Genomic DNA, 110,225 nt, shown 5'->3' with positions numbered 1-110,225 from the left:
ACAACATCAAGCGGTTGTACCTGAGTCTGTTTTTCACCCAGTCGCCGCACGCTTACGGTGCGCTCGTCAACTTCGCGGTGACCGACGGCCAGAATTACAGGTACTTTGCCGACCGAATGCTCACGGACCTTGTAGTTGATCTTTTCATTGCGGATGTCAGCCTCGGCCCGCACACCTGCCGCGCGCAGGGTTTCGACCACTTTGGCGACATAGTCGTCCGCGTCGGATGTGATGGACGCGACGACGACCTGACGCGGGGCCAGCCAGAACGGCAATTTGCCTGCGTGTTCCTCGATCAGGATACCGATAAAGCGTTCGAAGGATCCCAGCGTGGCGCGATGCAACATGACGGGGCGGTGTTTGGCCCCGTCGGCGCCGATATAGGTGGCGTCCAGCCGTTCGGGCAGAACGAAATCGACCTGGAAGGTGCCGCATTGCCAGTCACGCCCGATGGCGTCCGTCAGAACGAATTCCAGTTTCGGACCATAGAATGCACCTTCGCCCGGGTTCAGTTCCGGTTCGATCCCGGCGGCACGGGTGGCGGACAAAAGTGCCGCTTCTGCCTTGTCCCATACCTCGTCCGATCCGGCGCGGGTTTCGGGGCGGTCAGAGAATTTCACCGAAAAATCCTCGAATCCCAGATCCTTGTAAATCACGCTGAGGAAACGGATGAATTCGGCGGTCTCCGCCTCGATCTGTTCTTCGGTTGAAAAGATATGGGCGTCGTCCTGCGTGAACCCGCGCACCCGCATGATGCCATGCAATGCACCAGAGGGTTCGTAACGGTTACACGATCCGAACTCGGCCATGCGCAGCGGCAGGTCGCGATAGGATTTCAGGCCTTGCTTGAAAATCTCGACATGGCAGGGGCAGTTCATCGGTTTGAGCGCGTTGACGGCCTTTTCGCGGGCATGTTCCTCGTCGACTTCGACGATGAACATGTTTTCCTGATATTTGTCCCAGTGGCCTGATCGTTCCCACAGTTTGCGGTCAACGACCTGCGGCGTGTTCACCTCGACATACCCACCCTTGCGCTGCTGACGGCGCATGTAGTCCTGCAACTGGGTGTAGATGGTCCAGCCATTGGGGTGCCAGAAAATCTGACCGGGGGCTTCTTCCTGCATGTGAAACAGGTCCATCTCGCGGCCTAGTTTGCGGTGGTCGCGCTTTGCGGCCTCTTCCAGCATATGAAGGTGGTCTTTCAGTTTTTCCTTGCCGGTGAAGGCCACGCCGTAGATGCGTTGCAGCATCGCGCGGTTGCTGTCGCCGCGCCAATAGGCACCGGCGATGGACATCAGCTTGAACGCATCACCGGGAACCTGACCGGTATGTTGCAGATGCGGACCGCGGCACAAATCCTGCCAGTGGCCGTGCCAGTACATGCGCAACGGCTCGTCCCCGGGAATGGCTTCGATCAGCTCAACCTTGTAGGGCTCGTTATTGGCCTTGTAGAACTCGATGGCCCGCTCGCGATCCCAAACCTCGGTGGTGACAGGATCGCGCTTGTTGATGATCTCTTTCATCTTTTTCTCGATGAGGCCAAGATCTTCGGGCGTGAACGGTTCTTCCCGGTCGAAGTCATAATACCAGCCGTTTTCGATAACGGGGCCGATGGTGACCTTGGTCGCAGGCCAGATTTCCTGCACGGCGCGGGCCATGATGTGGGCCAGATCGTGGCGGATCAGTTCGTCGGCCTGCGCGTCATCCTTCATGGTGTGGATGGCAAGCTGTGCATCGGCTTCGATAGGCCATTGCAGGTCCCAGTGTTTGCCGTCAACGGTGGCCGAGATGGCCTTTTTGGCCAGCGAACTTGAAATATCGGCAGCCACCTGCGCGGGCGTAACCCCTGCGTCATAGGAACGTGCATTGCCATCTGGGAAAGTGAGAGAGACGGATTTTGAATCCAGGGCCATTTCGGCTCTCCTCGTCGGTTTGGCGCCCACTGAACGCCCGGTTGCGGGTTATTTGCGTCTGGCTGATGTGGCAGGTGCAGCAATTCCTGTCAAGGGTCGCAGGGTACGGTCACTGACGCCACGACACCCCGAATTCGGGAATTGCGACCAACGGGCTGCCGTGCATGATGTTCCCCAAAGCATAAGAGGGTTTCATGGCGGCGACGGATTTTCTGGAAACAGCACAAGGGCGAAAACTGGCCTATCACAAAACCGAAGGCTCAGGGCCGACCCTGGTTTTTCTGGGTGGGCTTATGTCGGATATGGAAGGCACCAAGGCAGTCCATCTGGAAGCTTGGGCGCAGGCGCGGGGGCGGGCCTTTTTGCGGTTTGATTATTCCGGTCATGGCGAAAGCTCTGGCGCGTTCAAGGATGGCTGCATTGGGGATTGGCATGAGGACACTGTCGCTGCGGTCGATGCCTTGACCAAGGGGCCGCTGATCGTTGTCGGCTCGTCCATGGGGGGGTGGCAGGCGCTTTTGCTGGCCAAGGCCCTGCCGGACCAGATTGCAGGTATGGTCACGATCGCCGCCGCGCCGGATTTCACGGAAGATGGCTATTGGGCATCCTTCACCGATGACCAGAAAGCCGCCCTGGAAACTGTCGGGCATGTCGAGTTGCCGTCCGATTACATGGAACCTTACATCGTCACCAAACGGATGATCGAAGATGGGCGGCAGCGCCTTGTACTGCGCGACACGTTGAACCTGCCGTTCAAGGTTCGTTTCCTACAGGGAACAGCGGATACAGCCGTTTCGACTGAAACGGCCGTTAGGTTGCTGGACCACGCAACAGGGCCGGACATGCAGCTTCTTTTGGTCAAGGATGCCGATCACAGGTTCTCGGATGATGCATGTCTTGGCTTGATCGAGGCGGCGGTTCTGGATGTGTTGGGAGACGCGTGATGCGGCGTTTGGGATGGCTTCTGGGGCGCTTGTTCCTTGCGTTTATTGTCATCGGCGGCCTTATCTACTGGTTTGGTCCGCGCGAAGAGGTGAACCTGAGCCCAAGCTTTGATCCGCGCAAGTTCGGTGAGGGCGTACAGGTTTATTTCGAAAGCACCGAAGCCGCGTTTGACGATATCGTTCCGGGTGTCGAAAAACGAGTGATCTGGCAGGATGGCTTTAACGAACGGCGCACCCCGTATTCCGTTCTTTACATCCATGGCTTTTCAGCAAGTTCCGAGGAAATCCGGCCAGTGCCGGACCTTGTGGCAGACGCGCTGGGGGCCAATCTGGTTTACACACGCCTGCAAGGTCATGGGCGAACCGGATCAGCCATGGCGGAAGGCACTGCCTCGGGCTGGATGCAGGACACCGCCGAGGGATTGGCGGCCGCGCGTGCTGTTGGGGACAAGGTGATCGTAATCTCAACTTCGACCGGTGCGACGCTTGCAGCCGCCGCCGCTTTGGATGCCAGCCTCAGCGAAGATGTTGTCGGCATGGTCTTTGTCTCTCCGAATTTCGGGGTCAACACGGCCGCGGCATGGATTCCCACTTTGCCATGGGCGAGGGATTGGTTACCGGTCCTGATGGGGGACGAACGCGATGTATCGGGGCCAGACCCGGAAAAGAACAAATATTGGTCTACGGTCTATCCGTGGGAATCGGTCGTGCCGATGTCCGTTCTGGTCGAAAAAGTCTATGCGCTGGATTTCTCGAACGCCCTGGTGCCCGTGCTGTTCTGGTTCTCGGACAACGATCAGGTGGTGCGCCCTGACCGCACACACGAGGTCGCCGAAGCGTGGGGTGCGCCAGCATCCGTCAAACTGGTGACAATGGGTCCCGAGGATGATCCGTCATCTCATGTTATTGCCGGTCGCCTGATGTCGCCAGGGCAGACCGACGCGGCTGTGGCCGGTATCCTGGATTGGTTAAAAGGGCTGGGGGTGGAATGATGGCGGCCTCGGGTCGCGGTAAGATGCGTAAGCCGGGCAGTATGTGGAGCCTTGAGACCTTAGGGCGCGTTCGTCTGTCCCGGTATTTCTTCATGCGCGATTTCCTCTATTCCGAGATCGGGAACTTTCACCAAAAACAGAACATTCCAGACAATCCGGATCTGGCTATCGAGACAGGACGTGCGTTCTGTGAAACTCTGCTGGACCCGCTGGAAGAGACCTTTGGCAGGATCGCTGTGCGCTCGGGCTATCGCTCACCGTCGCTAAACAGGTTTGGCAATGAAAACAAACTGAACTGTGCCCGAAATGATCACCCGTTGGAATGCCACATCTGGGATCGTGGGGACGGGGATGCGCGGATTGCCGGGGCGTCTATTGTAATCCCCTGGTTTGCGGATCAGTTTGCGCAGGGCCGGGATTGGCGGGATCTGGCATGGTGGATGCATGATCACCTGGATTATTCCGAAATCTGGTTTTTTCCGAAACTCTGCGCTTTCAATCTGGTGTGGCGCCCTAAACCGCAGCGGCGGATTGACAGCTACATTGCGCCACGCGGATGCCTTCTGAAACCGGGCGCTGAGCCCGAGGAAAGTGCGGCTTCACGACGGTCCCGCTATGCTGACTTTCCGGCTTTTCGGGCAATCGCCTATCCGTGACGTTCCGCTTGTTTGAATGTGATAAATTCTCAACCTGACTACAAACCCAAGGGCTCGGAATACCGAGCATATGGAGCCCCTGCGTGATCGAGCCGCTGGTACTGCTACCTGGACTGATGTGCGATGCCCGACTGTATCGCCCTCAGATCGAGGTGTTTTCGCAGACGCGACCCGTAACCGTTGCGCCGCTCTCAGCAGGTGAGCGTATCGAAGAGATCGCCTCGGGTCTGCTGGACCAGCTTCCACATCGGTTTGCACTGGCTGGATTAAGCATGGGTGGTGTGGTGGCGTTAGAGCTGATCCGCCGAGCACCGGAACGTGTGTCGCGCCTGTGCCTGATGGCAACTGATGCGCAGGCGGACACGCCTCAAATGGCGGCCAGTCGCGAAGACCTGATCATTGGCGCGCAAGGTGGCCGGTTGGAGGAGGTCATGCGGAAACTTGTAGGGTCCGACGCGCTGGCACCGGGCCCGCAGCGTATTCCCATCCTGAACGGCTTGCTGGCAATGGCACAGGATTTGGGTGCTGAAACTTTCGTGCGTCAGATGCGTTCCCTGCAACGCCGCCCTGATCAACAGGTCGCATTGCGTCGCATCAAGGTGCCCACGTTGGTTCTGTGCGGTGCGCACGACACTCTGACACCTGTCAAACGGCATTCTTTCATGGCAGAACTCATTCCCGGAGCGGAACTGCTAGTTATTGAAAAGGCCGGTCACTTGCCGACACAGGAGACGCCCGACATCGTCAATGAGGCGCTGCAAACCTGGTTGGACGCCCAGCAACGGTTTGATTATTGGTAAAGCGTCGCGCGTTCAGTCTTTGAAATGACAGTTGGCATAACCACGGGCTCACCGGTATTCCGGTCGAAAAACGGTGTGTACTTCCACCGCCCGGACAGGCGCGATCCGGCGGCCCTGCGCAACAGGCCAAAAATGGCGGCGCCGGGATTTTCGTGCTTTTGCTTTCCGTTTGGTTGGGGAACAAACCCGCGTGTCGTGACGGGTCCTAGCGCCGAAGCACCACCCGCAACCCGGCCGACGATAACGCCAGCAAACGGGAGTTTCGCGGTTTTGGGCGTTGCCGCCAAAGGTGCGTTACAGCAACTGGCGTACCAACGCAGCATGCCCTTGGGGCTGAGTTGCATCGCCGCAAGATACTGACTTCCTGTGCTGATTTCGATCTCATCCGGTGCGATCTGAAAAATCCCGACAGGTCCGGGTGCGGGGTCCGGTTGCTTGAAATACAGTTGAGCGGCTCGGCAATCATTGCAGAAACACTCAACATGTGTGCCTTGCCTAACACCGCGGGTTGAAATACGTCCCTGCAAGTTGCCGCATAGACAGGAAAAGGCGAGGCCATTTTGCGCTGACCCGCTCATGTCGGTTAGGCTACCTTGTTGGAGTTGGCCGCGCGACGGTTTGGTTTTCGCGCGTTTTCGTTCATGAAATCAATCACAAGAGGGCGAATGTTGTCGCGCCAGCTGCGGCCTGCGAAGATACCATAATGACCGGCACCGGGTTCGACGTGGCTTGCCTTTTTGCTGTCCGGCAGGCCGGTGCACAAATCCAGCGCGGCAATACACTGGCCGGGTGCGGAGATGTCATCATTTGCACCTTCGACAGTCTTCACCGCAACATCGGTAATCTTACTGATGTCCACCTTGTGACCCGCGACCACGAACTCGTTTCTCGCAATCTCTCGATTTTTGAAGACCCGCTCGACCGTCGAAAGATAGAACTCGGCTGTCATGTCCATCACGGCCAGGTATTCGTCATAGAAACGGTTATGGGCATCCTGGTCCGAGGCCTCGTCCCGCATGACGCGCTGGATCTGGTCGGAAAACGCTTTGGAGTGACGATCTGCGTTCATGGACATGAACGAGGCCAATTGCAGCAGACCCGGATAGACCATACGTCCAACGCCCTTGTACTTGAAGCCAACACGCTGGATCATTGTTTCTTCCAACTGGCCCATGGTGACGCGACGACCGAAGTCTGTCACATCGGTCGGCGTTGCGTCCGGGTCGACGGGGCCACCTATTAGCGTCAGGGTGCTTGGTTGAGCTTTGGGTTCAATCTCGGCCAGGTATGCCGTTGCGGCCAAGGTCAGAGGCGCAGGCTGGCAAACGGCAACAACATGGGTGTCCGGTCCAAGCTCTTTCATAAAATCTACAAGGTAGAGCGTGTAGTCTTCGACATCGAATTTACCTGCAGACACAGGGATATCGCGCGCATTATGCCAATCGGTGATGTAGACTTCGCAATTGACCAGAAGGCTTTTGACTGTCGACCGCAGCAACGTTGCATAGTGACCGGACATCGGGGCAACCAACAGCACTTTGCGCGGTTGTTCTTTTCGGCCATTGATGCGGAAATGTACCAGATCACCAAAAGGGCGTTCCAGAACGGTCGTGATTTCAACCAGATGATCCTTGCCATCTTCGCAGGTGAACGTGCGAATACCCCAATCGGGCTTTGCAACCATCCGCTGGAACGTACGCTCGGTCACTTCACCCCAGGCGGCCATCCAGTTGAATGCGGGGTTCGGCACCATGGAAAACATCGGATAAGACGCCATCGCGCTGGCGGTTGCACCAAGCCACTGGTTGGTGTTTCGCGCAGTTTCCATCAGGTCGTAGGTCATCATGTAGCGCATAAATGGGGCCTCCTGAGTGTCAGCCTGAGAGTTCGGACCATTCGTCGCTTTGCCCCCCAGCACCCACGACGTTATTCTGCATAGCAGCGAGGTTAGGGGGGAATTGTTAAAATGACAACTAGTGAAGACCACATGCCAGACGTATCCGAAGAACATATTGAACGCCTTAAAGAAAATATGGAAAAGGTCGAGAAGCTGTCCAAGCGCCTGATTGAGGTCATGGCTGTAAAACGGCCGCACACACCCGCGCTGGACGGCCCGAATCAAGAGCTTTTCGCACGAGCAGCAAGTGCCTACTGGGCGGAGGCTTGGCAAAATCCCGCCAAACTACTGGAACAGCAGATAGAATTCTGGGGCAAGTCAGTGCTGAACTTTGCCGAGGCGCAGAAAGCGCTGACTGCGTCTGACGCGGAAGGCGAAGCCCCCAAAACAGAAGACAAGCGATTTTCGAACCCCCTTTGGGAGACCAATCCCTATTTCCGACTGATCCGCCAGCAATACCAGACCAATGCGCAAGCGATCGCGCAGGCTGTTGCGTCCGTGGACGATCTGGATGCCAAGGACAAAAGGCGGCTGCAATATTTCTCGCAGCAAATCGTCGATATGATGGCGCCGACAAACTTCCTGGCGACCAATCCGGATGCATTACAAAAAGCGGTCGAAACCGAGGGCCAGTCACTGATCAAGGGGTTGGAAAACCTTGTGTCAGATCTTGAGGCCAACAATGGCGAGCTGGTCGTCAAACTGGCAGATGAGAGTGCCTTTGAGGTCGGCGGTAACCTGGCGACGACGCCGGGGGAGGTGGTTTATCGTAACCGGATGATGGAACTGATCCAGTACAAGCCGGCGACCGAAACTGTATGTGAGACACCGATTGTCCTGTTCCCGCCCTGGATCAACAAGTTCTATATTCTGGACCTGAAAGCCCAGAACAGCATGATCAAATGGATCACCGAGCAGGGATATACCCTGTTTGTAGTGAGCTGGGTCAATCCGGACGAAAGCTATGCCGAAACCGGCATGGAAGACTACATTCAGGACGGTTTCCTGACCGCGATCGAGGCGGCCAAGAAGATTTGCAAGGTCAAACAGGTCAACGCGGTGGGGTATTGCATTGCAGGTACCACCCTGAGCCTGACGCTGTCTCTGCTGAAACAGCGAGGAGACAAGTCGGTCAAATCGGCGACCCTGTTCACCGCATTGACGGATTTTTCCGATCAGGGAGAGTTCACGCCTTTCCTACAAAACGATTTTATCGACGGAATCGAAGAAGAAGTGAAAAAGGAAGGTGTTCTGCGGTCGTGGATCATGGCGCGCACAATGTCATTCTTGAGATCACGTGACCTTATCTATGGCCCGGCCATTCGCAGTTACATGATGGGGGAAGTGCCCCCGGCCTTTGATTTGCTGTACTGGAACGGTGACGGAGCCAACCTGCCTGCGAAAATGGCGGTGGAGTACTTGCGTGGGCTATGCCAGCGCAATGAATTCGCGACCGATGGCTTTGAGGTACTGGGGCATAAGCTGAAGCTCGGTGACGTTGATGTGCCCCTGATAGCCATCACATGCGAAACCGATCATATCGCGGCGTGGAAAGACTGCTATCGCGGTGTGCAAAAGATGGGCTCGAGATCAAAAACTTTCGTGGTTTCCGAGTCGGGTCATATTGCGGGCATTGTGAACCCGCCCAGCAAGAAAAAGTATGGGCATTACACCAACCCGGATTTGAAAACAGACGCCGCCACCTGGTTAAAGGAAGCCGATTTTCATGAAGGGTCTTGGTGGCCCATGTGGGATGCCTGGCTTAAGAAACGGTCGGGCAAGCAGGTACCGGCCCGTGAACCTGGCGATTCGAAGCACCCGAGCCTGGGTGCTGCACCCGGAACGTATGTAGTGGCAAAACCAAACGCCTGATTTCATTCTGAAACTTGATTTTTTCTGCAGCGCAGCAAGAAAAAACTTGCAATGCTGCGCTGCAGCAATCATATTGTCCTCAAGCTGATGAAACCCGGGGTGGGCCCGGACTGGCTAAAAGGATTATGACAATGGCTAAGACCCAAGACTTTACCGCGATCATGAAAGACATGATGGGTGCATTCCCCGTGGACACAACCGCAATGGAAGGCGCATTCAAATCGACCGCTTCGCTGAATGAAAAGCTGTCGGGCGTTGCTCTGGAAGCAGCAGAGAAATCGGCAGAAATCTCGAGCAAATGGACCAAAGACACGCTGGCCAAACTGACCGAGATGTCGAAAGCCAAGGCAGAGCCTGCCGACTACGCAAAAGCAGCAACCGATTTCGCAAGCGCTTCTGCTGAAGTTGCAGCCGAGAACATGGCCGCTTTCGCAGAAATCGCAAAAAAAGTTCAGACCGAAACCGTCGAACTGCTGATGGCTGCTGGTAAAGAAGCTGCGGAAGAAGCATCCGCTGCTGTTAAAAAAGCAACCAACGACGTGACCACAGCCGCTAAAAAAGCTGCTGCTGCGAAGTAAGAAAAGTCAGCGAAACGCACCCGACCCTCCCTATAGGTGCAATCGCGTTGGGCAGGTCCATTGACCTGCCCTTTCTTTTTGTGCTGCACTCGCATAACCTGTGCTGCAACGCATCATCCTTGGGGAGGGAACCCGGTGTCGGACCAAGAAAAACCGCTGCTGATCAAGCGCTATGCCAGCCGTCGGCTGTATAACACCGAGACCAGCGATTACGTGACGCTCGAAGATATCGCGGGATTCATCCGTGACGGGCGCGAAGTACAGATCATCGACCTGAAATCCGGCGACGACCTGACACGGCAGTATCTGCTGCAAATCATTGCTGAACATGAAAGCCGCGGCGAGAATGTGCTGCCGGTCAATGTTCTGAATGATCTGGTGCGCAGCTACATGCTGCCGGGCGGGGGCATGATGCCGCAATTCCTGCAAAGCTCGTTCGATATGCTGCGCGAAAGCCAAAGCAAGATGATGGAAAACATGAACGCCATGAACCCGATGTCCCAGATGCCGGGTTTTGAAGCGTTGCAAGCACAGCAGCAGGCATTTCTGAAGGCTATGACAGGTGGGTTGTCTGGCAGATGGTCCTCGCCAGAGAAGGAAAGTGAAAAGTCAGAGCCGAAAGAGGATCTTGACGATATCAAGAAACAGTTGGCTGAACTTCAACAGAAGCTTTCGAAACTGAATTAAGGTGAGCCGGAGGAAAAGGCCCACCATTTAAGTGGGCCAGTTCTAGTCTCAGGTACCGTAGACCGGCATTGGGCCGGTCACTTCGCCAACGGCGGCCAGCAAAATATCTGCAATCACGTCCAGCTCTGCGCGCGTCAGGCGTACGGGCAGTCGGACGTCACACGCTTTCATCAGCATATCACGTGTTTGCGGCAGCTCGAACGTTTCCGGCAGGAATTGCCAGTTCCAGAAGGCGCGCGCATTGTCCTGGCTCAGGCCAAAGACCTGAACTTTGACACCGCGTGCCTCGGATGCGGCGGCAAATGCGCGAATCTCGTGTTCCTGCAACCCAACCAGATTGAACTGAATCGAGTCCGGCGCGCGCTGCTCGGGGGGCAAGGGTGCGGGCACGTCGATATGGGGTGAGGTATTCAAGCGTCCGGCAACATAGTCGTGGTTCGCCAGACCGTCGCGAACACGACGGGCCAGTTCCGGGATCTGCGGGCGGATCACAGCGGCGCTCAGGTTGTTCAAACGCAGGTTATAAAGCGGCAACTTGTTCTGCCAGCGAGCGAAGGCCTCTTCCAGCTCGGGTGAGTTGTCGCCGTGCGGTCCTTTGTGTTTCTTCCAGTTATGTTCGTACGCGCCCGACATGATGACGGCACGGGCCACCAGATCTGCATCGTTTGAGATCAGAATACCGCCTTCGCCCGCATTGATCATCTTGTAGGACTGAAACGAGAAACAGCCGACCTTGCCGATGGTTCCGATATTTTTGCCATGCCAGGTCGTGCCCAGCGAATGAGCAGCGTCTTCGACAACCGGGATGTCACGCGCGTCGCACAGCGCCATGATCGCGTCCATATCAGATGTGTGGCCGCGCATGTGACTGATGATCACCGCTTGAACGCTGTCGAGCTTGGCCTCGAAATCGGGCATGTCGATGCGATAATTCTCACGCACTTCGCACAGAACCGGGATGCAGTCCGCGTGAATGACTGACGAGGGAACTGCGGCAAATGTGAAGCCGGGGATCAGGACGCGCGCATCGCGCGGCAAACCCAGTGCCTTAAGTGACAGAAACAGCGCAGCAGAACAGGACGAAACAGCGAGAGCGTATTTTGTGCCCAGCAGTTCGGCAAACTCGGCCTCTAGCAAAGACACCGGGGCATCTTGCGGGGCGGTATAACGAAACAAGTCGCCCGACTGCATCAGGGCGTCGATGGCTTCTTTTGCTGCTTCTGGGATGGGTTCGGCGTCATGAACGTTTGGTGGAAGCGTCATATTTGGATTTCCCGAATTCTATCTTTGGTAAAGATAAAGCTATTCAGGTGGCAATCCAAGCCCTCAATCGTCGCGCCAGCGGAAATTCATCAATTTGTCACAAGTAACGTGGATCAGATCCCAAGCCGGTCCCGCAAGGCGAACCATGTCATTGCCAGTACCAGCAGCGGGTTGCGCAGGGCGGATCCGCCGGGGAAGGGCAGGGTTGGCACGCGGGCCATTGTATCGAACCCTTCTGCCTGTCCCTGAATGGCCAGCGCCATCAGTTGCCCGGCATGGGTCGCCGTGCCTACACCATGACCGGAATAGCCGGAAGCAGACAGAATATTGGGTGCGATACGCACCAGATAAGGCATCCGCCGCATGGTAATGGCCAGCGTCCCACCCCAAGCGTAGTCGATTTTGACATCGCGCAGATGTGGGAAAATCTCGGTCATCGGCTTGCGGACCTTCGCAGCGACATCCGCAGGAAAACGATAGCCATAGCTTTCGCCGCCACCGAACAAAAGCCGGCCATCGGCGCTAAGGCGGAAATAGTTCACCACGAACTTGGTATCCGCGACCGCGACATCCTGCGTCAGGACCCGCGCAGCCTCGCTGCCAAGGGGTTCGGTCGCTGCGATGAAGTTGTTGATGGGCATGACACGGGCCGCGACGGTCCGGTTGAGATTGCCAAGATAGCCATTGCAGGCCAGCACAACATGGTCGGCCCTAACGTTCCCCCTGGCGGTCAGGATCAGGGCAGGCCGGGTTTCGTCAATATCGATGACTTCGGTGCCCTCAAAAATGCGAACACCCGCTTTGGCCGCAGCCTGCGCCAACCCCAGCGAAAAGTTCAATGGGTGCAGATGAGCGGCCCCCATGTCCAGATACCCACCCTTATAAGCGGGTGAGGGGCACAGTTTGTGGCCTTCGTCTTCATCCAGCAGCTTGATCTGGTCATAGTGATACCGGTCGGACAGATGGGCTGCATGGTCATGCAGCTCTTTTCGTTCCGAAGCTGACAGACCCAGAACCGCGACACCGGGTTGCAAGTCGCACGCGATCTGATGCTTGGCGATCAGTGATTTGACCAGATCCTTGGCGTCTTCGGCCAGGTCCCACAGCTTTGCGGCATCCGGGTCGCCAACAAGACGCTCAAGGTCTTCCTGATCCATCCGCTGCGCGCTGCCCAGTTGACCACCATTGCGCCCCGAGGCACCAAATCCGACACGGTGGGCTTCAAGCAGAACGACATCGAACCCCGCCTCGGCCAGATGCAATGCTGCGGACAGGCCTGTGTAGCCACCGCCCACAACGCAGACATCCGCCGTAATATCTTCGGCCAAAACAGGAAAGCGTTCCGTTGGGTTCGCCGTCGCGGCATACCAGCTGGCAGGGTATTCGCCCTTGCGGTCATTGGAATAGAGCAGGTTCACGAAAAGTCTCAGACGTTGATCAGCAGATGTTCCCGTTCCCACGGAGAGATGACCTGCAGAAATTCTTCATATTCGGCCCGCTTCACGATGCCATAGACACGGGCAAACTCGGGGCCAAGGATTTCGTGCAGGGCTGTGGCTTCGTCAAACATATCCAGCGCATCGCCCATGACCTGGGGGATATCCCCTTCGCCTTCATAGGCGTCACCATAGAATTGACGACGCGGGCGTTCTTGTTCAACCAGACCCAGATAGCCGCACGCCAGCGACAGGGCGATGCCCAGATACGGGTTGCAATCCATACCGGCGATGCGGTTTTCGACACGGCGCGATTCAGGTCCGGACAGAGGAACGCGAATGCCTGTAGTGCGGTTGTCGCGGGCCCATTCCAGATTGATCGGTGCGGCGTGGTCTTTCACGTAGCGACGATACGAGTTTACATAAGGTGCCATCACGGCCAGACCGGAGGGCAGATGGTTCTGCAACCCGGCAATGAAGTGATAGAACGCGTCCGTTTCGCCGCCCTGCGGGCCCGAAAAGATATTCTGGCCGGTCTCCATGTCGATAATCGAATGATGGATATGCATGGCCGAGCCCGGCTCTTCCTCGATCGGTTTGGCCATGAAGGTTGCAAAACAATTGTGCCGTAACGCCGCCTCGCGGATCAGGCGCTTGAAGTAGAAAACCTCATCAGCAAGTTTGACTGGGTTGCCGTGGCGCAGGTTGATCTCCAACTGGCCCGCACCGCCTTCCTGGGTGATGCCATCGATTTCGAACCCCTGATGTTCGGCAAAGTCATAGATATCGTCGATGACCGGGCCGAACTCGTCCACCGCGGTCATCGAATACGCCTGCCGCGCCGCAGCCGGGCGGCCAGAACGCCCCATCATCGGCTTGATTTCCTGTGCGGGATCGACGTTGGGGGCGACCAGAAAGAACTCCATTTCTGGCGCAACAACCGGTTTCCAGCCTCGGTTGTGATACAGCTGGACCACGCGTTTCAACACGTTACGGGGGCTATAAGGGATCGGATCACCATCCCGGTCATAGGCGTCGTGGATCACTTGCAGCGTCCAGTCCCCTGTCCAGGGTGCGGCTGAAGCCGTCGAATAGTCGGGCTTCAGGATCATGTCCTTTTCGATGAACCCGTCGTCACCTGCGGCTTCACCCCAGTCCCCCGTGATGGTCTGGAAGAATATGCTGTCAGGCAGGTGAAAATAGGATTGCTTGGCGAATTTCGTGGCAGGCACGGCCTTGCCACGTGCAATTCCGGGAAGGTCCGAGATGATACATTCAACCTCGTCCAGCCGCTGTCCGTGGAAATAGGCTTTGGCGGCTTCCGGCAGTTTATCAGTCCAATCAGCCATCAGGCTCTCTCTTTCTTTAAAAACTCGGCCATATGGCGCGCGATTGTGGCGTTGTCATCCGGGGCGGTTTCGCGATTTGCGGCCTCGCGCATCAGGTCTTCGGGGACGACGCCTTTTCCCCGTGTGCGCATCAGGCCCGCGACAAAACCATTGGTGAATTCAGGGTGGGCCTGAACCGTCCAGATCGTGTCTCCATAAGCCAGCATCGCGTTTTCGCAAAATGCGTTCTGACCAAGAACGCGCGCGCCTTCGGGCAACTCGACAACCTGATCCTGATGCCAGGCATTCAGCCAGACTGTGTTGCCGTCAAACTTGTATTCAGTGCGTCCGACGGCCCATCCGCCCTTGAACTTCTCGACCTTGCCGCCCAGTGCCTGCGCGATGATCTGATGCCCAAAGCATACGCCGATCAGTGGCTTTCCGCTTTGCTGTATCTCTCTGACCAAGTCTTCCAGCGGGGCGATCCACGGCAGGTCTTCGTACGCGCCGTGGCGCGAACCGGTTATGACCCAGCCATCTGCGTCATCCGCGCCGCTTGGGAATATGCCGTCGACCACGGCGAAGGTCTGGAACTCAAATCCGTTGCCACCGAGAAGTGCAGGAAACAGCTCATCATAGTCGCCGAATTCGCCATGCAACGCATCTGGTGTGTGGCCGGTTTGTAATATGCCGATTTTCATGTGTCACCAAATTTGATCAAATTAACTCTAGCTGAGTCCGAATGAGGCGGCAAGGGGGGTCAAACCGCTTCGAGATAGCTCAGCCAGTGATCTTCAGGAGCGATACGCTCAAGTCGTTCAATTTCCTGTCGCTTGGTCATGATCAGGTACTGGATCAGATCCGCCGGGAAAAGCCGGGCGACCAGGGGGTCGGTCTCAAATCTGTCAATTGCGGCCGCCCAGTCTGGCATCAGTTGAGGCAGGTCTTCGATATCGTAGGCATTGCCTGTGATCGGGGCAGGGGGCCGCAGACCGTCTTCGATCCCGGCAAGGGCTGCACCCAAAACCGCGGTCAGCATCAGGTAGGGGTTGATGTCGCCACCTGCGACGCGGTGTTCGATGCGCCGCGCTGCTGTTGCCCCGCCCGGGATTCGAATTGCGGCGGTTCTGTTCTCATAGGCCCAGCAGGCCCCGGTCGGGGCATGCGCACCCGGTACAAGCCGGGTGTAAGAATTGCCGTGGGGCGCAAAAATCAACGTGCTGCCTGGCATGGCCGCCACACAACCCGCGACGGCGGAATGCAGAATGCCGGTCCCTTCAGGCCCGCCATTGTCAAACACATTGCGCCCCCGATGGTCCAGCACCGAGAAATGCACATGCATCCCATTGCCTGCATCATCGGCATAGGGTTTTGACATAAATGTTGCGGCAAACCCGTGTTTGCGCGCCAGGCCGCGTGTCAACGCCTTGAAAAGCCACGTATCGTCGGCACAGCGCATGGCATCCTGATGATTCAGGTTGATCTCGAATTGGCCAACGCCACTTTCCGAGATGGCGGTTTGCGCGGGGATATCCATGGCGGCGCAGCCATCGTAGAGATCTGTGAAGAAATCCTCAAACGCATCCATTTCAGCGACCGACAGAACGGATTCATGCAGCAGGCGGCGCCCGGTGATCGGGTTCAACGGAGGTTGCGGTTGCGCACCCGAAGCATCGATTAGTGTGAATTCCAACTCAGTCGCCGCAACGACCGACCAGCCGCGTTTGGCATAACGGTCAAGAATGGCAGACAGAGCGTGGCGCGGATCACCCGCAAACGGGGTACCTGCATCGTCATACAAGCTCATCGGAACCAGCGCCGTTTCTTTCGGAAGCCAGGGCACAGGCACCGGGCCCCGGTCGGTTGGGCGCAGCACGCCATCCGCATCGCCGGTTTCAAACACCAGCGGGCTGCCGTGAATGTCCGCGCCCCAGAGATCGACATTGAGTGCCGAGAACGGCATGCGCACGGCGCCTTTCTCCAGCTTGCCCGCATACTCAGGGGGCACGCGTTTGCCCCGCATCTGACCGTTCAGGTCACATGCAGTCACGCGAAAACTGTGCAAGGCGCTCAGGTCCATTGGGGGCTCCGTCAATTCTGTTTCCCCGTGATTTACTTCAATGGATCAGATTTGTCACCAAATTTGATCAAATTTTGATATTTGGGACAGATGTGACTGCTCGGCATAGTTTTTGGGCGAGTACGAAATTGGTCTTGCTGTCAAAGCTCGCGCCTTGCGTTTCCTTCAGTGAAAACATCACGGAAACATCTGTTAAGCCATTGATCATATTCTCCAATGGCGTTGTCTGCGGCAAGTCAGAGAGCGGCTGGATTTTCCCAGTGTTGAAAGCGCGGCGATCGGATTTGATACGACGTCCGAACCCGCAAATCAGCTTCGTTTGCCAAGTCCTCAAGAATTGGCTTATTTTGGCGATTTTTCTATGATAGCTGCGGGTTTCGTATTCTTGAGGATGGTTGAGTTGACTGCACGTGGAAGAGATAACATTCAACACCATGCTACTCTGAGCATTGCCCCCATGATGGACTGGACCGACCGCCACTGTCGGTATTTTCATCGGCTGCTTAGCACGGAAACCTTGCTGTATACCGAGATGGTAACGGCACCGGCGCTTGTCCGAGGAGGGGCGCTGCATCTGTTGGATCATTCACCGCAGGAACATCCCGTGGCTTTGCAGCTGGGTGGGTCCGATCCGGAGGAGCTGGCGCAAGCGGCGCGTTTGGGTGCTGATGCAGGATATGATGAGATCAATCTGAACTGTGGATGCCCGTCGGACAGGGTGCAGTCTGGTACTTTCGGGGCGGTTCTGATGAAAGATCCGGCACGGGTTGCAGAATGCGTCGCAGCAATGCGCGAAGCGGCGAATGTAGATGTCACGGTCAAATGCCGCATCGGTGTGGATGACCAAGAGCCCGAAGAAGTTCTGCCTGCGTTTCTTGAGCAGATCAGTGCGGCGGGCTGTCAAAGAGTAACGATCCATGCGCGCAAGGCGTGGTTGCAGGGGCTGAGCCCTAAGGAAAACCGCGATGTTCCACCGCTTGATTATGACCTTGTGCATCGGATGAAAGCCGCGTTTGCGGATCTGCATATATCGATCAATGGTGGTATCGCCAGCTTGGATGAAGCAGCAGCACATCTGGACGCGGGTCTTGACGGTGTCATGATTGGTCGGGCGGCCTATCATCAGCCCGGTGATATCCTGGCAGATGCCGACCGGCGCATCTTTGGCGTTGGAACCGTTCGCGATCCGCTGACGGTTGTTCAAGAAATGGTGCCCTATATTGAAAGGCACCTTGCCAATGGCGGGCGTTTGCACCAGATCACGCGGCATATGCTGGGTCTCTTCGCGGGGCGCCCCGGTGCGCGGGCATGGCGGCGCGCCTTGTCCGAAGGGGCCGTGCATGAAGGGGCCGGGCCAGAAGTCATGCTACAGGCCCTGGACCATATTGCGCCGATGGTCGAGGTTTAAACGGCAAGGGGGGGACGATGCCCGAGACAGTGTTGCTGGCCCAGATGATGGGCCTTTTGCTTGTGATCGGCGCGCTGGCCGGTGTGCTTGCCGGGCTGTTGGGAGTGGGCGGCGGTATCGTTTTGGTCCCCGCGTTCTTCTATGCGTTTCAGACGCTTGGCTATGGCGGCCCGCAACTGATGCAGCTTTGTCTGGCGACGTCGCTGGCCACGATCATTGTAACGTCGATGCGGTCTGTTCTAGCCCACAACAAGAAGGGTGCCGTGGATTGGGATATCCTGCGCGGTTGGGGTCCGGGTATTGTCGTCGGCGCAATTGTCGGAGTGCTGGTCGCATCGGCGCTGCGGACCGAGGCCTTGCAGGCACTGTTCGGAATTCTGGGCATGGTGATCGGTGCCTATCTTGGGTTGGGTCGCGCAGAATGGCGGTTGGGCGACGCAATGCCCGGCGGAATCAAGCGGGCCGTCCTGTCCCCTCTGGTCGGGTTTCTTTCCGTTCTGATGGGCATCGGTGGAGGCAGTTTCGGTGTGCCGCTGATGAGCCTCTATAACACCCCTATCCACCGCGCGGTCGCGACCGCGGCCGGGTTTGGCGTGATCATCGCCGTACCCTCGGTCATTGGGTTCTTGTTTGTAGATATCGCGCCCGAGCATCGCCCCCCGTTGACCATTGGCGCGGTTAATCTTGTGGCCTTCGGGATCGTTGTCGCAATGACAATGATCACCGCGCCCTGGGGGGTAAAGCTGGCCCATGCGATGGACCCAAAACCGTTGAAACGTGTCTTCGCCGTGTTCCTGACGCTGGTCGCGCTGAACATGCTGCGCAAGGCCGTGGGCTTATGAGCGATTTTTCTGCCCGGGGCTGGGTGAAATTCCCGTATGATCCGGTTTTGGCCGAATGGGTGAACCACGCTTTGCCTGCCGCACGGGCGTCGACAACGGACCCGGCCCACGCGGAATGGTTGGATTGCGAAGGTACGTGGTTCATCGGTGTCGACGCACTATCCAATGACACGAAGGGCAGGGTCGGGCAGTCCGGGCCTCTGACCGGAAAGGCCATGGCGTTCATCGACAAACACTTTGGAGATTTACCGCTGCACAAGGGGCAGGTTTCGGTTGTTTATCCGGGTTATCCGCGCCCGCGCCGGGGCGAGAATGAAGCGGCCACCCGGTACCGTCGAAACAGGGATGCGGCCCATGTGGACGGTTTGCGCCCGACAGGGCAGGATCGCCGCCGCCGGGTTGATGAACCTCATGCCTGGATTCTGGGCATTCCACTGACTGAGGCCAGCTCAGACGCGTCTCCGATGGTGGTGTGGGACGGCAGTCATGACATTCTGCGGACCGCGTTCAGGCAGGCGCTTGAAGGGACGCCACCTGAGGTCCTGCACGAAGTAGACATAACCGACATCTACCAATCCGCCCGTCGCGAGGTGTTTGCGACCTGCCCAAGGATCGAGTTGCCTGCAAAGCCGGGAGAGGCCTATTTGCTTCACCGCCATTGCCTGCACGGCGTTGCTCCTTGGGCCGAAGGGGCGACGGCGGGGCAGGATGGTCGAATGATCGCCTATTTCCGCCCCGAATGCGCCGGTGGAGTAGCCGAATGGATCGAATCCGCCTAACGTCCTGTCATTATTTGGCTTTGGAGGTTTTGACCGATGATGACGGTTCATACGAATTCTGACGGTGCACTCATAGAAGTCGAGTTGTCGGGGCAAGTGACCAGCGCCGATTACACCAATACTCTGGTTCCCGCCATCGAGTCTGCGCTAACGGAACACGACACGGTTCGGCTACTGGCGATAATACAACCTGAATTCCAGGGGTATGATCTGGGCGCAGCCTGGTCCGACACCAAGCTGGGGTTAAGCCATTGGCGCGGTTTCGACCGGATCGCAGTTGTTGCTGATCAGGGTTGGGTGCAGACAAGCGTTCGTCTGGCGGCCCCCATCCTGCCCTGTCCGGTTCAGGTGTTTGATCTGGCCGAGCTTGAGGCGGCCCGACGCTGGATGCGCGAGTCCCTTGGGTCGATCCACGTGACTGACCTGAGCGGTCCATGTGTTCAGATCAGCCTATTGGGCAAGCTGGACCCTGAATGGTACAAACAGGCAGAACGTGATCTGGATGCAGTGTTACAGGACCGGCTAGGGTTTCGCCTGCTGATAGACCTCAGGGAGTTTGACGGCTGGCAAGGGCTGTCAGCGCTTGCGGCGCATTTTCGGTTGGCCAGCCGACATATCGGACAACTGGACCGAGCTGCCATCGTTGGGGACAAAAGCTGGCAGCGCATGGCGCAGAAGGTCGCCAGCCATGTGTTAGGGACCCGGACACAGTTTTTCCCGTCCGAAGAGTACGAGAACGCCAGGGCTTGGCTTGCCGCCGGATAAAACCTTCGACTGTGGAACGCCTGAGCAGGCAACACCCAATCGGTCAAGGTCGTGATGCAGCCTCAAATCCGGTCGTTTGATGTCAGGCATGATTCGACTGCTGACGGCGGGTTTCCCGCAGCTTCGGCCCCAGCTTTCCCAGCCCCGGCAAAGTCGGGTCGAATAGTGACGTTAGGAAATTATGTGCTTTTGAGAGTTTTTCTTGATTGAGGCGTCAAAAACGATCAAAGGCCGCGTGTTTTCCCCTACTTGTGACGGGAAATACCTTTAGCCACACCCTGTCGCTGCGGGTTACCACTCACGTTGAACCTCAATGTTCAAGAGCTAGACCCCCTCGGAGCTCGAACTCGACCCGCAGTGGCACGGTTACTGGAAACGGGACGTCCGCAATGCCACTTAAGACTTTGATCGGAAGACTCACTAATACAAGAAAGACCAAACGTGCAGCTGACGTGCTGCAATCGGAATGCGCGCGCAATGATGATCGGCGGCCCAAAACCAGCCAATCCGAGATTGCGCTTCTGTTTCAGAAAGAACTGCGTGGCACCGCGCCGAACACACCTATCCCGAGACGGGTCACACAGCCGCCAGAAATGTCATCAAAACGTATTCACTGATCGATCAGGAGCCATTCATACGAGCGGCACGCCCGCCGCGCCGCTTGCTGAGTCGCGGTTTACGAGACGGCAGGTCGTTCATGATTTCAGCGCGTTCGCTGCTGTCCATCCTGGACCAGCGAGAAATCTCGTCAATCGTGCGGTAACATCCGGTGCAGATACGCTCGGCCGGATGGACAACACAAATCTGGACACAAGGGCTTTCGACCTCATTGCGCTTCCAAACCATATTCGTCATCGATCGGTCTCCGACCTGTTACAAAAAGCGCAGTCTGTCCAGTGCTCCCTGCAAGATATAACCTGCTGCAACGTGATCAATAACCTGTCCGCGACGTTTTCGTGACGTATCCGCCTCAAGCAGTGCTTTTTCTGCCGCAACCGTACTCAGCCGTTCATCCCAGAATCCGATTGGTAAATCCGTCAGACGGGACAGGTTTCGCGCAAATGCCCGCGTAGACTGGCAGCGCGGACCCTCTGTGCCGTCCATGTTTTTGGGAAGACCCAACAGAATGCCGCCAATATCGCGATCCGTAGCAATTTCGATCAACCGGGCGGAATCGAGTGTGAATTTCTTGCGCCTTACGGTCTCCAACGGGCTGGCCACGCCCCGCATTCGGTCGGAAACCGCGACGCCGATGGTCTTTTCACCCAGATCCAGCCCTATCAGCGCTTGCATCGGGGGAAGCGCATTGGCGAAGTCTTCGAAAACGTCGTGGATCATTGCGCAATCCCGGCCTGGAGGGCTGCGGCATCAATGATCTGCAACGCCTCGGTGTTTCCGGCAAACACCTCCAGCGCCTCATTGTGGATATCCATGGCCCGTTGGCCCTGGCCCAGAACACCCAGAGCGGAGATCAGACGAGCCCATTCTTCGGGCGCGCCGCCTTCCGTCGCCAGGCGGTCGGACAACTGATTCACCATTCCCTGAATCATCTGTTGCCGTTCCTCGGGGCTCATTTCCGCTGCTGCAGCCATGTCTTCGCGACTTGGACCAGACGGCGCGCTCAGGTCCGGTGGATTGAAAACCCCTGCCCGAAAGGCCAACTCATCAATCTGATCCCGGATCGCCCCCGCCCACGGCGCGCCTGCCGGGGCTTCCCTCAGCGTTTCGACCCAAATGCGGTAGGCAAGGTCCGGTCGACCTGTCTGAACCAGCATTTGCCCCCAATAATATCGTGCCGGGCCGTGATGGGGATCGCGATTCAAAGCTTCGGCAAGGGCCTTTTCAGCTTCGGGCGACACATATCCGCCCGCAGCCAGGATCATCATCTCGGCAAAATCCGCGTAGTGCTCGGCTGTGGCTGCGTCGCCTGACAGTTCGATCACCCTTTGTTGCGCGGTATATCCATCCTTGAAGTTCCCCGAATTGGTCTCATGCTGCGCCAAAAGCATCTGCCCTTGCAAATCATCCGGGCGGGCCGCAACGGTCTCTCGCAACTGCTTGAGAAGAGACGCGTAATTTTCGTCAAGCTGCGCCGTTTGAGGTGGGGTCGCCAGCTCTTCTGCGGCGCTCTGGGACGGACGATTGGCGCGCACCTCCTCGGCCAGTTCCAGCCGCGTGGTCAGGGGCATGTCGGGCAACCCGACGGCACCAATACGATGATACATCGCCATCGCGCCCCCAATGATGATCAGCATGACAACCGGGATCGTCACAATCGAGACGGTCCGCGATGGCCCAGCACCCGAGCCACCCTTTTTCATCTGTTCATCAGCGGCAAGAATTCGTCGAGAGATTTCGGTGCGGACCCGTTCCGCATCGGCCTCACCAATCACCCCGCGCGCCAGATCCCGGTCCACACCGGAGAGCTGTTCGCGATACACACGCAGATCGTAAGCCGCCGCAGGTTCATCCCCACGGCGTTTGCGCAGCAGTGTGAAACTCAAAAACACCGCGATCAACAGCGCGACAAGAAAAATCAGAACCCAGAACGTCATGGTCCCTCCGAAGATGCTGTCCTGACTTAGACCTGTGCGACGTCCAACAAAAGGGACAAATGGCCGCGAATGAACGACATGTCGCAATAGTGCGATATTGCGGCGTTGCGCGGCGCGGTTAAACTGTCGCCGCGCGGCATATCTGCGCGCAATCACCGAACCGGATGGATTCGCTTATGAAACACTACTCAGCCTTTGCTGTCGCGCGGGAGGCCCTGCGCTATCACACCGGATGGGAACGCGCTTGGCGTTCGCCCGAGCCCAAGAAACGTTATGACGTCATCATCATCGGTGCTGGCGGGCATGGTCTTGCGACCGCGTATTACCTTGGCAAGAACTACGGCATTCAGAATGTCGCGGTGATCGAAAAAGGCTGGCTGGGTGGTGGCAACACAGGTCGAAACACAACGATCATCCGATCGAATTACCTGCAGGACCCTTCGGCGGCGATCTATGAAAAGGCGCGTGGCCTATACGAGGATCTGAGCCAGGATCTGAACTACAACATCATGTTCAGCCCGCGTGGCGTGATGATGCTGGCGCAGACCCAGCACGAGATTCGCGGTTACCAGCGAACCGCACACGCTAACGCCCTGCAGGGTGTAAAGACCGAATGGATCACCCCCGAACGTGTCAAGGAACTGGTGCCAATCATCAACCTGGACGGCCCCCGCTATCCGGTTCTAGGGGCGCTGTGGCAGGAACGCGGCGGTACTGCCCGTCACGATGCCGTCGCGTGGGGCTATGCGCGCGCCTGTTCAGCCATGGGTATGGACATCATCCAGCAATGCGAAGTCACGGGTGTCCGATCTCAGGATGGCCGTGTCGTCGGCGTAGACACCACCAAGGGTGCCATCGATTGTGACAAGCTGGGTATCGTCGTTGCGGGCCACTCCGGTCAACTGGCCGAGATGGCGGGCTTCCGCCTCCCGCTGGAAGCCATTGCATTGCAGGCGCTGGTATCCGAGCCGATCAAACCCTGCATGGATGTGGTTGTCATGGCCAATACCGTGCACGGCTACATGTCGCAGTCCGACAAGGGCGAGATGGTGATCGGGGGGGGGACCGACGGGTTCAACAACTTCACCCAGCGCGGCAGTTTCCATCATATCGAGGAAACCGTCCGCGCCCTCGTCGAAACCTTCCCGATGATTTCACGCCTCAAGATGCTGCGCCAATGGGGCGGTATCGTCGACATGACCGGTGACCGCTCACCTATCCTGTCGAAAACTCCGCTGGGCGGGTGCTTTATCAACTGCGGCTGGGGCACCGGCGGTTTCAAGGCGATTCCCGGGTCCGGCTGGGGCATGGCACAGCTGATGGCCACAGGTCATTCGCCGTTGACCGAGGCCTTCTCGCTGGACCGCTTCAAGGAAGGCCGCTTCATCGACGAAAGCGTGGCCGCCGGGGTGGCACACTGAAGGTGGTTCCGAGGTTGCCAAATAACAGAATTCCGGTTGGCCGCTGCGCCAACCAACCGCCAAAAGGATGACAACATGCTGATCCTGAATTGCCCTTACTGCGGCGTTGATGCCGAAGAAACCGAACTGGCCGCCGGTGGCGAGGCGCATCTGAAGCGTTTTGGTCCCGGCTCGTCGGATGACGAGTTCCACGACTACCTGTTCATGCGCGAAAACCCCAAGGGCGTGCACTTTGAACGCTGGCGCCATGCCAATGGCTGCGGCAAGTGGTTTCATGCGGCACGCTGCACAAGCACGCTGGAAGTGTTCGGCACTTACACGGCTCAGACCTCTGCGCCGCCGCAGGACATCAAAGAGGCCATCGCCGCAAAGCGCCCTGGATGGACCTGGAGAGAGTTCTCCTGATGCTTCATCTTTTCAAAAATACTCCCGCCGGAGGCTCCGACGCCTCCACCCGCGAAAGGTCCGCACAATGAGCACCCGTCTCGCAAAACAAGGCCGGCTGATTGATCGGTCGAAAAAGGTCACGTTTACCTTCAATGGAACTTCGATGCAGGGCTATGAGGGCGACACGCTTGCCTCGGCACTGCTGGCCAACGATCAGATGATGATGGGCCGGTCGTTCAAGTACCACCGCCCCCGCGGTGTCGTTGCAAGCGGCGCCGAAGAGCCGAACGCCCTGGTCGGGCTGGGGCAGGGCAACCGGTTTGAACCGAACCAGCGCGCCACCACGACCGAGCTGTTCAACGGTCTGACTGCGATTTCGCAAAACCATTGGCCTAACTTGGACTTTGATATTGGGGCAGTGAATACAGCCTTTGCCCGGTTCCTGCCGGCTGGCTTCTACTACAAGATGTTCATCCACCCCAAACCGTTCTGGAAGCATGTCTACGAGCCGTTCATCCGTCAGTCTGCCGGTCTGGGCAAAGCGCCCGACAAGGACAGCCGCGATGCCGATACCTATGAGCACTTCTATTCCTTCACCGATGTTCTGGTCATCGGTGGCGGCGTGGCTGGCCTACAGGCGGCAAAGGCGGCAGCAGCTTCGGGTGCCAAGGTTCTGCTGATTGAGCAGAGCGCACATTGGGGCGGTCGCGCTCCGGTTGACGGCGGCACGGTCAATGATGAGCCTGTGGATAAGTTCGTGGAGCAATTGGTTTCCGAACTCGAAACAATGGACAACATCACCATGCGCTCTCGCTGCATGGGTGCGGGCGTATATGACCATGGTTACGTGCTGGGCTATGAACGCCTGACAGACCACACGCCGGGCGTGCAAGGCCCGCGCCACCGCCTCTGGCGTATCCGTGCCAAGCAAATTGTGACTGCAACCGGCGCAATTGAACGCCCGTTGTCCTTTGCTGGTAACGATGTTCCGGGTGTGATGCTGGCTTCTGCTATGCGCGATTATGCCGTGAACTGGGGTGTCACCCCGGGCGAGCGTGTCATCGTCGCCACCAACAATGACGACGCCTATCGCACCGCGATTACGCTGAAGCAAGCGGGTGTGGATGTTTTGCGTATTGTTGACGCACGGGCAACGGCTGGACCTTTGGCAGAGGAAGCCCGCCAGTTGGGGATCCGCGTTGATCCGGGCAAGGCCATTGCCAAGGTCAAGGGCGGCAAGCGCGTCAAAAAAGTCGCCATCTGCAACCAGGAAGGTGTTGGCGGCGCACGTGAAGAGGTTGAAGCAGATGCAGTGGCCATGTCGGGCGGCTGGTCGCCGGTCGTTCATATGTGGTCTCATTGCGGTGGCAAGCTGACCTGGGATGACGCGAATGCCTTTTTCCGCCCCGATCCCTCGCGCCCGCCGCTGGGCGCAAACGGTGAGGGCTTTGTTCTGGCCGCCGGGGCATCGAATGGTGCGTTGGCGCTGGGCGATGTTCTGACCGACGCCCACACGGCGGGAAAAGCCGCAGCCAAGGCCGCAGGTTTCAAGCCGAAAAACATCAAGGCTCCTGTTGGCGAAACCACTGCAGAAGCTCCTATGGAGGCTGTCTGGCTGATGCCAGCAAACGCAGAAATCCAGCTGCGCATGAAATCCTGGCTCGACTTCCAGAATGACGTCAAAGTCTCGGACGTCCAACTGGCTGCGCGCGAGGGCTATGAGAGCGTTGAGCACACCAAGCGTTACACCACACTTGGTATGGCGACGGATCAGGGTAAGTTGAGCAACATCAATGGCTTGGCAATTCTTGCTGATGCGTTGGAGTCCGAAATCCCGAAGGTCGGCACCACGACCTTCCGCCCGCCTTATACACCCATCTCGATGGGCGCAATCGGCGGTGAAGCGCGGGGTGAAGTGTTCCAGCCGATCCGACAGACACCAATGCACAACTGGCACGACAAGAACGGCGCCGATTGGGAGCCGGTCGGCCACTGGCGCCGGACCTACGCCTATGTCCGTCCCGGTGAATCCGTGCATGACGCCGTGAACCGTGAGGTGAAGAACACCCGCGAAAACCTTGGCCTGCTGGACGCCTCGACGTTGGGCAAGCTGATCGTCAAAGGCCCTGACGCAGGCAAGTTTCTGGACATGTTGTACACCAACATGATGTCCACGCTGAAGGTCGGAAAATGCCGCTATGGCCTGATGTGCTCGGAAAACGGCTTTCTGATCGACGACGGCGTGGTCGCACGCATCGATGAGGACACATGGCTGTGCCACACCACCACCGGCGGTGCCGAGCGTATCCATGGTCACATGGAAGAATGGCTACAAACCGAATGGTGGGACTGGAAAGTCTATGTCGCCAACGTGACCGAGCAATATGCTCAGGTCGCTGTAGTCGGCCCGAACGCCCGCAAGGTTCTAGAAAAGTTGGGCGGCATGGACGTCAGCCGCGAGACGCTGCCCTTTATGGAATGGCGAGATGGCAAGATCGGCGTGTTCGACTGCCGCGCCTATCGCATCTCGTTCTCGGGCGAGTTGTCCTACGAGATCGCCGTTCCCGCCTCGCAGGGTCAGGCGTTCTGGGATGCCCTGATGGAAGCAGGCAAGGAATTCGGTGTGATGCCTTACGGCACCGAATGTCTGCACATTCTTCGGGCCGAGAAGGGCTTTATCATGATCGGCGACGAAACCGACGGCACCGTGATCCCGCAGGATCTGGGGCTCCACTGGGCACTGTCGAAAAAGAAAGAAGACTACCTTGGCAAACGCGCCCATTCGCGCAGCCATATGGCCGACCCAGAGCGTTGGAAACTGGTCGGGCTTGAGACTGTGGATGGTTCTGTTCTGCCTGATGGCGCATATGCAGTGGGCGAGGGTGTAAATGCCAATGGTCAGCGCAACATGATCGGGCGTGTCACTTCGACCTATTTCTCAGCGAACCTTGGCAAAGGGATCGCTATGGGCCTGATCAAGCACGGCCCGGACCGGATGGGTGAAATCGTCGAGTTCCCGGGCACCGACGGCAAAACGTACAAAGCCAAGATCGTGGACCCGATCTTCTTCGACAAGGACGGGGAGAAGCAGAATGTCTGAACCCATCAGCGCACTGAACCACGCCAGCTATGATGGCATCGCTAATGTCAGGGAATGTGGCCTGCAAGGCATGATCACCCTGCGCGGCGACTTGTCCGACAAAAGCCTCGCCAAGGCCGTCAAGGACGCGACTGGGCAGAATGTGCCCGGTCAGCGCGCGGCGCTGGTCAGCGGCGATACCGGCGTATGCTGGATGTCACCAGACGAGCTGCTGGTGCTGGTCCCTTATGCCGAGGTCGAGGCCAAACTGGCCGCAATGATCAAAGCTTTGGGAAAAACTCACGCACTGGCCGTCAACGTCTCGGATGCCCGCGCGGTCTTCACGATATCAGGCGCCAGCGCACGAGAAGTGTTGGGCAAAGTCGCTCCGGTTGATCTGTCGACCGAGGCCTTCCAACCCGGCCAAATCCGCCGCTCGCGCCTGGCGCAAGTGGCAGGTGCGTTCTGGATGGACGATGCCGAAACCTTCCGCGTGGTCTGCTTCCGTTCGGCTGCGGATTACGTTTTCAAACTGCTGAAGGTTGCGGCGCAACCGGGCAGTGAGGTTGGCGTTTACTGACCAAAACTATTGCGCGTTAGAATTGAACCGTTCGCGATATGCGGGCGGTTTTTTCACGCTTACAGCCTACCATACAAAATCTGTAAGTTAGTGCTTTCCGTTGGTTCAGTGTTGAATTTGTGAGCGTCACACTCATAATCAGAGAAAGTTAACTAAAACTCGCGTATTGCGTGTGGACAGCCTGAACTCTAAGTGTTTTTAAGCTAATCAAAAAAGTATACAGGAGTTTGACGTTTAATGAATTTTATCAAGGCAGTCGCATTTTGCGCCTCGATCGTTATTGCATTCCCCGCAGTTGCTATTTCCGAAACGTACAAAGAAAGCTTTGAATGTAATTTTGGCAAAGGTATTGCTAATCGCCCGACCCCTGAGCGCGTGGTCTTCTCAATAGATAGGCTTGGCCGTTCAGCGTTGTTGCAGGAAGTAGACATCCCCAAGATTGACACCAAGTTCAGCACTGGTGAAGTGAAACGCGACTCCCCAAAAGTGCTTTTGATTGGATGGGGCGCACAGAATTATGTTTATACAGCCAGTGGGCGAACATACGCGACGAATGAATCGCGATACGATGCGATTGACCTGCTAAATTTAACATTTACGCTGAATCTGAATCGGAACACAATGAAAGCCATTGTTAAGTCTACCTCCACTTCCAGCTACCTGCCACGTGACGGCTTTGCGAAAGGCAAATGCAAAGTAATCGTGGTACCGGCCTCTTGAAACGTGGGATTGGTATGATGAAGCTTTCTGTTTTTGTTCTGATCGCGGGGATGTTTGCGGCGACTGCGCAGGCTGATGTCAAGAACTACGCATGTGATCTCCATAGCATTGAAGGAAGGGGATGGATTCCTCCCAAGGTTTATCTGAGTGTGGATAGCGAAAACAAACGCGCCCGAGCTTTCGATGGTGCAATACGCGCTTCGAATGAACTAGCAGGCATTTCCCCAGAAACCCCGGCTAACACGAAATTCAAAGTAACGCGAAATGGTGAATATCATTTGTCTTGGCACTTGACCCTACAGGCTAAAGTGTCGGGTAGCTACAGGGTTGCTTACACGGCAACATTCGATCCCAATACCAGCAACTTAAAGCTCCGCGCCAGTTTCCCGCAAGCGAACGCGTCAAACCGACCAAGCGGCAGCGGGGCGTGTAAGCCCGTCTCGTCGCCGAGTTTGTACTGAGAGGCAGATCGGTTGAATCTCTGTTCGAGGGTTTCAACCGGTTAGCAAAAAAGTTTTGAACCCGGAGAGTGCGGAGGCGTCGGTAAAGCACTGTGATCCGGTTCCGGTCGCTTCACTGGTTCGGCAGGTTGGGTAAAATGTAAGAAGCTCTGCCAATTCCTCCATACGATCCAACCGCGTCTTCGAATCCAACAGTCCCGCATGTGTTGAAAGATAAAGGGCTGGGCGCTGTTCCTTCAGCCATGGCACCAGCGTCGGCAGCACGGAAAATTCGGCACCTTCGATATCCATCTTCACCAAAGACACGGCGGACAGATCGTTCACTGCGGCGAACTGATCCCAGGCAATCGTCAGGGTATCGGTTCCGTGCGCGCCGTCGTGCAGAAGGGAGCTGGTAGAATCTCCGGGCTCTCCACGAACCGAGGCCATGCGGGCGACACCGAACTTATCCGACAGTGCGACACCCAAAGCGGAAACGTTATGAATGTCATTCAGGTCGAGGTTCCAAGCCAGGTGACGGAACGCTGTGGGGTCGGGCTCAAAGCACCAGACATGGCGTGCCTTACGCGCACCATAAAGAACTGTGGGCCCGATCCATGCGCCGATATCCAAGTAATCGTTTTCAGGCGAGAGATACTGGTCCATCACGGCAAAGGTTTCAGGCTCCCACTGGCCAGTGGAGGCTTTACGCCAGAACTTTGAATGATAAGGGTCCAGACGAAACGGCTCGCCGTTCAGGTTGCCCGCATAGTAACCGCGGGCGCGGTAGAACATCTTGCGCGCCTGTGTCAGCATCGCCTGCCTCCGGGTTTTCTTGTCTCGGCCCTTGACCTGCGGCGGCTGCCAAAGCATTTAACCTTGGGAACCGCAACTCAAATTTAAACAGGGGGCCGACATGGCTTTTGAACTTCCTGATCTTCCTTATGCACATGACGCGCTGGCAGCCAAGGGTATGTCCGCGGAAACACTGGAATATCACCACGATCTGCACCACAAAGCCTATGTCGACAATGGCAACAAGCTGATCGCCGGCACCGAATGGGACGGCAAGTCGCTGGAAGAGATCATCGTTGGCACATACGACGCAAATGCCGTCGCGCAGAACGGTATCTTTAACAACATCAGCCAGCTGTGGAACCACAACCAGTTCTGGGAAATGATGGGCCCCGGCGACAACGCCATGCCCGGTGAGCTTGAGAAAGCTCTGACCGAAAGCTTTGGTTCGGTTGACGAATTCAAATCGCAGTTCAGTGCGGCGGGTGCCGGTCAGTTCGGCTCGGGCTGGGCGTGGCTGGTCAAGAATACTGACGGTTCGCTGGCCGTGACAAAGACCGAAAACGGCGTGAATCCGCTGTGCTTTGGCCAAACCGCTCTGCTGGGTTGTGACGTTTGGGAACACTCATACTACATCGACTTCCGCAACAAGCGTCCGGCTTACCTGTCGAACTTCCTCGACAATCTGGTGAACTGGGAAAACGTCGCGTCGCGGATGTAATGAATTGAACCGACGCTGGTTTATCAAGGGCCTGCTGGCGGTGACGCTGGTAGGCCTAATCACATCAGTCTACGGGTTTTTCATCGAACCCGCCCTACGGCTGCGCGTGCGAAAATGGCGCGTCCGCCGAGAGGATTGGACAGCGCCACCGATCAGGATTGCCGTGCTGGCCGATTTGCATCTGGGCGAGCCTTTGGTCGGGCTGGACCGAATAAAACAGGTGGTACGGCGCACGAATGCGCTTGCGCCGGATATGATCCTGCTTCTGGGTGATTTCTTCGCAAGCCACAAAGGCGTTTCACGTCCTGTCGAAATGAACGATCTGGCACCGGTTCTTGCTAAGCTTGAGGCCAAGAACGGCGTCTTTGCGGTACTTGGCAATCACGACTGGTGGGATGACCGGCAGGCGCAGCGCCGTGGTGCTGGCCCCAACCGATATGTCGATGCGCTGGAACAGAACGGAATTACGGTTTTGTCGAATGCCGCCATCAAGCTAGAAGCTCTTGGTATCTGGTTGGCGGGTCTTGAAGATCAGCTTGCGATCTGGCGTAACGGTAAACCGCAGGGGCTGGATGATCTGTCGGGGACACTGGCACAAATCACCGACGACGCCCCGGTTGTGATGATGGCGCATGAACCCGACATCTTCCCTCAAGTGCCCGACAGGGTGGCCTTGACGCTGTCCGGTCATACGCATGGCGGTCAGATCCGCCTGTTTGGCTGGTCGCCGATCGTGCCCTCTAAATACGGCAACAGATATGCCTATGGGCATGTACGCGAAGGTGGGCGTGATCTGGTTGTGTCCGGCGGCATCGGATGTTCCATCCTTCCGGTTCGCTTTGGTGTGACCCCCGAGATCACGGTCATCGAACTGTCTGCCTAAAGGCTTGAGGCTTCGCCAAATCGACCAGCCCCATTTCTTACCCGCATATGTGCGGCAACGATGCACCGCAGCGTTCGGTCAAACACCTACGCGACCTGCCGGGTTTACCTCAGCTTGTCGCGCAGGGCTGTCATCGCTGTCTCCGCATCCTCAGCCCAGATAACAAAGTCGCCCAGTGACCGATCTGCAAATCCTTGGCCGATCACCTGGTGCAACAGGGTTTTCAACGCGTCCCAATAGCCGTTCACATTGACGATCACGATGGGTTTGTCGTGCAAGCCCAGCTGCCGCCAGGTCAGCGCTTCAAACAGCTCGTCCAGTGATCCTGGCCCACCGGGCAGGACCACGACGGCGTCAGAATTCATGATCATGACCTTTTTCCGCTCGTGCATGGTTTCGGTGATCACGAAATGGGTCAGGTCGGTCTTGCCGACCTCTCGTTTGACCAGGTGTACCGGAATGACGCCAAAGGTCTCGCCACCGGCCTGTTGCGCGGCACGGGCAACTTCTCCCATCAGCCCGACATCCCCAGCGCCATAAACAAGTCGCCAGCCTTCCTGTGCAAGCAGGTTTCCAAATTGTCGTGCGGTTTCAGAATAAGCCTTCTCGGCCCCATTGCGTGACCCGCAATACACACAGACGGATTTCTGAGACATGAAAGAGAGGCTCCGGGGTTGTGTCAGAGGTTTTGACCCGTGATAGCGGGATTGATAGATTGGCTCAACTGTCCGCTGGAAGGCTTTTGAAGACAAAGCTTTTGTACGGTGGGGTGAAAGGAAAACAATGGACGCCAAATCGGGAAACGGAAGCTCGGGCAATTTTGTCTGGGGTGTGATTGCGGGTCTGGTTGCCGTGCTGGGCGTTGGGGGTGTGTATCTGTCCGGCGCTTTCACCAAAGCGCCGGAGCCTGAGGCGGGCGCACCGCAGGAACCCGCATCTGTTGCGGCCACACAGCCGCAGGAACAAGTGGCCGAAGCGCCCGCAGGAACCACCACAACAGAACCAGCTGAGCAGGCCGCCGTAACACCGGATGCGGCACCAACCGCTGAACCCGCTGAAGATACGGCTGCAGCGACAGATGTGGTTCCAGACACAGAACCTGCAGCGGCCCCGACGGAAGAGAATGCACCGGCACCCGTGGCCCCCCCGGTTTTGGATCAGATTTTTGTTGAAGCAGACGGAACGGCGCTTTTGTCAGGTGACGCCGAGCCGGGCAGCCAGATTGAGGTTCTGCTGAACGGTGAAACCGTGCACACATTCACGGTGGACAGCAGCGGGCAATTCGCCGAGTTCGTCTCCATCCCCTTCAGCGATGCCGCGCGGGGGCTAGTCCTGCACAGCAAAAGCAGCGGGCAAACAACCCGGTCTGATGACTATCTGATCGCCGCCCTGCCCAAGCCGGTCGAAGAAGAGCCGGTTGCGCAGCAAACTGATGCTGCCGATCAGGGCGAAACAGCCGAGAGTGATGAACAAATAGCCGCTGCAGTGGTCGACCCAGAGACCGAAACTCCTGCTGAGACCGAAACATCAGACCCTGTAGCGACCGCGCCGGATACCGGCGAAACGCAGGTTGCCGACGAAGCAGTAGAGACAACTGAAACTGGTCAGCAGATCGCGGTACTGCGGTCGGGCGAAGAAGGCGTTGAGCTCGTGCAGCCGCCCGTGGTTCGGGATACCCCGCCGGAACAGGTCGCGCTGGATACCATCGGGTATTCTGAAACCGGTGATGTCCAGTTGACCGGGCGAGTACAGGACGGCGCGGCCATCAGGGTGTATCTGGACAATCGTCTGGTTGCCGACCTCGCTCCGGAACAGGATGGATCCTGGCGGAGTGATCTGGACGGCATCGACCCCGGTGTTTACACGTTGCGTGTTGACGCGGTGAACACGGACGGGAAGGTCCTCAGCCGGGTCGAAACCCCCTTCAAGCGCGAGCCTGTTGAAGTTTTGGAAGCAGCATCAGGTGGCGGTGACGGAACGGCGGCGCAGGACACCCCGGCAATCCGGTCGGTCACTGTGCAACGGGGCGACACGCTGTGGGCGATCTCGCGTGACCGCTTTGGCGATGGCATCCTGTATGTGCGCCTGTTCGAAGCCAACCGCGACTTGATCCGCGACCCGGATCTGATCTATCCGGGGCAAATCTTTACGATACCGGAATAATCAACGCGCTGGCCCGTCGCGGGCCAGAGCCTTTCTCTGACCGCAGACAAGGTACGTGATGAGACGAACATCTCCGATGGCCTCGAATGACGGGGTGCAGAGCGGCGGGCGCAGTTCAGGCTGGCGCACAATCCGCAAGGTTGCGCCCTACCTCTGGCCGCAGGACGAGGTTTGGGTAAAGCGCCGCGTGGTTATTGCCATGGCGATGCTGGTTCTGGCCAAACTGATCGCGGTTTATACACCGATCCTTTACAAAGGCGCCGTTGACTCATTGGCAGGTGAAGGCGTGCCGCCGCTAGCGCTGGGCGCAGTGGGTGTGACGGTTGCCTACGGCGTGGCGCGCATGATGACGGTTGGGTTCCAGCAATTGCGGGACGCCGCCTTTGCCCCTGTTGGACAGCGGGCCTTGCGGGCGCTGGCGCTGGAGACGTTCCGACATATCCATAACCTGTCCATGCGCTATCACGTCTCGCGCCGCACCGGCGGGCTGAGCCGTATCATCGAGAGGGGGGTCAAAGGCGTGGAATTCCTGCTGCGCTTCCTGCTGTTCTCAATCGGGCCGCTGATCCTTGAGCTGTTGCTGGTTGCGATCATACTGATGTGGTTGTTCGACGTCTGGTATCTGGTGGTCGTCGCCGTCACCATAGGCCTATATATCTGGTTCACTTTTGCCGTGACCGAATGGCGGGTAAAGCTGCGGCGTGAGATGAACGATCAGGACACCGAAGCCAATCAGCGCGCCATTGACAGTTTGCTGAACTTCGAAACCGTCAAGTATTTCAACGCGGAATCCCGCGAAACTGCACGTTACGACGTGTCGATGAAAGCCTATGCCGGGGCGGCGCTGAAAACCGCCTATTCGCTGGCGTTCTTGAATTTTGGCCAATCCTTCCTGATCACCTGCGGCCTGATCGGAGTCATGGTTCTGGCCGCAATTGGCGTTCAGAATGGAAACCTGACCGTGGGCGATTTTGTCATGGTCAACGCGTATATGATCCAGATTACCGTTCCATTGAACTTCCTGGGGACGGTCTATCGCGAGATCAGGCAATCGCTGGTAGATATGGGGCAGATGTTTGATCTTCTCGAACAACCCGCCGAAGTCATCGATCACCCCGATGCACCCGACCTTGCGGTCAATGGTGGCGAGGTAACACTTGAAGATGTGCATTTTGGTTATGACCCTGAAAGGGAAATCCTCAAGGGTGTTTCCTTGACGGTTCCGGCCGGACAGACGGTCGCGATCGTAGGGGCGACGGGGTCTGGAAAATCGACCATCGGGCGGCTGTTGTTCCGGTTTTATGACGTGACCAAAGGCGCGCTGAAGATCGACGGGCAGGATGTTCGGGATGTGACCCAAACCAGCCTGCATGCCGCGATCGGCGTTGTGCCACAGGATACGGTGCTGTTTAACGACACCATTCGCTACAACATTGCGTATGGGCGCGACGATGCCACCCCGGAGGATGTCGAGGCCGCAGCCCGTGCCGCCCAGATTCATGACTTCATCACTTCGCTGCCTGACGGATACGACACCATGGTGGGTGAGCGCGGCTTGAAACTGTCCGGCGGCGAAAAGCAACGGGTTGGCATCGCGCGGACATTGCTGAAGAACCCCCCGATCCTGTTGCTGGACGAGGCGACCTCGGCCCTGGATACCGACACGGAACAGGATATCAAGGATGCGCTGGCGCGCGCTGGGGAAGGGCGGACCGTGATCACGATTGCCCATCGCCTCAGCACCATTGCCGAGGCTGATCGGATCGTGGTTCTGGAAGCTGGTGAGATCATCGAACAGGGCACCCATGACGAGCTGTTGGCGCGGTCCGGGCGATATGCTCAACTGTGGAACCGCCAGCAATCCGACAGTGAGGCCGCCTGAGGGGCTCATCTTGCCCTGCGGAATGTGCTAGGATGCGCCGTGCATGTAGGTGGACGCCATGATCAATGGATTAGCAAGACGATTAGTATCTGTAGCCGTTGTGGTTCTTCTCCCGGCTATGGTCGCGGCTGACCCGATTGAGGGCGTGTGGAAGACCGAACCTGATCGAAAGAACCTGATCTCGCATATCCAGATATCCGCCTGCGCGGACAAGTTCTGCGGCACGATACTTTCGGCTTTTGATTCTTCCGGCAAAGAAGTTCAAACGCCGAATATCGGGAAAAAGCTGTTCTGGGACGTGTCGAGCGAAGGCGGCGGAAAATATGGTGGGGGTGAGTTCTGGGTTCCCCTGATCGACGTTGATGCTGTTCCGCAGATGACGTTGCAGGGTGACAAGCTCATGGTCAAAGGCTGTGAACATTCGATTTGCGCGCACCAGACCTGGTCCCGACTGTGACGACAGAAAACGAAAAGGACCGGAAATCCCGGTCCTTTCATTCTTATTCTGCGGCTTTTAGCGGCGATCCAGGAATTTGATCCGTGGGCTCGTCTTGCAAACCGGTCTCGGATTGGTGCGGCTCATCCCACACAATCTCGGTCGCCTGTAGTTTGCGGGCCGAGCGACCAATAGCCATGTCCTGCGCGATCTTACTGGACCGCCCCGCGGTCATACGGGCAAGCCCGCGGCTGAGCCAGACAGCGTAAGTCGTCACCCAGACACGCAGCGCCAGAAGCGACGGCGTCACGATCAGGGTGAGAACAGTGGCGATGCCAAGACCAAAGACAACCGCTGTGGCCAGCTGTTTCCACCACAGAGCGGTGGGACTGTCGATGGAATAGCCGCCATTGATAAAGTCCAGCGAAAGCCCAAACATCATTGGGGTCAGACCTGCCATCGTGGTCAACGTAGTCAGCAGAACCGGGCGGATACGCGATTCCGCGGTGCGGACGATTGCCTCGATCCTTGGCATATAGGCGCTGTATTCCTGATAGGTATCGATCAGAACAATGTTGTTGTTCACCACAATTCCTGCCAGAGCAACGATGCCGGTGCCGGTCATGATGATCGAGAAGGGTTGCTCCATCACGATCATGCCGATCAGAACCCCGGTGGTCGAAAGAACAACTGCCAACAGCACCAACACCGAATTGTAGAACGAGTTGAACTGGGCGAGCAGGATCACGAACATCAGCCCCAAAGCACCCATGAAGGCATTCACCAGAAATGCGCCGGATTCTTCCTGCTCTTCCTGATCACCGGTCCATTGCCAACTGATCGAGTTGGCGAAGGGGCTGGTTTCCAGCCATTCGGTCAGTACTGCGATCCGCTCATTCGGGTTGATCAGGGCGAACTGCGCGTCTCCCGCGTCAATCACGCTACGTAGCTGGTCTATATTCTTTGCACCGGTCAGTTGAACCAGCTCGTAGGACTTTCCTACGTCGCCGTCCAACACGGTGCCGGTTGGAGTGTAGCCGTCGGTCACTTCGCGCATTATAGCCAGACGTTCTTCTTTCCCGTCCGGCCCTTTGGTCACAACCTTGCTCAGACCCGGTTCAACATCCGCTTTGACGTCATAGTAACGTTGCTGGTCGACACGGTTGATCTGGGCCAGTTTGGCCACGGGTTCCCGGGTCACGAAGTTCGACAGCGGAACCAACCCGTCCGGAGTGCGGACCTTGAGCGTATCCAAAGTCGACAGCACGCGATCCTCTTCCGGCAATCGGACACGGATCTCGATCTCTTCATCCGTATTGTCTGGGCGCATCTCACCCAACAGGATGCCGCGTGTCACAAGCTGCACCATGGCACCAACAGTGGCTACATCAGCGCCGAACCGACCAGCTTTGGCCACGTCGACATCGATCTGCCAATCGATACCAGGCAGGGGCAGGGTATCTTCGGTTTTGATCAGCCCCGGCGTTTCGTCAAAGACCTGGCGCGCGGCGACGGTGGCCGATCTCAATTCGTCCCAACCGTCCCCCTTGATACGCAGGTGAACCGGTTTGGCCGAGGCCGGGCCCTGTTCCAATGCCAGGATTTCAACAACGATACCGGGTATTGTCGCCAGTTTGGCGTTGAGATCGCCGATTACGTAATCGCCATCATATTCGGGTGCCACAAAGTGGCGCTCAAACAATCCCCACAAAGCGGATTCCGAAACGTTCGGACGATCTTCCCATGGGATAATTTCAAACTGGACCCGCCCCACCGTGTCCGCCGGTGCCTGCGCGCCGCCGGTATTCTGGTCAAGACCGCCTTCGCCGGCAAAGGAAAAGACGTTGATTACCGCCGGATGAGATCCAATGATCTGTTCGGCCTGCAGGACCATCTTGTCTTTTTCAGCCAGTGACAGGTTGCCACGAGCACGGACGTAAGCTGTTGCCTGTTCCGGTTCGCTTTCAACGAAAAATTCGACACCTCTTGATTCCTGTGGGAACCAGACGAAGGTCACAAAATACACGGCAGAGAAAACTGCCGCCAGCGACACGATCGGCATGATCGGGTTTCCGACAAGGAACCGGATCACATGCCCGAAAGGTGTGTGTTCGTCAGCGGTGTGGACGTGGTTTTCTTCCGCCCGTTCGAACTTGGCCGCGCTCAGTGTTACAGACCCGGCAAAGGCCCCGAACAGGAACAGCAGGGCACCAGCGACCACTCCTCCGGGCAGTAGATAGTCAGGGTTCAGAACCTGCATCGCACCCAGGAAGATCATATAAAGCGACGGGGGCACCATCACTGCCCGAATCCACCACCGGGTACGCGCACGGAGCCAGTTCGAAGACCGGTCGAAAACGCGGCTCAGACGCCCCGAAACACCGCCCATGACCGGCAGGTAGATCAGCGCCACAATCAGCGACGCCGACAGAACAAAGATCAGCGTGACGGGCAACATCCCCATGAATTCGCCCGGAACACCGGGCCAGAAGAGCATGGGCAGGAAGGCACATAGCGTCGTCGCGGTCGAGGATACGATGGGCCAGAACATGCGTTGGGCCGCCTCAACATAGGCATGCATCGGGCCGACGCCTTCCTTTATTCTCTTGTCAGCATATTCCACGACCACGATGGCACCGTCGACCAACATCCCTACGGCCAGAATGAGGCCGAACATCACAATGTTCGAGATACTGATGCCCATGACCGCCAGAAATGCAAAACACAGCAGGAATGAGGTCGGAATTGCAAAGCCCACCAAAAGCGCTGCCCGCGTACCCAAAGAGGCCAGAACCACGATCATCACCAGAGCGATTGCGGTCAGAACCGAGCCTTCAAGCTGGCTGACCATCGAACCGACAATGCGGCTCTGGTCGTTCGACGTTCCAAGCTCGACCGCGGCCTGAAGCTCGGGCGGCCATTTGGTCTTGGCCTGAGCTATGGTTTCTTTCACCTGCGTAACGGTGTCGATCAGGTTATAGCCCTTGCGTTTGACAACTTGCAGCGCGACGGTCGCCTCGCCGTTGAAGCGGGCGGTACCTTCGCGATCTTCAAATGTGTAGTTGATCTGCGCAAGCTCACCCAGCGTTACAACCCGGTCGCCATTGACCTTGATCGGCAAGCCATAAACATCCTGCGCCGTTTTGAACGACGATGGAATCTTGACCGAGAATGTACCCTGGGCAGTTTCGACCTCGCCTGCCGCGATCAGCTGGTTATTGTTTCGCACGACATTGATCAGCTCGTCTGCGGTCACGTTGTATGCTTCAAGCCGCAATGGGTCGATAACGACCTCAAGCAACTCGTCACGATTGCCCGCGATACCCGCTTCGAGAACGGAATCCAGCGCCTCAAGCTCGTCCTGCAAATCCTTGGCGACACGGGCCATTGTGCGTTCCGGAACGGCACCGGTCAGATTGACGATGACGATCGGGAACTCGGAAAAGTTGATTTCCGTCAGCGAGTATTGTTCCGCACCTTCGGGAAAATCAGCCTGGGCCGTGTTCATGGCATCGCGCACGTCCGCCATGATCGAGGTCTTGTCCCAGCCAAATTCAAACTCCAGCGCGACCCCGGCATAACCTTCGGCCGCAGTCGACGTCATTTCCTTGAGCCCGTCGAGATCCGCCAGTTCGGTCTCCATCGGCTTGACCAAAAGGTTTTCTGAGTCTTCCGCTGAAATCCCGGGAAACTGCACCGAAACGAAAAGGGCAGGGATTTCGATATCCGGCTCACCCTCTTTCGGAAGCGAGACATAGGCAAAGCCGCCTACGACCAGCGAAATGGCGATGAACGCCATTACCATTCGGGCCCTGCCTGCGGCCCATGCGACGATACCCGTCATTGCGAGGCTTCCCGATAAGTTGGTGCAACGGTAACACCGCGGATCACGAATTCCTGCCCGACCACAATGATATCAACCGTTTCCGGCAAGCCATCGATCCAGACACCTTCGGCTGTGTCGCGCAAAATGCGGACCGGCATGAAATCAACCACATTGCCTGCACCAACTGTGCGCACACCCAATTGACCTTCGTTGCTGAGTGTCAGCGCCGATTGCGGCAGCAGGTGGGCTTTCGTACCTTCAGCCGCGATGAGGATGGTGGCTGTCTGACCGTCGCGAATGGTCAAGTCGGGGTTCGGAACGGTGATTTCCACCTCGAATGTACGTGTTGTCTCGTCCGCTGACCGGCTGAGGAACGTGACCCGACCGCCCAATTGCCGACCGGTCACAAGCGTTGCCGAAGCCTCGGACCCGACAAGCACCCGGTTGACCTCGGTCTCGGGAACGAAGCCGACCAGCTTGATCGGGTCCAGTTGAATGACAGTCGCGCAAAGCGATCCGGGTTGCATTAGGCTGCCCAGTTCCGCGGTGTCGCTTTCCAGCAAACCTTTGAAGGGGGCTTTGATGGTCAGGCGGCCAATCTCTCGCTGTGCGGCCTCGACTGCTGCTGCGGCGGCTTCGATGCCCGCGCGCGTGGCCTCCAGCCCGGCTTCGGCGGATTTCACACCGGCTTTTGCAGAGCTCATCACAGCTTCGCTGGAAATCCGGCGGGTTTCCGACGCATATCCGGTTTCAGCCAGCTTGCGTGAGGCTGTCAGATTGATCTCGGCCTCGGCCACAAGCGCATGTGCCTCTATCAGGCGTGCTTCGGCTTCGGGAATGCGGCTTTGGGCTTCCAGCTTGCCCGCCATGGCCTCGGCCAGTTGTGCCGGGCGCGTGCCGGGGTCAAGTTCGCATAATATATCGCCCGCCTCAACAAACGCACCTTTGCGTTTGGGCTCAGAGACAACGGTGGACGTGGTTTCCGCAAGCACTTCGACCTGCCGGTTCGCCTTCGTCTGCCCGCGCAGCAGCACGGCGCTGTCAATTTCGCGCGCTTGCGAGCGCACGGCGACAACGCCCACGGCAGAGATATCGGAGTTTTCGGTTTCCGTGGCTTCGACTTGTGTTGCTTCCACGGCATCACCGCGTCCGGCAAAGGCGAACAAGGTGTCACGTTCAAACACCAGAAAATACAGTGCAACAATCACGAGAAGGGCGTTGATGAATGAAATCAAACGCATAAAGTGTTTCTCCTAAGAATCTGCGCCATTAATACTTGGGCTGTCACGCCATGAAATGGGGTCTGTTCGGCATCTTTTCCATACTGAACTGAATAGTTCGGTTTGCATTTTTTCGCAAGAGGGAAGCAAAGCGGTGAAAATGCGCATATTCGGACCCTTGGCTTGGCGTTGGTGCCGGGGTATGACATGGCGCACTAATACAAGATAGACAGCCCGGGGGCTTGGATGAGCGATATAGACAGTTTCATTGATGAGGTCACCGAAGAGGTGCGCCGTGACCGGATCTATCTGTTGCTGCGTCGCTGGGGCTGGGTGGGTGTCGTCGCCGTCGTGTTGATCGTCGGCGGTGCCGCTTTCAATGAATACCGCAAGGCGCGGGACACGGCGCAAGCTCAGTTATTGGGTGACACGATTCTTGCTGCATTGTCCGAAAATGACCCGGCGGCAAGGGCTGCTGGTCTTGCACAGGCAGAGGCGATGTCACCGGGCGGGAAAGCCGTGCTGGACATGTTGTTGTCTGCGTCACAGGTCGAATCCGGATCCCGAGAGGACGCGGTCACCAGCCTGAACGCGGTTGCCGTTCAGGGCGACCTGCCCGAGATTTACCGCGCGATTGCAAGCTTCAAGTCGCTGCTGTTGCAAGGCGATACCTTGCCTGCCGCCGACCGGCGGCAACAGTTCGAGGCGTTGGCGGCCCCCGGAGCGCCGCTGCGGCTGCTGGCGGAAGAGCAGTTGGCTCTGATTGACGTGGCCGAGGGGAATGTCGATGCTGCGCTGGATCGATTGCAGGCGCTACGGCAGGATGCAGAGGTTGGGATCGATCTGCAACAGCGCGCGGCGCAAATGATCATTGCTTTGGGTGGGGAACCTGAACCATTGGTGGCGCAGCAAGGCTGACCAGGCGGGACAAAAGACTTAACGACAGGCGAGTTCGGAATATCATGGTAACAAGATTTTTTTCCCGTACGGGATTGCCTTTTGCGGCTCTGGCCTTGACAGCACTTGCGGCCTGTGAACCGCCCGAAGCCATTCTGCCCGGTGAACGCGAGGATATTCGCCCTGTTTCAGATCTGGAAACGGTCGAAAAGCGCGGCTCGCAACCGATCAGCCTGCCGGCGCAACAGGTCAACGCCAACTGGTCACAAAGTCCGGGAACGTCCGCATACCGAACCACCCATGCCGCTTTGCGCGCAACACCACAACGGATCTGGTCTGTTTCGATCGGGCAGGGCGACTCGCGCAAGCAACGCATAACTGCCGAGCCGGTGGTTGCGGGCGGATTGATCTTTACACTGGATTCAGGAGCGACGGTTTCAGCGGTCACCCAGCAGGGGCAGTTGGCATGGGAAACCGATCTGATCCCGCCAAGTGATGGCGACTCGGATGCAACAGGGGGTGGTTTGGCTTATGCCGACGGCGTCCTTTATGTGTCGTCAGGGTTCGGTCGGTTGACCGCGCTGGACGCCAAATCGGGTGCCGTGCGCTGGCAAAAACGCCTGGAAGCGACCGGCAGCGGCGCTCCGCTGGTGAACGACGGGCTGTTATACGTTGTGGCCGGAGATGAAACCGGCTGGGCTGTAAACACCAAGGACGGACGCATAGCCTGGCAATTCGAAGGCACACCCAGCGTCGGGAACGTTCTGGGTGCGCCTGCGCCTGCAATCGCATCTGATCTGGCGGTATTTGCCTTTGGCTCGGGTGACGTGGCGGCCACTTTCCGCCGCGGTGGTATCCGCCGCTGGAACGCGTCTGTTGCAGGGGGGCGTCGCGGGCGCGCCGCGGCGCAAATCGTCGATGTGACTGGTGGTCCGATGGTTGTCGGCAACAGTATCTACATCGGCAATCACTCGGGCCGGACCGTCGCATTTGATGCCGCTTCCGGTGAGCGCCGGTGGACAGCAGACGAAGGTGCGGTCGATACGGTCTGGCCTGCGGGCAACAGCATCTTCCTGATCAGTGATCGCAGCCAGCTGGTGCGTCTGAACGCGGCGGACGGGTCTGTCATCTGGGCGCAGGATCTGCCGGGCTTCGTCAAGGACAAGCGTGGCCGCCGGGGACCGATCTTTGCGCATTACGGCCCAATTCTGGCCGGGGGTCGTATTGTGGTTGCGTCCAACGACGGGTTTCTGCGGTTCTTCAATCCAGTTGACGGAACACTGGTTCATCAGGCTGAGGTTCCCGGAGGCGCGACAGCATCCCCTGTTGTGGCCGGGCAGACGCTGTATGTTGTTTCGACCAAAGGTGATCTACACGCTTTCCGTTGACGGCAAGATGCGTTAAAGGGCGCAACTTGAGTCTTGAAGGTAGAGTATCATGTCGCTGACCCTCGCCATCGTGGGGCGCCCGAACGTGGGCAAATCCACATTGTTCAACCGCCTCGTAGGCAAACGTCTGGCGCTGGTCGACGATCAGCCCGGTGTGACGCGTGACTTGCGCGAGGGCGAAGGGCGTCTGGGCGATCTGCGCTTTACCGTGATCGATACGGCCGGACTTGAAGACGCGACAGATGACAGTTTGCAGGGCCGGATGCGCCGTCTGACCGAACGCGCGGTAGACATGGCCGATGTCTGCCTGTTCATGATCGATGCGCGGGTCGGGCTGACGCCCACGGACGAGATGTTTGCAGAAATCCTGCGCAAACGGTCCAAGCATGTAATCCTTGCGGCCAACAAGGCCGAAGGCAGCGCAGCGGATGCCGGGGTGCTCGAGGCATATAACCTGGGTCTGGGTGAGCCTGTGCGTCTTTCTGGTGAACATGGCGAAGGGATGACAGATCTTTATGCTCGGCTTATGCCTTTGGCCGATGCAGCCGAGGAAAAGCAGGTCGAAGAAGCCCCAAAAACCGATATTGAGCTGGATGAAGACGGTGAGGGCGAAATGCCCCTGATCACCTCTGCGAAGCCGTTGCAGGTGGCCGTGGTTGGCCGTCCGAATGCGGGCAAATCCACGCTGATCAACAAGATCATCGGCGAAGACCGCCTGTTGACCGGGCCTGAGGCCGGGATCACCCGTGACGCTATCAGCCTGCGGATTGATTGGGCCGACCCGGACGGAGAAAGCACTCCGATGCGGATCTTTGACACAGCAGGAATGCGCAAGAAAGCAAAGGTACAGGAAAAGCTGGAAAAGCTCTCGGTGTCAGACGGCTTGCGCGCGGTGAAGTTTGCCGAGGTTGTCGTCGTACTTCTGGACGCGGCCATTCCATTTGAACAACAGGATCTGAGAATTGCCGATTTGGCCGAACGCGAAGGCCGGGCTGTTGTTGTTGCCGTAAACAAGTGGGACGTCGAGGAAAACAAGCAGGAAAAGCTGCGGGAACTGAAAGATGCCTTTGATCGTTTGCTGCCGCAGCTGCGCGGGGCCCCTCTGGTTACCGTCTCGGCGAAAACGGGTCGCGGGCTTGAGAGATTGCGCGCCGCCATCCTGCGCGCCCATGACGTCTGGAACCGCCGTGTGCCAACCGCGGCGTTGAATCGGTGGCTGACTGCCATGCTGGAACAACACCCGCCGCCAGCCCCACAGGGCCGCCGCATCAAGCTGCGCTATATGACCCAGGCGAAAACGCGGCCGCCGGGTTTTGTTGTGATGTGTTCTCATCCCGATAAGATGCCCGAAAGCTATACCCGCTATCTGGTCAACGGGTTGCGTCAGGACTTTGACATGCCTGGCACCCCAATCCGCCTGACGCTGCGCGGGCAGGGCGACAAGAACCCATATAAGGGTCGGCGCAAGAAAAATGCGGGCGCGCTGGCCAAGCATCTCAAGGGCCGCGCGTAACTGCGCCAATTTTCAGCATCTTACCTCACGGGGGCGTGACAGTTTCTGTTCTCCGCGCTAGCATTCATGCGTGTGCATTTGTTTGGGCACGCACTGCTTGCATGCGGACTAGCCGCACCTAGATTTGAACAGAAAACTGAACGGCCATCGTAAGGAGACGGCTGGATGGATTTGAGGGAATATACAAGACATTACGCGGTGCAGGACAACAGATTGGCCGCGGCAAGTTATTTTGGCACATTTGCGGTGTATTTCGCGTCGCTGACCCTTGCGATCACCTTCGTTGATCGCTGGTACATCATGATACCCGCCGGGATCGTGTTCGCCTTTGCCGCAGTACGGCTTTATGTGCTGCAACATGATTGTGGGCATCACTCTCTGTTTGAAACACGGATTCAAAACGAATGGGCAGGGCATGGTCTGTCACCTTTCACTTTCGCCCCGTTCGAGGTGATGAAGCAGAACCACAATCTGCACCATGCGGGCATCGGAAATCTTGAACATCGCGAGACAGGTGAAATTCATACGATGACTCTGCGAGAGTGGAATGCGGCTGATTGGAAAACGCGTTTTTTTTACAGGCTGTATCGCAATCCGTTCATCCTGGTTCCGGTCGGCGCGTTGTTCACCTACTTCATCCGATACCGCTGGCCCAAGAACACGGCGCGTTTTGGCGCTAAAGGTGTGGTGTTGCACAACCTGTCGATCATCGTGTTTCTAGGATTGTTGTATCTGATTGCGGGTATGACCGGCATTTGGGTCTGGTTGGTGTTTTCCTTTTTGGGTGGAATGCTGGGCGTCTTCCTTGTTTATCTTCAGCACAACTTCGAAGATACCTATTGGGATCGCCGCCCCGATCTGAACCCTCAGACAGCAGCGCTTGAGGGATCATCCGCACTGGATTTCGGATGGTGGTTCGATATGGCTGTGGCCTGCATCACGTTGCACGACATCCACCATTTCAACGCGCGTATCCCATCATATCGCCTGCGTGCCTGCCATTATAACCTGCCGCCGGAATACACCCCGCGCCGGATTAAGTTTCCCGAGGCCGTGGCCGCATTGAACCTGAAGCTATGGGACGAAGATGCCAAGCGCCTTGTACCCTTTCCGAGAGACAACCGAGCCGCTAGTCTTGCCCATAACTAAGCTGGCAGAACAGGGGTTATCACTACGCTGCTTGCTGCTTCGTATATCCGGTGTATATACGAAGTTATAGAACGACACAGAAAGGACCCATAATGACCGCAGTGACCGATATAAAAGGTGTAGGAGACTCGCTTGGCCAGGCCCTTGTTGCCAATGGCTTCAAGACCGCCGAGGCAATAGCCAAGGCCGCTCCTGCTGATTTGGTCAAGGTCCCTCGGATCGGTGAGGCGCGCGCGTTGGTTTTGATTGCATCTGCCAAAGAAGCCGTTGCCGCAAATCCGGTTGCTGCGAAGCCAACAACACGCCGAACTGCGGCCCGGACTCCGGCGGTACGCAGGCCTTCCGCACGCAAAGCCGCGTCCCGCAAAACAATCGCCGCAGCCGCAGCCGAGAAACGGGTCGAGGAAGCCGCACGCAAGGCGGCAGAAGAAAAAGCAGCGGCCGAAAAAGCCGAAGCTGCGGAAAAGAAAAAGGCCAAAGCCAAGGCCAAGGCTGAAAAAGCCGCGAAGAAGCGTAAAGAGATGGAAGCCGCCTTTTCAAAGGCGAAGGACAAAGTGAAAGCCAAATCCAGCAAGGACAAAAAGTCCAAGAAGGACGGGAAAAAGAAGGACGGCAAGAAAGGCGGAAAGAAGAAGGACAAGAAAAAAGCAAAGAAGTAAACTTCTTCGCCTTCTGCTGATGTCCTTACCGGTGCCCGACGGCGCCGGTTTTGTTTGTCAGGCCAAAGAACCGTCCGATTGCAGGGTCAGCTTGCCGCCCAGATAGGGGCCAAGTACCTCGGGCAGCGAAACAGTTCCGTCTTCATTCTGCCCATTCTCCAGAACAGCGATCAGGCAACGCCCGACAGCCAGACCGGAACCGTTCAGAGTATGAAGGAATTCGGGTTTGCCACCACTTTCTGGCCGGAAACGGGCATTCATTCGACGCGCCTGAAACGCACCTGTGGTCGAGACCGAGCTGATCTCGCGATAGGTGTCCTGTCCGGGCAGCCAAGCTTCGATGTCATAAGTGCGGCGCGCGCCAAAGCCCATATCACCGGTGCACAAAACAACAGTGCGATAGGGAATACCCAACTGTTCCAGCAGATCCTCGGCGCAGCGCAACATGCGCTTTTGCTCGTCATCTGACGCGTCGGGATGGGTGATCGAGACCATCTCGACCTTTTCGAACTGGTGCTGGCGCAGCATCCCTGCGGTGTCCTTGCCTGCACTTCCGGCCTCGGACCTGAAACAGACGGTATGGGCGGTCATACGGATGGGCAGGGCAGACTCTTCGAGAATGTCACCAGCCACTGAATAGGTCAGTGTAACCTCGGAGGTCGGGATCAGCCACCAGCCATTGGTCGTCTGATAGCTGTCGTCGCCGAATTTAGGCAATTTATCCGTGCCATACATCGCCTCATCCCGGACCAGAACCGGTGTCTGCATTTCTGTCAGACCGTTCTTGTCGATATGCGTGTCCAACATGAACTGGGCCAGCGCGCGGTGGATGCGGGCAACCCCCTTGGACAGATTCACGAACCGGCTGCCGCTTGTTTTAGCGGCGGTTTCGAAATCCATCGCGGCTGCGACGGCGGGAATGTCGTAATGCTCTTTCGGTGCAAAGCTGAAATCACGCGGGGTGCCCCAGCGGTTGACTTCGACATTGTCGTTTTCGTCCGCGCCTTGCGGCACGTCATCGGCGGGCAGGTTGGCGATGCGGGCCAGTTGATCGGTCAGCAAGGCATCCAGATCCTTGGCCTCGGTCTGCATCCGGGCGACTTCGGCCTTTTTCTCGGCGACAAGCGCGCGCAGGCGTTCGAATTCAGCCTCGTCGCCGCGTCCCTTAGCAGCGCCGACTTCCTTGCTGGCCTTGTTTTGTTCGGCCTGTGCAGTTTCGGCAGCCAGAATCTTGGCACGCCGGCTTTCGTCCAGCCTCAGCAGATCTGACGACACCGGCGCGTCCCCACGGCGCGCTAGGGCGGCGTCAAAGGCGGCAGGGTTTTCGCGAATGGCGCGGATGTCGTGCATGTCTCAGATCCTTGAATGCGTGAATCACTGAACCCGCTTATGCACCATCTGCAGGGCAGGGTGTAGCACCGGTTACGACTTATCAGCGTCTTCGTGGGTTTCATGCGTCAGGTGGCCATCCCATGCCCCGGCCGGTATTTTTGGCTCGGGCGGGTCGGCCACATAAGAAGGCGTCATGATCTGCACATTGTTCTCGTTAAATACAGCGACAATGTTTCGATGCAGGTCCGAGCGGATTTTGGGGATGATGCTGCCACGGGTGGTGTAGCCGTTGATCTGATAATTGATCGAGTAATCGGCCAACGCGGTCCACAACACAAAAGGTTCGGGATTGACCTTGATACCTTTGGTGCGGTTGGCGGCCTCGATCAGCATCGCCTCTACCTTCTCAGGGGGTTCTTCGTAGCCGATGCCGACGGTCGTGTGCAATAATAGTCCGTCACCATTGGTTTTCTTTGAAAAGTTAACGACATCTGAGTTCATCAATTGTGCATTGGGGATCGAGATCAGCTCGTTCTTGATCGACTTCAGGTGGGTCTCCATCAGTTTTATCTGAACCACATCGCCGATGTGGTCCCCGATCTGGATACGGTCGCCGATTGAGGTAGACCTGCGGTAAATCACAAACAGCCCGGCCAGCATGTTGGACACGACTGAATTCGCGCCTAAAGACAGCATGGCGCCAACCAGAATAGTCAACCCCTGGAACGCGGCAGAATCTGAGCCCGGAATATAGGGAACCGCAAACACTAGCGCGATCAAAATAACGACGACACGGGCGATGTTGAACGTCGGGTTGACCCAGTGTTTTTCGAAATCACCCATTTCGAACGAACCGGCTTCGACCGCATCAAAGAACACGCGCAGCCCTTTGATGATGTACAACGTGACCCATGTGATCAGGCCCAGCATGATCAGATTGGGGATATAGCTGAGGATGCCCCGGAAGATAAGCAGCACGGGCTCTGTCAGATAGGTCAGCAGAAGCTGTGCGAAATATCTGGTTTCCGCAAAAGCCAAAAGAACAAAGGACAGGTAATAGTAGAAACCGAGAAAGAAGATGATCAGCAGCACGAAGTTCAGACCATAGCGGATAAGGGCCGCGATTGCTTCGGCCTGAACGCTTTTGGCTGTCGCCGTTTCGACATCCTTTAAGTAGCGTTTTACCAGCTTCAATGTGCGACGCCTGATCCGACGGTGCAGCCACAGGATAGTGACAACAAACAGGGCAAATCCCAACGTCCAGGCAGCCGCTTCAATAGCACCGGAAACGCGCGCCTGACCGGTTCGGTTGGCTCGATACGCCTCAATGGATTGTTTGATCGCATTGCCATGCAAAACGCTCAGAACACTTAGTTCCATCTGATCCAGTTCAGCGTCAGCTTTAGTAACGATCGAGATTTTTTGGCCATCGGCCAGAATCCAGATGCCAAACTCGGTCTCTTCATATGTGATCTCGACCAAAGGTGCTTCCGACGCTTCCGCAACCACAATGATCTTGTCCTGTACGCCCTCGGCGCGCTCCGGAGCAGGCAGGGCGCTTGATCCGCGCACCTGAAACAGAATGTCCCCGTCTACTATGACCGGGGCCATGAACGTGTCCGATCCCGCAGTCTCGGACAGGGGGGATTCCGCGGGTGCTTCCTGCGACAAGGCCGCACTGGACAGCCACACGCTCACCGACAGGGCAGTCAGTAAATAAAGCAACGAAAGGAAAGGTTTGAGTGGCCGCGTCATGTGTCCCCCTTCGGATAAACTATACCCGGTATTGGTTATGTTCCTAGGGCATATCTGCAACGTTTTGCCCGTGGTTGCCGGGACATGCCCGTTTTCAGGTGAGTTACATGACCGCCTTTGCTTGCAAACCGACATTTCAAAGCATAGGTTCCGCCCAAATTTGCGGAACTGTGCCGCAAGACTAGAACAAAGGAATGTCCCATGGATGGTGGCGCAATCGCCCAGTTTCTCCCGCTGATCCTAATCTTTGCGATCATGTATTTCCTGCTGATCCGTCCGCAGCAAAAGAAGATGAAGGAACATCAGGCCATGGTTGATGCCGTGCGTCGCGGTGATCAGGTGATCACTCAGGGGGGCGTGATCGGCAAGGTATCGAAGGTCAAGGAAGGCGATAACGAGATCGAGGTCGAAATCGCCGAGGGCGTCAAGATTCGCGTGGTCAAATCGACCATCGCCCAGGTTCTGAACAAGACTGAGCCGGCGAAGTAACTTCGCGCGACAATTCCTTGAAAAGGCAGGTTAATGCTGCAATTTGATACCTGGAAGCGGGTTCTGATCTGGCTGGTCTGCGTGACCGGCCTGCTCATGGCCCTGCCAAACGCATTTTACACGCGGGTCGAACAATCCAACGACGCCAAGGCCGCGATCGAGTTGGGCAACGACACACCCCAGATGCAGGCTGAAGCCGCGCAATGGCCGAGTTGGTTGCCGTCATCCCTGGTCAATCTTGGCCTCGACCTGCGCGGCGGCGCGCATTTGCTTGCCGAAGTACAAGTACAAGACGTCTACGGCTCCCGGATGGAGGCGATGTGGCCGGAAATCCGCGACGCCCTGCGCGATGAACGTGCCACGGTGGGAACCATCCGCCGTCAGGACTCGGCTGCGGATGAGATTCGCGTGCGCATTAGCCAGCCCGAAGGAATGCCACAGGCATTGGAGGTTGTCCGCGGTTTGGCCCGGCAAGTGCAGACCCTGACAGGTGTAGGAGCCACAGATATCGAAGCCCGCGCGGATGGTGACACAATTGTTGTTCAACTGTCCGAAGCAGAAAAACTGGCCTCGGATGACCGCACGGTGCGTCAGGCGTTGGAAATCATCCGCCGCCGGATCGACGAAGTCGGTACACGTGAGCCCACAATTCAGCGTCAGGGGACGGATCGTATCTTAATTCAGGTGCCGGGTATCGGCAGTGCGGGTGAACTGAAGGAAATTATCGGAACAACAGCACAGTTGACCTTCAACCCGGTTGTCGGGCGCGGAACCGATCCGGATGCCGTTGCAGGCGTCGGCGAAAAAATCGTTCCGTCGATTGACGAAAACGGCGTTTATTACACCATCGAATCCGCTCCGGTCGTGACAGGAGAGGAACTGGTCGACGCGCAGCCATCCTTCGATCAGAACGGCCGCCCTGCGGTCAGCTTCCGATTCAACACATCCGGGGCACGCAAGTTCGGGGATTATACCCGTGACAATATCGGCGCACCCTTTGCAATCGTTCTGGATGACGAAGTGATCTCGGCCCCCGTGATCCAAAGCCATATCCCAGGCGGATCGGGTATCATCACCGGTAATTTCACCGTTGAGGAAAGCACCAATCTGGCCGTCCTGTTGCGTGCAGGTGCTTTGCCTGCACGGCTGGAATTCCTGGAAGAACGCACCATCGGGCCCGAACTGGGGCAAGATAGTATCGACGCAGGCAAAGTTGCCACAATCGTGGCCTTTGTCGCCGTGCTGGTATTCATGGCGCTCAGCTATGGCCTGTTCGGTGTCTTCGCCAACATCGCGCTGATCATAAACGTGGGCCTGTTGTTCGGTTTGCTGTCCCTGATCGGCGCAACCCTGACTCTGCCGGGGATTGCAGGGATCGTTCTGACGGTCGGTATGGCGGTGGATGCCAACGTACTGATCTTTGAACGCATCCGCGAAGAACTGAAATCCGCCAGAGGTCCGGCCCGCGCCATCGATCTGGGTTATGAAAAGGCGCTGTCGGCTATTCTGGATGCCAACATAACCACCTTCATTACCGCCGTTATCCTGTTTGCCATGGGCAGCGGCCCTGTGCGCGGGTTCGCGATCACTCTGGGCCTGGGTATCCTGACATCGGTCTTCACCGCGATCTTCGTGACGCGCCTGATGGTTGTCATGTGGTTCGAACGCCGCCGACCAAAAACGATCGAGGTTTGACATGAGACTGAAACTCGTACCCCAAAGCACCTCGTTCGACTTTTTCAATCGCTGGAAAATCTGGCTTGGAATCTCCGGCCTGATGATGGTGATTGCGTTCTCCTCATTTCTGCTGCAGGGGCTGAACTTCGGCATCGATTTCCGCGGTGGAACCACGATTCGGACCCAAAGCGCACAAGTGATCGACGTAGGTGTTTACCGCGATGCTTTGTCTCCGCTGCAACTGGGTGACGTCTCCATCACCGAGATTTTTGATCCAAGCTTCGGTCCCGATGAAAATGTCGCAATGATCCGTATTCAGGCTCAGGAAGACGCCGAAGCGGTCACAGCAGACGTGATCACCCAGGTCGGCGAAGCGCTGGCTGCCGCAGACCCCGGACTCAAACTGCCGTTTGAAAGTGTCGAATCCGTTGGTCCAAAAGTGTCGGGTGAGCTGATTAAGACGGCCGTTATCGCGGTTGTCTTGGCCATCGGTGCCGTTCTTGTCTACATCTGGCTGCGTTTTGAATGGCAGTTTGCACTTGGGGCGGTTGCCGCATTGGTGCACGACGTGATCCTGACCATTGGCATCTTCTCGGAACTGCAAATCCGCTTTGATCTGGCGATCATCGCGGCGTTGTTGACCATCGTCGGCTATTCGCTGAACGACACCGTGGTCGTCTTCGACCGGGTGCGCGAGAACCTGCGGAAATATAAACAGAAAGATCTGAAAGAGGTTCTGAACTTATCGATCAACGAAACCCTGAGCCGGACGGTGATGACCTCGGTCACAACTTTGTTGGCGCTGATCTCGCTTTATCTGCTGGGCGGGGACGTCATCCGCGGATTCGTCTTCGCGATGATCTGGGGTGTCGTCGTCGGGACCTATTCGTCGGTCTTCGTGGCTTCGACCATCCTGCTTTGGCTGGGGGTCAAGCGCGACTGGTCCAAACCGTCGAACACGGCGGGCAACCAGTTTGCCAATATTGATGCCTGAGGCCCTGCAACAGGCCCTGGCCCTGCCGGGCCTCACTTGGCTGATCCTGACTATCGGAGCCGCGGGACTTGTCCGCGGCTTCACAGGTTTTGGCACCGCGATGATCTTTGTGCCGGTGGCGACCCAGTTCCTGCCTATTGCAGATGTGGTCTTTCTGATGGCCGCCACCGGAATCGCATCAACATTTGCCTTGGCGCCTCAGGCGTGGCGGGATTGCGACAAGGTCGAAATCAGCACTCTGGGCTTTGCTGCAACCGTAACCGTGCCGCTGGGGCTGTGGATCATGGTGCAGGTGGACTCGGTTGCGTTGCGCTGGGTTGTTTGTGGCATCACCGGTCTGACCCTGCTGGCCGTGGTTACCGGCTGGCGATGGGAGGGGAAACTGGGACTACCCGGACGTCTCGCCATCGGCGGCAGTGCAGGCATTATCGGCGGCATGACCGGGCTGACCGGTCCGGTTGTCATCGTGTTCTATCTGGCCAGTTCTACAGACGTCCGCAAGATTCGCGCCAACACCATCATTTTTCTGGCATTGCTGGACGTTGTCATCGTTTTCAACATCCTCATCAGCGGTGCCGCAGATTTGTCGATCCTGTGGATTGTGCTGCTGCTGTGCGTGCCTTATCTGATCACTACGCTTATCGGCAAAGCACTGTTCGACCCGAGACTCGAACAGATTTATCGGCTCGCGGCCTATTCGGTCATCCTGATCGCCGTCATTTCCGGGCTGCCGCTTCTGGATTGAAGAAGGGACATCATGCGTCTGAATCAGATTACTTTTACTGATGCCAAACCCGTTGACGGTTATGGCCCCGGTTTTTTCCGAATTGGCGGTGATGTCTTCCACGGCGCTATCCTGACAGGCCCGGCAGGCCCTGCAGAGTGGGGCGGTTATGACGACCGACACCCCCTTCTGGAATTGGTGGGCAGGATCGACGTCCTGCTCATCGGTACGGGCGCGGACATGGCCCACATCCCTCTATCCCTGAGGGTTGAGCTGGAGAATGCCGGACTTGGTGTCGAAATCATGAACTCCCCTGCCGCCTGTCGCACCTACAACGTGCTGCTCGCTGAAGGCCGTCGTATTGCACTCGCGCTGATCCCTGTCTGACGGGATCCTCTTCATCTGGCCGAAAATATCCCGGGGAGTGTGAGGGGCTGGCCCCTCACTCCGACATGAGGCAGCGGTGGTGCGCTGGCATCCTGCGGCAAATCTCGCCTTTTGCCCCTGCTGACAATCCGTTAAGCGGGTCTCATGACTTTGACTGTAACAGATCTGTCGATCACTCGTGGCGGTGTTCCCGTCCTTGAGGGCCTCAGCTTTCAGCTGCCGCCGGGCAAAGCTCTGATCCTGCGCGGCCCGAATGGTATTGGCAAAACGACCCTACTGCGTACGTTGGCTGGCTTGCAGCCTCCGCTGGAAGGCAAGATCGAAGGGGCCGATGACCAGATCGCCTACGCGTCCCATTCAGACGGGCTCAAACCGACGCTGTCAGTGACGGAAAACCTGACATTCTGGGCCTCGGTCTTTGGCACATATGACATCCAGCCGGCGCTGGACGCATTTGACCTGAACGAACTCGCCGACCGTCACGCCGGCAACCTGTCGGCAGGTCAGAAACGGCGTCTGGGGCTGGCGCGGATGCTGGTCACAGGGCGGCCGATCTGGATGCTGGACGAGCCGACCGTCTCGCTGGACAGAAACGCTGTGCAAATGTTTGCCGACGCTGTGCGGGCACATCTGGGGCAGGGTGGGTCAGCCCTGATCGCCACCCATATCGACCTTGGCCTAGATGGCGAGGTTCTGGACGTCGGTCCGAACAAGGCCAAACCCAAACCCATCGACGATTTCGACGGAGGTTTCCTGTGATCGCCCTGTTGCTGCGCGACCTGAAACTGGCTTTCCGCGCGGGCGGCGGGTTTGGGCTGGGTCTGGCCTTTTTCCTGATCGTGACCGTGATGGTGCCGTTTGCGGTGGGGCCGCAATCCTCGCTTCTGTCCACGATTGCGCCCGGTGTGCTCTGGCTGGGGGCCTTGCTGGCCTGCCTTCTATCGCTTGACCGCCTGCTTGCACTGGACTGGGAAGACGGCTCGCTGGACCTGCTGGCCACGGCACCGCTGCCACTTGAATCGGTTGTCACTGTCAAGGCGCTGGCCCATTGGCTGACCACTGGTTTGCCGCTGGTTCTGGCCGCGCCGTTTCTGGGCGTACTTCTGAACCTGCCGGTGCCGGGGTTCTTCTGGCTGGTCATCTCGCTGTTGATAGGTACCCCGGCCATGAGCGTCATCGGGACATTTGGTGCTGCGCTGACCGTTGGTCTGAAACGTGGCGGGCTATTGCTGTCGCTTCTTGTGTTGCCGCTTTACGTCCCCACCCTGATATTCGGGGCCGAAGTTGCCCGACGCGGTGCAACAGGGATGGAGGTGCAGACACCACTGCTGATGCTGGCCGGGATCACGGCGGCGACCATTGCATTGTTGCCCTTTGCCAGCGCTGCCGTGCTACGTATCAATCTGCGGTGAACCGCGACAAGTTTGATGGATGTCAATTGAGAACCACCCCAACTCGGACTAGATAGGGCCCATGTCAATCGCAGCCAAAGCCAACGCCCTCTGGGAATATGCCAACCCTCGCAAGTTTCTTGAAACCAGCGAACGGGTCCTGCCGTTTTTCTGGATTGTCTCGACCATCTGCATCGTTGTCGGTCTGACATGGGGCTTTTTCTTTACACCGGACGACTACAAGCAGGGGTCGACCGTCAAGATCATCTATCTGCATGTTCCGGCGGCCCTGATGGCGATCAATTGCTGGCTGATGATGCTTGCCACCTCATTGGTTTGGCTGGTGCGTCGCCACCATGTCAGCGCGCTTGCGGCACGCGCTGCTGCACCGATCGGGATCGTAATGACCCTGATAGCGCTGCTGACGGGGGCCATCTGGGGACAGCCCATGTGGGGCACATGGTGGGCCTGGGATCCGCGCCTGACATCGTTCCTGATCCTGTTTCTGTTCTACCTTGGCTATGTCGCCTTGTGGGAAGCTATCGAAGATCCGGATACCGCAGCCGACCTGACCTCGGTTCTGTGTCTGGTGGGGTCGGTCTTTGCGATCCTCAGCCGGTATGCGGTGAATTTCTGGAATCAGGGCCTGCATCAGGGCGCATCGGTCATGCGGGCGGGGGCCGTTACCGGGGCGGATACGGAAGAGAAGGTCAGCAATGTCTTTTTCTACCCCCTGCTGGCCTGCATCATCGGATTTGTTCTGCTGTTCATCGCCTTGGTGTTGTACCGCACCGGAACGGAAATTCGCGCCCGTCGTATCAAGGCGCTACAGGCACGGGAAAGGGTAGGCGGATGATCCCCGATCTTGGAAAATATGCAGACGCCGTTTTGTCGTCTTATGCCGTTTCCATTGCCCTTATCGTGGCACTGGTTGCGTTCAGCGTGATGCGCGGGCGCAAGGTGCGTGCGGAAATGGAGAAGGTCGAACAGAGGATGTCGCGCAATGGCTAAAATCTCGCCCCTGATGATTGCGCCGCCTCTGATTTTTGGCGCATTCGCGGTTCTCGCAGGCATCGGCATGTTTCGCGAAGATCCCAACGCCTTGCCCTCGGCCCGCGAAGGGCAACCGGCGCCGCCCGTGGTTCTCACCGAGTTTCCGGGAAAGACCCTTTTCGACGATGAAACGCTGCGCAACGGAGAGGTCAAGCTGGTCAACTATTGGGCCAGTTGGTGCGCGCCATGCCGCGCCGAGCACCCCAACCTCGAGGCTCTGGCGGCTGAAGGCATCCCGGTTTACGGCATCAACTACAAAGACAAGCTGAGCAATGCCGAGGCTTTCCTGGATGACCTTGGTGATCCGTACACCGCCATGGGCCGCGACGAACAGGGCCGAATGGCGATTGACTGGGGTCTGTACGGCGTTCCCGAGACCTACGTGATCGACGGTGACGGAACGATCATTCTGCGCTTTGCTGGCCCGATTACGCAGCGTGTCATTGCAAGCACCATCCGGCCTGCGCTTGAGAAAGCTGCGGGCGGTTCATAAACGATAGCCTCCCGTTACGGACAAAACTTCACCTGTGATGAACGAGGCCGCGTCCGACGCCAGAAACCTGATCACTTTGGCTATATCCTCGGGCCGTCCGGCCCGGCCCAACGCAGTATCCTTCACGAAAAGTTCTGTCAGTTCTTCCGAACGAGGCGCTTCAGGAATGTTGATCGCACCGGGGGCCACAGCATTGACGCGTATCCCGTTTGGCCCCAACTCTTTGGCCATGGCACGGGTCCACAGGTTCAGAGCCGCCTTGCTGGCACCGTAAGTGACAGCATCACGGGGCGGCAACACTGCATTCATCGACGAGATACTGACAATGGCGGCGCCCCGTTCCAAATGTGGCAAAGCTGCAGCCAGCAAAGCAGCGGGGGCTAGCAGATTCATATCCAGAATGGCGCGATGCTCCTCCGCTTGGAACTCCTCTTTTGGCGTCGATCGAACCAACCCAGCATTGTTCACGATCACATCAAGTCGTCCAAACCGCTCCATCACTTGCGCAATCACCGCCGCAGGTTGATCAGGAGCCGTCAGATCCGAACGGATCGCCAAAGCTTCCCCCCGCAATAGCCTCGCCGGAGGGTTGGTGGACAACCAAGTGAACGCCACCCTATGGTCGCGGCTCAACTCCTCTACGATGGCGTGTCCAATACCCCGCGCCCCGCCTGTTATCAACGCCACCTTTTCCATAACCACCTCCTGTTTTCAGAGTGCCGCGTATATCCAACTTCTTCTGCTGAATAAAACTTCGGAGCGCGAGGCAGAGCCTTGCAAAAGAAAGGACGCCCGAAGGCGCCCTCAAAACTTTCTTATCCGCTGCGTTCGTCAGCCAGCCTTCGCCAGATTTCTCAGCACGTAATGCAGCACGCCGCCGTTTTCGATGTATTCGATCTCAGGCGCGGTATCGATCCGGCATTTCAACTGGATGGTCGTCTCAGCCCCATCTGCATAGGTGATGGTGCAGGGCACGATCTGCAACGGCTCGACCGTATCCAGACCGTGGATCGAGACGGTTTCGTTCCCCTTCAGACCCAGGGTTATGCGGGTATCTCCACCGGTGAATTCGAACGGGATAACGCCCATGCCAACCAGATTAGACCGGTGGATCCGCTCAAAGCTTTCCGCAATCACGGCTTTGACACCCAGCAGTGCGGTGCCCTTGGCCGCCCAGTCACGGCTTGAGCCCGCGCCGTATTGTTCGCCACCAAACACAACCAGCGGAGTGCCATTAGCCTGATAGGCCATCGAGGCGTCGTAGATCGATGTCTGTTCGCCATCCGGGCCTTTGGTATAGCCGCCCTCAACTCCGTCCAACATCTCGTTCTTGATGCGGATATTGGCAAAGGTGCCGCGCATCATGACTTCGTGGTTGCCCCGTCGCGAGCCGTACGAGTTGAATTCGCGCGGTTGAACCTGACGGTCGGTCAGGTATTTGCCTGCTGGCGTCGTTGCCGCGAATGACCCCGCGGGTGAGATATGGTCGGTGGTCACCATGTCGCCCAGAATGGCCAGAACTTTGGCGCCTTCGATATTCGAGATCGTGCCCGGTTCCGCCCCCATACCCTGGAAATAGGGCGGGTTCTGGATGTAGGTCGACGTTGGCGGCCAGTCATAGGTTTCCTGTTGCGGAACCTCTACGCTTTGCCATTTCTCATCGCCCTTGAAGACGTCCGCATATTTCGACTGGAACGCTTCGCGGGTTACGGTCGCTTCAACCAGTTCCGCGATTTCGCTTTGGGTCGGCCAAATGTCCTTCATGAAGACGTTGTTGCCGTTCTTGTCCTGACCGATAGGTTCGGACGTCAGATCGATGTCGAGCGTACCTGCCAGCGCATAGACAACAACCAACGGCGGCGAAGCCAGATAGTTGGCGCGGACATCCGGTGAGATACGGCCTTCGAAATTACGGTTGCCGGACAGAACCGACGTGGCGACCAGATCGCCCTCGGAAATGGCTTCAGAGATTTCTTTCTGGATCGGGCCCGAGTTGCCGATGCAGGTGGTGCAGCCGTACCCAACAAGGTTGAAACCGACCTTGTCCAGATCTTCTTGCAGTCCAGCGGCCTCAAGATAGGCCGATACAACCTGCGAACCGGGCGCCAGCGAGGTTTTGACCCAAGGCTTGCGGTTCAGACCCAGCGCTGCGGCTTTGCGGGCCACAAGGCCTGCACCGATCATCACGTAAGGGTTCGACGTGTTGGTGCAGGAGGTGATCGAAGCAATTACAACCTTGCCCGACTCCATGGTGTAGTCTTCGCCCTTGACCGCGACTTCCTTGCCCATCGGGCGCTTGAAGGTCTCTTTCATTTCCTTGGTGAAAGCGGCCTTGGCGTTGGTCAGCGCGACGTAGTCCTGCGGGCGTTTCGGGCCTGAAATTGCTGGAACGATTGTGCCCATGTCCAGCGACAGAGTGTCGGTGTAGATCGGTGCATAATCCGGGCCTCTCCAGAACCCGTTTTCCTTGGCGTAGGCTTCGACCAGCGTGATGCGGTCTTCGTCGCGGCCGGTGTTGCGCATGTAGCGAAGGGTTTCGCCGTCGATCGGGAAGAAGCCGCATGTTGCGCCGTATTCCGGCGCCATGTTGGCAATGGTTGCACGGTCAGCCAGCGGCAGGCGGTCCAGCCCCTCGCCATAGAACTCGACGAACTTGCCCACCACGCCCTTGGCGCGCAACAATTCGACAACCTTCAGAACAAGGTCCGTACCGGTGGTGCCTTCGACCATCGAGCCGGTCAACTCAAAACCGATCACCTCAGGGATCAGCATCGAGATCGGCTGACCCAGCATTGCAGCCTCCGCCTCGATTCCGCCAACGCCCCACCCCAAAACGGCCATGCCGTTGACCATGGTGGTGTGGCTGTCGGTGCCAACCAGCGTGTCGGGATAGGCAACTTCTTCGCCGTTCTGATCGGTGTCCGTCCAGACTGTCTGCGCCAGATATTCCAGGTTCACCTGATGGCAGATACCGGTGCCGGGAGGCACTACGCGGAAATTGTTGAACGCGTTCTGACCCCATTTCAGGAACTGATAGCGCTCCATGTTGCGCTCGTATTCGCGGTCGACGTTCATCTGGAACGCACGCGGGTTCCCGAACTCGTCGATCATGACCGAGTGGTCGATAACCAGATCGACCGGGTTCAGCGGGTTGATCTTCTGTGCGTCACCGCCCAGGCCTTTGATCCCGTCGCGCATGGCGGCCAGATCGACCACCGCGGGAACACCGGTGAAGTCCTGCATCAGCACGCGGGCAGGGCGGTATGCAATCTCGCGCGGGTTCTTGCCGCCATTGGCACCCCATTCGGCAAATGCCTTAATGTCATCGACCGAGACCGAAAAGCCGCTGTCTTCAAATCGGAGCATGTTTTCCAGCACGACTTTCAACGCGGCAGGAAGGTTGGAGAAATCACCCAAACCGGCCTGCTGCGCGGCGGGGATCGAATAGTAGGAAATGGATTTGCCATTCACGTTCAGGCTGCGGCGTGTCTTGGCGGTATCCTGTCCGACTTTAATGGGCATCTGGTGGCCTCCCTTCTCAAATGGCTTGGATTTCGGGCATCGCTGAGTGTTATCTGCATCACCCAAGCCGTTGGTTCAAGGTTCAATAGCACTGGATTTGCAATTTTGTATACCATTGCACACATTTAGGCGGCGAATTGCAGAAGCCGCCCTCAAGAAACGTTGATTGGCGGTTGAGCGGCAAAACGGCTATCCCAGAGAACACCCGTTCAATCCGAGAGTTTTTATGTTCAAACCCGCTGCTTTGACCGCCCTCGTATCCTGCCTGTTCGCCACCCAATCCATGTCCGGTGAGGATCCTGTGGTGGTTGAGCTGTTCACCTCACAGGGGTGTTCATCTTGCCCGCCGGCGGACCGGATCATGCATGAGCTGGCGAAACGCGACGATGTCATCGGGCTGGCACTGCATGTCGACTATTGGGATTACATCGGCTGGAAGGACGAATATGCCGATCCTGATCACACGTTCCGGCAACGGGCTTATGCCCGCGAAAACGGAAAATCCATGATCTATACGCCCCAGATGATCATAAATGGTCAGCACGATATCGTCGGCGCTCAGGCTCAGGAGCTCGACCGTCTGATTGATGCGCATCTAACGGCCGCCCCCGAGGCAGCGGTGACCGCGACCCGAGACGCAGACGAAGTGACCGTGAGTGTGACACCTGTGGAATTGCCCGAAGGTGAGACCTATGACGTGCGTATCGTTCAGTATTCGCCCCTGCGCCATGCCTCGATCCGTCGTGGAGAGTTAGCCGGGCGGGAGTTGGATTATGCCAATGTTGTCGAAACCTGGCAGATTGCGGGCCAGTGGGATGGGCAAACACCGCGGACTTACTCGGCGCAGCTGGAACCAGACTTGCCAGCCGTCGTGCTTGTGCAAAGGGCCGGTCACGGGCCGATTGTTGCCGCGACATGGGCCAAGTGATCAGGGCAGGTTGTCCGGTTGGACGCCAAGCCCGTTCCAGCTTTTCCAGCGCCGATGGATCCAGAACCACTGCCCCATATGCTGCCGCACTATCTGTTCCAGATCGTCATTGGTGAACTGGGTCATCGTCTTTGGGTCCGTGTGCGGCACGGGATCATGCAGGATGATTTCAAAGTCGATGCCATTTGGCTGGCGCACGGCATAGCACGGTATAAGTACGGCCTTGTACTTGATGGCCAGTTCTGCGTTCAACACGGATGTCACGGCAGGCTTGCCGAAGAATGTCAGCTCTTCGCCCCCTAACGCATGCAGGTCGGATACGATAGCGATGATTCCACCGTTCTTGAGTGACCGGACCATTTCGACCATACCGCGCCGCCCCTGTTCGAACATCGGCGCGCCGGTTTTGTAAAAAGCTTCGACATAGGCGTCGTTGAAATAAGGATTGGCCATCCGCCGGTAAAGGCATCCTATCGGTTTGCCGCTGTGTTTCTGCAGGGCGACGCGTGCGGCCAGATAGTGACCGAAATGCGCCGTGATCATCATCACCGGGCGCCCTTCGGCGATCGCGGCGTCAAATGCAGCAATACCGGGCCCGGATATCTTTGCGTTCACCTGACGTTCGATAAAACCTTCGGGTGAGAAATGCTCCATTATTGCCCGACCGGCATTATCCGACACGTCACGATAGATCTTTGTGATCTCGACGTCAGACAATTCAGGGCAGGTGAGCTTTAGATTCCGGCGGACGCGGGTGCGAAATCCAACGACGGGTGCAAGGGTTTTCATGATTGCACCCATGGTCGCTATGCGCCTTTCATAAGGAAGCAGGCGCATAGCGCTGATGATTCCCTGCAGGAACAGATTGGCGACATAGTATTTTCCAAGCTCAAACCGGCTGAGCTCCGACTTTTCGACGGGCATGGAGGTGTCTCACCGCGTGTTGCGAAATGTTGCCTAAGACATACAACCCGGTACCCGTAACCTCAAGCACCCAAGCGAAATGGCCGCCCCAACGATTTTGCGGGAGCGCCTGTTCCTGCCTCAACTCGTGCTTTCGCCTTCTTCCTTTTCAATCAGCGTAATTGTTCCAGCGTCAGACAGGGCACGAACCGCCCCAACAATCTGGGTCATGGCATCTTCGGCCTCAGATTGCTTGACCCGCCCGCGTTCCGCGATTTCCTCGCGCAGGTTATCTGCCATACGAGAGGAGATATTCGACAGCAGAAACTCGACAGATGCCTTGTCATCATCCGCGGCGGCACCAGCCAGGGCCGCGACCAGAACAGGCTGATCGACTTCCCGCAATATCGCTGGAACATCACGGGGCGAAATCCGGCTGGAGATATGGGCGAAGGTAAAGATCGACCGGCGCACCAGATCGGCAAAATCAGCGTCGTCCTCATCCAGCGCGTTCAGCAGGTCGTCGCGCGTGGCGGACGCAGACTGGTTCAGGATTGCACCCACCCGCGCGCCCGGACCGTCATTGAAGGCCTGAACAGGCCGCTGATCCAGCTGAGCAGCCAGTGACCAGCCAATACGCTCAACCGCTTCGGGTGTGACATTTGCTGTTTTCGAGATTGCGTAGGTGATCCGCCTCGCCACCGGACCCGGCATGTGGCCCAGCATCTGCGCCGCCTGTGCCGTATCCATTTTCGATAGCATCACAGCGGCCACTTCGGTGCTTTCCGCCTGTGCCATGGCCGCAAGGTCATGGGCTGGAATGTCGCGCAACCTTTGCCAGGGATCACCGATCTGACGAACTCCGGCAATTTTGCGCAAACGTGCCGCTGTTGCGGGTGTGATTTTTCCACTGACGGCATCCAAGGCCCCGGCAAGCCCATGTGGAAAGGCCAGACCGACATTGTCCAGGGCTTCGCTGAATTCCTGTGCCACGGCACCCAGGGTCACGCGATCCACAAGACCCATTTCCCCCAATTGATGTGTTAGTTTTTCTTGCAGGTCGTCGGGAAGCTCCTCCAGCGGAAGATCGGCACCTTCGTTCAACAACAGGCGCACGACGACGGCCGCCTTCTGACGGCTGGTTAAAGATCGGGGAACAAGGCGCGGGCTGTCGCCACCCCCTGCGGAAAACGGGGCCGAAGCCCCTTGAACCGTTTGAATTAATGCGTTGGTGTTTTGCATCTGCCTGTGGAGCCAAAGTATTCGTACCACAGGCAGATTAGAGAGAGTCGGGTTAAATAACCCTGAACCTTAATAACTGTATGTCAGACCCGTTCGGATCGCTTCACGCAGCGACGCCTCGGCCCAGGTGCCTTCTCCGCCACGGGCCTTTATTTCGCGCCATTGCTCGATCGCCAGATCGGTTCGGCCTTCGGACACAAACCCCTGCGCCATGTAGCTGCGCGCCAAAAGATTGTCTGGGTTGGCATTGATCGCGTTTTGATAAAAGACATTTGCCAGTTCAAGCTCGCCCATCTTGCGATAGGTGAAACCCCAATAGGTCAGGACACGATCGTCGTCCTGATCCATGATGCGCAGAATGTCCTGAGCGTGCCCGTATTGCCCGTCATAGGCCAGTTCGCGGACCGCATTATACAGCTGATCATCTGTCAGGTTTGACTTGCCAGGTTTGACGCATTTTCCACGGGTTTCGTCATATACACGGCCGAACAGGCATTTCTTGGTTGTATTCGTCGGTTTCGGCGGGCTGCTGCTGTCACCGCCTGCGGCATGGACAGCTGGCGCGAAGGCAAAGGCTTGCAATGCAAGGGCAGAAGCTAACAAAAGGCGCATTTCTTTACTCCGTTCTCGGGGCTCTTATTGAAATCATAGTGCGATCTACAAAAAAGCTAACAGGGGAACGGACGCTTTTATTCACGAACTGGACAAAAATTGTCAGCTGTTGACAGATTTCGCGCAGCTTTTTGTTTCAGTATCCCAGGCCGTACCGGGAGCGCAGGATTGGGTCTGTTTGGAATGCTGCTCGCAGGCAAGCCCGACCGAGGCCACAAGAACCAGTGCCAATGCGCTTAGGATTGTTCGGATCATGATGTTTCCCTCGTATGGAAAAAGCACATGCAGGATACCGCATTTCCGTTGATCTGGCAAAAAGCAAGGGGGTGCTCTGCACGCGGCAGAGCACCCCCGGCTAACAGACTGAAAAGATGTCCGTTATTCTCCAAACACGCGCGCAAAGATCGTATCGACATGCTTGGTGTGATACCCGAGGTCGAATTTCTCTTCGATCTCCGCAGGGCTTAGTGCGGCAGTTACATCAGCATCCGCCAACAGTTCCTCCTTGAAGTCGGTGCGGTGTTCCCAAACCTTCAACGCGTTGCGCTGTACCATGGCATAGGCGTCCTCACGGCTTACGCCCGCTTGTGTCAGTGCCAACAGAACCCGCTGACTCATGACAAGGCCGGGAAACTTGTTCATGTTCTCGATCATGTTCTCGGGGAAGATCAGCATCTTGTCGACCACGCCTGTTAGCCGTGCCAGCGCAAAATCCAGCGTGATCGTGGCATCCGGACCGATCATGCGCTCGACCGAAGAATGCGAGATATCGCGTTCGTGCCAGAGCGCAACATTCTCCATCGCCGGTATTACGGCGGCGCGGACCATGCGCGCCAGACCGGTCAGGTTTTCGGTTAGCACCGGATTTTTCTTGTGCGGCATCGCCGAGGAGCCTTTCTGGCCCATCGAGAAGAACTCAGCCCCCTCCAGCACCTCGGTCCGCTGCATGTGGCGGATTTCGATGGCAATGTTCTCGATGCTGCTGGCGATAACGCCCAGCGTGGCAAAGAAGGCCGCATGGCGGTCGCGCGGAATGACCTGCGTGCTGATCGGCTCAGGCACCAGCCCCAGCTTGTCACAGACATGTTCCTCGACCGCGGGATCAATATTGGCAAAGGTACCAACCGCGCCGCTGATCGCTCCGGTGGCGATTTCCGCACGCGCATCGCGCATCCGGGACAGGTTGCGGTCCATCTCGGCGTAGAAGCGGGCAAAGGTCAAACCCATGGTTGTCGGTTCGGCGTGGATGCCGTGGCTGCGTCCGATACGAACCGTGTTCTTATGTTCCATCGCGCGGCGCTTGAGCGCGGCCAGAAGCCCTTCCAGATCGGCAATCAGGATGTCGGCGGCGCGGGTCAGCTGTACGTTGAAACAGGTGTCCAGCACGTCCGAGCTGGTCATACCCTGATGCACAAAACGCGCCTCTTCACTGCCGACATGCTCTGCAAGATGGGTCAGGAAGGCGATAACGTCATGCTTGGTGACGGCCTCGATCTCGTCGATGCGGGCGACATCGAATTCCACATCCTTGGCTTTCCAGACAGCGTCCGCATTTTCGCGCGGGATCACGCCCAGATCCGCCATGGCGTCGCACGCGTGCGCCTCGATCTCGTACCAGATGCGGAACTTGGTCTCGGGCGACCAGATGGCGACCATGTCGGGGCGGGAATAACGGGGAATCATAGGCGACGGCACCTTTATTGCAGATTGGATGAGGCGTTGGCGCGGGGTTTAGCCGCGTGCGGGGTAGGGAACAAGATGCGAGAGCGCATATGAGACGGTTTGCCCTGATTCTTGCCGTCTGTTCGGGCTTTTCAGCAGCAGACGGGTTCGGGAAACTGTCTTGCAAAGGACTTGGTGTGGCAGTGACGGGCAGGGTGCCGCTACAAGGCAGGTTTTGTACCCGCACTGGTTCTCACGGGATCATGCCGCCAGTTGGGGTTGATGCCCGTCTTGACCTTGCTGCCAAGCGATGCTGGACAAACAGCACATTGACTGTTCAATCTGAAAGGAAGGAAATAATCAGGTTATTGAGATATGCGTTTGTTTTCACGTTCGATACTTGCCCTCTGTGGTGCTTATTGCGTCGGCGCAGCTGCACCAGCACTGGCTGACACACCCGTGACCTACACCGAGGAAGGCCGAGCGCTTTTTCGGTTTGACGTACCCGACTTCTGGATCCTTCGCACCGGCGGCCCGCGCGAGATTGAGGATACCGAACTGGGCGACGCCCGCGCGGTCGCGCGGGTTATGGGGCTCCGGCCGGTGACAGACGACGCAGTGTGGATGGGTTTCGTATCACCTGCGGGGGTTGGAACAATTCAGGGCGGCGTCCGGTACTTGCAGGATATCGACAAGTTTCTGGTCAAAGACCCGACGACGACCAGCACCAGCGATTCCCGTATTGGCGGGTTGCCAGCCCGCGTGTTTCGGGGCACCGGGCACCGGGACGGCAAGGGAGTAAGCTTTACCGCCACCGTCATTGACCTTCCGCAAGGCCGGGTTGCCATCGCAGTTGCCATTCTGCGGGACGGGGCGGACCCGAGTTATGCAGATGATCTGAACGCCGTTTTCGCGTCGTTCCGGGCACTTCAGTGAGGGAGGGAGCGATGAGTGTTAGACTGATCAAACGGATGTCCCTTGCGCTGGGGTTTGGGATCGCGACTTTGACGCTGTCGGCCTGTGACGGTGTGACGGTCGGGGTCGGGTACGGGTATGACCCGTTTTACGACTCGATGCTGTGGAACGACTATTACCATGACGTTAATGTGGATATTGACGTTGATCGTCCCAACCGACCTGATCGACCAGTGCGCCCCGAGCGTCCGAAACCGCCTGTGGCCAAACCTCCCGCGCGCCCGCGCCCACCTGTGGCGCGCCCACCGGTTGCCCGCCCGCCCATTCATCGACCGGGCCCGCGACGCTAAGGAACAAAAGGCCGCCTGTCAGGCGGCCTTTCTTATGAAAGAAGCTCGGTCGTTATGTGGGCCGAGCCTTCGAGCGTCCGGTGAACCGGGCACTTGTCCGCAATCTCAAGCAAACGTTGCCTTTGCTCCTGATCCAGCGGGCCGCTCAGGCGGATTTTCCGGCGAAACTGGTCCACCTTGCCGTCATTCACCAATCCGGCATCCTGCGCATGAACTTTGTCATGACACACATCGACGCTGACATTTGTCAGGGGCCAGCCTTTGCGCCTGGCGTACATGCGTATTGTCATCGATGTGCAGGCCCCCAAACCGGCCGAGACAAAGCCATAAGGCGACATGCCCTTGTCCGTACCGCCATAGGATGCGGGCTCATCCGCGACCAGATGGTGGTTTGGACCAGCCTGAATATCCTGCATGAACCCGCCCGGATCTGCTTCTGTTATGCGCACAACGCCCTCTGGCGCACCCGGTGGCGGAGCGGGCGGGCACAGTTTCACATAGCGCGAAACCCAAGCGGCGATGACATCTGCTGCATATTCGGCGTCAGAGGCGCGCGTGATCAGATGATCGGCATCGTCGAGAGTTACAAAGCTTTTGGGGTGTTTCGCGGCCAAAAAGATCGCGCTCGCATTGTCGATGCTGACCGTTTCGTCGCGTGGAGCATGAAGGATCAACAGGGCAGCTTTGAGGTCGGCGATTGCAGATGACAGGGCTGATTTGGCAATATCGTCCACAAAAGCCTTACCAATTCGGAAGGGGCGACCACCCAGAGAGACCTCGGCACTGCCGTCCTCTTCGATCTGAGGCAGCGCCGCCTCAAAGTGATGCGATACATGGGCGGGGTCCGCCGGAGCACCCAATGTCACGACGGCTTTTACAGTCGGAATACCAGCCCGCGCCCGCAGCACCGCCGCGCCACCAAGCGAGTGGCCGATCAGCAGGGCAGGTGCCATGTTTCGACCGGCCAGATATTGCGCGGCTGAAATCAGGTCCTCGACATTCGAAGTGAAGGTCGTGTTGGCGAATTCGCCTTCTGAATGGCCCAGCCCGGTGAAATCGAACCGAAGCACCGCGATACCCATGGCAGCCAGACGGGCAGAAATGCGCCGGGCGGCCGGGATATCCTTGGAACAGGTAAAGCAATGGGCGAACAGGGCCGTTGCCAGCACTGGTCCGTCCGGCAAATCCAGTCGCGCCGCCAATTGGCTGCCGTCATGTCCGGCAAAAGTGATGCGTTCCGTGGGCATGTCGGCTCCTTAAGTGGTACGGGGGAACACGCCCAATACTGTGTATTTGACCCTTCGGTCACAACCCTTAAGTCACACGCGTAACGGGAAGGTGAGAACGAATGGGTGTTTCACAGACTGCACAAGATCCCCGCCGTTTTCGTGTTGCACGGCGGCGGAACTCTCACTTTCCATTAATATCAAGAACGATGATGACAATCAGAACAAACATTCGTTTCACTTATGTCTCTGCACATCCCATCTGTAGCTCATGAAAGCTGAAACAGGAGACACAGATGTCACATGCAGATATTGCGCCCCAGATACCCGACCTGCGTTCACGTATGATCCTGGCCATTATTCTGGCCGGCGTTGCCGGGTTCGCGGTCGGCCAATCCTGGCCCGCACCCCAAGGTGGTTCACAGGTTCAGATCAGCCCTGCCATGGAAGACTGGCATGGAAACGTCCGCCGGTCCCATTGGTCGGAGTGAAGGCCCGGCCTTATTCGATCCCCATCAATTGGGGGTCAAAGGGATATCTGGACAGGTTCTCATACCCGGTTTCGGTAATGAGAACCTGATCCTCAAGCTTGATGCTGAAATCGCCACCGACTTCGCCGACACAGGCTTCGACGCACAACACCATGCCTGGCTCCAGCGGATAGTCATAGGCGCCTTCGACGGCTTTGTCCGGATACGCGACCAGCGGCCATTCATCACACAATCCCACTCCGTGCATCAGGCAGCCGTATTTCTGCGCCTGAAACTTGTCGTCAAGCCTGTGCGACATGGCCGTAAGTTCCGGGATCATCACACCGGGCTTCAGCATTTGCATGTTGGTCATGATGTGTTCATGCGCGTGCTGCATGGCATAGATCATGTCAGGGCGGGGCTTTTGGTCACCAATCCACCATGTACGCGAGATATCGATGCAAATCCCGTAAGACCCGATCAGGTCGGTGTCGAAGGCGATGATTTCGTTTTGCTGCGTGATGCGCGGGCCGCATTCCTGGAACCAGGGGTTCGTGCGTTGGCCTGACGCCAACAGGCGGGTCTCGATCCACTCGCCACCGCGCCGGATGTTTTCCGCGTGCAGAACAGCCCAGATATCATCCTCGGTTGTCCTGCCATTGCCGACATTGGCGCGCGCAAAGCTCTCCATTTCCGCTACAGCGGTTTCACAGGCGTGATTGGCACAGCGCATGGCCAGAATCTCATCTGGCCCCTTCACGGAACGGGTCTTTTCGGTCAGCTCTTCGCCTTCCATGACTTCAAAGCCCTGCGCCTCAAGCGCGCGCAGACCGTGCAACATGATCTTGTCGACAGCCAAACGTTTATTGCCGCCGCCATGCGCATCGATCAGCACGCGCACCTCGTTCGAGAAGACATCTGCCGCTATATTCACCTTGTCGCCACGGTCGAAGTAAAACAGATCCGCGCCTGAACGCTGCTCGCGCACCAGCGGATTGAACGTGCTGAGGAAAGGCGAGTTCTTGTAGTCCCAGATCACCATATAGCCATCGGCACATAATAGCACCGCGCGAAACGGGTTATGCGTATTCCACAACTGCATGTTCGTGCTGTCGGTCGCATAGCGGATGTTCAGCGGGTCAAAAACCAGCAAACCACCATATCCGCGATCAACGATGGCCTGCGTTAGTCGCTTCCAGCGGTGTTCCCGCATCCGTGCAAGATTGGGCAATTCCAGTCCTGCCGCAGCCCATTCGTCAAAAGCCAGCTGTGTCGGCCCGATCTCGATCCGGTCATTCTCATTTGGCGTGCCATCGCCCAGCGTAGCGCCTCGGCTGGGGTCAATCTTGCGCGTGTCTCGGTAATGCTTGTTCATGACGGACCTCGTTGCTTGTTCGGTCAAACCTAAGGTGCCCATGTGGATCGTCTTGGAAAAATGCGACGGCGAACCTGTCGTTTTCGACCGACAAAAATTTCGACCTATGCTAAGTCGCTGGTATGAATAAAGTTCTGCAGGAAAAAATACCATATGATGTCGGCAACCCGCGTGCTTTACCGGGTATACAGCCTGCAACGATGGAAAACTGGTTGCATCGGGACGAGGCTTTTGCCGGTCAGATGCAACGCCGGGAGAAGCTGCTGACAGAACGCCGCGATGACGTTCTGGCGCTTGATCCGCAGGCTGAATCCGCTGCTCGGGAACTGCTCGACCTTGTGGTGTCGCAGGTCTATCCCAATGCGGGTAAGGAGGTCGTCAGACCCGATGGTGTAACGGTCGCAGTCGACCGGGCGCAGCCGCTTGATACATTGTGCAGGCTGGTTCAGGAGGATTTTTGCATCCTTCAAAAGCGCGGAACTGAACATGTATTGACTGGCGCAATCCTGTGTTTCCCGGCCAGCTGGCTTTTGTCCGAGAAATTCATGCGACCACTGATCGACATCCATGTGCCTGTTGCAAGTTACGACGACAATATCGCCAAGCGGGTGCAGCGCCTGTTCGACGGGATACAGCCCGGTCGTCCGCTCTGGCGCTTTAACGCGCTTTGGTATGAAGACCCCGAACTGTTTCAACCCCGAAGCGCCAGTGACAGGCGGGGCGTCACAGATCGACGTAAAACGTCTTACCTGAGAAGTGAGCGGCAAACCCTGCTGCGCTTGCCGAAAACGGATGCGGTCGTCTTTTCAATCCACACTTATATTCTGGCGGCGAACGCGGTTCCCATAATGGAAAACCCCGCCTGAAGGCGGGGCATCCAAGGAGGGTCTTCTGTAATTCTCTTATTGGCCCAAGGCGGCCGCAACATCGGCAAACGCGTTTGTTGCGTTCAGGGCAACTATCGCGAAGGTAAAGACAAGCACCTGGGTGTTGAGGCGAAAATCCTCACCCCGGATCAGATTCACTGCAGCCATTGACAGGGCAATCGGGGTCGAAACGCCTGCCAGTACACCCGTCATGCACCAACTGCTGAGACGCAGAACGTCGCTTGGCTTTACGACACCATCGTCGTCATCGAACGTTTCCTGACCTGGCATGTTTGTATCTTCACTGCGAAACGCGATGCTGAGCAATTGTTCATCTGTCAGCTGGATCGGGCGGGACGTCGAAGTATGAAGTACACTTAAGGTGTCACCGTTCTCTGGCACATTCACTGCCGAGAATTGCCCGGTCAGCGACTGAAAAATTTGTTTTCTGTCGCGTGATCGGCTGGGGGCCAGAGTGTCAAAGGCGCTCATAAACTGCTCGACCGTCAGAACCGTGTGTGGCGACAGCCATTCAACGCGCCGGGTCGAACAAATGTCGACCATGCGATACAGAATGACGACCATCATCAGTTCCGAAATCTCGGAGTCATCCAGCAGGGGTGAGACCGGCGTGATTGAAAGAACCAATCTGTTTTGCGGATTTGCGGCGCGGGGTTTTGTTATCGTTTTTAGCCCCGCGGCGCGATCCATACGCTCGTACCGGTCTTCCTGCTCGGGGGTGCCTGTATCCAAGGTCAGTCGCACAAGATACTGACTTGAAACAATGCTGGCTTCAGAATTGCTCAGCAACGCCTTGCGTTCGACCAGATGGCCGTAATCTTCCAGCGTCGTGGCAACGATTGTGCCAAAACGCTCGATCGCGCCATTCGCGTCGCCGTTAAATTGCAGGCCGCCATGGTAGCTGTGCTTCCGAGCCACTGCACTGTCCTTTTTGCGTACTGTTCAGCAAACACTGTAACAACAATTCGTGTGGAGAATTTGGCGGAAAATGCAAAAAAGGTGATTTTACTCCGGTATTGGTTACGCGTTGGAAACCAAGAAACTAAAGGCTTTTGTTTGTCACTGTGGCGGAAATGTGGCGAAAGCGGGTGCGGAGTGTGTTGTTGGTGCGACCGCCTATTGGTCGATTCGGGCGGCCATGATTGCTATGGATTGCTGATAAACAGAGGCCGCGTTCCACTGTTGCAGCACTTGAAAATTCGGCTCACCTGGCTGATAGCCACGCCCCGGCTTCCACCCTTTCTTGCGAAGATAATTGGCGGTCGAGGCAAGCGCGTCGGTCATGTCATAGAAGTCCACCCGACGGTCGCCGGTGGCATCGACGCCATAGGTCAGGGCGTTGCCCGGCAGGAACTGAGTGTGGCCCAACTCGCCATGTTTTGCCCCTTTTGTCGCCACGGTAATGCTTCCTGCATCGACCAGTTTAAGTGCCCCGATTGCGTGCGGAACAAAGAACTCGGACCGGCGACAATCATAGGCCAGTGTTGTGATTGCGGAAACAACCTGACTGTCTCCCATAAAATTGCCAAAGCCGGTTTCCATGCCGTGAATGGCGATCAGAATGCCCGGCGGAACACCGTATTGCCGTTCAAGCGCAGCATAGAAATCGGGATTTGCAGCCTTGCGTTTGCGCCCCTGCGCGACGATTGCATCAGCGCCTCTGACACGCATGAACTTGTCCAGTGTGTATTTGAAGCTTTTCTGATTGCGGTCTGCCGCAATTGTGCCCGTGGCGTATTGAGCTTGGGCAAGCGCCTGAAGGCCCTTTTTTTTCACACCAGCCTTGCGGGCCTGCTGGGCGAAATCGGCCTTCCAGGCCTCGAACCCCGCGCTGGTATTCCCACAAGGCGCGGCCAGAAGGGGCGAGGACACAAGCAGGGCGAATAATACGTAAAGGCGAAACATGCAGGTAATCCGGTTGTGTTAAAATCTGAGGCCAGCCTACCTTGAGCTTTGAATTGGGCAAAGCAGTTCGTTGGAGTAGCACCAACCGCTCCTGCAAAAGCCTGTTGATTGGTCTGCAGAGCGCCTTTGAAGGGTTTCAGATCCTCAGCATCGGGCAGATAGCAAGGGCAAAGGTAAAAAGTGTGTATTCTGCGTCATGGCGCTCGAAAAGGCTGAACAGCGACAGACCGGCGCAAATGAAACAGGGGCGCCCGTTTGGGCGCCCCTGTAAATCCATGCCGTGCTGCTTAGCAGCTGTAATACATGCCGTACTCAACCGGGTGTGGTGTGTGCTCGTAGGTTTCGACCTCTTCCATCTTCAGGGCGATGTAGCCGTCGATCTGGTCCTTGGTGAACACGTCACCTTGCAGCAGGAAGTCGTGATCAGAAGCCAGCGCTTCCAGAGCTTCACGCAAGCTGCCGCAGACAGTCGGGATACCGGCCAGTTCCTCGGCAGGTAGATCGTACAGGTTCTTGTCCATGGCTTCGCCCGGATCGATCTTGTTTTTGATGCCGTCCAGGCCAGCCATCAACAGAGCGGCAAACGCCAGGTAGGGGTTCGCTGCCGGATCGGGGAATCGAGCCTCGACACGTTTTGCTTTAGGGCTCTCGGTCCACGGAATACGGACACAACCTGATCGGTTGCGGGCCGAGTAGGCGCGCAGAACTGGGGCTTCGAAACCGGGGATCAGGCGCTTGTAGCTGTTGGTTGCGGGGTTGGTGAAGGCGTTCAGTGTCTTGGCGTGCTTCAGGATACCACCGATGAAGTACAGCGCTTCGTCCGAAAGATCAGCGTATTTGTCACCCGCGAACAGTGGCTTGCCGTCTTTCCAGATCGACATGTTCACGTGCATGCCGGTGCCGTTGTCACCTGCGATAGGCTTCGGCATGAAGGTTGCCGATTTGCCGTACGCATGAGCCACGTTGTGGATGACGTATTTGTACTTTTGCAGTTCATCCGCCTGCTTGGTCAGGCTGTCGAAGATCAGGCCCAGTTCGTGCTGGCATGACGCAACTTCGTGATGGTGCTTGTCGACCTTCATGCCCAGACGCTTCATGGTGGACAGCATTTCCGACCGCAGGTCCTGCGCTTCGTCGATCGGGTTCACCGGGAAGTAGCCACCCTTGACGCCCGGACGGTGGCCCGTATTGCCCATTTCGTATTCGGTGTCGGTGTTCCATGATGCGTCAGTTGCATCAACTTCGTAGGATACCTTGTTGATCGTGTTCGAATAACGGACATCGTCAAACAGGAAAAACTCGGCTTCGGGGCCCATGTATGCAACATCGCCGATCCCCGATGCCTTCAGGTAGGCTTCGGCTTTCTGCGCTGTGCCGCGCGGGTCACGCTCATAGGCTTCGCCTGTATCGGGCTCGACGACCGTGCAGTGTACGCAAATGGTTTTCTCAGCGTAGAACGGATCAACATATGCGCTTTCGGTGTCGATCATCAGCTTCATGTCCGATGCTTCGATCGACTTCCAGCCTGCGATGGACGAGCCATCGAACATGAAGCCTTCGTCCAGGAAGTCTTCGTCGACCTGATCGGCCATCAGGGTCACGTGCTGCAGCTTGCCGCGGGGGTCGGTGAAACGGACGTCGACATATTCGGCGCCCTCTTCCTTGATCAGCTGAAGAACTGCGTCCTTGCTCATTCTCTTAATTCCTCTGACTTGAAGATTGGTATGTTAGAGCGCGTCCGAGCCGGTCTCGCCGGTACGGATGCGAATGGCTTGTTCAACCGGAGAGACAAAGATCTTACCGTCGCCGATCTTGTCGGTCTTGGCTGCCGACACGATGGCCTCGATGGCCGCATCGACCTGGTCATCGTCCAATACGACCTCGACCTTTACCTTGGGCAAAAAGTCGACAACATATTCTGCGCCACGATACAGCTCGGTATGGCCTTTCTGACGGCCGAAACCTTTGACTTCGACGACGCTGAGACCCTGAACACCTACGTCCTGCAACGCCTCTTTCACTTCGTCCAGTTTGAACGGCTTGATGATCGCTTCGATCTTTTTCATTCCGGCTCACCTTGAATGGTTGTCTCAGGCGCAGTGATCACGTCTAAGATCGGGCAGCAACGTGATTGCGGTATCGGTCGGGTCGGTATCCGTTGAAATCAGGCCCTGTGCTAATTTTTGGGCGGTTTGCACAAAAAGTAATCGAAACTGAATCGCGCGAGGGTGTGACATGTCCGAATTGCTGACAGCAGCGCAGATGAGAGCCATCGAGCACGCGGCCATTGAGTCCGGTGAGGTCACGGGCCTGGAGCTGATGGAGCGGGCAGGGCAAGGCGTTGTCGAGGCGATCTTCGAGGAATGGCCAGATCTGGACAGGCGAGGGGCCAACCCCTCGCGCTCCCCGGAGTATTTGGAAAAAGATGAAGATAATCCGTTGCGCGCGGTCGTGCTGTGCGGGCCCGGAAACAACGGCGGTGACGGGTTTGTCGTGGCGCGTCTTTTGCGGGAACTGGGCTGGAAGGTTGAGGTATTCCTATATGGCGATCCTGACAGGCTGCCGCCGGACGCGCGGGTGAATTATCAGCGATGGGGTGAGTTGGGTGTTATCAACGCGCTTTCAAAAGAAGGCTTGAAGAATGACCGCCTGGCTAATTTTGGAATACCAAACGTTTTGGTGGACGCGATTTTCGGCACGGGGTTGACACGTCCGATTGATCCTGTGCTTGGGCAATTGTTGGAGTATTTTTGCAGCTTGTCATCACGTGTTCGCTTTGTGGCAGTCGATTCACCTTCGGGGCTGTGCATGGACAGCGGAAAGGTGCTTGGTGCCCGAGCAGGAATACTGACCGATGCCAGACCCCTTTCTGCGGATCTGACAGTAACCTTCGAACGAAGAAAACTTGGGCATGTGTTGAGCGACGGGATGGCTTATTGCCGGAAAGTGAGCGTCGTCGAAATTGGTCTGAATGAAACGTCGGAGCGGCACTGGGGGCAGGTTATTTTGCAAGGAGAAAGAGCAGGCCGGGGTCCAGTCCGCAGCGTCACTCTGGACGACCAAAAGCTCGATAGCGGGCGGCGTGCAAGAACGCTTTTGATAAAGCAAAGCGATTTACCTTCAGTCGTTGCGCACAAATACACCCATGGCCATGCCCTGATCCTTTCGGGTGGCCCCGGCAAGACCGGTGCGGCGCGTCTGGCCGCGCGGGGGGCCTTGCGGATTGGGGCAGGGTTGGTGACGCTGGGGGTGCCATCCTTGGCGTTGGCAGAGGTGGCGAGCCGGATCACTGCCCTCATGCTACAGTGCGTTGATGGTTCTCAAATGCTGTCAGACGTATTGCAGGACGTGCGGATGAACGCCCTTTGTCTGGGCCCCGGTTTGGGGTTGGAGCGCGCGCGGGACCTGGTGCCGGTCGCCCTGATTGCGAAACGTGCGACGGTTCTGGATGCGGATGCGCTGACAGCTTTTGCTGGTGATCCCGGAAACCTGTTCGAAATGCTGCATGACCGCTGCGTTCTGACCCCACATGGCGGAGAGTTTGCGCGGCTGTTCCCCGATCTGGCGGAAAAGCTGAGCGAAACGCCGGTCAGAGGCCCCGCCTATTCCAAGGTGGACGCAACGCGAGAGGCAGCGGCACGTGCGGGATGTGTCGTGTTGTTCAAAGGGCCGGATACTGTCATTGCGGCCCCGGACGGGCGATGTTCGATCAATGCCGCGTGCTATGATCGCGCCGCCCCTTGGCTTGCAACCGCCGGGTCAGGCGATGCGTTGGCCGGTTACATCGCCGGGCTATTGGCGCGGGGGGTCGATCCGATGACGGCGGCTGAGACAGCAGCGTGGCTGCACGTGGAATGCGCACGGCGTTTCGGGCCGGGATTGATCGCCGAGGATCTGCCTGAGCAATTGCCCGGTGTTTTCAAACAGCTGAATGTCTAGTTGTTTTGGGCAGAAAGCAGTTCAGGCTCTGTCTGAATCGCATGTTTTCGCTGTCAAGATGTGCGCGGATGCATACCGCATATTTGTCAGGTGCATAGGTAGGCATCACTATTCATTTGCAAGCTGCCAGTGGGGGCTGGAGTCGTATCTTGTAAGCTGATGAAAAATAATGTAAAATGGTAGAATTCTTTGTGTGTTCTGTTGCTAAAATACAATTCTTGCGTAAGACAAGGGGCAGACCACTGGAACGCTCGGATTCAGTAAACAAATGGGCAGTATCTGAACCCCGAACCAATTATGGTGAGTGAAATGACCCCAAATATCAAAAAGATATCGGTTGCTGCCTTTCTGACTGCCACGGTCGCTGTTCCGGCAGCCGCAGAGCTGAAATACGAAAATAACAGTGGCGGCTATGTGCTGTTGTACGGGCAGTTTAACCCAGCCTTGATTTCTGTTGATGACGGGCAAGATACCGAGACCCGGGTCCTCGACAACGATCTGTCGAACAGCCGGGTTGGCCTGCGCCTGATGCAGCCATTTGGCCAGAACGAGTTTACCTTTCGCTTGGAAACGGCGTTGGGCTTGCCGAACTCGACTGAATGGAACCAGAACGGTACAAATTTCAGCGGCTGGACTCGCGACGATATCCGATTTGTGGATTTTGCCTTGAAGGGCAGCTACGGCAAATTCTCGGCTGGTCAGGGCAGCATGGTGGCAGATGGTGCTGCCGAGGTGGACCTGTCCTATGTCGGCACCGCGCTGTATTCGTTCACAAACGATGAAAACTCGGGCTTTTTCTATCGTGGCACAAACGGTGTGTTGAGCGGTATTACGGTTGGTGACAGTTCCAGCAACTTTGACGGCTCACGTCGCGGGCGTGTGCGGTATGACACACCAACGGTTAACGGGTTCTCGGCCGCATTTGCATATGGTCAGAACATCCTGTCCAGCAGTGACGATGATGACTACTATGACGTCGGTGTGTTCTATGAAAACACCTTTGCAGGCGGAGTAGAGTTTGCGGCAGCTGTCGCGTATTCGGTGCGGGACCGGGATGACAATTCAGGGGATCGCAAAGATACCATCGGTTCGGCCTCGGTGTTGTTGCCCAGCGGTCTGGGTTTCACGATTGCCGGCGGCACGCGTGACGATGACCGGGCTGGCCAGACGGACCCGAATTACTGGTACGGCAAGGTCTCGTACGAAGGGAACTGGGTTTCCTGGGGTAAGACAGGTGTCGGCATCGACTATTTTGACGGCGCGGATTTCGAGACCAACGGGTCCGACACCAAGGCATGGGGTATCGCTGTCGTGCAGAAGGTCGAAGCGATCAATACCGATGTATACCTGAAGTATCGCAACCACGACTTCGATGATGGTTCATCCTTTGACAACAACGAAGCATGGGTTCTGGGCGCGCGCTGGAAGTTTTAATTGCCTTCCAGCGACCCAACACGAACGCCCCGAAAACCGGGGCGTTCTTTTTTGCCAAAACCAGGTTGATTCAGCCTTTGCCCCTTGCACGTTGGCGGCAGGGCAAATAGAAGGCGTCAAATTTGCCCGGCGCGCCCGTTTTGCGCGCCCCGAATCCTATGGGGACTACCAAAATGCAGGTTACCGAGACGCTGAACGAAGGTCTGAAACGCGGCTACAACATCGTTGTGACCGCAGCCGAACTGGACGACAAGGTCAATGAAAAGCTGACCGAAGCACAGCCGGAAATCGAAATGAAAGGCTTCCGCAAAGGCAAGGTGCCGATGGCGCTGCTGAAAAAGCAGTTTGGCCAGCGCCTGCTGGGCGAGGCGATGCAGGAATCCATCGACGGTGCGATGAACAAGCATTTTGAGGACAGCGGCGACCGCCCCGCGCTGCAGCCCGAAGTCAAGATGACCAACGAGGACTGGAAAGAAGGCGATGATATCGAGGTCGCGATGTCCTACGAAGCGCTGCCCGCGATCCCTGAGGTCGATCTGAAATCGGTCGCGCTGGACAAGCTGATCGTCAAGGCGGATGACGCCGCCGTCGAGGAAGCGCTGAACAACCTGGCTGAAACCGCTCAGGACTTCAAAGCCCGCCGCAAGGGTTCGAAAGCCAAGGAAGGCGACCAGATCGTGTTCGATTTCGTCGGCAAGGTTGATGGTGAAGAATTCGAAGGTGGATCGGCGGAAGATTACCCGCTGGTTCTGGGCTCGAACAGCTTCATCCCCGGTTTTGAAGACCAGCTGGTCGGTGTGAAGGCCGAGGAAGAAAAAGACGTCAACGTGACTTTCCCGGAAGAATATGGTGCCGAACACCTGGCCGGAAAAGACGCGGTCTTCACCTGCACGATCAAGGAAGTGAAAGAGCCGGTTGCAGCGGAGATCAACGATGAGTTGGCGATGAAGTTTGGCGCCGAGGATCTGGCCGCCCTGAAAACTCAGATTTCGGAACGTCTGGAAGCAGAATACGCAGGTGCATCGCGCGCTGTCATGAAGCGGGCCCTGCTGGACGCGCTGGATGAGAAAGTGTCGTTCGACCTGCCGCCGTCGCTGGTTGAAGCCGAAGCCAAGCAGATTGCACATCAGCTGTGGCACGAGGAAAACCCCGAGGTAACCGGCCATGACCACGGTGAGATCGAACCCACCGATGAGCACAACAAGCTGGCCGAACGCCGCGTGCGTCTGGGTCTGTTGCTGGCTGAACTGGGCCAAAAGGCAGAGGTGGAAGTCACCGACGCCGAGATGACCCAGGCGATCATGAATCAGGCCCGTCAGTACCCGGGCCAGGAACGCCAGTTCTTCGAGTTCGTACAGCAGAACGCTCAGATGCAGCAGCAACTGCGCGCGCCGATCTTCGAAGACAAGGTTGTCGACTATGTGTTCGAGCTGGCCCAGGTCAGCGACAAGGAAGTCAGCAAGGACGACCTGCAAAAAGCCATTGAGGCATTGGAAGAGGAATAATCCTCTTCCTTCCCTCTTTGTTCATAGAGGGGAAAAAACGGAGCCGCCTGTAAACAGACGGCTCCGCATGGGTGGCTTTTGTATCTATGAGGTGAGGGGGTCAGGCCTCATGAGCAAAAGCACGGGGGGTTTCTAACAAAGCGATCTTCTGCTCTGGTGTGAACGTATCCGAGAGCGCTTCGATCAGCTTCAGAACGTCCTGACGTTCAGCTTCGTTCCTCGCGGCGCTCATCTGTTCCACAAAATACTTCTCAAGATCAGTCAGTGGCTTGTGATCCTGATTGGCCGGGTTCTGGGTTGCGGCCTTCTTGGCTGCAAACAGTGCCAGTGCCTCTTCGTCGTCCATAAAGACGTTCTCATGGATGCCTGCAAATTCGCGCAGGCCCGAGATGCGTTCATCGGTACAATCCAACAGGGCGGCCAGTGCCGAGACTTTCCCCATGGGAACCGTTTCGCCGACATAGTCATATGGCGCGCAGTTCGACCGTTTCAGAACCCGGTCCATGACCGGATCGATTACGGTGATGATATCCTGAATGCCTGAGTTCTTGGCATATTCCAGAGAACCAATCATCAGCTCGCAGGTAGCATAAGAGACAGAATTCTTTTCCTTGCCACGCGTTAGGCGCTGCGTGTCCACGCAGAAGCGTGTTGATTCCCACATTGTTGCGCTGCGAAGTGGTGCTTCCCCGCAAAGGATTGCCGAAAACACATCCGACAACATATGAGGTCCTGTGGTCTGTAGGGCACGCACGGCTGCGACGACATTCCCCCCGTCGTCGAGTCCGATTACATATGCCGGGTCCAGATGATCGAATTCATCAATTTCCTTGCCTTCTTCGATCTTTACGTCCCATCCAAGACGTCCGCCAAAAACACGTGCTCTCAACTCGAACATTTCGTCAAGAACTTCGCTGAACATATGTCTGTTCAGGCCATCTACCACGATGATCATTTCTTCCCCCTTCGAGTGGTTGTTCGGTAATACTGACGTTACCGCTCTCGAAAGATTTTTCTATTGGGGGATTCCCGTATTTTGACGAAATTTGGGGATTTTTTTGTTTATCCCGGGGTAATAAGCCCGATCGCTATCGCCCGCCCTACAGCCTGAGGGGTGGTCAGCGCACTAAGCTTTTCCCGGCTCGAACGCAAGTGTACTTCTACGGTTCGGTGCGAAATAGACAAAATATCGCCGATATCCTGCTGCGACTTACCTGCGGCGACCCATTGCAGGATTTCCGCTTCGCGAGAGGACAATGTCGGATGATATAGTGCGTTGGTCAGCTGATCCGACGACACGACATTGTCGTGGATGTGTACGGCCATGGCCTGCAAATCGCCGATAAAGTTTGTATAGAGCTTACGCCACTCTTCCTTGCTGCAATTTCGGGTTGCGCTCAGCAGGCCAATATCGCCGTAAGGGCCACGTACCGGGATCGTAACTCCCTGACTGGGCAGGCCAAAATCATGAGCATCCCGGAACACACGCTGAAAATCCGGACTCCGTTCAAGACGGCTCCAATCCACCGGCGCAATACTGCGGCGGGCCATGTGGATGGTCGGGTCGATCATGATCAGACCTTGTTTCTGGTAGTGCTCGGTCCAGGCGTCGTCATAGGTGACAAAGCCAGCCACTGTTCCTGCCGCGGGATTCATACCAGCGTAGGCCGCATGATCCATGTCATGCTTCTCACAGATTTGCCTTAGAAACTCGGTATATCGAACTTCAGAATCCGGCAGAGTGCTCAGATCGACAATTTCCATGTGGCGCCTACCAGCTGTGGCCCATCTTGCCGCCCGATGGTGTCGTCGAGCATGCGTATTACACAGAGTGGAACCCGTTTACCTCACCACGTCAGAACATCATACTTTTCTAAACATGACAAGGAGAGGTCTTAATTGTCTGTGCAATACCGCATATTGCGACAACCAATAGAACATTTTTGTCACTATTCAGTTTCAAGTGCCAAATCCGGCCAATTTCTGACGCCAATGGACGTCAGGGCGCCGGTCTCAACCCGGTTTCGACCAGCATCCCCTTGGCTTTTGCCTCTGGATAGTAACCTTTGGCGTACAGGAAAATCGCCCTGCGTTGATCCCCGTCGGACAGCAGCCAGGCACCGCGCAGGTACTTTCCCGCAAACTCAAGGTTGGTGTCTGCGTCCAGCAAACCTTCGGCTTTACCGGTGTAACCCATCGAGCGCGCAGTGGCGGGTAGAACCTGTAGAAGGCCGTAATAGGGCTGGTTGACGGCCCATGGTCGGTGCGTGCTTTCACGTATGGCCAGCTTGTGAACCAGCTCTCGCGGAACCTGATAATGATCCGCCCATCTGTTGATCGAAGCTCTCAGCTCGGGCGTTTCATTTGGGTGAAGCGGCGGGTCAAAACGTGGCGTACCCGCCTTGGAGACCTGGTCTGCCCCGCAGGCAACCAACGACACAAATAGAAACAGTGCCACGAAACTTTGGCGCAGATAAACAAGCATTTTTCGGTCCTCTGGATTTCGGCGGCAATGATACGGATCGACAATAAGCCTTCAAGCTTACCCCGGAAAATGGGCTGAAACTTGCCGGTACGACTTGTGAACACATAGGGAAAAAAGAAAAGGCCGCGCTTTGGCGCGGCCTTTGGAATGCTCACAAGCAGCCGGATCAGGCTTTGGCTTCGTCTTCTTCAACCGGTGCTGCGTCGGCAACCATGTCGTCGTCCGAAGCGGCCGAGCCGATGTCGTCGAACAGTTCGGCGATCTCGAATTCAGCAGCGGCTTCTTCTTCAGCAGCCAGTTCCTGAATCGATTTGCCCGAAGCCTGCAGTTCGGCTTCTTCTGCCGAACGGGCCACGTTCATTTTGATTTCGACTTCAACCTCGGGGTGCAGTTTGACTGCGACAGTGTGCAGACCCAGTTCCTTGATCGGGGCGATCAGGACAATCTGTTTCTTGTCGACGGTGAAACCTGCGTCGGTTGCGGCGTCAGCGGCGTCACGCGGGGTGACCGAACCGTACAGAGCGCCGGCATCCGATGCCGAGCGAATCACGATGAACTGCTGACCGTCCAGCTTTTCAGCCAGTGCTTCAGCTTCTTTCTTGGTTTCCAGGTTGCGGGCCTCAAGCTGCGCTTTCTGGGCTTCGAACGACGCGATGTTGGCGTCGGACGCGCTCAGGGCTTTGCCTTGGGGCAGCAGGAAGTTGCGGGCGTAGCCGGGCTTGACGTCAACGACGTCGCCCATCTGACCCAGTTTCGCAACGCGTTCCAGCAGGATAACTTGCATGTCAGTCTCTCCTTACTTCACAGCGTAGGGCAGCAGGGCGAGGAAGCGGGCGCGCTTGATAGCACGGGCCAGTTCACGCTGCTTCTTCGCCGAAACGGCGGTGATGCGCGAAGGAACGATCTTGCCACGCTCAGAGATGTAGCGCTGCAGCAGACGGGTGTCTTTGTAGTCGATCTTCGGCGCGTTCTCACCCGAGAACGGGCAGACCTTGCGGCGGCGGAAAAATGGTTTTGCGGCCATGGTTTAGAGTCCTTTTCTCAGGCGTTGATCAACGGCGCTCGCGGCGTTCGCCACGTTCGTCACGCTTCTGCATCTGAACCGACGGACCATCTTCGTGGCCGTCGACCTTGATGGTCAGAACGCGCATGACATCTTCATGCAGACGCATCAGGCGTTCCATTTCCTGCACCGCGCCCGAGGGGGCATCGGTTTTCAGAAAGGCATAGTGGCCTTTGCGGTTTTTGTTGATCTTGTAGGCCATCGTCTTGACGCCCCAGTACTCGCTATCAACCAGCTTGCCGCCGTTGTCAGCCAGAACGGTGCCGAAATGTTCGACGAGGCTTTCCGCCTGCGCGTTGGACAGATCCTGACGCGCGATCATTACATGCTCATACAGTGGCATGTGCACTCCTGTTTATATCAAGGCGCATTTCATAGGCGGGGCCAAACGTTCCTTCGCGACCCTGCCACGAGAGGCTGCGCGATTCATACGACTGCGAAGGATGGCCCCGTATACACGTCTGAGCCGCAAGGGCAAGCCCTGCCACATATGCCTCTGAGACGCCGCCCAAATTCCTTTAGGCCGCCCAATTGCTGACGCTTTTCGGCTCAAAGTTGTTTTGCATACCGGACATCAACCGGATCAACAGAATTTCGAAAGTAACCTTAAAAGGGTGACGTGTTATGACCGCTACTAACACAAACGCATATCAGGAAAACGTTGCCGGCTCGCGATTTGAAAATTCAGTGCCGGTAATGATCACGTTTGCACCGAACTGGAAGGCCCGCCTGGTCCTGGCGCGGATGGTCGGGGCGTTCCTGATCGTTTCCGCGTTTTCAATGTGGTTGATGCCCGGATCGGTCGTTGGCGCAGATGTTTGGCCGATCAAGATGGCGGCGTCCATGCTGTTTCTGGTCGTTGGCGTCGCCCTTCTGACGATCGAGGTTCTTGACCCGCGTCCTGACGCCTATTTCGACCCGATCCGTCGCGAAGTCCGGGTGTTGCAGAAAAACGGAGACGGGCGCCCTCAGACTGTCCTGCGCCGCAGCTATGACTCGCTGGGTGGGGCGCGTTTCGAAGAAAACGAAGTTCATCTGTTTGACGTGGATGGCAGCCTTTTGATGAAGCTGCCACTTGAATCTGCGGATGTCAGCCGGGCGCTGAAAGGTCAACTAAGCAAGAGCGTAACAATTTTCGGCTGAGTTTTATTCTGTTCAAAAACGAACAGAAGTTGTGAATCAAAATTGGTTGTGTGCTGCCCCTGGGCAGCACATTTTGCGTTCAAGCAATCCTGACGGATTGCAATCACAAAACCGCGGAGATTGATATGAAATCCACCTTTCTTGCTGCTGCATTGGCCGTGTCAGCGACTACGGCACTCGCCAGCGCCGAGAAATACGTATTGGACCCCAGCCACAGTCAGGTCATTTTCAGCTATGACCATCTTGGGTTCTCAACCACGACTGGCATGTTTTCCGGCTTTGTAGGCGAGATCATGTTTGATCAGGAAAACCCCGCCGCTTCGAGCGTGAGCGTGTCGATGCCCGTATTGGAGATGTTTACCGGCTGGAAACCCCGTGAAGATCACTTCATGACCGAGGATTTCTTTGGCGCGGCCGAAGGAGATTTGATCACCTTTACATCGACAGGAATCGAAGTGACCGGTGACAACACCGCGAACATCACTGGCGATCTGACGATGAACGGTGTGACCAAATCAGTTGTTCTGGACGCAAAGCTCAACAAGGCTGACACCCACCCGATGGCGAACCAGCCCTGGGCTGGTTTCAATGCCACGACAACGCTGGTCCGCAGTGAATTCGACCTGGGTCAGTTTGCACCGTTTGTCAGCGACGAAGTGCAAATCCAGATTTCGGTCGAGGCACAAAAAGCCGAGTAATCGCAGAATCACGAACAGAAAAACGCCGGTGATTTAATCACCGGCGTTTTTTTTGCCTTACTGACCGCGTATCGCAGTGAGTTCTACGGATACTGCGACGGTAAAGCCCAGCGCGTCTTCGGTAGGCTGCGATGTGCCTACATCAAACGCCAACCGGTTAAGCTCGATTGTGCCCGCCATGGTAGCAGTGTCGCCCTGCAGGTCCAGCGAGAAAAGCAAAACGACATCGATCGACTTGTCGCGAATAGTAAGCGGGCCGCGCGCCTCATAACCACTTTCGGTTTTATAAAGATCGGCCTTGAACTGAGCAGTGGGGAACCGGGCGTTGTCGAAGAAATCTGGCCCCATGGCCTGATCGGATACGGTTCCAAGACGAAGCGAGCCAATGGATATCGTGACATCGACAGATCCCGCCAGGCCCGGGTCTGTGGGCTCGTCAAAGGTAATTGCGGCAGTCCAGTCAGAAAACGAACCTGTCACGGGGCTGTTCAATTGCGAAATTGTAATCGACAGCGTGCCGCTCTGAACTTGCCATTCCGATTGAACCTCAGCCAATTGGACATCCGGGGCTTCCCCTATGTTAGGGGCCAGCTTCCCGGTTGCCCAGCCTCCGGTGACGACGACACCCCAGACCGCCAGTGCAGCGACGGCTGGAATCAGTGAATGGGTTTGATGTGGTGGTTCCGGCGCATCTGACAGACCCGGTAACATCCGACGCAATGTGCCGTCCTTGTCGATGACGTGATGTTTCAGCGCACCTGCAATGTGCAGGACAAGGGAAACAACCAGAACCCACATGAAGAGCCAGTGCAGAACTCCTGTAACCTCGGCCACGGCGGTGGATTTCGGTACAAAAGGCAGGTTTTGGCCGAAGGGCCAAAGGATTGGGGCAAAGCCCTCGGTCGCGGCGTGGTGAATCCAACCGGTCAGGGGCACAAGGACCAGCGAACCGTAAAGCAGCCAGTGGACGGTTTCAGCGGCGAAGGCTTCGGGTTTGTTGTCAGCATTCAGAAGGCCGGGCTTGGTTTGCGTGAACGCCCAAAGAATGCGGGCCAATGCCACGAAGAACACGGTAACCCCTACGGTTTTATGCAATGAGAACACGCGCGCTGCACGGGCAATTTCCAACTCGGTCGGGGCCGCTGCCGAGTGCAATACCGCATGTGCCAGATTGTCCGCGACCCAGCCGAGGGGCAAAGCCGTGAAGATCAGCAACGCGGTTAGCCAATGAAACGTCTTTGCGATGCTGCCGTAGCTTGAAAAGGAATTGGTCGATTGCATGTGTCGGACGCTCCGGGATTCTGGGTTGTGCCCAAGGTAAAGCCGGATGAAACAGACACAAGTGAGCGCGGGTGCACACAAAAGGTGCCACAATGCAGAAAGCAGGCAATGCTTGTGCCAGACGATCAGTCAGTTTACACCCCGCCGCAACCTGAAACCATCCATGAGGTTGCAATGACACTCGCGTTCGTTTTTCCGGGACAAGGCGCCCAGACCATAGGTATGGGCAAAGCTCTGGCAGAGGCCTATCCGGCGGCTCAGGCCATTTTCGATGAGGTGGACGACGCGTTGGGCGAGAAGTTGAGCAGTCTGATTTGGGACGGTGATATTGCTGACCTGACACTGACCCAGAATGCTCAACCCGCGTTGATGGCGACATCGATGGCAGCCATGCGTGCTTTGGAAGCCGAGGGCGTATCCGTCAGCATGGCGGCTTTTGTGGCGGGGCATTCACTGGGTGAATACTCGGCTCTGGCCGCGGCGGGGGCCTTGTCTGTTGCAGATACAGCGCGTTTGCTGCGCACCCGTGGTCAGGCTATGCAAAGCGCGGTACCCGTGGGCGAGGGGGCCATGGCCGCCATTCTGGGGCTGGATCTGGAGGCCGTACGCGCCGTGGCGGAAGAAGCCGCACAGGGCGAGGTCTGTCAGGCCGCAAATGACAACGATCCCACGCAGGTCGTCGTGTCGGGTTCAAAAGCGGCTGTCGAGCGCGCAGCCGAGATAGCCAAGGAAAAAGGTGCAAAACGTGCCGTTATGTTGCCGGTAAGTGCTCCATTTCACTGTTCGCTGATGAAACCTGCTGCAGATGTAATGGCAGAAGCGCTTGCTGCCGTCGAAATTAAGGCACCAGCCATACCTTTGGTGGCCAATGTTCGCGCCGAGGCTGTCAGCGATCCGGATCTGATCCGTCAATTGCTGGTCGAGCAGGTGACCGGTTCGGTTCGCTGGCGGGAAAGCGTGCAATATATGGCGGCTCGAGGCGTGACTGAAACATGGGAAATCGGCGCTGGCAAGGCGCTGTCCGGTATGATCCGCAAGATCGATCGCGAAATCGCGGGCAAGGCCGTGGGCACACCGGAAGACGTTCAGAAGACCATTCAGGTCGAATCGTAAGCTCAATCCGCGTTGTAAGCGACGCAGCAAGAGGGAAACCGAATGTTTGATTTAACAGGTAAGAATGCGCTGATCACCGGTGCTTCGGGCGGTATCGGAGGTGACATCGCACGTGCGTTGCATGGCGCAGGTGCAACGGTTGGTTTGTCCGGTACACGCGTTGAACCGCTTCAGGCTCTGGCCGACGAACTGGGCGAACGCGCGCATGTTCTGCCCTGCAACTTAAGTGACCCGGAAGCCGTTGAAGCGTTGCCTAAGCAAGCGGCCGAGGCGATGGGATCGGTGGACATTCTTGTAAACAACGCCGGAATCACGCGCGACAACCTGTTCATGCGCATGTCCGACGAAGAATGGCAAAGCGTCATTGACGTGAACATGACCTCGACCATGAAACTGTGCAAAGGGGTGATCCGGGGCATGATGAAGGCGCGCTGGGGCCGTATCGTCAATATCTCGTCCGTGGTGGCCGCAATCGGCAATCCGGGGCAGGCGAACTATGCCGCGTCCAAGGCCGGTATGATCGGGTTTTCCAAGGCTTTGGCCCACGAAGTTGCGACACGCGGAATTACTGTGAATTCCGTGGCACCTGGATTTATCACAACTGCAATGACCGAGAAACTGACCGAGGAACAGAAAAAGGGTCTGTTGCTCAAGGTTCCGGCCGGTCGCATGGGCGATCCCGAGGAAATTGCAGCTGCCGTTCTGTATCTTTCCAGCCCCGAAGCGGGCTATGTTACCGGAAGCACCTTGCATGTGAACGGTGGTATGGCCATGTTGTGAGCGCGACAGGGGCGAGTGCGAAAGCGTTTGCCTCTTGCGTCGACTATGCTATAGGCGGCGCATCTATGCGGGGCCGGTCGTTCAGGTCGGCCTTCTATTTCCCGGTTCGCCGGGACCGAAACCGCCCAAAACGGGCAAACCAAAGCCAACCCGTGCGGGCAAGGGCAGAATCGGGCGGACCGCCCTGTAAAGGAATGAGGAATTGACATGAGCGACGTCGCAGATCGCGTTAAGAAGATCGTTGTTGAGCACCTGGGTGTTGAAGAAGATAAAGTCGTGGAAAACGCGTCCTTCATCGACGATCTGGGCGCAGATAGCCTGGACACAGTTGAGCTGGTCATGGCCTTCGAAGAAGAGTTCGGCATCGAGATCCCCGATGACGCAGCCGAGACCATCCAGACCTTTGGCGACGCCGTCAAGTTCATCAGCGAAGCGTCCTAAGCGTTTCTTTCTGATCAAAATCGGCGCTTCCGGGCAACGGGGGCGCCGTTTTTTTATGCCTGCCCGAATTTCGGACTTGCGTGGCTATTGTGGCCTGCGCACTGTTTCCACTGAGGCAAAACTCAAAGTGGACAGGGCATGATAAGATCCACTCCGATGATAAATACCGCGCGTTTGACGCTGTGCGCCATGCGCCCGGAAGACTTTGACCGGTTTGCGGAAATTTGGCGTGACCCTTGTGTCGTCCGGCATATCGGCGGCTCTCCCCGGTCGCGTGGCGAAGCGTGGGATTCGTTCCTGCGTAATGCCGGGCATTGGCAGATGGCCGGTTTTGGCCAGTGGGGCGTGATGCAACAATCGAATCGCAAGCTGATCGGGCAGGCCGGATTCTTCTATAGCAACCGATGCATGGGCGACGATTTCGACGGCTTCCCCGAGGCGGGGTGGGTGCTGGTCCCCGAAGCACAGGGGCAGGGATTGGGATACGAGGCAGCCAAGGCTGCGCATGACTGGTTTGATCGGGTGATTCCCGGACCGTTGGTCGCGATGATAAACGCGACGAACATGTCTTCGCAGAAACTCGCCAAGAAGCTAGGCTATGTTCTGATGCGGGAAGGGGTGTATAATGAAACCCCGGTGCATTTGTTACGACGCAACGGACCGCCAGCTCGCGCATAGATTCGCCACTTAAACAGTATGCCGCAAAATGGCCAAGCTGTGCCGATCCCGGTGATTTCGGGCGGGCGTTCTGGATGTATGCTGCCGGGGATTTTCAGAGCGATTGAGCGGAGGACCAAGCTCATGAGGATTTACCCCACGATGGAACTGCAGAACGGCCGGTGTGTCTCGCTGGACAAGGGTCGTCTGGAAGAAGCGATGATCTGGCACGTGAATCCGGTAGAAACCGCACGGAGCTGGGCAGAGGCGGGTGCCGAATGGATGCACCTGACGGATTTCGACGCGATCGAGGGTAAGGATACCAACGCGCAGCTGGTCGAGGATATCCTTCGCAAGGCCGAGATTCCGGTGCAGTTGGCGGGTGGCATGCGCTCGCGCGAGCAGATTGAGCGCTGGATCGACAAGGGCGCGGGCCGCATCGTGGTTGGCACGCTTGCTGCGCGTGAACCAAACCTGGTCAAGGATCTGGCCAAGCTGCACCCTGACCAGATCGTGCTGTCAGTGGATGTCTGGCAAGGCCTTGTTATGACTGACGGCTGGCGCAGCCAAAGTGCGTTCACGCCAGAAGCCTTTATCGACGCATTCGGCGATACGCCCTTTGCCGCCATCGTGGTAACCGATATCGACAGCGACATCGAAGATGTCGAGGCAAAGCTTGGTCTGATCTCGCGATTGGCAAACCATTCGCGTACTCCGGTGATTGCCAGCGGTGTCGTGCGCACAGCAGACGATATCTCACGGCTGGCATACATCCCCAACATCTCGGGCGCGATTGTCGGGCGTGCGTTGTTCCGCAAGACACTGGACTTGGCCAAAGCGCTTGAAACTGCCAAATCGGCCCACGAGCCGGTCGCGCAGTTTCAGTAAGCAACTCCGCCCTTTCGGCTGGACGCGCGAAAGGGCGGTTTTGACAAGCGCCGAATTTCTGGTTTCCTTGGGCATTCGGCGACAGGACGCCGGGACGGAAAGAACCGTTGCTCTTGCCCCCGCACCCCGGGCCGGGGTATGAGCGGTTCTCATAAGAGGAAGCAGGCAAGAGGCACTTCATGCGCAGAGTCGTTGTAACCGGTCTTGGATTGGTCACTCCTTTGGCCAGCGGGGTCGAGGAAACCTGGTCGCGGCTGCTGGACGGAGAGTCCGGTGCAGGCCCAATCACGCATTTCGATGCAGAGGCAAGCGGGGTCGCAACGACCTACGCCTGCGAGGTGCCGCGCGGCGACGGAACCAACGGGACCTTCAATCCCGATGACTGGATGCCGCTGAAGGAGCAGCGCAAGATCGAAGACTTTATCCTGTATTCCATCGCGGCCGCCGAAATGGCCTGTAAGGATGCAGGCTGGCTGCCGGAAGACGAAGAATCGCGCCTGCGTACTGGTGTTCTGATCGGCTCGGGCATTGGTGGTCTGGGATCGATTGCCAATACCGCGAACCTGATCCGCGACAAGGGTCCGCGTCGGGTATCTCCGTTCTTTATTCCAGGCGCACTGATCAACCTGGCCTCGGGTCAGGTATCAATTCGCCATGGGTTCAAAGGCCCGAACCACTCGGTCGTGACCGCATGTTCAACCGGTGCGCACGCAATCGGCGACGCCAGCCGCATCATCCGGGCGGGTGACGCAGATGTCATGGTGGCAGGTGGTGGCGAGGGCTGCATCTGCGAGATCGGTATTGCCGGGTTCAACGCATGTAAGGCGCTGTCGACCAAATACGCAGATAATCCAAAGGCTGCCAGCCGACCCTATGACGTGGACCGTGACGGTTTCGTGATGGGCGAGGGCGCCGGCATTGTGGTTCTGGAAGATTACGAACACGCCAAGGCGCGTGGGGCTAAGATCTACGCCGAGGTTCTGGGCTATGGTATGTCGGGCGACGCCTATCACATCACTGCGCCGTCCGAGGATGGTGATGGGGCCGAACGTTCTATGAGAGCGGCGTTGCGCAGCGCCGGGCTGGAGCCGAAGGACCTGGATTACATCAACGCGCATGGCACCTCGACCATGGCGGACACGATCGAACTGGGTGCTGTCGAGCGCCTGTTGGGCGAGCATGCCGGGAATGCGACGATGAGTTCGACCAAGTCGGCAACCGGTCACTTGCTGGGTGCTGCGGGTGCGATTGAGGCAATATTCTCAATCCTGGCAATCCGCGATCAGGTCGCACCGCCAACAATCAACCTGGATAACCCGGCTGTTGAAACTCCGATTGATCTTGCCCCCAACGCCAAGCGCGAGCGTGAAATCAATGTGGCGCTGTCGAACTCGTTCGGGTTTGGTGGAACCAATGCCAGCGTGATCTTCGGAAAGGTCAATTAAATGTGGCGGGCCATCGCTTCGAATGCGCTGACCATCCTGGTGGTGGGCCTGTTTCTGGTGGGCGGTCTGATCCTGTGGGGACAGTCGCAGTACAAGGCCGAAGGCCCGCTTGAGACCGCGATTTGCCTTCAGGTCAAAAGCGGTTCGAACATGACACGTGTCAGTCGCGATCTGGAAGATCAGGGTGCCATTCGAAGTTCAATTCTGTTTCGAATGGCCGCTGACTATACCGATCAGGCGCAGCGGTTGAAAGCGGGCAGCTTTCTGGTGCGCGAAGGTGCGTCGATGGCGCAGATCATCGAAGAAATCACCAGCAGCGGCGCCAGCACTTGCGGGTCGGAAATCGAATACCGTATCGGTGTGACACGCACCCAAACCCGCGTGCGTGAACTGGATCCGGCAACACTGGATTTTGTCGAGATTGCTTCATTTGATGCGGCAGAGGAACAAACGCCTGAGGCCTATACCGAGAAACGCAACGAGTCTGATACGCGCTATCGCGTGTCGCTTGCCGAAGGTGTGACCTCGTGGCAGGTGGTTGAAGCTCTGAAATCATTCGAAGCGCTGTCGGGTGATGTGACCGAGATTCCGGCTGAGGGCATGTTGGCCCCGGACAGTTACGATGTTGTGGCCGGACAGGATCGCAATGCGATTTTGCAAGCCATGCAGGACAAGCAACAACTGCGGATCAACGCGGTTTGGGAAAGCCGTCAAGGCGGGTTGCCGCTGGACACTCCTGAAGAGATGCTGATCCTTGCGTCTATCATCGAAAAGGAAACCGGTGTTCCGGAGGAACGCGGCCAGGTCGCCAGTGTGTTCGTGAACCGCCTGAAACAAGGGATGCGGTTGCAAACCGATCCGACCGTCATCTATGGCGTGACAAAGGGGCAGGGCACATTGGGTCGCGGGTTGCGGCGCAGCGAATTGAACCGTCCAACACCGTGGAACACCTATCAGATCGACGGGCTGCCTCCGACGCCGATTGCAAATCCAGGTCTGGCGAGCCTGGAAGCAGCGGTTGCGCCGGATGACACCAACTATGTGTTCTTCGTCGCTGACGGCTCGGGCGGGCATGCGTTTGCAGAAACCCTGCAGGAGCACAATCGCAACGTTGCCAAATGGCGCGAAATTGAAGAACAGCAGAGCTCGGGGAATTAAGCCGGGCGGATTGCTGGTTTTGTTAACAAAATACGCCGACGCCGGTATAAAAACTGGCGTCGGCGTTTTCTTTGGCAGGCTCTTCAGTTCTTAGGCGGCTGAGCGTCTTTTGTTGGGACGGCGCCGTCTGGAGCTGGAAGGTTTCCCATCGCCGTTGGCCGGCTTGGGCTTGAACCCGCGACGGCGGTTGTTTTGACGACGTGCAGGTTGCTGAACCTCGACCCCTTCCGGCATGGTGCCGCTTGTGACAGGGATTTCAATTTTCATCAGCTTCTGGATCTGACGCAACAGGTCGACTTCTTCCGGTGCACAGAACGCGATCGCTTCCCCTTCGCGCCCGGCACGGGCGGTGCGCCCGATACGGTGGACGTAATTGTCGGGCACGTCGGGTAGGTCGAAGTTGATGACATAGGCGACGCCGGGGATGTCGATGCCACGCGCGGCAACGTCGGTGGCCACCAGTATGTTCACCTCACCAGCGCGGAAGGCATTGATGGCCCGGTCACGCTGGCCCTGGCTTTTGTTCCCGTGAATGGACGCCGCGTTAAAGCCGTCGTCCACCAGCCCTTTCATCAGCCGTTCAGCGCCGTGTTTTGTGCGGGTGAAGACCAGTGTCAGCGCATCCGCGTCCTGCGACAGGATTTCGCGCAACTTAGACGGTTTTCCGGGTTTCGAAACAAAGTGAAGGGACTGGGTGATCTTGTCAGCGGCCTTGCCCGGGGGCGAAACCTGCACCCGCTGCGGATTGTTCAGATAGGCACGGCTGAGCTCCTCCATCTGTTTCGGCATTGTGGCCGAGAACAGCATGGTCTGGCGGGGCGTGCCCAGTGCAGGCGCGATGCGACGCAGAGCGTGAATGAAGCCCAGGTCAAGCATCTGATCTGCTTCGTCCAATACCAGATGGCGCACCGAACCAAGGTCAACAGCGCCCCGTTCCATCAGGTCAATCAGGCGGCCCGGGGTGGCGACCAGAATATCGGTGCCGCGTGCGAGGAACATCACTTGTTTGTTGATCGACTGGCCACCAACAACTGTAGCGACCCGCAGCTTTGTTCCTTTGGTGAGGGTGCGCAAACTGTCGGCGATCTGGTTCACGAGCTCGCGGGTGGGGGCGAGGATCAGTGATTTGGCTGTTTTGGGATCGGGCTTGCCGGGCTGCGCCAGCAGGTGGTCGATCAGGGGCAGGCCAAAGGCCAGTGTCTTGCCGGTGCCGGTTTGGGCCAGCCCGAGGATGTCATGCCCGTTCAGGGCCAGCGGAATGGCCTGGTTCTGAATCGGGGTGGGTTGAGTGAAATTGGCGCGTTTCAACGCGTCGTTCAGTGTCGGCGCGAGGCCGAGCATATCGAAGTCGAACAAAAAATTATCCTTTACGGCCCGCAGGTTAAACCCCACGAGCAGGTGGTGACTGGCCACGTTCATGTGACCGGCAGGGTTGTGCGAGACCTCGGGATGCGCGAGCGAATCCAGCGCCATCCGGCCATCGCGTAAAGAACCCTGCGTGAAGGGGAACCGGGAGTAATGTGCTGGCGCTGTGGGGCCTGAAGCCCGACGATGCTCACGCGGTGGCGCCGTGATTAAGGGCACATGAGGGTTTCGGGAGGGAATGTCAAGGACTGGTTTGGCCGCGGGCAGGTTGCGCGCAGGACCTTGACGCGCCGAAATCGGGTGATGCGGGCGATTTTGAGCGCGATTTCGGAAAATGTCAGGTTTGTACACGCGTCAAGGTGGGGAGTGTGCAATTTGTACACGCTGAAAGCGGCACGGGGGTAACCCTGTGTTAATCCCTCTGGTCGGTGAGGCGGTCAGGGCTTGGAAGGCTAAAGGGCGGGGCGGCGTTTTGGCCGAGGGTTACCATGGCCGGAAATTCACTGTCCGTTAACCCGCACCGTACGATCCCTGTTGCGCGCCTGTTGCGTAAATCCTTGACTTTACGCGCTTTATCCCGTATTGGTTGTGTTGTGCTAGAAGAAGTGGGCGAACGGCCTCGGGGCGACCCGGTGGCCGTTTTTTCGTTTCTCTCGTGCGGAGAACACTCACGCATGAGGTCACAGGCAAACATGACTTTGATTACCCCGGAAGAGCGGATTTCCCAGACGGCTGAACTGTTGCAGTCCCTGGAAAGGTCCATTCGCGATCTGCGGCAAGCGGCAGAAGACCTGCGCAAACAGATCGGTGCCGGGGAGGATGCAGATCTTGCTGGTTCAGCCAAGCAACTCGGTCAGCTGGAGGGGCTGATCCGAAGTTGCCAGAAAGTGGAGACAAGCTTTGTCGAACAACATTACAGACAAGCCGGAATTGCCCAAGGGGGCTATGCGCTCGACCTTGAGCGGGCCCGATTTGAGATCGGGTGCAGGCTGGCTCGCCTCCGCCGATGCTGCGGTGCGGGAGAGATTTCTGAGTGAGATCGGGGAGGGGGGGCTGTGTGCCCTCCCTTTCCTGTTTGAGTTTTGGGCGCTGCCGCATCAATTGCCGCCCGAGGGCGACTGGCGGTCCTGGGTGATCATGGGCGGGCGCGGGGCGGGCAAAACGCGGGCAGGGGCCGAATGGGTCAGATCGATGGTCGAGGGGCCGAAGCCGCTGGACAAGGGCGAGGCGTGCCGCGTGGCGCTGGTGGGTGAAACATTCGATCAGGTGCGCGATGTCATGATCTTTGGCGACAGCGGGATATTGCAATGCTCGCCCCCGGATCGGCCCACGTGGAATGGATCAGAACGCAAGCTGATCTGGCCCAACGGGGCCGAGGCACAGGCGTTTTCAGCACATGATCCCGAAGGGTTGCGCGGGCCGCAATTTGATGCGGCCTGGGTGGATGAGCTGGCCAAGTGGAAGAAGGCGGGTGAGACCTGGGACATGCTGCAATTTGCGCTGCGCTTGGGCGAGCGGCCTCGGGTTTGCGTGACCACAACGCCGCGCAATGTGAAGGTTTTGAAGGAGTTGCTGGCGTCGCCATCCACCGTGCAGACCCATGCGCCGACCGAAGCGAACCGGGCCAATCTGGCGGCGTCGTTTCTGGAAGAAGTGCGCGCGCGCTATGCGGGTACGCGGCTGGGGCGGCAGGAGCTGGACGGGGTGCTGCTGTCAGACGCGGAAGGAGCGCTGTGGACGGGTTCGATGCTGGAGGCGGCGCGCTGTACGCAGGTGCCCGAATTGGATCGCATCGTGGTGGCGCTGGACCCGGCGGTGACATCCGGGTCAGGCGCGGATGCCTGCGGGATCGTGGTGGTTGGGGCGCAGGTACAGGGGCCGCCTGAGGCGTGGCGCGCCTATGTGCTGGCCGACCGGACGGTGCAGGGCGTTGGCCCGGCAGGCTGGGCGCAGGCGGCGATTGACGCGATGGATGAGTTCGGGGCCGAACGGCTGGTGGCCGAGGTCAATCAGGGCGGGCAACTGGTGGAAGAGGTCGTGCGACAGGTGGACCCTCTGGTCCCTTACCGCGCCGTGCGGGCGTCGCGCGGCAAGGTCGCGCGGGCGGAACCTGTGGCGGCGCTGTACGAACAGGGGCGGGTGGCCCATGTGGCGGGGCTGGACGCGTTGGAAGAACAGATGTGCCAGATGACTGCGCGCGGGTTCGAAGGGCAAGGTTCGCCCGACCGGGTGGATGCGCTGGTCTGGGCGTTGCATGAGTTAGTTGTGGGGCCTGCGGGGGTGTTTCGAAGGCCGAGGGTGCGGAGTTTGTGAGAGGTTGTTCAAACGATCATACAAATTTCTTCTTTTGGGGGAGGCAAAAGGTAATCTCACCGCTGAGACAACAGCTTTTCTCGCAATCGGATTCGGTGAATCTGCTTACATCGGTTATACTTCAGTTTGGACTTGGGGGAGAGGATAGATGTCAGACGCTTATTCGTATGCCTGTAGAGATTGTGAGGGAATGGAAGCTTGTCCAGCGAGCATGGTGGCGGAATCCAAGGAAGAAGTTTGGAAGCTCATCGAACTTCACGCGCAGATTGCGCACGATGAAAATCCAGACGATTGGGATGGCGCAACTCGGGACTATTTGGCAACTTTGATCAAGCCAGTCAGTGTCTTTCAGAGTTGATTTAACGGCAGCCCGTGTAGCTGCAACATCGTTCATCGCAAATACTGTTATTAAGCGGCGGTTCCGGTGCAATCGGTTAAAGAGCTAAGCCGTTGCCCACCCCCCGTACGCCCCATTCCCAAGGCTTAAACGTCTTTCCGTCATAACTCCTTTCAACAAGCCGGGCAGAGCGGCGTCAGAAAGGAGCACAGATGGTATTCGATTTCTTGCGTCGTGGATCGGCTGAGGCAGCGCCCGAGGCGAAGGCGAGCGCGACGGGGCCTGTGGTGGCGTGGCAGACCGGCGGGCGCGTGGCGTGGAGCCCGCGGGACACGGTATCTCTGACGCGGACGGGGTTTTCGGGCAACCCGGTGGGGTTTCGGTCGGTCAAGCTGATTGCTGAATCGGCGGCGGCTCTGCCCTTGATTTTGCAGGGTCAGGGGCAGCGCTTCGATGTGCATCCGATCCTGGCCCTGTTGCGGCGCCCGAATGCGGCGCAGGGGCGGGCAGAGATGCTGGAGGCCCTGTTCGGGCAGTTGCTGCTGTCGGGCAATGCCTATGTCGAGGCGGTGCAGGCCGAGGACGGGCTGCCAGTTGAGCTGCATGTTTTGCGCTCGGACCGGATGAGCGTGGTGCCGGGGGCGGATGGGTGGCCCAAGGCCTATGATTACAGCGTCGGTGGCAAGACGCACCGGTTCGCGACCGAGGCCATCTGCCATATCAAGACGTTCCACCCGCAAGATGATCATTACGGGTTCTCGCCGATGCAGGCAGCGGCGACGGCGATTGATGTGCACAACAGCGCCTCGCGGTGGTCGAAATCGCTGCTGGACAATGCCGCGCGGCCCTCGGGGGCGCTGGTGTGGAAGGGCGGTGATGGTCACGGAATGATGGCCGAGGAGCAGTTCCGCCGCCTGTCCGACGAGATCGAGCAGAACTATCGCGGGGCGCGCAATGCCGGCCGTCCGATGGTTCTGGAGGGGGGGCTGGATTGGAAGCCGATGGGCTTTTCCCCCTCGGATATGGAGTTTCAGAAGACCAAGGAAGCCGCCGCCCGCGAGATCGCGCTGGCCTTTGGGGTCCCGCCGATGCTGCTGGGGATACAGGGCGACGCGACCTATTCGAACTATCAGGAGGCCAACCGGGCGTTTTACCGCCTGACCGTGCTGCCTCTGGTGACGCGGGTGGCGGCAGCGGTGTCGGAGTGGCTGACGGGCTTTACCGGCGAGGATCTGATGCTGAAGCCCGATCTGGATCAAGTAACGGCCCTGTCCGCAGAGCGGGATGCGCAATGGGCGCGGGTCAATCGGGCGGAATTCCTGAGCGATGTGGAAAAACGCAGGTTGCTGGGGCTGCCGGAGCGTGCCGATGGCTGAGGGGTATCCGCCGTTCGAATGCGCGCCGGGGCTACGTCTGGCCACGCATGAGCGGGTGGCCGAGATCCAGCACGCGCATCTGTGCAGGCGGCTGGATCAGATCGAAGAGATGATGGAGCGGCTGGAGAAACGGCTGTGGCTGACGGTCTATGGTGTGGCCGCAGTGATCCTGGCGCAGGCGTTTCAGTCATTCCTGGTGGTAACGCCATAAGTTCAGTGGGTTACATGGAGAAGTTCATGGATTTGGAGCATAAGTTCGCAGGGTTCGGTGACATCCTGTCGGTGACCGAGGATGCGATGATCGAAGGCTATGCCAGCCTGTTCGGGCAAGTCGATCATGGCAGTGACATGGTGCAGCGCGGGGCCTATCGCGCCTCGCTAGAGGGGCTCGCCAAGGCGGGTCAGCGGGTCAAGATGCTGTGGCAGCACGACCCGGCGCAACCCATAGGCGTCTGGGACGAGGTACGCGAGGACGACAAGGGCCTGTGGGTCAAGGGACGTCTGCTGGAAAGCACCCAGAAAGGCCGCGAAGCGGCCGGGCTGATCCGCGCGGGTGCGATGGATGGCCTGTCGATCGGCTATCGCACCAAACGGGCCGTGAAGAATGACAAGGGCCAGCGGGTCCTGACGGAACTGGAGCTTTGGGAGGTGTCGCTGGTGACCGTCCCGATGCTGCCCAGTGCGCGGGTGGCGGCAAAGGGGAGCGACCCCGATGCCGAGAATACCTGGCGCAGTATTGCCGAGGTGTTCAACGACGCCCGGCAGGAGCTGGCGCGGACCTAGCGCGCCTCAAACCCACCCAAAAACAGGACATGCTGATGAGCAAGACCGAGATCCCGGCCTTGACCGGAGAGGGTGCGCCCCTGGTTCAGGAGGTGAAGCAGGCGATGGCTGGCTTCGTGAATGAATTCAAGGGCCTGAAGGCTGAAGTTAAAACAAAACTGCAACAGACAGAAGAGCGACTGACCATGCTGGATCGTAAATCAACCATCGCGGCGCGCCCGCATCTTGCGGCCTCGACCCTGGACGGTGCACCGCACCAGAAGGCGTTCGACGCCTATGTACGCTCGGGCGAGGATGACGGGCTGCGCGGGCTGGAGATGGAGAGCAAATCGCTGTCCACCGCCGTCAACAGCGATGGCGGGTATCTGGTCGATCCGCAGACCGCCGAGACGATCAAGTCGGTTCTGAACGCAACCGCGTCGATCCGCTCGATTGCGTCGGTGGTGAATGTCGAGGCGAATTCGTTCGATGTGCTGATCGACCATACCGATGTCGGTGCCGGCTGGGCCGATGAGAATTCGTCCACTTCCGAAACCGGAACCCCGTCGATCGACCGCATCTCGATCCCACTGCACGAGTTGAGCGCGCTGCCCAAAGCCTCGCAACGTTTGCTGGATGACAGCGCGTTCGATGTCGAGGGCTGGCTGGCCGGTCGGATTGCCGACAAGTTCGCCCGTGCCGAGGCGGCGGCCTTTATCGCGGGTGACGGTGTGGACAAACCCAAAGGTCTGATGATCCACCGCGCGGTATCCGACGACACCTGGTCCTGGGGCAGCCTGGGGTATGTTGCCACCGGCATCGATGGCGGTATCGACGCGGATGCGATTGTCGATGTGGTTTATGCGCTGGGCGCGCAATACCGGGTCAATGGCACATTCGTCATGAACTCGAAAACGGCGGGTGTGATCCGCAAGCTGAAGGACAGCGATGGCCGCTTCCTGTGGTCGGACGGTCTGGCCGCTGGTGAGCCCGCGCGCCTGATGGGCTATCCGGTACTGATTGCCGAGGACATGCCGGATGCGGCCTCGGACAGCTTCTCGATTGCGTTTGGCGACTTTAAATCCGGTTACACCATCGCTGAACGCCCCGATCTGCGCGTGCTGCGCGATCCGTTCAGCGCCAAGCCGCATGTCCTGTTCTACGCGACCAAGCGCGTGGGCGGTGATGTGAGCGACTTTGCAGCCATCAAGCTGGTGAAATTCGGCATCGCCTAGGCGGTGGCGAATCCGGGGGGCCATCAGCCCCTCGGGCGGCGGGCACGGGCCGGGGTGAGATCCCCCGCGTTGTCTAGCTGCTCCCCTCCGTCCGAGCAACGTGGGGCGGCGCGTGCCCGTCATTTTCCTGACTGAGGCCCCCGGTGGGGTCCGAGATTGCGGAGTGAATGGATGATGTTGATCGAAGAAACCGCCATCGCGGATGCGGCGCTGCCGGTGGATCAGTTCAAGGCGCATCTGCGGCTGGGCAGGGGCTTTGCCGAAGATGACGTTCAGAACGAGGTGCTGAAGGGGTTCCTGTGGGCGGCCATGGCCGCGATTGAGGCGCGCACCGGCAAGGTTCTGATCGAGCGCGACTTTTCATGGAGCCTGAGCGGTTGGCGCGATCCGTCGGGCGAGGTTTTGCCGGTTGCTCCGGTGACATCGGTGCTGGCCGTGACGCTGACCGATGCGGCAGGTTCTGAAACCGTTGCGGATGCGGCGGTGTATCGGCTGGAACGCGATGGCCAGCGCCCGCGGTTGCGTCCGGTCGGGTCGGTCCTGCCTGCGATTGCAACGGGGGGCGCGGTGAAGATCGCCTTCACGGCCGGGATGGCCACGGGCTGGGCCGGTTTGCCTGCCGATCTGGGCCAGGCGGTACTGTTACTGGCGGCGCATTATTACGAATACCGGGACGAGACCGCGCTGGGCGCGGGGTGCATGCCGTTTGGTGTCACCAGCCTGATCCAGCGCTATCGGATGGTGCGCTTTGGTGCGGGGTTGGTGCAATGAACACGCCGCGTCTGAACCGCAAGCTGGTGCTTGAGGCCCCGATGCGCAGCGCTGACGGGTCCGGGGGATATACCGAGGCTTGGGCCGCGCTGGGAACGCTGTGGGCCGAGGTCACGGCGCGCAGTGGTGCGGAACGGCAGATCGCTGGCGTTTCCGTCTCGCGCGTGGGGTATCGCATCGTGGTGCGGGGCGCCCCCGAAGGGTCGACCATGCGCCCGGCGCCGGATCAGCGGTTTCGCGAGGGCAATCGCCGTTTCGTCATCCGCGCCGTGGCAGAGCGTGACGCGCGCGGCCAGTACCTGATCTGTTTCGCGGATGAAGAGGTGGCGGCATGAGCTATGGCGTATCAGCCGCCCTGCAGGCGGCGGTGTTTCAGCACCTGACCGCGGATGCGGATGTCAGCGGCCAGTCCGGCGGCGCGATCTATGACGCGGTGCCCACGGGAACGGTTCCGCAGACCTATGTGACATTGGGCCCGGAAGAGGTCCGCGACGCCTCGGACCGGTCGAGCGCGGGTGCGATCCACCGCTTTACGGTTTCGGTGGTGTCCGAAGCCGCCGGGTTTGGCGCGGCAAAGACGCTGGCCGGGGCGGTGTGTGACGCGCTGGACAATGCGCCGCTGGTTCTGAGCCGCGGGCATCTGGTCGGGCTGTGGTTCGAGCGCGCCTCGGCCCGGCGAACCGGGACAGGCGGCAGCATCCGCCAGATCGACCTGAGATTCCGCGCCCGCGTGGAAGACGACTAAGCAATCAACGGAGAGAGCACATGGCTGCCCAGAACGGAAAAGACCTTTTGGTCAAAGTGGATATGAACGGCACGGGCCTGTTCCAGACCATTGCGGGCCTGCGGGCCACGCGGATCAGTTTCAACGCCGAAAGCGTGGACGTCACCAGTCTGGAAAGTCAGGGGGGGTGGCGCGAGCTGTTGTCGGGGGCGGGGGTCAAATCGGCCTCGATCTCGGGTTCGGGCGTGTTCAAGGATGCAGGTACGGACGAACGTGCGCGGCAGCTGTTTTTTGACGGCGAGACCCCGGCGTTTCAGGTGATCATCCCCGATTTCGGCATTGTCGAGGGGGCGTTTCAGGTGACGGGCATCGAGTATGCGGGCTCACACAACGGTGAGGCGACCTATGAGATGAGCATGGCAAGCGCCGGTGCGCTGAGCTTTACGGCGCTGTAATCGCATGGCCAATCCGTGGACGGGCGAGGTGGCACTGACCATCGATGGAGAGCGGCGGGCGCTCAAGCTGACGCTGGGCGCTTTGGCGGAACTGGAGCAGGAGCTGAACACCGGATCCCTGGTCGAGCTGGTGCAGCGGTTCGAGGGTGGCGCGTATTCCAGCAGTGACGTGCTGGCGCTGATCGTTGCCGGGTTGCGGGGCGGGGGCCGGGATACCAGCCGCGCCGATCTGTTTCATGCCGAAATCGCGGGCGGCCCCATGGCTGCGGCCAAAGCGGCGGCCGAGCTGCTGGCCCGCGCCTTCATGGTGCCGGAAACGACATGAGCGGGTTCGACTGGCCCGCCCTGATGCGGGCCGGGTTTCTGGGGCTGCGGCTGACGCCGGACCAGTTCTGGCGTCTGACCCCGGCAGAACTGCGGCTGATGCTGGGGCAGGGTGCCGGGATGCCCGCGATGAACCGGGCAGGCCTTGACGCGCTGCTGGCCGCCTTCCCGGACAAACAACAAGGAGAGCGTGATGACGGATCGTGACGGGTTTGACGACTTGCAGGAACGGGGCGCGGCGCTGGGCGATGCCCTGGGTGATGCTGCGACGATGGCCGCGGCGTTTGACAGCCAGATGAAGCGGATCAGCGCCGCGTTCGAGGAAACCGGCAAGGATGTCGCCACGTTGGAGCGGGGCATGTCCAGCGGTTTGCGCAAGGCGTTCGATGGTGTGGTTCTGGAGGGGATGAGCCTGTCGGGCGCGCTGGATGTGCTGAAGAACTCGCTGATCCAAACGGCTTATGCCGCCGCGATCAAGCCGGTGACGGATCATTTCGGTGGGTTGCTCGCAAACTCGGTCGGCGGGTTGGTGCAGGGTCTTCTGCCCTTTGCCGATGGCGGCAGTTTCAGCCAGGGCCGGGTGATGCCCTTTGCCAATGGCGGCGTGGTCAGCAGCCCGACGATGTTTCCAATGCGGGGCGGCACCGGGCTGATGGGCGAGGCCGGCCCCGAGGCGATCATGCCGCTGGCGCGCGGCGCGGACGGCAAGCTGGGCGTGCGCACGCAGGGCGGCGGGCGTTCGGTGAATGTGGTGATGAACATCACGACCCCGGATGTGCAGGGGTTCCGCCGCTCGCAGGGGCAGATTGCAGCACAGATGAGCCGTGCGTTGGGGCGCGGCAATCGCAACAGGTAAATCAAGGAGCAGGTGATGACTTTCCACGAGGTGAGATTTCCCGCCAGCCTGAGCTTTGGCTCGGTCGGGGGGCCCGAGCGACGCACGGATATCGTGACGCTGGCCAACGGGTTCGAAGAACGCAACACGCCCTGGGCCCATTCCCGGCGCAGGTATGATGCGGGGCTGGGGATGCGCTCGCTGGACGATATCGAGACGCTGATTTCGTTCTTCGAGGCGCGGCAGGGCCAGATGTATGGGTTTCGCTGGAAGGACTGGTCGGATTTCAAATCCGGCAAGGCCACGCTGGATGTCGATGTCGGAGATCAGGTTATCGCACGCGGCGACGGTGTGCGGACTGAGTTTCAGCTGATCAAGACCTATAGCTCGGGCGGGGTCAGCTATGCCCGCCCCATCGTCAAGCCGGTGCTGGGGACGGTGCGTCTGGGGCTGGATCAGGATGAGATCCGGGAGGGTGTGGAATTCGAGGTCGATCTGGCAACCGGCCGGATCACCTTTGCCGACCCGCCACCGGAAGAGGTGGATATCACCGCCGGGTTCGAATTCGATGTACCAGTACGGTTTGACACCGACAAGATCCATACCAGCGTCGCCAGTTTTCAGGCCGGAGAGGCGCCGAACGTTCCCGTGGTCGAGGTGCGTGTCTGATGGCTGTGGATGAACAGGGCCTGCACGCGCATCTGCAAAGCGGAATGACCACTGTGTGCCGGTGTTGGGCGATCAGACGCCGGGATGGTCAGGAATACGGGTTCACCGATCATGATCTGGAACTTGGCTTTGACGGATTGACGTTCAGGGCCAGCACCGGATTGACGGCGGCGGCCATCGAACAGGCCACCGGCCTGTCCATTGACAACACCGAAGCCATGGGCGCGCTGTCGGATGCGGCCATTCGCGAAGAGGATATCGAGGCGGGGCGGTTCGACGGGGCCGAAGTGCGCGCGTGGCTGGTCAACTGGGCCGACCCGGATCAGCGTATCCTTCAGTTCCGGGGCTCGATCGGGGAATTGCGGCGCGCAGGCGGTGCATTCCACGCGGAGCTGCGTGGCCTGACCGATTTGCTGAACCGCCCGTTGGGGCGCGTGTATCAGAAGCCTTGTACTGCCGTTTTGGGGGACCGGACCTGTCGGTTCGACATGGATACGCCCGGCTATTGGATCGAGGGCGCCGTCACCGGTTTCGATGGCGGAACCGTTCTGCTTGTTGCGGGCGGGGCAACCATCGAAGACGGCTGGTTCGAGCGCGGCAGGGTCGACGTTGTGTCGGGAGCGGCGAAGGGGCTTTGGTCATCAATCAAGCATGACCGGCAGGTGGCGGAAGGGCGGCAGATTACGCTCTGGTCCGGTTTCGGGGAAAGCCTGGTGCCGGGTGACATGGTCAGGCTGCGGGCGGGGTGCGACAAACGCATGGAGACCTGCCGCCTGAAGTTTAACAACCTGCTGAACTTTCAGGGCTTTCCTGATCTTCCGGGCGAAGACTGGGTGATGGCCGTTCCCAAACAGAGCAAAGCCAACAGCGGAGGGAGCCTGAGGTGACGATACACAGGCAGGATATTGTCGCAGAAGCGCGCAGCTGGCTGGGGACGCCTTATGTGCATCAGGCCTCGACCAAGGGGGCGGGCACGGATTGTCTGGGCCTGTTGCGCGGCGTCTGGCGCGCGGTGATCGGGCAGGAGCCCGAGGCGGTTCCGGTCTACAGTCTGGACTGGTCCGAACCGCAGGGCGAGGAACGCATGTGGGCGGCGGCGCGGCGGCATCTGGTCGAAAAACCGGCCGCCGATTTCGCGGTCGCAGATGTGCTGCTGTTCCGGATGCGCGATGGCAGCGTGGCCAAACATCTTGGCATCGTCAGCGTCGCAGGCTCTGAGCCGAGGTTCATTCACGCCTATTCCGGTCATGGCGTCGTCGAGAACGCGCTGAGCGGGCCATGGCGTCGCAGGGTTGTTTCCTGTTTCGAATTCCCGTTGGAGGTGCTCTGATGGCTACTATTCTTCTTTCCGCAGCCGGGGCGGCGCTGGGCGGGTCAATCGGTGGCACCGTTGCGGGCCTGTCCACCGCGATCATAGGCCGGGCCATTGGCGCAACGGTCGGGCGGGTCATCGATCAGAGGTTCTTCAGCCAGTCCGTTATGGGCAGTGGCAGCGAAGTCGTCGAAACAGGCCGCATGGACCGGTTCAGGCTGACGGAAACCGGCGAGGGCGCGCCGGTGACCACTGTCTTTGGGCGTATGCGCGTTGGCGGTCAGGTCATCTGGGCGTCGGACTTTCTTGAGACCGAGACCCGGGAAACGCAGGGCGGCGGAGGCGGGGGTAAAGGCAAACCCAAGGCCCCCGAAGTGACCACCGTCAGCTACAGCTATTCGATTTCGCTGGCCATTGCCGTTGGTGCGGGCGAGATTGCCGATGTCGGGCGCATCTGGGCAGACGGGGAAGAACAGGACCGATCCGGGCTGAACATGCGCATCTATCACGGCACGCAGGATCAGTTGCCCGATCCCCTGATCGAAGCAATCGAAGGGGCGGGCACGGTACCAGCTTATCGCGGTACAGCCTATGTGGTGATCGAGGATTTCCAGCTTGCGAGTTTTGGCAACCGGGTGCCGCAGTTCTCGTTCGAGGTGGTGCGCCCCGCGCAGCGCGACACGCCTGATTACCCAAGCTCCTTGCCGCAAATCGTGCGCGGGGTGGCGATGATACCGGGCACGGGCGAGTATGCGCTGGCCCGTTCGCAGGTGAATTATACGCAATCCGGGACAAGCTGGGCGGCCAATGCGCATTCTGCGTCCGGTGTATCGGATCTTGTGAGCTCGACCCGTGCGCTGGAGACCGAGCTGCCAAATTGCGATGCGGCCTCGTTGGTGGTTTCGTGGTTCGGTGACGATCTGAGATGCGGCACATGCACGATCCGGCCCAAGGTCGAACAGAGCGACACGGACAGCCGCAACATGCCCTGGATCGTGTCGGATCAGGTCCGCAGCACGGCGGGCCAGGTCGCGCGGCAGGACGGTCGCCCGGTCTATGGCGGAACACCCGCAGACCCGGCGGTGGTCGAAGCGATCCGTCACCTCAACCAGTCGGGTAAGCGGGTCATGTTCTACCCGTTCATCCTGATGGAGCAATTGCAGGGAAACGGGCTGCCTGATCCCTGGTCGGAGGCCGCAAGCCAGCCCCATCTGCCTTGGCGGGGACGGATCACGCTGGATGTGGCACCGGGGCGCGCGGGGTCTGCTGATCAGACCGCAGCGGCGGACGCGCAGGTGGCCGCGTTCTTTGGGACAGCAAGTGCTGCGGATTTTACGATCAACGAAGGCTTTGACGACCCGGTGGACTCGGGCGGTGGCGGCGGCGGCAGTGGCTCGGGCCCGGTGCTTGGCGGGCGGCCGGATGATCGCGGGCCTGGCGATCTGCAATGGGTAAACGGTGGTGGCACGTTTGGCGGCTTGCTTGGCAATGGTCCGGTTCCGGCCACGAAAATCGTCAAATATTCTGGTCCGCAGGAATGGGGCCTGCGCCGGTTCATTCTGCACTATGCCATGTTGTGCAAGGCGGCTGGTGGAGTGTCGTCCTTCTGTATCTCGTCCGAGATGCGTGGCCTGACCCAGATCCGCGGAGCCTCGGGCTTTCCCGCTGTTGCGCAACTGCGTGCGCTGGCGGCAGAGGTGCGCCAGATTCTGGGCCCGGACACCAAGATCGGCTATGCGGCGGATTGGAGCGAGTATTTCGGATACCAGCCCGACGGAAGCGGAGACAGGTATTTTCACCTCGACCCGTTATGGGCGGATGACAACATCGATTTCATTGGCATCGACAATTACATGCCGTTGTCTGACTGGCGTGATGGCGAAAGTCACGTAGACGCCGAGGAAGGTGCGCCGTCGGTCTACGACCTTGGGTATCTGCGCGGCAATATCGAGGGGGGCGAGGGGTATGACTGGTATTATGCCTCGCCGGAAGAGGCCGAGGCACAGATCAGAACGCCCATCGAAGATCAGGAGCATGATGAGCCATGGGTCTGGCGGTACAAGGACCTGCGCGGCTGGTGGTCAAATCTGCACCACGAGCGGATCGGTGGCGTTCGTCAACCCAATCCGACCGACTGGGTGCCCGGATCAAAGCCGATCTGGTTTACCGAGTTGGGATGTGCGGCAATCGACAAGGGCACGAACCAGCCGAACAAGTTTCTGGACCCGAAATCGTCTGAGTCGCTGCTGCCTGCATATTCAAACGGTCTGCGCGACGATTTTATTCAGGTCCAGTACCTTGCAGCGACCCTTGGATATTGGAGCGACCCGGACGTCAACCCGGTGTCGCAAGTCTACGGCGGGCCAATGCTGGATTTGGCGAATGCCTATGTCTGGGCGTGGGATACCCGCCCGTTTCCGACCTTTCCCAATCTGCGAAGCCAATGGGATGATGGGGCGAACTATGACCGGGGGCATTGGCTGAACGGCCGGTCCGGCTCGCGGACGCTGGCCTCGGTCGTGACTGAGATATGCCACGCGGCAGGGGTGACGGATATCGATGTTTCCGGGCTTTATGGCGTGGTTCGGGGATATGTCATCGAAGATGTGACAAATGCGCGGTCGGCTTTGCAGCCGCTGATGCTGCGCTATGGGTTCGACGCGATCGAACGGAACGGCATCTTGCGCTTTCAGATGCGCGATGGCTATGGCGCGATTGCCCTGAATCCCGATCATCTGGCGATCAGCGGTGATCTGGATGGCACGGTTGAGCACCGGCGAGAAGCCGAGGCCGAGATGACGGGCCGCGTGCGCCTGCGTTTTGTCCAGTCGGATGCGGATCACGATCTGGTTGCGGAAGAGGCGGTTCTGCCCGAGGACAGCACGCATTCGGTCTCGGTCAATGAGATGCCGTTGTCCATGACACGCACCGAAGGCCGGCAAACGGCTGAGCGCTGGTTGAGCGAGGCCCGTGTTTCCCGCGATACGGTGCGGTTTGCCTTGCCGCCATCGCTGCTGCATCTGGGCGCAGGTGATTTGGTGCGGTTGTCAGAAACCGAAAACAGCCCCCTTTACCGGATTGACCGTCTGGAATCGGCCGATCTGCAACTGGTCGAAGCGGTCCGGGTTGAACAGGGTGTGTATAAGGCATCGCACCTGCACGACGACCCGGCGGTTGTCAGACCCTATGCCGCGCCCGTTCCAGTGTTGCCGGTGTTTCTGGACCTGCCGATGATCACCGGGGCAGAGATCCCGCATGCACCTTATCTTGCGGTGACCGCTGATCCCTGGTCGGGGGCCGCGACGGTTTATTCCTCCTCAACCGATGAGGGGTACAGCCTGAGTGATGTGATCACCGGTCAGGCCATTGTGGGCGTGACCGAAACACCGCTGAGGCGCGCCAGCATCGGCGTCTGGGACGAAGGCCCAGCGGTGAAGGTGCGGCTGTTGGCCGGTCAGCTGGAATCGCGTCCGCGTGGCGCGGTTCTGAACGGTGTCAATCTGGCGGCCATCGGCGACGGAACACCCGGCAACTGGGAGGTTTTCCAGTTCTCGGATGCCACGCTTGACTCCCCCGGCGTTTACGCGTTGTCCGGGCGGTTGAGGGGCCAGTTGGGGTCGGATGCCCTGATGCCGGATGTCTGGCCGGACGGGTCCCTTTTCGTGTTGCTGAACGATCAGGTGCAGCAGATCAACCTGTTGCGCAACGAGCGGGGGCTGGCCAAACACTATCGCATCGGCCCGGCGACCCGTGGTTACGACGATCCGGCTTACCAGCACCTGATCGCCTCATTCGATGGCAATGGTTTGCGCCCGTTTTCCCCGGTTCACCTCCGGGTGCGATCCGACGCAACCGGCGATCACCTGACCTGGGTGCGGCGCACCCGGTTGGATGGGGATGACTGGTCAGGGCTGGAGGTTCCACTGGGCGAGGAAAGCGAATCCTATCTCGTGCGTGCCTTTGCGGGGGGAACCCTTGTTCGTGAAGAGATGACATCCCTTCAGGGCTGGTCCTATTCGGCGGCGATGAAGGCGGCAGATGGTCTGACCGGGTCATATGAGGTCGGGATTGCGCAGGTGTCGGCCATTTACGGCCCCGGTGCGATGGCGCGTCTGGTTGTCGGATAAGCGGCCTGATGCGACCGGTTTTGCATGGTGATGTAAGTGCCGCGGCGCGCGCCTTGTTGGCGGCGCCGCCGACCGAGCGGACCCGCTTATGCGCCCGGATGATCCATGAAGCGGAACTGGCCGACAATCACCGCACGCGCACGGGTCGGCTGCATCCGGTTTACGGCAACGGATCGTTGATGGCGGTTGCGCGCAACAGGGTGCTGGCCGATGAGCCTGGGTTTGACGATTTGCAATATTGTCGGTGTTTTTCGACGGTTTTGCACCATCTTGCCGAGTTTCTGATCACCCGGTCGCGCAGCTGACACATTTGCTGGCGGCCAGATCCAGAGACAATCGTCCAT

Annotated in this window: 113 protein-coding genes (2 of these 113 cut by a window edge); 73 read left to right on the top strand and 40 right to left on the bottom strand. The window is 58.1% G+C overall.

What is annotated here, in order from left to right; translation table 11 throughout:
• Positions 1-1,913, bottom strand: partial view of a threonine--tRNA ligase gene (gene thrS, locus AC2FLU_RS10695; RefSeq protein ID WP_496811970.1) — the 5' portion only. 46 nt of this gene lie to the left of the window's left edge; only the first 1,913 of its 1,959 coding nucleotides appear in the window; it begins with the start codon at positions 1,911-1,913; its stop codon lies beyond the left edge, outside the window.
• Positions 1,914-2,107: 194 nt separating this feature from the next.
• Here thrS and AC2FLU_RS10690 point away from each other — a divergent pair, with 194 nt between their 5' ends.
• The 4 genes from AC2FLU_RS10690 (at position 2,108) to AC2FLU_RS10675 (ending at position 5,305) form a co-directional block, all read left to right on the top strand.
• A complete protein-coding gene (locus tag AC2FLU_RS10690; protein WP_480553824.1) occupies positions 2,108-2,857 on the top strand; it encodes an alpha/beta hydrolase in 750 nt (249 codons plus the stop codon).
• Positions 2,857-3,849, top strand: coding sequence for an alpha/beta hydrolase (locus tag AC2FLU_RS10685; RefSeq protein WP_496714848.1), 993 nt, complete (start codon positions 2,857-2,859; stop codon positions 3,847-3,849). Before AC2FLU_RS10690 ends, AC2FLU_RS10685 begins: the two co-directional genes overlap by 1 nt.
• A gap of 41 nt (positions 3,850-3,890) precedes the next feature.
• Positions 3,891-4,505, top strand: coding sequence for a hypothetical protein (locus AC2FLU_RS10680; protein WP_480553893.1), 615 nt, complete (start codon positions 3,891-3,893; stop codon positions 4,503-4,505).
• A gap of 83 nt (positions 4,506-4,588) precedes the next feature.
• On the top strand, positions 4,589-5,305 hold the full coding sequence (locus tag AC2FLU_RS10675; protein WP_496808676.1) for an alpha/beta fold hydrolase: 717 nt from the start codon (positions 4,589-4,591) through the stop codon (positions 5,303-5,305).
• On the opposite strand, the gene AC2FLU_RS10670 is transcribed toward AC2FLU_RS10675, so the two are convergent.
• Positions 5,296-5,883 (bottom strand): DUF6151 family protein, encoded by a 588-nt coding sequence (locus AC2FLU_RS10670; RefSeq protein ID WP_496808677.1) that lies wholly within the window; start codon positions 5,881-5,883, stop codon positions 5,296-5,298. The two genes, AC2FLU_RS10675 and AC2FLU_RS10670, sit on opposite strands and share 10 nt — an antisense overlap.
• Positions 5,884-5,888: 5 nt before the next feature.
• The gene (gene phaZ, locus AC2FLU_RS10665) at positions 5,889-7,160 is read right to left on the bottom strand and encodes a polyhydroxyalkanoate depolymerase (protein WP_480553820.1); all 1,272 of its coding nucleotides are present in this window, start codon (positions 7,158-7,160) and stop codon (positions 5,889-5,891) included.
• A 111-nt stretch (positions 7,161-7,271) separates the two neighbouring features.
• On the opposite strand from phaZ, the gene AC2FLU_RS10660 reads away from it, so the two are divergent.
• From AC2FLU_RS10660 to phaR, 3 genes are all read left to right on the top strand, one after another.
• Complete coding sequence (locus tag AC2FLU_RS10660) at positions 7,272-9,074, top strand: PHA/PHB synthase family protein (RefSeq protein WP_496808678.1); 1,803 nt, start codon at positions 7,272-7,274, stop codon at positions 9,072-9,074.
• 131 nt (positions 9,075-9,205) lie between these two features.
• Complete coding sequence (locus tag AC2FLU_RS10655) at positions 9,206-9,652, top strand: phasin family protein (RefSeq protein WP_209503426.1); 447 nt, start codon at positions 9,206-9,208, stop codon at positions 9,650-9,652.
• Positions 9,653-9,787: 135 nt separating this feature from the next.
• Entirely contained in the window at positions 9,788-10,339 is a 552-nt protein-coding gene (gene phaR, locus AC2FLU_RS10650; protein ID WP_267365377.1) for a polyhydroxyalkanoate synthesis repressor PhaR, read from the top strand.
• Between the two features lie 48 nt (positions 10,340-10,387).
• On the opposite strand, the gene AC2FLU_RS10645 is transcribed toward phaR, so the two are convergent.
• From AC2FLU_RS10645 to AC2FLU_RS10620, 6 genes are all read right to left on the bottom strand, one after another.
• The gene (locus tag AC2FLU_RS10645) at positions 10,388-11,602 is read right to left on the bottom strand and encodes a DegT/DnrJ/EryC1/StrS family aminotransferase (protein ID WP_496808679.1); all 1,215 of its coding nucleotides are present in this window, start codon (positions 11,600-11,602) and stop codon (positions 10,388-10,390) included.
• Between the two features lie 113 nt (positions 11,603-11,715).
• The gene (locus tag AC2FLU_RS10640) at positions 11,716-13,020 is read right to left on the bottom strand and encodes an NAD(P)/FAD-dependent oxidoreductase (protein ID WP_496808680.1); all 1,305 of its coding nucleotides are present in this window, start codon (positions 13,018-13,020) and stop codon (positions 11,716-11,718) included.
• Positions 13,021-13,028: 8 nt separating this feature from the next.
• On the bottom strand, positions 13,029-14,387 hold the full coding sequence (locus AC2FLU_RS10635) for a glutamine synthetase family protein (RefSeq protein WP_480473449.1): 1,359 nt from the start codon (positions 14,385-14,387) through the stop codon (positions 13,029-13,031).
• Positions 14,387-15,067 (bottom strand): type 1 glutamine amidotransferase, encoded by a 681-nt coding sequence (locus tag AC2FLU_RS10630; protein WP_496808681.1) that lies wholly within the window; start codon positions 15,065-15,067, stop codon positions 14,387-14,389. Before AC2FLU_RS10630 ends, AC2FLU_RS10635 begins: the two co-directional genes overlap by 1 nt.
• Before the next feature lie 59 nt (positions 15,068-15,126).
• Positions 15,127-16,446 carry a glutamine synthetase family protein gene (locus AC2FLU_RS10625; RefSeq protein ID WP_496808682.1) on the bottom strand — a complete coding sequence of 440 codons (1,320 nt, stop codon included), beginning with the start codon at positions 16,444-16,446 and terminating at the stop codon, positions 15,127-15,129.
• 67 nt (positions 16,447-16,513) lie between these two features.
• On the bottom strand, positions 16,514-16,882 hold the full coding sequence (locus AC2FLU_RS10620) for a hypothetical protein (RefSeq protein ID WP_480621995.1): 369 nt from the start codon (positions 16,880-16,882) through the stop codon (positions 16,514-16,516).
• A 21-nt stretch (positions 16,883-16,903) separates the two neighbouring features.
• Here AC2FLU_RS10620 and dusA point away from each other — a divergent pair, with 21 nt between their 5' ends.
• From dusA to AC2FLU_RS10600, 4 genes are read left to right on the top strand one after another with little or no spacing between them, the layout of a single operon-like run.
• Positions 16,904-17,854 (top strand): tRNA dihydrouridine(20/20a) synthase DusA, encoded by a 951-nt coding sequence (dusA, locus tag AC2FLU_RS10615; RefSeq protein WP_480517561.1) that lies wholly within the window; start codon positions 16,904-16,906, stop codon positions 17,852-17,854.
• Between the two features lie 17 nt (positions 17,855-17,871).
• Positions 17,872-18,696, top strand: coding sequence for a sulfite exporter TauE/SafE family protein (locus tag AC2FLU_RS10610; protein ID WP_480545360.1), 825 nt, complete (start codon positions 17,872-17,874; stop codon positions 18,694-18,696).
• Positions 18,693-19,475, top strand: coding sequence for a hypothetical protein (locus tag AC2FLU_RS10605; RefSeq protein WP_496808683.1), 783 nt, complete (start codon positions 18,693-18,695; stop codon positions 19,473-19,475). Before AC2FLU_RS10610 ends, AC2FLU_RS10605 begins: the two co-directional genes overlap by 4 nt.
• A 36-nt stretch (positions 19,476-19,511) precedes the next feature.
• Entirely contained in the window at positions 19,512-20,240 is a 729-nt protein-coding gene (locus tag AC2FLU_RS10600) for a SpoIIAA family protein (protein ID WP_480603173.1), read from the top strand.
• 621 nt (positions 20,241-20,861) lie between these two features.
• Here AC2FLU_RS10600 and AC2FLU_RS10595 read toward each other — a convergent pair.
• Genes AC2FLU_RS10595 through ccmI form a run of 3 tightly spaced genes read right to left on the bottom strand, consistent with a single transcriptional unit; the run spans position 20,862 to position 22,795 of the window.
• The gene (locus tag AC2FLU_RS10595; RefSeq protein WP_209503450.1) at positions 20,862-21,095 is read right to left on the bottom strand and encodes a DUF1289 domain-containing protein; all 234 of its coding nucleotides are present in this window, start codon (positions 21,093-21,095) and stop codon (positions 20,862-20,864) included.
• Positions 21,096-21,113: 18 nt separating this feature from the next.
• Complete coding sequence (gene ruvX / locus AC2FLU_RS10590) at positions 21,114-21,578, bottom strand: Holliday junction resolvase RuvX (protein ID WP_480517551.1); 465 nt, start codon at positions 21,576-21,578, stop codon at positions 21,114-21,116.
• Entirely contained in the window at positions 21,575-22,795 is a 1,221-nt protein-coding gene (ccmI, locus tag AC2FLU_RS10585; protein ID WP_496714853.1) for a c-type cytochrome biogenesis protein CcmI, read from the bottom strand. The genes ruvX and ccmI overlap by 4 nt, the downstream gene beginning before the upstream one ends.
• 176 nt (positions 22,796-22,971) lie before the next feature.
• On the opposite strand from ccmI, the gene AC2FLU_RS10580 reads away from it, so the two are divergent.
• The 6 genes from AC2FLU_RS10580 to AC2FLU_RS10555 all read left to right on the top strand — a co-directional run bounded on the left by AC2FLU_RS10580 (position 22,972) and on the right by AC2FLU_RS10555 (position 29,443).
• Positions 22,972-24,216 (top strand): sarcosine oxidase subunit beta family protein, encoded by a 1,245-nt coding sequence (locus tag AC2FLU_RS10580; protein WP_480517547.1) that lies wholly within the window; start codon positions 22,972-22,974, stop codon positions 24,214-24,216.
• Positions 24,217-24,291: 75 nt separating this feature from the next.
• The gene (locus tag AC2FLU_RS10575) at positions 24,292-24,621 is read left to right on the top strand and encodes a sarcosine oxidase subunit delta (protein ID WP_496811969.1); all 330 of its coding nucleotides are present in this window, start codon (positions 24,292-24,294) and stop codon (positions 24,619-24,621) included.
• A 67-nt stretch (positions 24,622-24,688) separates the two neighbouring features.
• Entirely contained in the window at positions 24,689-27,703 is a 3,015-nt protein-coding gene (locus tag AC2FLU_RS10570) for a sarcosine oxidase subunit alpha family protein (protein WP_496714854.1), read from the top strand.
• On the top strand, positions 27,696-28,262 hold the full coding sequence (locus tag AC2FLU_RS10565) for a sarcosine oxidase subunit gamma (RefSeq protein ID WP_480517543.1): 567 nt from the start codon (positions 27,696-27,698) through the stop codon (positions 28,260-28,262). Before AC2FLU_RS10570 ends, AC2FLU_RS10565 begins: the two co-directional genes overlap by 8 nt.
• A 237-nt stretch (positions 28,263-28,499) precedes the next feature.
• On the top strand, positions 28,500-28,982 hold the full coding sequence (locus tag AC2FLU_RS10560; RefSeq protein WP_480517541.1) for a hypothetical protein: 483 nt from the start codon (positions 28,500-28,502) through the stop codon (positions 28,980-28,982).
• A 14-nt stretch (positions 28,983-28,996) separates the two neighbouring features.
• Positions 28,997-29,443, top strand: a complete 447-nt coding sequence (locus AC2FLU_RS10555) for a hypothetical protein (protein WP_480517539.1) — start codon at positions 28,997-28,999, stop codon at positions 29,441-29,443.
• Between the two features lie 33 nt (positions 29,444-29,476).
• Here the strand turns inward: AC2FLU_RS10555 and AC2FLU_RS10550 are convergent, their stop codons facing one another.
• The gene (locus AC2FLU_RS10550; RefSeq protein ID WP_480517537.1) at positions 29,477-30,238 is read right to left on the bottom strand and encodes an FkbM family methyltransferase; all 762 of its coding nucleotides are present in this window, start codon (positions 30,236-30,238) and stop codon (positions 29,477-29,479) included.
• 100 nt (positions 30,239-30,338) lie between these two features.
• Between AC2FLU_RS10550 and AC2FLU_RS10545 the strand changes: the two genes are divergently transcribed.
• Together AC2FLU_RS10545 and AC2FLU_RS10540 are read left to right on the top strand one after the other, a co-directional pair.
• Complete coding sequence (locus AC2FLU_RS10545; RefSeq protein WP_480553810.1) at positions 30,339-30,938, top strand: superoxide dismutase; 600 nt, start codon at positions 30,339-30,341, stop codon at positions 30,936-30,938.
• Positions 30,939-30,942: 4 nt separating this feature from the next.
• On the top strand, positions 30,943-31,821 hold the full coding sequence (locus AC2FLU_RS10540; RefSeq protein WP_496811968.1) for a metallophosphoesterase: 879 nt from the start codon (positions 30,943-30,945) through the stop codon (positions 31,819-31,821).
• A gap of 104 nt (positions 31,822-31,925) precedes the next feature.
• Here AC2FLU_RS10540 and AC2FLU_RS10535 read toward each other — a convergent pair whose 3' ends face one another.
• Positions 31,926-32,477, bottom strand: a complete 552-nt coding sequence (locus AC2FLU_RS10535) for an LOG family protein (protein WP_480553808.1) — start codon at positions 32,475-32,477, stop codon at positions 31,926-31,928.
• A 127-nt stretch (positions 32,478-32,604) separates the two neighbouring features.
• On the opposite strand from AC2FLU_RS10535, the gene AC2FLU_RS10530 reads away from it, so the two are divergent.
• The 3 genes from AC2FLU_RS10530 to AC2FLU_RS10520 are packed head-to-tail and all read left to right on the top strand — an operon-like array spanning position 32,605 to position 36,323.
• The gene (locus tag AC2FLU_RS10530; RefSeq protein WP_480553807.1) at positions 32,605-33,984 is read left to right on the top strand and encodes a LysM peptidoglycan-binding domain-containing protein; all 1,380 of its coding nucleotides are present in this window, start codon (positions 32,605-32,607) and stop codon (positions 33,982-33,984) included.
• A 58-nt stretch (positions 33,985-34,042) separates the two neighbouring features.
• The gene (locus AC2FLU_RS10525) at positions 34,043-35,866 is read left to right on the top strand and encodes an ABCB family ABC transporter ATP-binding protein/permease (protein ID WP_480492940.1); all 1,824 of its coding nucleotides are present in this window, start codon (positions 34,043-34,045) and stop codon (positions 35,864-35,866) included.
• Between the two features lie 58 nt (positions 35,867-35,924).
• The gene (locus AC2FLU_RS10520) at positions 35,925-36,323 is read left to right on the top strand and encodes a DUF2147 domain-containing protein (RefSeq protein WP_480473428.1); all 399 of its coding nucleotides are present in this window, start codon (positions 35,925-35,927) and stop codon (positions 36,321-36,323) included.
• 43 nt (positions 36,324-36,366) lie between these two features.
• Here the strand turns inward: AC2FLU_RS10520 and AC2FLU_RS10515 are convergent, their stop codons facing one another.
• Entirely contained in the window at positions 36,367-40,146 is a 3,780-nt protein-coding gene (locus AC2FLU_RS10515; RefSeq protein WP_480492942.1) for an efflux RND transporter permease subunit, read from the bottom strand.
• Complete coding sequence (locus AC2FLU_RS10510; protein WP_480553804.1) at positions 40,143-41,369, bottom strand: efflux RND transporter periplasmic adaptor subunit; 1,227 nt, start codon at positions 41,367-41,369, stop codon at positions 40,143-40,145. Before AC2FLU_RS10510 ends, AC2FLU_RS10515 begins: the two co-directional genes overlap by 4 nt.
• A 225-nt stretch (positions 41,370-41,594) precedes the next feature.
• Here AC2FLU_RS10510 and AC2FLU_RS10505 point away from each other — a divergent pair, with 225 nt between their 5' ends.
• The 5 genes from AC2FLU_RS10505 to AC2FLU_RS10485 all read left to right on the top strand — a co-directional run bounded on the left by AC2FLU_RS10505 (position 41,595) and on the right by AC2FLU_RS10485 (position 46,954).
• A complete protein-coding gene (locus AC2FLU_RS10505) occupies positions 41,595-42,266 on the top strand; it encodes a hypothetical protein (RefSeq protein ID WP_480473425.1) in 672 nt (223 codons plus the stop codon).
• A gap of 44 nt (positions 42,267-42,310) precedes the next feature.
• Positions 42,311-43,633 (top strand): PQQ-like beta-propeller repeat protein, encoded by a 1,323-nt coding sequence (locus tag AC2FLU_RS10500; RefSeq protein WP_480473424.1) that lies wholly within the window; start codon positions 42,311-42,313, stop codon positions 43,631-43,633.
• A gap of 49 nt (positions 43,634-43,682) precedes the next feature.
• A complete protein-coding gene (der, locus tag AC2FLU_RS10495) occupies positions 43,683-45,146 on the top strand; it encodes a ribosome biogenesis GTPase Der (protein WP_480603195.1) in 1,464 nt (487 codons plus the stop codon).
• A gap of 165 nt (positions 45,147-45,311) precedes the next feature.
• Positions 45,312-46,295, top strand: a complete 984-nt coding sequence (locus tag AC2FLU_RS10490) for a fatty acid desaturase (RefSeq protein ID WP_480492943.1) — start codon at positions 45,312-45,314, stop codon at positions 46,293-46,295.
• A 92-nt stretch (positions 46,296-46,387) separates the two neighbouring features.
• Entirely contained in the window at positions 46,388-46,954 is a 567-nt protein-coding gene (locus AC2FLU_RS10485; RefSeq protein ID WP_496714859.1) for a helix-hairpin-helix domain-containing protein, read from the top strand.
• A 57-nt stretch (positions 46,955-47,011) separates the two neighbouring features.
• Here the strand turns inward: AC2FLU_RS10485 and serS are convergent, their stop codons facing one another.
• Together serS and AC2FLU_RS10475 are read right to left on the bottom strand one after the other, a co-directional pair.
• On the bottom strand, positions 47,012-48,304 hold the full coding sequence (gene serS, locus AC2FLU_RS10480; protein WP_480553803.1) for a serine--tRNA ligase: 1,293 nt from the start codon (positions 48,302-48,304) through the stop codon (positions 47,012-47,014).
• Positions 48,305-48,376: 72 nt separating this feature from the next.
• Positions 48,377-50,041, bottom strand: a complete 1,665-nt coding sequence (locus AC2FLU_RS10475; RefSeq protein ID WP_496808686.1) for a mechanosensitive ion channel family protein — start codon at positions 50,039-50,041, stop codon at positions 48,377-48,379.
• A 201-nt stretch (positions 50,042-50,242) separates the two neighbouring features.
• Here AC2FLU_RS10475 and yajC point away from each other — a divergent pair, with 201 nt between their 5' ends.
• From yajC to AC2FLU_RS10425, 10 genes are all read left to right on the top strand, one after another.
• Entirely contained in the window at positions 50,243-50,530 is a 288-nt protein-coding gene (yajC, locus tag AC2FLU_RS10470) for a preprotein translocase subunit YajC (protein ID WP_209503494.1), read from the top strand.
• Positions 50,531-50,563: 33 nt separating this feature from the next.
• Complete coding sequence (gene secD / locus AC2FLU_RS10465) at positions 50,564-52,225, top strand: protein translocase subunit SecD (protein WP_496808687.1); 1,662 nt, start codon at positions 50,564-50,566, stop codon at positions 52,223-52,225.
• A gap of 1 nt (position 52,226) precedes the next feature.
• Positions 52,227-53,201: a protein translocase subunit SecF gene (gene secF, locus AC2FLU_RS10460; RefSeq protein WP_496808688.1), complete on the top strand. Its 975-nt coding sequence runs from the start codon at positions 52,227-52,229 to the stop codon at positions 53,199-53,201.
• Positions 53,182-53,946, top strand: coding sequence for a sulfite exporter TauE/SafE family protein (locus AC2FLU_RS10455; protein WP_496811967.1), 765 nt, complete (start codon positions 53,182-53,184; stop codon positions 53,944-53,946). Before secF ends, AC2FLU_RS10455 begins: the two co-directional genes overlap by 20 nt.
• Positions 53,947-53,958: 12 nt before the next feature.
• Positions 53,959-54,312 carry an Mth938-like domain-containing protein gene (locus AC2FLU_RS10450; protein ID WP_496808690.1) on the top strand — a complete coding sequence of 118 codons (354 nt, stop codon included), beginning with the start codon at positions 53,959-53,961 and terminating at the stop codon, positions 54,310-54,312.
• A 144-nt stretch (positions 54,313-54,456) separates the two neighbouring features.
• Positions 54,457-55,071: a heme ABC exporter ATP-binding protein CcmA gene (gene ccmA, locus AC2FLU_RS10445; protein ID WP_480517511.1), complete on the top strand. Its 615-nt coding sequence runs from the start codon at positions 54,457-54,459 to the stop codon at positions 55,069-55,071.
• Positions 55,068-55,724 (top strand): heme exporter protein CcmB, encoded by a 657-nt coding sequence (ccmB, locus tag AC2FLU_RS10440; protein WP_480473413.1) that lies wholly within the window; start codon positions 55,068-55,070, stop codon positions 55,722-55,724. The genes ccmA and ccmB overlap by 4 nt, the downstream gene beginning before the upstream one ends.
• Before the next feature lie 61 nt (positions 55,725-55,785).
• On the top strand, positions 55,786-56,559 hold the full coding sequence (locus tag AC2FLU_RS10435) for a heme ABC transporter permease (protein WP_480473412.1): 774 nt from the start codon (positions 55,786-55,788) through the stop codon (positions 56,557-56,559).
• Positions 56,556-56,714: a heme exporter protein CcmD gene (ccmD, locus tag AC2FLU_RS10430; RefSeq protein ID WP_209503508.1), complete on the top strand. Its 159-nt coding sequence runs from the start codon at positions 56,556-56,558 to the stop codon at positions 56,712-56,714. Before AC2FLU_RS10435 ends, ccmD begins: the two co-directional genes overlap by 4 nt.
• Complete coding sequence (locus tag AC2FLU_RS10425; protein WP_480492951.1) at positions 56,707-57,249, top strand: DsbE family thiol:disulfide interchange protein; 543 nt, start codon at positions 56,707-56,709, stop codon at positions 57,247-57,249. The genes ccmD and AC2FLU_RS10425 overlap by 8 nt, the downstream gene beginning before the upstream one ends.
• Here the strand turns inward: AC2FLU_RS10425 and AC2FLU_RS10420 are convergent.
• Positions 57,244-57,945, bottom strand: a complete 702-nt coding sequence (locus AC2FLU_RS10420) for an SDR family NAD(P)-dependent oxidoreductase (protein WP_496714865.1) — start codon at positions 57,943-57,945, stop codon at positions 57,244-57,246. The genes AC2FLU_RS10425 and AC2FLU_RS10420 overlap by 6 nt on opposite strands.
• Before the next feature lie 135 nt (positions 57,946-58,080).
• Complete coding sequence (gene acnA / locus AC2FLU_RS10415) at positions 58,081-60,771, bottom strand: aconitate hydratase AcnA (RefSeq protein WP_480553798.1); 2,691 nt, start codon at positions 60,769-60,771, stop codon at positions 58,081-58,083.
• Between the two features lie 226 nt (positions 60,772-60,997).
• Between acnA and AC2FLU_RS10410 the strand changes: the two genes are divergently transcribed.
• On the top strand, positions 60,998-61,699 hold the full coding sequence (locus AC2FLU_RS10410; RefSeq protein ID WP_496808691.1) for a DUF1223 domain-containing protein: 702 nt from the start codon (positions 60,998-61,000) through the stop codon (positions 61,697-61,699).
• On the opposite strand, the gene AC2FLU_RS10405 is transcribed toward AC2FLU_RS10410, so the two are convergent.
• The 5 genes from AC2FLU_RS10405 to purB form a co-directional block, all read right to left on the bottom strand.
• The gene (locus tag AC2FLU_RS10405) at positions 61,700-62,623 is read right to left on the bottom strand and encodes a lysophospholipid acyltransferase family protein (RefSeq protein ID WP_496714866.1); all 924 of its coding nucleotides are present in this window, start codon (positions 62,621-62,623) and stop codon (positions 61,700-61,702) included.
• 120 nt (positions 62,624-62,743) lie between these two features.
• A complete protein-coding gene (locus AC2FLU_RS10400) occupies positions 62,744-63,844 on the bottom strand; it encodes a flagellar motor switch protein FliG (RefSeq protein WP_496808692.1) in 1,101 nt (366 codons plus the stop codon).
• A gap of 69 nt (positions 63,845-63,913) precedes the next feature.
• Positions 63,914-64,456, bottom strand: a complete 543-nt coding sequence (locus tag AC2FLU_RS10395) for a tetratricopeptide repeat protein (RefSeq protein ID WP_496808693.1) — start codon at positions 64,454-64,456, stop codon at positions 63,914-63,916.
• 102 nt (positions 64,457-64,558) lie between these two features.
• Complete coding sequence (locus tag AC2FLU_RS10390; RefSeq protein WP_496808694.1) at positions 64,559-64,711, bottom strand: hypothetical protein; 153 nt, start codon at positions 64,709-64,711, stop codon at positions 64,559-64,561.
• Between the two features lie 123 nt (positions 64,712-64,834).
• A complete protein-coding gene (gene purB / locus AC2FLU_RS10385; RefSeq protein ID WP_480517495.1) occupies positions 64,835-66,139 on the bottom strand; it encodes an adenylosuccinate lyase in 1,305 nt (434 codons plus the stop codon).
• Positions 66,140-66,493: 354 nt separating this feature from the next.
• Between purB and AC2FLU_RS10380 the strand changes: the two genes are divergently transcribed.
• Entirely contained in the window at positions 66,494-67,054 is a 561-nt protein-coding gene (locus AC2FLU_RS10380) for a hypothetical protein (protein WP_496808695.1), read from the top strand.
• A gap of 11 nt (positions 67,055-67,065) precedes the next feature.
• Positions 67,066-67,383 carry a hypothetical protein gene (locus AC2FLU_RS10375; protein ID WP_480473402.1) on the top strand — a complete coding sequence of 106 codons (318 nt, stop codon included), beginning with the start codon at positions 67,066-67,068 and terminating at the stop codon, positions 67,381-67,383.
• Between the two features lie 32 nt (positions 67,384-67,415).
• Here AC2FLU_RS10375 and AC2FLU_RS10370 read toward each other — a convergent pair whose 3' ends face one another.
• A complete protein-coding gene (locus AC2FLU_RS10370) occupies positions 67,416-68,630 on the bottom strand; it encodes a bifunctional alpha/beta hydrolase/OsmC family protein (RefSeq protein WP_480898128.1) in 1,215 nt (404 codons plus the stop codon).
• Positions 68,631-68,905: 275 nt separating this feature from the next.
• Between AC2FLU_RS10370 and AC2FLU_RS10365 the strand changes: the two genes are divergently transcribed.
• Positions 68,906-69,100 carry a hypothetical protein gene (locus AC2FLU_RS10365; protein WP_496808696.1) on the top strand — a complete coding sequence of 65 codons (195 nt, stop codon included), beginning with the start codon at positions 68,906-68,908 and terminating at the stop codon, positions 69,098-69,100.
• A 10-nt stretch (positions 69,101-69,110) separates the two neighbouring features.
• On the opposite strand, the gene dddP is transcribed toward AC2FLU_RS10365, so the two are convergent.
• A complete protein-coding gene (gene dddP / locus AC2FLU_RS10360; RefSeq protein ID WP_480553793.1) occupies positions 69,111-70,454 on the bottom strand; it encodes a dimethylsulfonioproprionate lyase DddP in 1,344 nt (447 codons plus the stop codon).
• Positions 70,455-70,576: 122 nt separating this feature from the next.
• Between dddP and AC2FLU_RS10355 the strand changes: the two genes are divergently transcribed.
• Positions 70,577-71,320, top strand: a complete 744-nt coding sequence (locus AC2FLU_RS10355) for a heme-dependent oxidative N-demethylase family protein (protein WP_496808697.1) — start codon at positions 70,577-70,579, stop codon at positions 71,318-71,320.
• Between the two features lie 36 nt (positions 71,321-71,356).
• Here AC2FLU_RS10355 and AC2FLU_RS10350 read toward each other — a convergent pair whose 3' ends face one another.
• From AC2FLU_RS10350 to AC2FLU_RS10335, 4 genes are all read right to left on the bottom strand, one after another.
• On the bottom strand, positions 71,357-72,259 hold the full coding sequence (locus AC2FLU_RS10350) for a hypothetical protein (protein WP_480473397.1): 903 nt from the start codon (positions 72,257-72,259) through the stop codon (positions 71,357-71,359).
• Positions 72,260-72,457: 198 nt separating this feature from the next.
• The gene (locus AC2FLU_RS10345) at positions 72,458-73,246 is read right to left on the bottom strand and encodes a lytic murein transglycosylase (protein WP_480473396.1); all 789 of its coding nucleotides are present in this window, start codon (positions 73,244-73,246) and stop codon (positions 72,458-72,460) included.
• 287 nt (positions 73,247-73,533) lie between these two features.
• Entirely contained in the window at positions 73,534-74,940 is a 1,407-nt protein-coding gene (gene glnA / locus AC2FLU_RS10340; RefSeq protein WP_480473395.1) for a type I glutamate--ammonia ligase, read from the bottom strand.
• Positions 74,941-74,973: 33 nt separating this feature from the next.
• Positions 74,974-75,312 (bottom strand): P-II family nitrogen regulator, encoded by a 339-nt coding sequence (locus AC2FLU_RS10335; protein ID WP_209503542.1) that lies wholly within the window; start codon positions 75,310-75,312, stop codon positions 74,974-74,976.
• Positions 75,313-75,481: 169 nt separating this feature from the next.
• Here AC2FLU_RS10335 and AC2FLU_RS10330 point away from each other — a divergent pair, with 169 nt between their 5' ends.
• From AC2FLU_RS10330 to tig, 3 genes are all read left to right on the top strand, one after another.
• A complete protein-coding gene (locus AC2FLU_RS10330; protein ID WP_496808698.1) occupies positions 75,482-77,185 on the top strand; it encodes an NAD(P)H-hydrate dehydratase in 1,704 nt (567 codons plus the stop codon).
• A 309-nt stretch (positions 77,186-77,494) separates the two neighbouring features.
• Positions 77,495-78,619, top strand: coding sequence for a porin (locus AC2FLU_RS10325; RefSeq protein WP_496808699.1), 1,125 nt, complete (start codon positions 77,495-77,497; stop codon positions 78,617-78,619).
• A gap of 173 nt (positions 78,620-78,792) precedes the next feature.
• Positions 78,793-80,124: a trigger factor gene (gene tig / locus AC2FLU_RS10320; RefSeq protein WP_480476781.1), complete on the top strand. Its 1,332-nt coding sequence runs from the start codon at positions 78,793-78,795 to the stop codon at positions 80,122-80,124.
• A gap of 100 nt (positions 80,125-80,224) precedes the next feature.
• Here tig and AC2FLU_RS10315 read toward each other — a convergent pair whose 3' ends face one another.
• From AC2FLU_RS10315 to rpsF, 6 genes are all read right to left on the bottom strand, one after another.
• On the bottom strand, positions 80,225-81,079 hold the full coding sequence (locus AC2FLU_RS10315) for an acyl-homoserine-lactone synthase (RefSeq protein ID WP_496808700.1): 855 nt from the start codon (positions 81,077-81,079) through the stop codon (positions 80,225-80,227).
• A gap of 107 nt (positions 81,080-81,186) precedes the next feature.
• Positions 81,187-81,888: an autoinducer binding domain-containing protein gene (locus AC2FLU_RS10310; protein ID WP_480473391.1), complete on the bottom strand. Its 702-nt coding sequence runs from the start codon at positions 81,886-81,888 to the stop codon at positions 81,187-81,189.
• Between the two features lie 235 nt (positions 81,889-82,123).
• Entirely contained in the window at positions 82,124-82,609 is a 486-nt protein-coding gene (locus AC2FLU_RS10305) for a transglycosylase SLT domain-containing protein (RefSeq protein ID WP_496808701.1), read from the bottom strand.
• Positions 82,610-82,775: 166 nt separating this feature from the next.
• Entirely contained in the window at positions 82,776-83,393 is a 618-nt protein-coding gene (rplI, locus tag AC2FLU_RS10300) for a 50S ribosomal protein L9 (protein ID WP_480517478.1), read from the bottom strand.
• Positions 83,394-83,405: 12 nt separating this feature from the next.
• On the bottom strand, positions 83,406-83,633 hold the full coding sequence (rpsR, locus tag AC2FLU_RS10295; RefSeq protein ID WP_005608650.1) for a 30S ribosomal protein S18: 228 nt from the start codon (positions 83,631-83,633) through the stop codon (positions 83,406-83,408).
• Positions 83,634-83,661: 28 nt separating this feature from the next.
• Entirely contained in the window at positions 83,662-84,015 is a 354-nt protein-coding gene (gene rpsF, locus AC2FLU_RS10290) for a 30S ribosomal protein S6 (RefSeq protein WP_209503558.1), read from the bottom strand.
• Between the two features lie 353 nt (positions 84,016-84,368).
• Between rpsF and AC2FLU_RS10285 the strand changes: the two genes are divergently transcribed.
• Together AC2FLU_RS10285 and AC2FLU_RS10280 are read left to right on the top strand one after the other, a co-directional pair.
• The gene (locus tag AC2FLU_RS10285; protein WP_480553789.1) at positions 84,369-84,815 is read left to right on the top strand and encodes a hypothetical protein; all 447 of its coding nucleotides are present in this window, start codon (positions 84,369-84,371) and stop codon (positions 84,813-84,815) included.
• A 125-nt stretch (positions 84,816-84,940) separates the two neighbouring features.
• Entirely contained in the window at positions 84,941-85,513 is a 573-nt protein-coding gene (locus AC2FLU_RS10280) for a YceI family protein (protein WP_496716027.1), read from the top strand.
• 57 nt (positions 85,514-85,570) lie between these two features.
• Here AC2FLU_RS10280 and AC2FLU_RS10275 read toward each other — a convergent pair whose 3' ends face one another.
• Positions 85,571-86,794: a cytochrome b/b6 domain-containing protein gene (locus AC2FLU_RS10275; RefSeq protein ID WP_480553787.1), complete on the bottom strand. Its 1,224-nt coding sequence runs from the start codon at positions 86,792-86,794 to the stop codon at positions 85,571-85,573.
• Positions 86,795-86,968: 174 nt separating this feature from the next.
• Here AC2FLU_RS10275 and fabD point away from each other — a divergent pair, with 174 nt between their 5' ends.
• From fabD to mltG, 7 genes are all read left to right on the top strand, one after another.
• Positions 86,969-87,907, top strand: a complete 939-nt coding sequence (fabD, locus tag AC2FLU_RS10270) for an ACP S-malonyltransferase (RefSeq protein ID WP_496811966.1) — start codon at positions 86,969-86,971, stop codon at positions 87,905-87,907.
• Between the two features lie 42 nt (positions 87,908-87,949).
• Entirely contained in the window at positions 87,950-88,687 is a 738-nt protein-coding gene (fabG, locus tag AC2FLU_RS10265; protein WP_480473386.1) for a 3-oxoacyl-[acyl-carrier-protein] reductase, read from the top strand.
• Positions 88,688-88,894: 207 nt separating this feature from the next.
• Positions 88,895-89,128 carry an acyl carrier protein gene (locus AC2FLU_RS10260; protein ID WP_050602116.1) on the top strand — a complete coding sequence of 78 codons (234 nt, stop codon included), beginning with the start codon at positions 88,895-88,897 and terminating at the stop codon, positions 89,126-89,128.
• A 138-nt stretch (positions 89,129-89,266) separates the two neighbouring features.
• Positions 89,267-89,806 (top strand): GNAT family N-acetyltransferase, encoded by a 540-nt coding sequence (locus tag AC2FLU_RS10255; RefSeq protein WP_480473385.1) that lies wholly within the window; start codon positions 89,267-89,269, stop codon positions 89,804-89,806.
• A 123-nt stretch (positions 89,807-89,929) separates the two neighbouring features.
• Entirely contained in the window at positions 89,930-90,673 is a 744-nt protein-coding gene (locus AC2FLU_RS10250) for a 1-(5-phosphoribosyl)-5-[(5-phosphoribosylamino)methylideneamino]imidazole-4-carboxamide isomerase (RefSeq protein ID WP_480473384.1), read from the top strand.
• Between the two features lie 179 nt (positions 90,674-90,852).
• Positions 90,853-92,118, top strand: a complete 1,266-nt coding sequence (gene fabF / locus AC2FLU_RS10245) for a beta-ketoacyl-ACP synthase II (RefSeq protein ID WP_480473383.1) — start codon at positions 90,853-90,855, stop codon at positions 92,116-92,118.
• Positions 92,119-93,276: an endolytic transglycosylase MltG gene (gene mltG, locus AC2FLU_RS10240; protein WP_480473382.1), complete on the top strand. Its 1,158-nt coding sequence runs from the start codon at positions 92,119-92,121 to the stop codon at positions 93,274-93,276.
• 90 nt (positions 93,277-93,366) lie between these two features.
• Here mltG and AC2FLU_RS10235 read toward each other — a convergent pair whose 3' ends face one another.
• Positions 93,367-94,632: a DEAD/DEAH box helicase gene (locus tag AC2FLU_RS10235; protein WP_480517770.1), complete on the bottom strand. Its 1,266-nt coding sequence runs from the start codon at positions 94,630-94,632 to the stop codon at positions 93,367-93,369.
• A 701-nt stretch (positions 94,633-95,333) separates the two neighbouring features.
• On the opposite strand from AC2FLU_RS10235, the gene AC2FLU_RS10230 reads away from it, so the two are divergent.
• From AC2FLU_RS10230 to AC2FLU_RS10140, 19 genes are all read left to right on the top strand, one after another.
• The gene (locus AC2FLU_RS10230; RefSeq protein ID WP_267366896.1) at positions 95,334-95,678 is read left to right on the top strand and encodes a hypothetical protein; all 345 of its coding nucleotides are present in this window, start codon (positions 95,334-95,336) and stop codon (positions 95,676-95,678) included.
• Positions 95,587-96,954: a DNA-packaging protein gene (locus AC2FLU_RS10225; protein ID WP_496808702.1), complete on the top strand. Its 1,368-nt coding sequence runs from the start codon at positions 95,587-95,589 to the stop codon at positions 96,952-96,954. Before AC2FLU_RS10230 ends, AC2FLU_RS10225 begins: the two co-directional genes overlap by 92 nt.
• Before the next feature lie 148 nt (positions 96,955-97,102).
• The gene (locus AC2FLU_RS10220) at positions 97,103-97,312 is read left to right on the top strand and encodes a DUF1059 domain-containing protein (RefSeq protein ID WP_496808703.1); all 210 of its coding nucleotides are present in this window, start codon (positions 97,103-97,105) and stop codon (positions 97,310-97,312) included.
• Positions 97,313-97,503: 191 nt separating this feature from the next.
• A complete protein-coding gene (locus tag AC2FLU_RS10215; protein WP_496808704.1) occupies positions 97,504-98,667 on the top strand; it encodes a phage portal protein in 1,164 nt (387 codons plus the stop codon).
• On the top strand, positions 98,660-98,878 hold the full coding sequence (locus AC2FLU_RS10210; protein WP_496811965.1) for a GTA head formation protein, RCAP_rcc01685 family: 219 nt from the start codon (positions 98,660-98,662) through the stop codon (positions 98,876-98,878). Before AC2FLU_RS10215 ends, AC2FLU_RS10210 begins: the two co-directional genes overlap by 8 nt.
• Positions 98,879-98,892: 14 nt before the next feature.
• Positions 98,893-99,450, top strand: a complete 558-nt coding sequence (locus AC2FLU_RS10205; protein WP_496811964.1) for an HK97 family phage prohead protease — start codon at positions 98,893-98,895, stop codon at positions 99,448-99,450.
• A gap of 35 nt (positions 99,451-99,485) precedes the next feature.
• Positions 99,486-100,664 (top strand): phage major capsid protein, encoded by a 1,179-nt coding sequence (locus tag AC2FLU_RS10200; protein WP_480492976.1) that lies wholly within the window; start codon positions 99,486-99,488, stop codon positions 100,662-100,664.
• Positions 100,665-100,835: 171 nt separating this feature from the next.
• Positions 100,836-101,435 carry a head-tail connector protein gene (locus tag AC2FLU_RS10195; protein ID WP_496808705.1) on the top strand — a complete coding sequence of 200 codons (600 nt, stop codon included), beginning with the start codon at positions 100,836-100,838 and terminating at the stop codon, positions 101,433-101,435.
• Positions 101,432-101,770, top strand: coding sequence for a phage head closure protein (locus tag AC2FLU_RS10190; RefSeq protein WP_480473374.1), 339 nt, complete (start codon positions 101,432-101,434; stop codon positions 101,768-101,770). The genes AC2FLU_RS10195 and AC2FLU_RS10190 overlap by 4 nt, the downstream gene beginning before the upstream one ends.
• Positions 101,767-102,180, top strand: a complete 414-nt coding sequence (locus tag AC2FLU_RS10185; protein WP_480473373.1) for a DUF3168 domain-containing protein — start codon at positions 101,767-101,769, stop codon at positions 102,178-102,180. Before AC2FLU_RS10190 ends, AC2FLU_RS10185 begins: the two co-directional genes overlap by 4 nt.
• A gap of 20 nt (positions 102,181-102,200) precedes the next feature.
• Positions 102,201-102,614, top strand: a complete 414-nt coding sequence (locus AC2FLU_RS10180; RefSeq protein ID WP_267364994.1) for a phage major tail protein, TP901-1 family — start codon at positions 102,201-102,203, stop codon at positions 102,612-102,614.
• A 4-nt stretch (positions 102,615-102,618) separates the two neighbouring features.
• A complete protein-coding gene (locus AC2FLU_RS10175) occupies positions 102,619-102,939 on the top strand; it encodes a gene transfer agent family protein (protein WP_496811963.1) in 321 nt (106 codons plus the stop codon).
• A complete protein-coding gene (locus tag AC2FLU_RS10170) occupies positions 102,936-103,145 on the top strand; it encodes a rcc01693 family protein (RefSeq protein ID WP_480480411.1) in 210 nt (69 codons plus the stop codon). The genes AC2FLU_RS10175 and AC2FLU_RS10170 overlap by 4 nt, the downstream gene beginning before the upstream one ends.
• Positions 103,132-103,794, top strand: coding sequence for an RcGTA-type gene transfer agent tail tape measure protein (locus AC2FLU_RS10165; RefSeq protein ID WP_496808708.1), 663 nt, complete (start codon positions 103,132-103,134; stop codon positions 103,792-103,794). Before AC2FLU_RS10170 ends, AC2FLU_RS10165 begins: the two co-directional genes overlap by 14 nt.
• A 15-nt stretch (positions 103,795-103,809) precedes the next feature.
• Complete coding sequence (locus AC2FLU_RS10160; protein ID WP_267364987.1) at positions 103,810-104,442, top strand: phage distal tail protein, Rcc01695 family; 633 nt, start codon at positions 103,810-103,812, stop codon at positions 104,440-104,442.
• Positions 104,442-105,329 carry a phage/gene transfer agent baseplate hub protein gene (locus AC2FLU_RS10155; protein WP_267364986.1) on the top strand — a complete coding sequence of 296 codons (888 nt, stop codon included), beginning with the start codon at positions 104,442-104,444 and terminating at the stop codon, positions 105,327-105,329. The genes AC2FLU_RS10160 and AC2FLU_RS10155 overlap by 1 nt, the downstream gene beginning before the upstream one ends.
• Complete coding sequence (locus tag AC2FLU_RS10150) at positions 105,326-105,772, top strand: C40 family peptidase (protein WP_480485302.1); 447 nt, start codon at positions 105,326-105,328, stop codon at positions 105,770-105,772. The genes AC2FLU_RS10155 and AC2FLU_RS10150 overlap by 4 nt, the downstream gene beginning before the upstream one ends.
• Entirely contained in the window at positions 105,772-109,881 is a 4,110-nt protein-coding gene (locus AC2FLU_RS10145; protein ID WP_496808709.1) for a baseplate multidomain protein megatron, read from the top strand. The genes AC2FLU_RS10150 and AC2FLU_RS10145 overlap by 1 nt, the downstream gene beginning before the upstream one ends.
• A gap of 8 nt (positions 109,882-109,889) precedes the next feature.
• Positions 109,890-110,186 (top strand): DUF7742 family protein, encoded by a 297-nt coding sequence (locus tag AC2FLU_RS10140; RefSeq protein ID WP_480473365.1) that lies wholly within the window; start codon positions 109,890-109,892, stop codon positions 110,184-110,186.
• Here the strand turns inward: AC2FLU_RS10140 and AC2FLU_RS10135 are convergent.
• On the bottom strand, positions 110,167-110,225 hold the 3' end of the coding sequence (locus AC2FLU_RS10135; RefSeq protein WP_496714777.1) for a TraR/DksA family transcriptional regulator. It continues 280 nt past the right edge of the window; 59 of the gene's 339 nt are visible here — the last part of the coding sequence; the start codon falls outside the window, past its right edge; its stop codon occupies positions 110,167-110,169. The two genes, AC2FLU_RS10140 and AC2FLU_RS10135, sit on opposite strands and share 20 nt — an antisense overlap.

It is taken from the genome of Ruegeria sp. SAZD013 (assembly GCF_059612525.1).
Note: the sequence above shows the minus strand (reverse complement) of the source record. Positions and strands in the feature narration are given on the sequence as shown.

What these genes read in the sequence shown, in the direction of transcription:
- AC2FLU_RS10690 (WP_480553824.1), top strand. Translation starts at nt 2,108, where the DNA reads ATGGCGGCGACGGATTTTCTGGAAACAGCACAAGGGCGAAAACTGGCC.
- AC2FLU_RS10685 (WP_496714848.1), top strand. Translation starts at nt 2,857, where the DNA reads ATGCGGCGTTTGGGATGGCTTCTGGGGCGCTTGTTCCTTGCGTTTATT.
- AC2FLU_RS10680 (WP_480553893.1), top strand. Translation starts at nt 3,891, where the DNA reads ATGTGGAGCCTTGAGACCTTAGGGCGCGTTCGTCTGTCCCGGTATTTC.
- AC2FLU_RS10670 (WP_496808677.1), bottom strand. Translation starts at nt 5,883, where the DNA reads ATGAGCGGGTCAGCGCAAAATGGCCTCGCCTTTTCCTGTCTATGCGGC.
- phaZ (WP_480553820.1), bottom strand. Translation starts at nt 7,160, where the DNA reads ATGCGCTACATGATGACCTACGACCTGATGGAAACTGCGCGAAACACC.
- AC2FLU_RS10660 (WP_496808678.1), top strand. Translation starts at nt 7,272, where the DNA reads ATGACAACTAGTGAAGACCACATGCCAGACGTATCCGAAGAACATATT.
- AC2FLU_RS10655 (WP_209503426.1), top strand. Translation starts at nt 9,206, where the DNA reads ATGGCTAAGACCCAAGACTTTACCGCGATCATGAAAGACATGATGGGT.
- AC2FLU_RS10645 (WP_496808679.1), bottom strand. Translation starts at nt 11,602, where the DNA reads ATGACGCTTCCACCAAACGTTCATGACGCCGAACCCATCCCAGAAGCA.
- AC2FLU_RS10635 (WP_480473449.1), bottom strand. Translation starts at nt 14,387, where the DNA reads ATGGCTGATTGGACTGATAAACTGCCGGAAGCCGCCAAAGCCTATTTC.
- AC2FLU_RS10630 (WP_496808681.1), bottom strand. Translation starts at nt 15,067, where the DNA reads ATGAAAATCGGCATATTACAAACCGGCCACACACCAGATGCGTTGCAT.
- AC2FLU_RS10625 (WP_496808682.1), bottom strand. Translation starts at nt 16,446, where the DNA reads ATGGACCTGAGCGCCTTGCACAGTTTTCGCGTGACTGCATGTGACCTG.
- AC2FLU_RS10620 (WP_480621995.1), bottom strand. Translation starts at nt 16,882, where the DNA reads ATGGTGTTGAATGTTATCTCTTCCACGTGCAGTCAACTCAACCATCCT.
- dusA (WP_480517561.1), top strand. Translation starts at nt 16,904, where the DNA reads ATGATGGACTGGACCGACCGCCACTGTCGGTATTTTCATCGGCTGCTT.
- AC2FLU_RS10610 (WP_480545360.1), top strand. Translation starts at nt 17,872, where the DNA reads ATGCCCGAGACAGTGTTGCTGGCCCAGATGATGGGCCTTTTGCTTGTG.
- AC2FLU_RS10605 (WP_496808683.1), top strand. Translation starts at nt 18,693, where the DNA reads ATGAGCGATTTTTCTGCCCGGGGCTGGGTGAAATTCCCGTATGATCCG.
- AC2FLU_RS10600 (WP_480603173.1), top strand. Translation starts at nt 19,512, where the DNA reads ATGATGACGGTTCATACGAATTCTGACGGTGCACTCATAGAAGTCGAG.
- AC2FLU_RS10595 (WP_209503450.1), bottom strand. Translation starts at nt 21,095, where the DNA reads ATGACGAATATGGTTTGGAAGCGCAATGAGGTCGAAAGCCCTTGTGTC.
- ruvX (WP_480517551.1), bottom strand. Translation starts at nt 21,578, where the DNA reads ATGATCCACGACGTTTTCGAAGACTTCGCCAATGCGCTTCCCCCGATG.
- ccmI (WP_496714853.1), bottom strand. Translation starts at nt 22,795, where the DNA reads ATGACGTTCTGGGTTCTGATTTTTCTTGTCGCGCTGTTGATCGCGGTG.
- AC2FLU_RS10580 (WP_480517547.1), top strand. Translation starts at nt 22,972, where the DNA reads ATGAAACACTACTCAGCCTTTGCTGTCGCGCGGGAGGCCCTGCGCTAT.
- AC2FLU_RS10575 (WP_496811969.1), top strand. Translation starts at nt 24,292, where the DNA reads ATGCTGATCCTGAATTGCCCTTACTGCGGCGTTGATGCCGAAGAAACC.
- AC2FLU_RS10570 (WP_496714854.1), top strand. Translation starts at nt 24,689, where the DNA reads ATGAGCACCCGTCTCGCAAAACAAGGCCGGCTGATTGATCGGTCGAAA.
- AC2FLU_RS10565 (WP_480517543.1), top strand. Translation starts at nt 27,696, where the DNA reads ATGTCTGAACCCATCAGCGCACTGAACCACGCCAGCTATGATGGCATC.
- AC2FLU_RS10560 (WP_480517541.1), top strand. Translation starts at nt 28,500, where the DNA reads ATGAATTTTATCAAGGCAGTCGCATTTTGCGCCTCGATCGTTATTGCA.
- AC2FLU_RS10555 (WP_480517539.1), top strand. Translation starts at nt 28,997, where the DNA reads ATGATGAAGCTTTCTGTTTTTGTTCTGATCGCGGGGATGTTTGCGGCG.
- AC2FLU_RS10550 (WP_480517537.1), bottom strand. Translation starts at nt 30,238, where the DNA reads ATGCTGACACAGGCGCGCAAGATGTTCTACCGCGCCCGCGGTTACTAT.
- AC2FLU_RS10545 (WP_480553810.1), top strand. Translation starts at nt 30,339, where the DNA reads ATGGCTTTTGAACTTCCTGATCTTCCTTATGCACATGACGCGCTGGCA.
- AC2FLU_RS10535 (WP_480553808.1), bottom strand. Translation starts at nt 32,477, where the DNA reads ATGTCTCAGAAATCCGTCTGTGTGTATTGCGGGTCACGCAATGGGGCC.
- AC2FLU_RS10530 (WP_480553807.1), top strand. Translation starts at nt 32,605, where the DNA reads ATGGACGCCAAATCGGGAAACGGAAGCTCGGGCAATTTTGTCTGGGGT.
- AC2FLU_RS10525 (WP_480492940.1), top strand. Translation starts at nt 34,043, where the DNA reads ATGAGACGAACATCTCCGATGGCCTCGAATGACGGGGTGCAGAGCGGC.
- AC2FLU_RS10520 (WP_480473428.1), top strand. Translation starts at nt 35,925, where the DNA reads ATGATCAATGGATTAGCAAGACGATTAGTATCTGTAGCCGTTGTGGTT.
- AC2FLU_RS10515 (WP_480492942.1), bottom strand. Translation starts at nt 40,146, where the DNA reads ATGACGGGTATCGTCGCATGGGCCGCAGGCAGGGCCCGAATGGTAATG.
- AC2FLU_RS10510 (WP_480553804.1), bottom strand. Translation starts at nt 41,369, where the DNA reads ATGCGTTTGATTTCATTCATCAACGCCCTTCTCGTGATTGTTGCACTG.
- AC2FLU_RS10505 (WP_480473425.1), top strand. Translation starts at nt 41,595, where the DNA reads ATGAGCGATATAGACAGTTTCATTGATGAGGTCACCGAAGAGGTGCGC.
- AC2FLU_RS10500 (WP_480473424.1), top strand. Translation starts at nt 42,311, where the DNA reads ATGGTAACAAGATTTTTTTCCCGTACGGGATTGCCTTTTGCGGCTCTG.
- der (WP_480603195.1), top strand. Translation starts at nt 43,683, where the DNA reads ATGTCGCTGACCCTCGCCATCGTGGGGCGCCCGAACGTGGGCAAATCC.
- AC2FLU_RS10490 (WP_480492943.1), top strand. Translation starts at nt 45,312, where the DNA reads ATGGATTTGAGGGAATATACAAGACATTACGCGGTGCAGGACAACAGA.
- AC2FLU_RS10485 (WP_496714859.1), top strand. Translation starts at nt 46,388, where the DNA reads ATGACCGCAGTGACCGATATAAAAGGTGTAGGAGACTCGCTTGGCCAG.
- serS (WP_480553803.1), bottom strand. Translation starts at nt 48,304, where the DNA reads ATGCACGACATCCGCGCCATTCGCGAAAACCCTGCCGCCTTTGACGCC.
- AC2FLU_RS10475 (WP_496808686.1), bottom strand. Translation starts at nt 50,041, where the DNA reads ATGACGCGGCCACTCAAACCTTTCCTTTCGTTGCTTTATTTACTGACT.
- yajC (WP_209503494.1), top strand. Translation starts at nt 50,243, where the DNA reads ATGGATGGTGGCGCAATCGCCCAGTTTCTCCCGCTGATCCTAATCTTT.
- secD (WP_496808687.1), top strand. Translation starts at nt 50,564, where the DNA reads ATGCTGCAATTTGATACCTGGAAGCGGGTTCTGATCTGGCTGGTCTGC.
- secF (WP_496808688.1), top strand. Translation starts at nt 52,227, where the DNA reads ATGAGACTGAAACTCGTACCCCAAAGCACCTCGTTCGACTTTTTCAAT.
- AC2FLU_RS10450 (WP_496808690.1), top strand. Translation starts at nt 53,959, where the DNA reads ATGCGTCTGAATCAGATTACTTTTACTGATGCCAAACCCGTTGACGGT.
- ccmA (WP_480517511.1), top strand. Translation starts at nt 54,457, where the DNA reads ATGACTTTGACTGTAACAGATCTGTCGATCACTCGTGGCGGTGTTCCC.
- AC2FLU_RS10435 (WP_480473412.1), top strand. Translation starts at nt 55,786, where the DNA reads ATGTCAATCGCAGCCAAAGCCAACGCCCTCTGGGAATATGCCAACCCT.
- ccmD (WP_209503508.1), top strand. Translation starts at nt 56,556, where the DNA reads ATGATCCCCGATCTTGGAAAATATGCAGACGCCGTTTTGTCGTCTTAT.
- AC2FLU_RS10425 (WP_480492951.1), top strand. Translation starts at nt 56,707, where the DNA reads ATGGCTAAAATCTCGCCCCTGATGATTGCGCCGCCTCTGATTTTTGGC.
- AC2FLU_RS10420 (WP_496714865.1), bottom strand. Translation starts at nt 57,945, where the DNA reads ATGGAAAAGGTGGCGTTGATAACAGGCGGGGCGCGGGGTATTGGACAC.
- acnA (WP_480553798.1), bottom strand. Translation starts at nt 60,771, where the DNA reads ATGCCCATTAAAGTCGGACAGGATACCGCCAAGACACGCCGCAGCCTG.
- AC2FLU_RS10410 (WP_496808691.1), top strand. Translation starts at nt 60,998, where the DNA reads ATGTTCAAACCCGCTGCTTTGACCGCCCTCGTATCCTGCCTGTTCGCC.
- AC2FLU_RS10405 (WP_496714866.1), bottom strand. Translation starts at nt 62,623, where the DNA reads ATGCCCGTCGAAAAGTCGGAGCTCAGCCGGTTTGAGCTTGGAAAATAC.
- AC2FLU_RS10400 (WP_496808692.1), bottom strand. Translation starts at nt 63,844, where the DNA reads ATGCAAAACACCAACGCATTAATTCAAACGGTTCAAGGGGCTTCGGCC.
- AC2FLU_RS10395 (WP_496808693.1), bottom strand. Translation starts at nt 64,456, where the DNA reads ATGCGCCTTTTGTTAGCTTCTGCCCTTGCATTGCAAGCCTTTGCCTTC.
- AC2FLU_RS10390 (WP_496808694.1), bottom strand. Translation starts at nt 64,711, where the DNA reads ATGATCCGAACAATCCTAAGCGCATTGGCACTGGTTCTTGTGGCCTCG.
- purB (WP_480517495.1), bottom strand. Translation starts at nt 66,139, where the DNA reads ATGATTCCCCGTTATTCCCGCCCCGACATGGTCGCCATCTGGTCGCCC.
- AC2FLU_RS10380 (WP_496808695.1), top strand. Translation starts at nt 66,494, where the DNA reads ATGCGTTTGTTTTCACGTTCGATACTTGCCCTCTGTGGTGCTTATTGC.
- AC2FLU_RS10375 (WP_480473402.1), top strand. Translation starts at nt 67,066, where the DNA reads ATGAGTGTTAGACTGATCAAACGGATGTCCCTTGCGCTGGGGTTTGGG.
- AC2FLU_RS10370 (WP_480898128.1), bottom strand. Translation starts at nt 68,630, where the DNA reads ATGCCCACGGAACGCATCACTTTTGCCGGACATGACGGCAGCCAATTG.
- AC2FLU_RS10365 (WP_496808696.1), top strand. Translation starts at nt 68,906, where the DNA reads ATGTCACATGCAGATATTGCGCCCCAGATACCCGACCTGCGTTCACGT.
- dddP (WP_480553793.1), bottom strand. Translation starts at nt 70,454, where the DNA reads ATGAACAAGCATTACCGAGACACGCGCAAGATTGACCCCAGCCGAGGC.
- AC2FLU_RS10355 (WP_496808697.1), top strand. Translation starts at nt 70,577, where the DNA reads ATGAATAAAGTTCTGCAGGAAAAAATACCATATGATGTCGGCAACCCG.
- AC2FLU_RS10345 (WP_480473396.1), bottom strand. Translation starts at nt 73,246, where the DNA reads ATGTTTCGCCTTTACGTATTATTCGCCCTGCTTGTGTCCTCGCCCCTT.
- glnA (WP_480473395.1), bottom strand. Translation starts at nt 74,940, where the DNA reads ATGAGCAAGGACGCAGTTCTTCAGCTGATCAAGGAAGAGGGCGCCGAA.
- AC2FLU_RS10335 (WP_209503542.1), bottom strand. Translation starts at nt 75,312, where the DNA reads ATGAAAAAGATCGAAGCGATCATCAAGCCGTTCAAACTGGACGAAGTG.
- AC2FLU_RS10330 (WP_496808698.1), top strand. Translation starts at nt 75,482, where the DNA reads ATGTCCGAATTGCTGACAGCAGCGCAGATGAGAGCCATCGAGCACGCG.
- AC2FLU_RS10325 (WP_496808699.1), top strand. Translation starts at nt 77,495, where the DNA reads ATGACCCCAAATATCAAAAAGATATCGGTTGCTGCCTTTCTGACTGCC.
- tig (WP_480476781.1), top strand. Translation starts at nt 78,793, where the DNA reads ATGCAGGTTACCGAGACGCTGAACGAAGGTCTGAAACGCGGCTACAAC.
- AC2FLU_RS10315 (WP_496808700.1), bottom strand. Translation starts at nt 81,079, where the DNA reads ATGATCATCGTGGTAGATGGCCTGAACAGACATATGTTCAGCGAAGTT.
- AC2FLU_RS10310 (WP_480473391.1), bottom strand. Translation starts at nt 81,888, where the DNA reads ATGGAAATTGTCGATCTGAGCACTCTGCCGGATTCTGAAGTTCGATAT.
- AC2FLU_RS10305 (WP_496808701.1), bottom strand. Translation starts at nt 82,609, where the DNA reads ATGCTTGTTTATCTGCGCCAAAGTTTCGTGGCACTGTTTCTATTTGTG.
- rplI (WP_480517478.1), bottom strand. Translation starts at nt 83,393, where the DNA reads ATGCAAGTTATCCTGCTGGAACGCGTTGCGAAACTGGGTCAGATGGGC.
- rpsR (WP_005608650.1), bottom strand. Translation starts at nt 83,633, where the DNA reads ATGGCCGCAAAACCATTTTTCCGCCGCCGCAAGGTCTGCCCGTTCTCG.
- rpsF (WP_209503558.1), bottom strand. Translation starts at nt 84,015, where the DNA reads ATGCCACTGTATGAGCATGTAATGATCGCGCGTCAGGATCTGTCCAAC.
- AC2FLU_RS10285 (WP_480553789.1), top strand. Translation starts at nt 84,369, where the DNA reads ATGATCACGTTTGCACCGAACTGGAAGGCCCGCCTGGTCCTGGCGCGG.
- AC2FLU_RS10280 (WP_496716027.1), top strand. Translation starts at nt 84,941, where the DNA reads ATGAAATCCACCTTTCTTGCTGCTGCATTGGCCGTGTCAGCGACTACG.
- AC2FLU_RS10275 (WP_480553787.1), bottom strand. Translation starts at nt 86,794, where the DNA reads ATGCAATCGACCAATTCCTTTTCAAGCTACGGCAGCATCGCAAAGACG.
- fabD (WP_496811966.1), top strand. Translation starts at nt 86,969, where the DNA reads ATGACACTCGCGTTCGTTTTTCCGGGACAAGGCGCCCAGACCATAGGT.
- fabG (WP_480473386.1), top strand. Translation starts at nt 87,950, where the DNA reads ATGTTTGATTTAACAGGTAAGAATGCGCTGATCACCGGTGCTTCGGGC.
- AC2FLU_RS10260 (WP_050602116.1), top strand. Translation starts at nt 88,895, where the DNA reads ATGAGCGACGTCGCAGATCGCGTTAAGAAGATCGTTGTTGAGCACCTG.
- AC2FLU_RS10255 (WP_480473385.1), top strand. Translation starts at nt 89,267, where the DNA reads ATGATAAGATCCACTCCGATGATAAATACCGCGCGTTTGACGCTGTGC.
- AC2FLU_RS10250 (WP_480473384.1), top strand. Translation starts at nt 89,930, where the DNA reads ATGAGGATTTACCCCACGATGGAACTGCAGAACGGCCGGTGTGTCTCG.
- fabF (WP_480473383.1), top strand. Translation starts at nt 90,853, where the DNA reads ATGCGCAGAGTCGTTGTAACCGGTCTTGGATTGGTCACTCCTTTGGCC.
- mltG (WP_480473382.1), top strand. Translation starts at nt 92,119, where the DNA reads ATGTGGCGGGCCATCGCTTCGAATGCGCTGACCATCCTGGTGGTGGGC.
- AC2FLU_RS10230 (WP_267366896.1), top strand. Translation starts at nt 95,334, where the DNA reads ATGACTTTGATTACCCCGGAAGAGCGGATTTCCCAGACGGCTGAACTG.
- AC2FLU_RS10225 (WP_496808702.1), top strand. Translation starts at nt 95,587, where the DNA reads ATGCGCTCGACCTTGAGCGGGCCCGATTTGAGATCGGGTGCAGGCTGG.
- AC2FLU_RS10220 (WP_496808703.1), top strand. Translation starts at nt 97,103, where the DNA reads ATGTCAGACGCTTATTCGTATGCCTGTAGAGATTGTGAGGGAATGGAA.
- AC2FLU_RS10215 (WP_496808704.1), top strand. Translation starts at nt 97,504, where the DNA reads ATGGTATTCGATTTCTTGCGTCGTGGATCGGCTGAGGCAGCGCCCGAG.
- AC2FLU_RS10210 (WP_496811965.1), top strand. Translation starts at nt 98,660, where the DNA reads ATGGCTGAGGGGTATCCGCCGTTCGAATGCGCGCCGGGGCTACGTCTG.
- AC2FLU_RS10205 (WP_496811964.1), top strand. Translation starts at nt 98,893, where the DNA reads ATGGAGAAGTTCATGGATTTGGAGCATAAGTTCGCAGGGTTCGGTGAC.
- AC2FLU_RS10200 (WP_480492976.1), top strand. Translation starts at nt 99,486, where the DNA reads ATGAGCAAGACCGAGATCCCGGCCTTGACCGGAGAGGGTGCGCCCCTG.
- AC2FLU_RS10195 (WP_496808705.1), top strand. Translation starts at nt 100,836, where the DNA reads ATGATGTTGATCGAAGAAACCGCCATCGCGGATGCGGCGCTGCCGGTG.
- AC2FLU_RS10190 (WP_480473374.1), top strand. Translation starts at nt 101,432, where the DNA reads ATGAACACGCCGCGTCTGAACCGCAAGCTGGTGCTTGAGGCCCCGATG.
- AC2FLU_RS10185 (WP_480473373.1), top strand. Translation starts at nt 101,767, where the DNA reads ATGAGCTATGGCGTATCAGCCGCCCTGCAGGCGGCGGTGTTTCAGCAC.
- AC2FLU_RS10180 (WP_267364994.1), top strand. Translation starts at nt 102,201, where the DNA reads ATGGCTGCCCAGAACGGAAAAGACCTTTTGGTCAAAGTGGATATGAAC.
- AC2FLU_RS10175 (WP_496811963.1), top strand. Translation starts at nt 102,619, where the DNA reads ATGGCCAATCCGTGGACGGGCGAGGTGGCACTGACCATCGATGGAGAG.
- AC2FLU_RS10170 (WP_480480411.1), top strand. Translation starts at nt 102,936, where the DNA reads ATGAGCGGGTTCGACTGGCCCGCCCTGATGCGGGCCGGGTTTCTGGGG.
- AC2FLU_RS10165 (WP_496808708.1), top strand. Translation starts at nt 103,132, where the DNA reads ATGACGGATCGTGACGGGTTTGACGACTTGCAGGAACGGGGCGCGGCG.
- AC2FLU_RS10160 (WP_267364987.1), top strand. Translation starts at nt 103,810, where the DNA reads ATGACTTTCCACGAGGTGAGATTTCCCGCCAGCCTGAGCTTTGGCTCG.
- AC2FLU_RS10155 (WP_267364986.1), top strand. Translation starts at nt 104,442, where the DNA reads ATGGCTGTGGATGAACAGGGCCTGCACGCGCATCTGCAAAGCGGAATG.
- AC2FLU_RS10145 (WP_496808709.1), top strand. Translation starts at nt 105,772, where the DNA reads ATGGCTACTATTCTTCTTTCCGCAGCCGGGGCGGCGCTGGGCGGGTCA.
- AC2FLU_RS10140 (WP_480473365.1), top strand. Translation starts at nt 109,890, where the DNA reads ATGCGACCGGTTTTGCATGGTGATGTAAGTGCCGCGGCGCGCGCCTTG.